Source organism: Rhodococcus sp. DK176 (assembly GCF_038447315.2).
GTDB classification, from domain to species: Bacteria; Actinomycetota; Actinomycetes; order Mycobacteriales; family Mycobacteriaceae; genus Rhodococcus_F; species Rhodococcus_F jostii_A.
In genome coordinates this window covers 7,210,619-7,325,961 of the sequence record NZ_CP118321.2, presented here as the reverse complement: position 1 = coordinate 7,325,961, position 115,343 = coordinate 7,210,619, and the positions used below count along the sequence as shown (strand labels likewise).

Sequence of the window (115,343 nt, the reverse complement as noted above, 5' to 3'; positions counted from 1 at the left end):
GCTCGACGAGATTCTGCACGAGAGGGTCGTCGGTCAGGACGAGGCGGTGCAACTGGTCGCAGACGCGGTGATCCGGGCGAGGTCCGGTATCCGTGATCCGCGCCGGCCGATCGGTTCGTTCATCTTCCTGGGCCCGACGGGCGTGGGAAAGACCGAGCTCGCAAAGACGCTGGCCAGTGCCCTCTTCGACAGCGAAGACAACATGGTGCGCCTGGACATGAGCGAGTACCAGGAGCGGCACACGGTGAGCAGGCTCATCGGTGCGCCCCCCGGGTACGTCGGGTACGACGAGGGTGGCCAGCTCACCGAGGCGGTGCGGCGTAAGCCGTATTCCGTGGTGCTCTTCGACGAGATCGAGAAGGCCCACGCCGACGTCTTCAATACCCTGCTGCAGGTGCTCGATGACGGCCGGATCACCGATTCTCAAGGCAGGCAAGTCGATTTCCGGAACACGGTGATCATCATGACCTCCAACATCGGATCCCAGCATCTGCTCGAGGGAGTCACAGCCGACGGCGAGATCAAGCCGGACGCCCGGGACTGGGTGCTGGCGGAACTGCGCGGGCACTTCCGTCCCGAGTTCCTCAACCGGGTCGACGACATCGTGTTGTTCACCCCGCTCGCCTGAACTTTTCGTGCAGGAGCGCGGATCAGGGTGGGTAGATAAGCGAAAGTGCCTGTCCTGCACGGCATAATGGGACTTCTCTACGGTTCCACAATGCCAACGGGAAGGCACTTCGCAGGTGAAGAGTATCGCAGCGGGTTCACGGGTGAAAGTATCGGCCGACGGACGGGGTGTGGTGTCGCATGCCGGTGTGGGGATGCTGCGGGAAATGGCGGACCTGACTGGGCTGTCCGCGCAGGTCACGGCAGTGCTGGCCGATACCTACCGCGGGCAATGGGCGCATGCCCCGGGTGCGGTGTTCGCCGACCTAGCCGCCGCGGTCGCCGACGGTGCCGACTGTGTGGACGTTGCCGCACGTGGTTGTGGTGGCCGCGAGCATGTGTTCGGTCCGTCGGCGTCGACGACCACGATGTGGCGGCTGGTTGACGAGCGGATCGATGCCGCGCACCTGCCCGGGATACGCGCCGCGCGTGCCCGGGCCCGGGAGCAGGCGTGGGCGGCAGGGGCCGCTCCGAAGGCGGAGTGGCTGCGGATCGACATCGATGCCACCATCACCCTCGACCATTCCGATAACAAGGAGAACGCAGCTGCGACCTGGAAGAAGACCTACGGATTCCACCCGCTGCTGGCCTTTCTGGACCGGCCCGACATCGCCGGCGGTGAGGCGTTGGCCGGGTTGCTCCGTCCGGGGAATGCGGGAAGCAACACCGCAGCCGACCACGTCACCGTCCTCGGGTGGGCACTGGACTCGCTGCCACCGGCGTATCGGCCCGATCCGACCGACCCTGCCGGGCAGAAGATTCTGGTGCGCAGCGACTCGGCCGGGGCGACCCACGGATTCGCCGACGCCTGCCGAACCGCGGGGGTGGGGTTTTCCTTCGGATTCGCCGTCGACGACCGTGTCCGTGCTGCCACCGAAACACTCAACGCGAAGGCCACCTGGGTGCCGGCGATCGACTCCGACGGCGAGGTCCGCGACGGCGCCTGGGTCGCCGAGGCCACCGATCTGGTCGATCTCGACGCCTGGCCGGAGGGAACCCGGTTGGTGCTGCGCAAGGAACGCCCGCACCCGGGGGCGCAGCTACGGTTCACCGATTCCGACGGGCACCGGATCACCGCGTTCATCACCGACACGCCGAAAGGAGTGGTGCCCGGTGGACTGGCCGGACTCGAACTGCGGCATCGGCAGCACGCCCGGGTCGAGGACCGGATCCGGCAGGCCAAGGCGACCGGGCTGCGGAATCTGCCGTGTCAGCGATTCGACGCGAACGCCGCCTGGCTCGAGACCGTCCTGGCCGCCACCGACCTGGTCGCCTGGGCGAAGCTGATCGGCTTCGGCGACCACCCGGACCTGGCCCGCTGCGAGATCGACACCTTCCGCTACCGGGTCTTGCACGTCGCGGCCCGCATCACCCGCGGCGCCCGGGCGGTCCGGGTTCGGATCGATTCGAGTTGGCAATGGGCCCAAGCGATCGCCGCAGCGTGGTATCGCATCCGCGCCGCCTTCACCTGACCGCGGCCTCCTGCTCCTACGACTCACGAAAGCCAACCCGGCCAGTGGAACCGGGCACCACCCGAGCGACATCGGGCGCGCCCTTATACCCACACACCAATATCTGTCCCGCACCAGCACATCCCAGCCGAAATCCACACCTCAGGCACACGGCACGAAAAATTGAGGCTCACGCTGCCCCAGATCGAGCACATCGTCGAGCTGCAGCTCACCGATCTTCGGAACAGGTTGTCGGAGCGCCAGATACACCTGGATATCACGCCGGAGGCACGCCGGCTCATCGCCGAACACGGTTTCGACCCGGTCTACGGTGCGCGGCCGCTGCGGCGGTACATCGCCCACGAGGTAGAGACCAAGATCGGTCGTGCGCTGTTGCGGGGCGAAATCGAACCGGGTGGCACCATCAGTGTCACGGTGGACGGCGGCGAGCTCGCCGTCGCGTATGCGGAACCCGCCGTCGCGGCGGCCTGAGGAGAGGTGTCGTCATGGGATCCGACAAGGTGAAGTGTCCGCACTGCGGCAAGGTCAACAAGGTGCCGGCGGCCGGGGACGGAAAACCCCGCTGCGGGAACTGCCACGAGCCGCTGCCGTGGATCGCCGCGGCAGGGGACGACGACTTCGCGGAGGTCGCCGACAAGTCCTCGGTGCCTGTGCTGGTCGATCTCTGGGCGACCTGGTGCGGCCCGTGCCGCATGGTCAGCCCGGCGCTCGAGCAGCTCGCCAGAGAACGCGCAGGTCAGATCAAGCTGGTCAAGGTCGACGTGGATGCTGCTCCCCAGACGGCCGAACGGTTCACCGTCCGCGCCGTACCAACTCTGCTGGTGATGGACCGGGGTGAGGTCCTCGCTCGTCAGGCGGGCGCAGCTCCGGTACCCCAGCTGCGCACGTGGCTCGATCAGGCGCTCTCGGAAAATGCAGGCAAGGAAGCGAAGTCATGACTTATGTCCATGCGGACCCACACGTGGCCGCGATCCGGGCCGTGGTGCCCCGGACCCCGCAGGGTTGCGAGGAATGTCTTCGCCTCGGCACCCCGTGGGTGCATCTGAGGCTGTGCCTGACGTGCGGACACGTCGGTTGCTGCGACTCTTCGCCGGGCAAGCACGCGAGCGCGCACGCTCACGCCATCGGCCATCCGATCGTCCAGTCGATGGAGCCAGGTGAAGATTGGCGGTGGTGTTATGTCGACCAGAACTTCGTCTGAGGACGCCGCACCCGTCGGCGTCAATCAGCCGGTCGACGAGACTCCGGACGAGGAAGGTGCTTTCCCGCGGCTGACGGACGACCAGGTCGCGACGCTCGAGGTCGGTGGCACGCGTCGATCGGTTCGCGCCGGCGAGGTGCTGATCCGAGAGGGCGCGCCCAGCAACGACTTCTTCGTCATCCTTTCCGGCAAGGTCGCGGTCCTCGACGAGGGCGACGGGGACGGCGAACGCCGGATACTGCGCGTGCACGGTCCCGGCCGCTTCCTGGGCGAGCTCGGACTGCTGGAAGGCCAGGTGGCGTTCTTCACCGCCGAAGCGATCGAGGATGGTGAGATGCTCGTCCTCCCCGCCGAGCGGGTGCGCGGGCTGGTTGCCCACGATCTTGTGCTCAGCGATCTGATCCTGCGCGCCTACCTGGTGCGCCGGCACCTGCTGATCGGGCTCGGCTCGGGGTACCGGATCATCGGCTCCTGCTATTCCCCGGATACGCTGCGGCTTCGCGAGTTCGCCATCCGAAACCGGTTGCCCCACCGGTGGATCGATCTGGAGCGGGACGAACGGGCGGAGCAGCTGCTGCGCAGCCTGGACGTCGCCCCCGAGGACACTCCCGTCGTGATCTGGCACGGCGACAAGGTGCTGCGCAATCCGACGAATGCGGAACTCGCCCGCATCGTCGGGCTTCCGGTCCCGGACTCGGTCGCGGACGCAGCCCAGGACGTGTGCAACCTCGTGGTCGTGGGTGCCGGACCGGCCGGTCTGGCCGCGTCCGTGTACGGTGCCTCGGACGGGTTGAACACGGTGACACTGGAGTCGATCGCCGCGGGCGGCCAAGCCAGTACCTCCTCCCGGATCGAGAACTACCTGGGCTTCCCGGCAGGGGTCTCCGGCTCCGAATTGGCCGAGCGGGCCGTGATCCAGGCCGGAAAGTTCGGCGCCCGCATCCTGGTGTCGGCGGAGGTGACCGGTTTGGGATCCGAGGCCGGGAACCATGTGCTCCGGCTGGCGGACGGCGGCGCGGTCCGCGGCCGGGCCGTCGTGCTCGCCACCGGGGCGCGATACCGCAAGTTGGCAGTCCCGGGAATCGAGGCACTGGAGGGAACGAGCGTGTACTACGCCGCGACCTACCAGGAAGCGCGGATGTGCGGCACCGATCCGGTGGCCATCGTCGGCGGCGGAAACTCCGCCGGCCAGGCCACTGTCTTCCTCGCCGGCCATGTCTCCCACGTCCACCTGCTCATCCGCGGCGATGACCTCGGAAAGAGCATGTCCCGATACCTGGTCGACCAGATCGAGCACCACCCGCGCGTTACCGTGCACCGGAACACCGAGATTCGTATGGTCCACGGCGAGAAATACCTCGACGAAATCGTGGTCGAGGACAATCGCACGGGCGACCAGGACACGATCCGGGTGCACGCCCTGTTCGTCTTCATCGGGGCGACGCCGCACACCGGGTGGCTGGCCGACGCGATCGCACTCGACGACCACGGCTTCGTCCTCACGGGCATGGACGCGGTCCACGCCCGAGGAGACGGCAACCGGCCGATCAGCGCCGGGCTGTCCAGGACGCTCGAAACCAGCCGGCCCGGCCTATTCGCGGCGGGCGACGTCCGCCGCGGCTCGGTGAAACGAGTCGCATCCGCGGTCGGTGAAGGAGCGATGGCGGTACGCCAAATCCATGAATACTTCGAAAGGAGCTGACGACATGCCAGTGATGGGCACCGTGAAATTCCAGCGGTTCTTCCGGGCAGCGGCTGGACTGCAGGTCGACCGAAACGACCTCAAGCGCTATACGGATTTCATCGACGACAAGATCTACGACGTGATCCTCATCGGCAAAGCCTCGGCCAAGGCAAACCTGCGGGACGTGATCGAACCGTGGGACCTGCCGATCACCAAGGGGCTGCAGGAGAGCATCCACCGGTTCGAGAAACTGGACGAGGAGATCGAACTACAGCCTCTGCTCGATCAACTGACGGCCCGGCCGCCCTTGGACGTGGCCCTCTCCGAGGAGACCGAGCAGCGACTGCCGCTGATCGCCGGAGGCTTGAGCGTGGCGCTGGCGCATACCTTCGTCACGGTCGAGCCGGACCGCAAGAACCCCGGGACCGCCGAATGGAACGTCGCCTTCGACATCTTCCACCTACTGCTCTGACCCCGGGACCCTACGTCCCGGCAAACCAGAGGGTGCCGGGACGCGAGAAATTCGTCCGGAGTCACGTATTACCGGTTGTCGCCCACCACACCGGGTGATCGCGGTGGAGATTTCCATAGATGATCGGGCATCAGCGGCCGCCGCGCTGTCTGCCCTTGCTCGTTCGGGACGCTTCCGGTCACCGTTGAGGGGTCCTTTCGGGGGCGTGGTGGTCGAACACCGTGAACCGGGCCGAATTCTTGGCGTGCCGGAACTGCCAAAGGGGTATCGGGCCTCGTCCCACGTGGAGGCGCGGTGGCGGGATCGGGCTGGGCGAAGAACGTGTGGAACACGGCGGCGACCATGTTGGCGTGCGACTTGTGGACGTGCGCCAACAGGTTTCGTGCGAAATGCGATACGGAATGCGTCGAGTAGCTCGGACAGGTCAGACTCTACGTCGGAGCCGCGCCGCTCGGCCCCAAGCCCCACCACTCCACGGGACGCCTACCCGGCTCTGCAGGATGTTCTCCTGCGGCGAGGCTTTATCGCATCCTCGGTCGGCGCCTTCGCGATACCCCGCCACTCACCATTGACACAAGCTCTAGCAGCAGTTGCGCCGGTTTGGGCCAGTGTCGACGAGCGGCCGCCGGACGGTCGTCGGGCCGGCGGCTCGCGCGCGTCGAGGGCGAACAGGTCGGATGCCGCGACGACCGCCGTCATCGGAACTCGTTGGCAGGATGTGAGGGCCGCCGGGCCCTGCGCCTGACGATTTCCGCGCGATCCGCTGTAGGTCGACCTGTCCGCCGTTCGCGCACGTCATCAGGACAGTGTGAAGGCCTTGTACCCGGCCGCGACGTTTTCCTCCCAGTGGTCGAAGTAGGAAGGAAGGCCGCCGGAGTAGTTGAGCATCTGGCTCGGTTTACCGGGAATGTTTGCCCCGTGATACCAAGACTTGGCCCGCGGAAAGAGCGACATATGGAAGACTTCCTCCACGTGCGCCGTCCATGATTGCTCAGCGTCCTCGCTGGTCTCGAACCGCTGGTATCCGCCGTCGCGAACGTGGGTCAGGAAGTCGACAACGATCTCACCCTGTACCTCCGCGCAAGTGGGCCCGTTGCAGAATCCGGCTGGGCTCTGCGGGCCGTACACGAACATCAGGTTGGGGAATCCCGCAGTGGTGAGTCCCATGAAGGTATCGAGCCGCTCGGACCACTTGTGGCTCAACAGTTGATCATTGGTTCCTCGGATGTCGATCGACGTGATGCCACCGCGGTTCGCGTCGAAACCTGTCGCGAACACCAGGATGTCGAACTCGTGCAGACCGGACTTGGTCTGGACACCCGCCGGGGTGATCCGCTCGATCGGATCCTCGTTCACATCGACGATGTCGACGTTCTCCTGGTTCACCACATCATAGAAGTTCTGCTCCAGCGAGGGTCGCTTCGTCCCGAATGGATGGGGCGGATCCATCGGGGCAAGCTTCTCAGCCTTGACCGGATCGGTGACGCGCTGACGGACCTTGTCGCGCCAGAAGTCGTACATGATGCGGTTCGCGCGTTCATCGAGCAAGATGTCTTGATAATTGGCGAGCCACAGCTCGAAACCGCCGGTAGCCCACATCCGTTCGTACGTGTCAGCTCGCTCCTCGTCCGAGACTTCGAACACGCTCTTCGGGATGAAGTCCATGTCGAACCCGGCAAACGACCTCCGGCGCTGGGCAAATCGCTCGGGAAGGTTTTCCTTCAGCTTCTCTTTGAGCTGGCCTGTCAACTGTTGCTGCCGCATCGGAAGCGCAAGGTTGGGTGTCCGCTGGAAGATGGTGATCTGTTCGGCGTCCGCGGCGGCCTCCTGGGTGACCTGAACGCCGCTCGACCCGGTGCCGATGATCCCCACGCGTTTGCCGGCCATGTCCAGACCTTCTTGGGGCCACAATGCGGTGTGGTGAGATTCGCCTGCAAAGCTGTTGAGCCCGTTGATGCTGGGAATGTGCGGCTTGGCGCCGAATCCAGTGCAGATCACTACAGACCTGGCACGCAGCATCCGGCCCGTGTCGGTGCGCACTGTCCATTGGTTTCGCTCGCCGTCGAAGTCCGCAGACGTCACCCGCGTACTGAAGATGATGTCTCGAGACAGATCGAGCTTGCGGTCGACATAGGCAAAATAGTCGCGCACACCGGACCATGACGGGTAGAGCTCATCGTAACTCCAGTCCTTCCACAGGTCCTCGCGTGAGTACTGATAGATCTGCCCGGTGCTGTCGGTTCGAGCACCCGGGTAGCAATTCCAGTACCAGATGCCCCCAAGCGAGTCACCGGCTTCGACGACCTTCACCGAAAATCCGCGTGAACGAAGTTGATCGAGTTGATACAGACCCGCGAAGCCGCCTCCGACGACGAGAACGTCCAAGACGCCGTTCGCCTCGTCGAGCTCCCTCGTATCGATCGATGCCGTGGTCATGCTGCCTCCTTGAGTGAAATGCCTGGGACCCGCGCCGAGGAGCAGATCGATGTGTGCCAAGCCGGCCCGTTCGTATGACCGACATCACATACGCTAGGGCCGTTCGAGAACCCGGGACTGTCCGATATCGATCCACCGGACACGCGGCGGGCACCGGGCACACGTGCACGCATGCCTCGCGTGGCGAACGGTCAGTTCATCACCGGCATCCACCATTCAACTGCAGCAACATTTTTGGCCGGAAGAACGGCCTGCAGGAGTCCGGGCACTCCTGCATAACTCTGCACGTTGAGCATGGCGCCCGGCTCCGGTGTCGGCATCCACGCCGACGGCGTGGCACCGTACCCCTGTCCTACGCACAGTGAGGAGCAGAACAGCGCTGGCTCCCGCCAGGTTATGGAGTGGCGAGGTGCTCGCTGCGATCGAACCCGATGTGAAGGGCTACTTCCGCGGTCGCAAGCCTGACCAGGTCGGTCCAGACGCGTCAGTTGCTGCGGACCTGTTGTTCGAGAACGTCCAGGTTCCCTCGGATAACATTATCGGTGAGCTCGACTACCGCTTCTTCCACCTGATGACACACTCGCAACAGGAGCGGCTCGAGTGCGCGATCAGCAACCTCGCCAGCGCAGCGCAGATCCTCGACGAGACCGTGGTGTAAAGCAAGAACCACAAAGCTTTTGGTCATTCGATCGGTCAGTTTCAGCACAATGGGTTGCCCCTCGCCGATCTCGTTACTCGATCGAAGTCGCCCGAGCAGTCATCGATCAGTACGCGATTGCCCACGTGGGCGCTGAGTTGACGCCGATTGACGCTGCCAATGCCAAATGGTGGTCCTCGCAGGTGCAGAACGACGTGATCGCCCACTGCGTCCAAGTCCAAGGCGGCAGGGCTATATGAACGAGTACCGGTTGGCCCGCGCTTGGCGTGATGCTCGCGTCACCAAGATCTGGGACCCGCAACACGGGGAGGGCCGTGGCCAGCGGTCTCATGGCCCGGTCATCGCGAAATTCCTCTGCGCGAATAACTCGTGGCTGAGGTCCCCCACCCCAGAACTGAGAGGTGCGTCGCATCGCGTCTAGAGGAAGGTGCCGGTGCACTTTCTTCCACCTGCGCAGCCGTCGCTCAGTTGGCCGGCCGCGCAGGTGTGGCGATGATCTCGGCGGGCACCCCCGAACCAGCACCCTCGACCGCAAGAGAGAAACGCCGGGTTCACGCGGCCATCGGACTGTGGAACTGCCCCGATCAAACTGATCGGCCAACCGTGGGCTCGTCGACACTGATGGGATTTCATTGGCCGGTAGGCAGTGACGATGAAAGGTGCTACCCGTATTCCGCGAGGGACATCACAGCTATGCCTCAGCGACGCTACCGCTCTATCCAGTCGGTGTAGAAGTCAGGAAGGTCGGTTGATACGCGTCCCTTGAACTGGGGCTTCCTCTTCTCTCGGAATGCTTGGACACCTTCTCTTCCATCTCCGATACTGGTGTAGAACATGGCGAGTGAATCGATGCGGTGAGCCTCGGCGGGGTGATCGAGAAGCGCGTTGCGGTACATCATCTGCCGGGTCAGGGCGGTCGCGACACGCGACCGATCGCGAGTGAAGCGATGTGCCAGTGCAAGCGCGGCATCGAGAAGTTCGTCCGGCGAGTGGACCGAGCGAACCAGGCCGATCTCGGCCGCGTCGGCCGCGTCGAGGATGTCGGCGGAGTACACGAGGTCGAGTGCGGTATCGAGTCCGACGATCCTCGTCAGGAACCAGGTCGAGGCTGCTTCGGGTGTGATCCCGAGGCGGCCGAAGACAAACCCGAATCGTGCTGCTGTGGAGGCGAGTCGGGCGTCCATGGACAATGTCAGGGTGGCTCCGATGCCCACGGCGGGGCCGTTTACGGCGGCGATCACGGGTTTGAGGCAGTCGAACACCGCAAGTGTGACCCGACCACCGGTGTCGCGGACGCCGCGGGCAACGACCGGGTCCTGCAAGTCACCCATATCGTGGAGCGTCGGCTCCAATGTCTCGTCGAGGCCGAACACGTTGCCGTCGGTCGTGAGATCCATACCGGCGCAAAACGCACGGCCCGAGCCGGTCACCACCACGGCATTGACGTCGTCGTCGTCATTGACGGCCCGGAAGAGGTGCTCGAGCTCATCAGCCATGGAGATGGTGAAGGCGTTGAGCGACTCCGGTCGATTCAGCGTCACGATGAGCACGCCGTCGCGCAGTTCGAGGGCGATCGTCTCGTACTCGACATCCACGGTGCGGATCATCGGACGGCACCCGCAAGTTGGGGAAGTCTGTTCACGATCAGATCATGGGCTTGATTGACCGTGCCGGTCACGATCTCCTCGCAGGTGAGGATCTCGTCGATCAGTCCCTGTGATTGCCCGGCCCACCACAAGCCGGCATCCACGTCACCGCCGGCCAGAACCTTCTGGCGACCGCGCACCCCGGAGGCCAGATCGGCGACGTCGTCGAATGTTGCGTTCGGAAGCGCGGAGATCTCGGAAATTCTCTCCGAGATGGCGTTGCGGGCGACGCGGGCGGTGTTGTTGAACTCTCGAAACACCAGTTGCGTGGATCGTTCGTCGTTGACGGTGATCTGGCGTTTGACGTTCTCGTGGACCGTCGCCTCTGTGCTGGCGACGAATCTGGTTCCCATGTTGATAGCGCTGGCCCCCAATGCCAGAGCCGCCGCCAGGCCGGCACCATCGGCGAATCCGCCGCTGGCGACGACGGGGATCGACAGTTTGCGGGTGGCGGCAGGGATCAGGACGAGACCGGGGACGTCGTCGTTACCGGGATGGCCGGCACATTCGAACCCGTCGACGCTGACCGCGTCGACTCCAAGCTTCTCCGCCTTCAGCGCGTGGCGCACGGAGACGGCCTTGTGGATTACCTTGACGCCGGCGGCGGCGAAGGCGTGCAGATGGGGAGCGGGGTTGCTACCCGCCGTTTCGACGACGCCCACGCCGGAGTCGATGATGGCAGCGCGGTAGTCCTCGTAGGGAACAGGTTTGAGGGTTGGCAGGATCGTCAGGTTGACACCGAAGGGTCGGTCGGTCATGGACCGACACCTTGCGATCTCCTCGGCCAAGGCTTCGGGTGTCGGCTGGGAGAGAGCGGAGAGGAATCCGAGAGCACCCGCGTTTGCGACGGCGGCGATGAGGTCGGCAGTGCCGACCGCAGTCATGCCGCCACAGACGACGGGATGCTCCACGTCGAAGATCCGTGTGAAGGAGGTAGTGAACACCCCGGGGCTCCTTGGTCAGTTGAAATGTGAGATCAACGCCGGACCCGCTGCGGGAGAGGGTTCCACAGCGGGATCCGGAGGGTCAGGGGCGGCCGGCGTGTGGTACGTCCACTTCGGTGGCGAGCATGCGCCCCAGACGGGTTGCGGTGCGTTCGGTCTCGTCGAAATTCGGTGCGACGCACAAGAACAGGGTGCGTCCGTCGTCGCCGCCGAGCGCGACGGCGAACACCCCGTCGGGTGCGGTGCTGACCTCGTCGAGGATTTCGCCGCCCTTGGCGATCCGCACCGCTCGGTTGTTCGCGGCATCGGCAATCCACACGGCGCCTTCGGCGTCGAGGGTCAGACCGTCGGGCACGATCGTGGCGGCCTCGAGTCGTGTGCCGACGTCGGGCTCGGCACCGAGGTCTCCGTAGCCGGCCCATTCGATTCGCTCGCCGAGCGTGCCGTCCGGGTGGATGTCGAATGCCGAGATCCGATTGCCGAACAATTCGTTGACCAGCAGGGTTGAACCATCGGGAGTGATGACCATGCCGTTGGGGAATGACAGTCCGTCGGCGACGATCGAGGCGCTTCCGTCGGTGTCGACGAGGACGACAGTTGTGTGCTCGTGTGGCGCCCCACCCATGAGGTCGAATCCGAAGTTGCCCACGTAGGCCCTACCCTGGGCGTCCACGACCATGTCGTTGGCGTGGCCACCGCATAGGTCGTGGATGTCGGCATGCTCGACGAGTGTGCCGTCCGACTCTTGACGCAGCACCTTGCGGTCCTTCATCGACACGATCAGCAGCCGCCCGTCCGGTAGCCAGCCGAGCCCAGAGGGTTGGTGCGGGACCGTCGCGACAAGTTCGATGCTGCCGTCGGCGTTCACGGCATTCACGGTGTGGGTGTAGAAGTCCGCAAACCAGAGACGTCCGTCATGCCAGCGGGGGCCCTCGAGGTACGAGTAACCGTCGACAATGGTTCGCAGCGTGTATTCGGTCATGATTGTGCCCCTTTAGATTTGGAGTCGTTTCGGGCTCGGCATTTCAAACCCGCGTTTCTACCACTGTTGTCCGCTGAGTGATCAAACGAATGTCCGAAAATGCAACACCACGTTGGGGCGAGCGATGACTCGTTATAGGACACCTTGTGCCCGACGGGGGGTACAGGATCGGCCTATTACGTCGTCGCAGAGTTGGCATCCATCGAGGACCCGACTTGGAGCAATCTGATGAAAGGCGGTAGGACCGGTGGATGGGCTCATGATGAGTAGTCAATTGTCGGTGGCGAGGCTGCTGTGGCGCGCCGAGAACGTGAACGGCGCTCGGATCAACACGGCCTGGACTTCGGACGGGGTTCGCAGTTTCACGTACCGGGACCTGGTCTCCGACGTGAGGGATCTGGCCGGTGCGCTCGCATCGATCGGCGTGAAACGTGGGTCCCGAGTCGCAACCATGGCGTGGAATACCCGTCAGCACCTGGCGGCATACTTCGCGGTTCCAGCGCTCGGGGCCGTCCTGCACACGGTAAATCACCGCATGCCGGTCGAACACATGGCCTATACGATCAACCATGTTTCAGATGAGGTTCTGATCGTCGACGAGGATCTCCTCCCGTCGGTAGAGGCGATGCGTGGCCGGATTCCCACGGTTCGCCACCTCATCGTTGTGGGCGAACCCGGTGCGATCGATGACTTCGACCAGGTCATTCCCTATGATCAGTTCGTTTCGGGTGCATCCACCCACGGGACCTTCCAGGAGGTCGACGAAAACACTGCGGCGTCGATCTGCTTCACCTCGGGCACGACCGGGTCGCCCAAGGGCGTGGTCTACAGCCACCGGAGCATCGTGCTCCACGCCATGGCGATCAGCACCAAGGGCGGAGTCGAGATCGACGCGGAGCGGGCCTACCTGCTCGCCACCCAAATGTCGCACGTCAACGGCTGGGGTGTCCCCTACGCGGCGGCGCTCCAGGGCGCACGTCTGGTGCTGCCCGGACCGCACCCCACACCCGAGCGGTTCCTGGACTTGATCCATGGCGAACGGCCCGACACCTTCGTCGGCTCGCCAACGGTCGCCGCCCTCATGCGCGACGAGCACCTTCGCCGAAACTGTGGCTACGATCTCTCGGAGCTGAAGACGATGTGGCTCGGAGGGCAGGTGCCGCCGGTCGCTCTGGCGCGGTGGTGGGCTGAGCAAGGCGCCCGCGTCGTAAATGGATGGGGAATGACCGAGACATCTCCGATGGGCACCTTCTCCCCCGGCGGCTCGATGCAGGGCAGGCCACTGCCGTTGTTCGAGCTCCGCGTCGTGGACGAATCCGGCTCACCGCAACACTGGGATGGTCAGACCGTCGGCGAACTGGAAGTACGTTCGCCGTGGGTCGCCCGGGAATACCTGGACGATCCACGAACGGCGGACAGCTTTCGAGACGGCTGGCTGCGCACCGGCGATGTGGCGACCGTTCACCCAGATGCCGGCCTGCAGATCAAGGACCGCGAAAAGGACCTCGTCAAGAGCGGTGGGGAGTGGATCTCCTCGGTAGACCTCGAGAATGCGCTCATGATTCATCCTGCTGTCTCGGAGGCCGCCGTCATCGCCATACCGGACGACACATGGCAGGAACGCCCCCTCGCGTGGCTCCGGCTGGACGCCGACGTGACCGACGAGGAGCTCCGGACGTTCCTGGCGACAACACTCCCCCGATTCTGGCTGCCCGATCGTTTCGTGAGAGTCGATGAGATCCCCAAGACTGCAATGGGCAAGATCGACAAAGCCGACATCAGACGACAGCATCGGGAAAACACAGGTCAGCCCACATCGACAGACCAGGCGAGCACAGTCTCCGATGGTCGCGACCACAACGTTGCAGTCATCCCCACCAGGTCCGATACAACGAGCGGACTGTAGCAAAACGGGACACACACAAAGATGTGAGCCAGGTTACATTCCAAGGAGGGTCAGCTCGGAAAATCCCCTGACCAGTGATGTAAGGTGGCTATGAGTATCGACAAGGCGGGCCGCGAGCCATTGAATGAACGTGAACGATTCTGGACATCAGTGCCATCACGAGAGAGCCAGGAGTTGAGCACCCTCCGACCCGAGATCGAGGCGTCATGGCGGCGGTGTGAAGTTATCGGCGTCTCGGCCGGCGATGGCGACCTTCCCTATACGCCGGACGTGGATCGTGACAGCCGGTTGAGGAGAGCCGCCGATCCGGTGATCGACAACCTCGTCCTGCACCTGCAGGACGCACCCGCGACCATCCTGCTGGCCGATTCCGCCGCTCAGATCGTCGACCGCAGGGCGGGCGACGCAGGGTTGCGAGCGCGTTTGGACCGCGCCTACGTGGCACCCGGTTTCCGCTATGCCGAGGAGGATACCGGCACCAACGGGATCGGCACCGCGTTGGAGGAGCGACGACCGTTCCAAGTCAGCGGTGGTGAGCACTTCCGTGAGGCGCTGCAGAGCCTGGCGTGCGTCGGTGTTCCTATCATCCATCCGATCACCCGCACCGTGGAGGGGATCCTCGACATCACCTCCAACCTGTCGGACTCCAACGCGCTGATGGGTGCCCTGGCGCAATCAGCCGTTCGCGAAATTCAGTCGCGCCTCTACGCCGAGTCCTCCGATCGCGAGCAACTGCTTCTCAAGTCCTTCCTGCAGGCCTCTCGACGTGGCTCCTCTGCAGTGGTGTCCTTGAATCAAGATGTCATCATGACAACTCCGATGGCCGCACAGATCGTCGACACGTCCGACCAGGCGCTCCTGTGGGATTGGGCATGCCGAATGCTGGCCGGCCGCGACGAGTTCATCGGGGAAGTCAGGCTCGCCGACAACGTCGCGGTTTCCGCAACTGCACGTAGAGTCGGAGACTCCCGAACGCCGGCGGGCATCGTCATCGAGATGAGGCCACATCCCCGCGATACGAAGAAGTCGCCCGCCCGTCAATTGGTGTCGGCCTCCCCGGTCGAAAGGCGCACGGAGACTGTCAAGATTCCCGGCCGCAGTTTGTCGACGAAGCGACTGCAGACCGAACTCGAGCGACTCGCCGCGATCGACGCACCTGTGCTCGTCACCGGAGAACCCGGCGCCGGCAAGTTCTTTGCCGCGAGCGCCCTCCACCGGATGCAGGATGCCGACGGCCATTTCACCGTGTTCGACGCTGGTACCGCCTCCGTCGACCCCGACGCGTGGATTGCCGGACTGGTCAATTGGAACAAGGTCGCCGGAGCCCTCATCATCCGGCATCTCGATCTCCTGCCGGAACAACTGGTCTCCAACGTCTGCGCGATCCTCAGCGAGGCCGTCGACAATCGCGCTCACATCATTGCCACCGCCGGCGAGGGGGTCCGTCAAGGCCCCGCCGGACGACTGTGCGATCACTTCATGCGCCGCATCGAGATCGATCCACTGCGACTTCGGTCCGAAGATATCGCCGACATCAGTGTCGCCTTACTACGTAAGCACTCCCCGGACCGCAACGGCCTGCGACTGCAACCCACTGCTCTGCAACTGCTGGTCGCGCGGGACTGGCCGGGAAACGTCAGAGAGCTCGAATCGGTTCTGGCGTCCTCGCTCCTGCGGTCGATGGGCTCCGACATCGGAGTGCAGCATCTGCCCGACGGATACCGCGACGGTGATCTACGCCGCCGAAATGCCTCGACCTCACTCGAATTGGCGGAGCGTGACGCGTTGCTCAGGGCACTCGTCGAGACCGACGGCAACAAACTACTGGCTGCGCAACGCCTGGGGGTAGCTCGCTCCACCCTCTACCGCAAGATGCGCGCCCTGGGAATCGACGGAAGCCGGTTCCTTCCGCAGTAGTGCCAGTCGATGACGGGACCGTGCCGATCGAGACAGAGCGTCAATCACGGGCTCGCGCCCAGGCCTCGAGCATGCGCCTCGCAATCGAGACTGCGCCGGGCAACAACACGTGCGCATCCGCCGAGCTCGTCCAATCCCCTGCAGCCAGAGCCTCCCGTACCTCCGCGCGGGTGCACCAGAGAGCTTCGCCGATCTCGCCATCCATGAAGACGAGCTCGTCTCGAGGATCGGCCGTGGCATGGAATCCGAGCATGAGGGAGCGTGGGAAGGGCCAGGGCTGACTTCCGACGTAGACCACGTCGGAGACGACGAGACCAACCTCCTCCGCAACTTCCCGCGCCACACAGCTTTCCAGAGACTCACCCGCCTCGACGAAGCCCGCCAGCGTCGAGAAGTTCCGTGCCGGCCAGTTCGCCTGACGCGCCAGCAGTACTCGGTCCGCCCCGTCGTGCACCAGACAAATGATCGCCGGATCGGTACGCGGATATTCCTCCCGGCCGCACGTCGTGCACACGCGCATCCAACCACCCGAGGTGATCGTTGTCGGCGCCCCATCCCTCGCGCAGAAATGGGCGTCGTCCTGCCACGTCAGCAATGCCAACGCTGTGACATACCGGTCGGCGTCAGCAGCATCGAGGAGTGCTCCGTGTGAGCGCAGGTCACCGAGCTCGACCTCGGTTCCCGCAGAGGAATTGTCAGCGAGGAACTCGTCCCGCACCGCCCACTCGTGAACCGTGCCACAGACGCCGAGCAGCACGGCGCGCGCGGGAGGCTCGGAGTAGAGGTCGGCGGCCGGTTCCAGCATCAGTTGTCTGTCGACAAGCCGGACCTGACCGCGACCGTTCACGCGAAGTATTCGGGCATCCGGCCACGCCTCCACCCACGCAGCCGCGTCGTCACGTACCGAGACGGGACGGCTCAGGGCACCACGTGACGGGGTCTGCCCGGTGTGTTCGACACTCACCACTGGATCACAACTTTCGGAAACGAGCGATACTGTCGACCGGACCGTCGTTCGACGAACGACGGTCCGGTCGCGTCTATCGCGAGGCGAATTCGATCTGAACGGACGAATACGATTCGGCCATCACCGAGATGAATTCCTGGACGAGGCGCACATGATCGGGATGTGCCAGGTATGTGCGAAAGTCGGGAACGTCTTCGAAGGTCGCGGAGATTGCGTAATCGCCACTGCCGGGCTTGAGGGCCAGATCCCTTCCGTAACGGTATTCCACGACCTCCGGAATCTTCTCCGAGACTGCGCTCAGAGCTTCGTGAAAGGACTCGATATGCTCGTCACTGATGTCCTGCTTCCATTTGAATGTCACAACGTGATTCAACATGGTGAGAATCCTCCCTGGATTCGCGATTCGAACGTGGCATGGTCGGAACCCGGATTGCGTTCCCGGTCAGATCACTACAGAGATTGCTCCGACAACGCCACCGTCTCCGGAGCGTTCTCCACCATGGGGTAGTGCCCGGCTTTGCCCTGAATGGTCTTCAGGTTCCCGTTCTTCAAGGCCGCCAACGTGTCCCCGAGGTACTCGGCGGTGACGAACGGGTCGCTCTCACCCACGATCAGGGTGGTAGGCCCTTCGTAGGTGCCCATCCGGTCGAGGAAGTCGGGACTGGTCCAGTTCTTCAGGTAGGACTCCCAGGTTGCCTGGTCCATCGTCGAGCGGTTGCGGTCGACGAGGTTCTTCAGATCTGTCTCGTCGATGTGTGGTGCCAGTGCGCCACGGATGGCCGCACCCGGGTCTGCCCAGGCCCCGGCGAAGGAACCGTAGGTCGCTTCGTCGAGAGGGGTACCTGCCGGGGAGACGGGCGTCAGTGCGACGACCGAGGTCACGCGTTCTGGTGCGAGGGTCGCCACCCGAAGCGCTGTGGTGCCCCCCATCGAATGTCCGAGAACGGAAAAGGTCGACCATCCGAGCTGATCGGCGGCGTCGAGTGCGACCGCGGCCATCCCGTCGATTCCGTCGGCCGGTGCTTCGGGCCGGTTGACCCCGTATCCCGGAAAGTCGAGGTACGCGTAGGTGAAGCGGGACTGATCCGTCCGGGCGCGGGCGGTGAGCCATACGCTGCTGTCCAGCGCCCAGCCGTGCAACACCAGGATCCGATGGTCACCGCTTCCTTCGATCGCTGCAATCGCATTCACTGCCGTTCCTCTCTGTCGGCGACGCTGATATTCCAGCCGTCTGTTGATCACTCCGAATCAAACTAGAACCGCAGGGCGTCGGCGTGTCCGATTGTGAAACACACGCGCGGATGCGTGTGTGATTTTCGGACACTCCCCGCGCCGAACGCACCCGTAGGGTGGCTCCACCTGTCGGCTGAACAGACTTGCTCATGACATGAAGGAGAACACCATGGCACTCGATCCTGCGGTCAAGAATTTGATAGACACTTTGAACGAGCAGGGACTGAAGTCGTTCGAGCAGATGAGCATTGCTGAAGTCCGTGGGGTCGTCGAGTCCTTCAGCGGCCTCCAGGCACCGAAGGCGGACGTCGCTCGTGTCGTCGATACGGTCTACCCCGGCCCCGGTGGCGACCAGGCAGTGCGTCTATACATCCCGGAGTCCGAAACACCTCTGCCGATCGTGGTGTACATCCACGGCGGTGGCTGGGTCGCCGGCAGCCTCGACGTCACCGAGCAGCCATGTCGCGCGCTCGCCGCCGATGCGAAAGTCATCGTGGCTGCAGTGAGTTACCGGCTTGCTCCCGAACACAAGTTTCCTGCCGCACCCGAAGATGCGTTCGCGGCACTGAACTGGGTGGTCGAGCACGCAGCCGACTTCGGTGGCGACGGCACGCGCGTAGCCGTCATGGGTGACAGCGCCGGAGGCAACCTGGCCGCGGTCACAGCCCTCCGGGCACGCGACACCGGCGCCCCGGCACTGCGCGCTCAGGTATTGATCTATCCGGTCATCGACGGCACGGCACGATTCCCGTCGCGCGAGGAGAACGCCGAGGGGTACTTGGTCACCACGGCAGCCATCGACTGGTTCTGGGAGCAGTATCTGGCCACCCCGGAAGACGCCGAGAATCCCTACGCCTCCCCGGCCAAGGCCGCGGATTTGGCGGGGCTTCCCTCCACCCTGCTGTTGCTCAACGAATACGAGGTCACTCGGGACGAGGGCGTGGACTACGGTCGGAGGCTGGCCGACCAGGACGTCCCCGTGCAGGTCGAACTGTACGAAGGCCTTGTCCATGCCGTGTACTGGATGACCGGCGCCATTCCGCGCAGCGCTGAACTGCACGGTGCCGTCGTCGAATTCCTCGGCAAGCAGTTCGCCGGCTGACCACGGTGTCCCGGGTCGGCTGCATTACGGTCGTACGCTGCGATCGGACCAACTCCGGGCACCTTGCTCCAAGAGGGCGACCAGCCTGTCGCGCTCCTTCGTGATCACGGTGTGTGGTGCGATGACACCGACGGCGGCGACGGTCTTGCCGTTCTCACGAACCGCGATCGAGACACCGTCGCCGTCGGTCGACTCGTTGGGGGAGGCGCAGATTCCGGTCTGTTCGATCTCCGGTAGGGCAGCGAAGAACCGCTCGACAGTGTCGCGATCCTCGTCGGGCAGAGTTTGGATGTACGCCCAGAGGTCACGCTTCTCCATCCCGGCAAGCAGTATCCAGCCGCCGGAGGTACGGATGAGCGATCGCCTCACGTAATTCTCGGCGAGGTACGCGAACCGTGGGTCGGAAGAGCAGTAGTCGACGTAGAAGATGTTCGGACCGACGGCGATCGACAGCACGGTCGTCAAGCCGGAACTCGCGTGGACGTCTTCGAGGTCGGCGTGCGTGACCGTCGAGACGGGCTGCCGCCCTGCGAGGCGGTTGAGTAGATACGGGGCACTGCCGAGCGAGTACCGTCGCTCGTGCTCCTCGAGATAACCCGTCGCAACGAGGCCGTTGACGAGACCTTGCGTCGAGCTGATCGGCGCGTCAAGCTCTTTGGCCATCCCACTCAAGGTGAGTCCGGTGCGGGATCGGGCTACGAGCTCGAGAATCGCAGCAATGCGGTCCACGGTTCGATGGCGACTGCGGCCTCGAACATTCAGGGCGTCATCTGATTGCATCACGGCACATTCTCCCTACGGGCACTGCTCCATCCGAGCGGTCACCACCTACTCTATCTTACTTATATCTGTAAAACACTCCTTTATTGCGGAAACCCGCTCAGGCTGACATAGTCCTTGAAGTGCTTCCTGTCGCAGTGAAAGAGGTTTCAGTGGAACTCACACCCGGCGCTCTTCATGGTCTGCGCGTCATCGATCTGACGACCGTGATCATGGGCCCCTTCGCCACCGCAACCCTCGCCGACATGGGCGCAGACGTCATCAAGGTCGAGAGCCTCGACGGTGACATGAGCCGAGATATAGGTGCCCGCCGCCATGAAGGTATGAGCGCTCTGACACTCAACCTTCAGCGCAACAAGCGCAGCAACGCGATCGACCCGCCTCCGCGGAGGGCCGTGAGATCCTCGACGACCTGGTGCGCAACGCGGATGTGTTGGTGACGAATCTACGGCCGCGCTCCCGGCAGAAGTTGGGCATCACCTACGAGCGACTCTCGGAGACCCTCGTTATGCCCCATACGTCATCGCCGACAAGGTCGTCGGGCTCTACATCGTCACCGCCGTCCTCGCCGCCGCGATGGAGAAGAATCACACCGGCCTCGGCCAGGAGGTCGACGTACCGATGGTCGACGCGATGATCGGCTTCAAACTCGTCGAGCACTTCGGTGAACTTCGGATGGGCGCGCGTGCTGACACCGGAACGAGTCCCGCATCAGACGGCGGACGGCTGGATCTGCATCATGCCGAACTCGGCGAAGAACTGGAACGACTTCTTCATCATCGCCGGCCGCGCCGATCTGGTGAACAACCCCCGCTACGCCTCGGTGAACGACCGCCACACCCACATGGGCGAACTTCTCTCGGCGATCCGTGAGGCCGTCCCGAGCCGGACCACGCGGGAATGGTTGGACTTGTGTCAGACACAGGGAATTCCCGCGTCCGACCTACTCGATCTCGCCCACGCACACGCACACGCACACGCACACGCACACGAGAACGCCTACGTCCTCGACCAGGGATTGATCACCAAGCGTGAACATCCCACCGAAGGCAAGTATTACGCCACCCGCACTCCGTTCGCGATGTCGCGCACACCGATTTCGTTCAGCCGACACGCTCCCTTACTTGGAGAGGACACCTTCACGATCCTCGAAGATCTCGGTTACTCCGCCGACCGCGTCCATGCGCTGGCCGATACATCCGTCGTGACGGCGACGTCGCCTCAGGCCACCTCCTCCTGAATGGAAGAAACATCATGACCAACCTCAGATTGGTGCCCCCGGTCTCCAGTGACCCACACGCCATGGACGACTTGCGGACCGAAGTCCGTGAGTTTCTTGCCGAGCAGCTCAGCGAAGGCAAGATCGGCCGACAGATCGACTCGTGGTTGACTGGCTGGGACGAAGACTTCACACGTGCATTGGCCGCCCGCGGATGGCTGGGCATGACCGTGCCGGCCGAGTACGGCGGCCACGATCGCCGCCACCTCGAACGGTTCGTCGTCACCGAAGAGCTGCTCGCCGCTGGCGCCCCCGTCGCCGCCCACTGGATCGCCGACCGGCAGATCGTCCCGTCGCTGCTGAAGTACGGCACCGAGGTCCAGAAGCACAAGTTCTTGCCGGCGATCACGCGCGGAGAATGCTATTTCGGTATCGGTATGAGCGAGCCGGATTCCGGATCCGACTTGGCCAGTGTGCGCACAAAGGCCACCCGAGTGGACGGAGGGTGGTCTATTACCGGAGCCAAGGTCTGGACCTCAGGTGCTCATCGCGCTGACGCGTTCATCTGCCTTGCTCGCACCGCCCAACTCGATCCGGCACATCGACACGATGGCCTCAGCCAGTTCATCGTCGATCTGCACGCCCCCGGAGTCGACATCCGGCCGATCGTGTCGATGAACGGGCAGCACCACTTCAACGAGGTCCTCCTCGACGAGGTCCTCGTCGAGGACGAGATGGTCTTCGGCACCATCGACAACGGGTGGCAGCAGGTCACCTCGGAACTCAGCTTCGAACGCAGCGGCCCGGAGCGATTCCTGTCGACGTTCGTCCTGCTCGCGAAGACCGCCGAACAGATGAAGCAGGGAACCTTGCCGCGGCAGTCGAATCTGGGCCGGTATTTCGGACGGATCGCCGGTCTGCACCAGATGTCGACCGCAGTGGCGGGCGCACTCGAGCGCCACGAGCCCGCCGACACCGCCGCAGCCGTGGTCAAGGTCCTCGGGACGTCCACCGAAGGCGACATAGCCGACTTTGCCGACCTCCTCACCGATGAATCTTCGGCTACTCACTACACCTCGATGCTCGAGGACGCCATCGTCCAACGCCCGGGATTTACTCTGCGGGGCGGCACCAACGAAGTTCTGCGCGGCGTGATCGCGCGGGGATTGGGAATGCGCTGATGCACGCACCAACCACGGTCGACGCGGACCTCACCGACATGATGTCCGCGGTCTTTTCCGCTCACCGGGAACGAAACGGGCCCGAGAACGCGATGGCCACGTGCGATCCCTCCCTCTGGGCACAACTCGACGAACTGGGTCTTGTCCGGCTGACCGGCCGCGAAGAGACCGGCGGCAGCGGCGCAGGCTGGTACGAGGCCGCGGAACTCTTGCGCGCCGCGGTGTCGCACGGGGTCCGGATTCCTCTCGCCGAACACGACCTGCTCGCCGGTTGGCTCCTCGAGGAAGCCGGCCTACCGATCGACAATGCACGCCTCACCGCATGCGTACTAGACGAGAAAGGCGTCGCCCGCGGCGTGCCGTGGGCGTCCCAGGCGGACAAGATCGTCACAGTCTGGCGGAAGAACGACACGTACGTCGTCGCCGGCCTCGAGACAACACTTTTCGACATCACCTCCCGCCCCAACCTCGCCGACGAACCCCGCGCCATCGTTTCCGCCGACACGACCGCATTGTCGGGGACCCCAGTGTCGGACTCGGTGATCCGACAACTTTTTCTGCGGGGCGCCCTCATCCGAGCGCTGCAGGTGTGTGCCGCCCTCGACCGCATCCTCCATCTCTCCGTCGCCCACACCACCGAGCGAGTGCAATTCGGACGCCCACTGGCCAGATTTCAAGCCGTGCAGAACCTGATGGCTGACATGGCAGCAGAAGCTTCCCTCGCCCGAACCGCGACCGAAGCTGCATTGACGGAAGCGGTCCGCACGCAGTGGTCGAGTGAGAACCTCGAACTCCTCATTGCCGTCGCCCGGTCGTGTGCTGGACACGCGGCATCGGTCGTCGCCCGTAACGCCCACCAGGTGCACGGTGCGATCGGCACCACCCGCGAGCACAGGCTGCACGAATTCACCAATCCCGCCCTGGCGTGGCGCTCAGAATTCGGATCCGTCCACTACTGGGACGACACCTTGACTACCGCCGCTCTCGAAGCAGGTTGCGAGAATATCTGGGGCCTCATCACCCGCTGAAGTGCCCAGGCGCCACCAGAAGGGGCACCAGGTTCGCGAACAGACAAGAAAAAAGAACTCCGTGGAAGCATCCAATTCGCATCCACGGAGTTCTTCAGTTCTCGGGCACGTCACTCGCCGGTGAAGGCGGCAGTTCTCTTCTCCATGAAGGCGTTGACTGCCTCCGTGTGATCGGTCGTCTGCTGAACCAGCGCCTGCATGGCAGCGGACAATTCGAGGAGACTGTCCAGGCTTTGGTGCTGTCCCTCGCGGAGGAGCCTCTTGGCCATCCGTACCGAGTGTGGCGGATTGGCGGCCACCCGGCCGGCGAGTGCGCGAGCTTCGTCGAGCAGCTTCTCCGGCGCAACGACACTGGAGACCAATCCCCACTCGAGTGCCTTGATCGCGTCGATACGGTCGCCCGTCAAGATCATCTCTGCCGCCCGCGCCATCCCGACGGCCTTGGGCAGCAGCCACGCGCCACCGTCACCCGGGATGATTCCCAGCTTGACGAAGCTCTCTGCAAAGAAGGCCTTACTGCTGGCAATGCGAAGGTCGCACATGAGGGCGAGGTCGCATCCGGCACCGATTGCAGGACCGTTCACTGCTGCGATGAGAGGTACGTCGCAGTTGTACATGATCCGCGGAATCCGTTGTATCCCAGCTCTGTAGCCATCCCGCTGTTCGTGAGGCTTCCCCCCGAACAATCCGCGACGATTCGCCATGTCCTTGACGTTGCCGCCGGCGGAAAACGTCGAACCGGCACCGGTGACGATGACAGCTCGCACACCGTAGTCGGCATTGACCGCCTCGACGCAGGCGACCAATGCGTCGACCACCTCCATCCCGGAAATAGGATTGCTCTGCGCCGGTCGATTAATCGTCCATGTCTCGATGAACCCGTCGCGTTGGACGAGGACTGGACTATCCATGGGTGTATCTCCTCTAACTTCACTGCGGATCGATCGTTCGACTGGTACCCGACCGGCACGCGAACGAACTCGTCAGCGGCGGTCCAGACCCGTGTAGACCGCCGCCGACGAACACCTTCACCTCTTGCCGCCGAGAACCTTCGCGTTCATACGCACACGGCGCGGGCGGACTTCAGGCGAGGCCCAACTTGAGTCGCAGCCATTGGGCAATCCGGCTCAACGCTTGATCCGCCTCGGGTGCCCGCCCCGCGTTGAAGTGAAATACATGCTGTTGCTCATCGACCACGTCGAGCACGACCTCGCCACTCACCTTCTCGATCAATTCGGCCAACCGACGTGAGTCGTCCAACAGCGTCTCATAGCCTCCGACCGATACGTACACCGGAGGGAAATCGGTGAAGTCGTTGAGCAGTGGGTTCGCCCGCGGGTCCGTTGCATCTGCGGGTTCTGAGAGAAACATCTCCCGCATCATTTCCAGAACCGCCCTCTTGGCCAATACGTCGACCGCGTCGTTCGATTCGACCGTCAACCCCTTGATCTCCATATCCAGCCACGGCGAAAGCGTGACGACGGCAGCAGGAGTGGGAAGTTCCGAGCTCGCGAGTTCGAACGCTGTCGAGATCGCGAGGTTGGCACCCGCCGAGTCGCCGACAGTCGCCGTGTACTCCGCCTTGTAACCTTGCGTGCGGAGCCACTTGTGGACGGCCATGCAGTCTTCGAGTTGGGCCGGGTGCTTGTGCTCCGGCGCGAGCCGATAGTCCACGATCAGGGCGTGAACACCCGCCAGTTTGGCGAGGTGTGCCGCGAGCTTGCGGTGTGAGAACCGTGAACCTGTCACGAACCCGCCACCGTGGGTGAAGACGATCACGCGGTCCTCGGCGGCCCCCAAAGGCTTCGCCCACGTTGCCGGCACACCGTTGGCTGTCACTTCCTCATAGGTGACTCGATGGGTTCGATGGTCGGAAGATGCCACTCTTCGAACATATCTCGCTGACTGGCGAGGTCCATTCCTTCGGACCGGGTAAGCCACGAAGCGTACAGGTCGTTGAGGAACAGGGATTCTTTGCTCACGGACATGTGTTGTTCACTTTCATCACTACTCGAGGGAGGCAAATTGACTGCTCAGGAAAGCGTGAAGCCCTTATATCCCGCACACACGGTCTCGTCCCACTTGGCCAGGTAGAGGGGAAGACCACCGGGGTAGTTCAGCAACTGCCGCGGCTTACCCGGGACGTTGGCACCCATGTACCAGGAGTCGGCTTTGTCGTAGAGCGCCTCGGCCGTCAGCTCGGCGACGTGATCGGACCAGGCAGCATCCGCGTCCGCCTCGGACTCGATACGGTTCAATCCGTTGTCCCGCATGTAGTCGATGGTATTGACGATGAGGTCACCTTGGATCTCGGCGCAGCTGGGCCCGTTGCAGAAGCCCGACGGGCTCAGTGGTCCGTAGAGGAACAGCAGGTTGGGGAATCCTGCCGTTGCGACCCCGAGGTTTGCCCGCACACCATTCGACCACTTGTCCCGGAGCAATGTACCGTCGGTGCCGCGAATGTCCATGGCGGTCAGGCCACCGGTGACGGCGTCGAATCCCGTTGCATAGACGATGATGTCGAACTCGTGCTGTTCCGATGTGGTCTTCAGCCCGGTGGGCGTGATCGTCTCGATCGGGTCCTCGTGCAGATCGACGACGCGCACGTTGTCCTGGTTGAAGATGTCGTAGTACGTCTGCTCCAGCGAGGGACGCTTCACGCCGAAGGGGTACGCCTTCTTCGTCGGCGCCAGCTTCTCGGCGATGACCGGGTCCTTGATCCGGGCACGCGTCCGGTCACGCCAGAACTCGTAGGCCGTGTCGTTTGCGTCATCATCGACGAAGACGTCTTGGTAGGTTCCGAGCCAGAACTCGAAACCGCACTCCCACAGTCGCTCATAAGTGGTGATTCGCTCCTCATCGCTCACCCCGAGGGCTGACTTGGGTATGAAGTCGAAGTCGAAGCCGGAGAATGACGCCGAACGACGACTGAATCTGTCCGCCAGATCGAACTTGATCTTCGCGTTGTCCTCGTCGGTGAGCTGGCGCTGTCGCATCGGGAGCGCCTGAACGGGGGTGCGCTGGAAGACGGTCAGCTGTGCGGCCTTCTTCGACGCCTCCTGAGCGACCTGCACACCGCTGGCGCCGGTACCGATGATGGCGATTCGCTTTCCTGCGAATTCGATTCCGCCTTCGGGCCACAGACCGGTGTGGTGGTTGATCCCTGTGAAGCTGTCCATTCCCGGGAGCTTCGGGAAGATCGGCTTTGCCGCGAATCCGGTGCACAGAACGAAGTACTTGCAGACGAAACTGCTTCCGTTCTCTGCGGTCACGGTCCAAGTGTTCGCCGTATCGTCGAACTCGGCGGAAATGATTCGGGTGTTGTAGTAGATGTCCTTGCTCAGATCGAGCTTCGCGTCGACGTACTTGAAGTAGCGGCGCAGTTCGTCACCTCCGGGATAGAGCTCGGAGAACGCGAATTCATCCCATAGGTCGGGGCGCGTGAACTGGTAGATGGGACCTTCGCTGTCCACTCGGGCACCCGGGTAGCGGTTCCAGTGCCAGATTCCGCCCAGACCCTCACCTGCCTCGACTACTTTCACCGAATAGCCTCGACTCCGAAGATTTTCGAGCTGGTACAGCCCGGCGAATCCGGCTCCTACAACGAGAACGTCGAGTACTTCGGTCACTGCTGGTGCGGCAGTGCTCATGTTGGCCTCCTCTTGATGCCAAGGGCTACTTCGGGGTTTGTCGATTGCGCTCTGTGCCGCAGAAAGTGAAGAGCTGATTGCGGGAAAGCTCGTCCGGTGCAGCTTCTAGGTCCAGCGGACATACGCAGTCTTGGTGGTTGTGAAGAAAGTACGTGCGGCCTTGCCCTGTTCTCTGCTCATGCTGCTCGAGCCTTTGAGGCCACCGAACGGCACATGTGGCTCGACACTGCTCGTCTCCCGATTGACATGCACCAACCCCGATTGTGTGCGCCGGATGAAGGTCATCGCCGTCGCGATGTCTCTAGTGAACACTCCAGAGGACAGGCCGTAGTCCGTGTCGTTCGCGGCCTTCAGCGCACCGTCGAATCCATCGACCTCCTGCACGGTCACGACTGGCCCGAAGACCTCCTCCCTGACGAGCCTGCTCGTCTCCGACACCCCGGCCAGGACTGTTGGTGCGATATAGCAAGTGTCGGAATCGAACTCCCTACCCGTAAGGAACTCGGCGTTCTCTTCGCGGGCGAGTCGCAGGTATCCGGCCACCGTGTCACGTTGCTCCACCGAGGCAAGGGGCCCGATGTCGGTGGCTTCGTCGTACGGATCTCCGACGACGAGCGCGTCAGCGTACTTCACCAGCAGTTCTCGTAGTCTGGGAGCGACGGCGCGGTCCACGTACACCCGGCTCGTCGCTGTGCAGCGTTGTCCCGTGTGGAGCATCGCGCTCTTCACGATCTGTAGCGCTGCATCCTCGACATCGGCGTCGGCGAGAACAATGGACGGGTTCTTGCCACCCAGCTCGAGCTGGACCTTGACATTACGATCGGCGACAGCCTGACGTAGTCGCGACCCGACTGCACCCGAACCGGTGAATGTCAAGGCTGCGAGTCGCGCGTTCCCGGTGAGTGCCGCCGAAAGCTTTCTACCGCTGCCCGTCACCAGATTGAGGACCCCCGCGGGCAACCCGGCTTCTGCGAGGATCCGCGTCAGAAACACTGCGGATCCGCAGGCCGGTTCTGCAGGCTTCCAGACAACTGCGTTCCCGAAACCTATTGCCGCCGCGATTTTCCATGCCGGAAGCGCGAAGGGAAAGTTCCACGGTGTGATTGCACAGACGACGCCGAGCGGCTCCTCTACCGTCATCAGCATCGTGTGTGGATCAGCACTGGGGTACGTCTCTCCACTGGGCTGCAGGATCTCACCGGCGTAGTAGCGGAGAATGGCGACACTTCGCAGAACCTCGGCGCGTGCGTCGCGGATCGCCTTCCCCATGTCCGCGGTGATCGTCAGGGCAGCGTCGTGAACGCGGCTTTCCAAGAGGTCAGCGGCAGAACGAAGAAAGTCCGACCGCTCAATCGCTGTCGTCTCGGACCACGCTGGTTGAGCACGGCCGGCGGCCGCATACGCACTCTCGACATTGCCGGGAGTCGCCGAAGCGTAGATTCCCGTCACGCGGCGGAGATCGGAGGGATCTACACGCTCGAAAGTGTCGGTGGTGGTACTCCATCGACCTGCGATGTACAACGTTCTCCCGTCAGCGATTGACGGCAACGCTGGGTGGTCCACGCTTATGGACATCTTTGTTCCCCGATCTGTGTAGGCGCAGAAATGGTTGGAAGTTCACCACCCGGCGCGGACTAGAATTGCCGAATCACCCGTCCGCGCAACGCGGCAGGCGTGCCAGTACGAAAATCTTCTCGACTACTCTGTAGTCTGTAGTTTCACCGCGGGCGGGCCGATGTCGGACTTTCCGTGCTCAGTGCAGTAGAGCGACGGTAGTCAAAGTAACTTGGGCAATCGCTCACTTGTCCCCAAACAACCTGCACTCAACACTCTTTTGCCGAGCGAAGTAGAGCCGCGACGAAACCTGGCGAGATCGAGGAGGTGGGCAGCATAGATGGTCGATCTCGCCGCCCGATTTTGGAGTCGGCGGCTTTGACCGGCGCCGAATAGACCTGTCCAACAATACAAATAAACTGAGCGGTCACAGAGTTCCACACTGATTCCGGTGAATGGTCGAATCGGGCTCCACGGCATAGACGAGCGATCTCGCCGGCACACCCGAGCTCCACTCACGACCTGACCGTCGCCCCGGTCCCGACGTCATTTGTTGAGCGAGACGGCTACGGGGTTGGCAGTGTGGTTCAGAAGATTCGAACAGCAGGCCATCCACCGCGGTCCTTCGGCTCCGTGAAGGGGCCTGACCACCAAGATCCACGCCATCAACGGATGGAACGCCCGCTGTGCGCCGTTCGTCTGAACCAACACCGCCAACCAAGTTCTTACCATGGCAGAGCGTAAAGATACTTCAACCACGAGCCACCAGGGACTGAGCGTGCCGCAGTGTCGTTAGATGCCGACGAGAGGGCCGATGACTGGATTCCATTGGTAAATGTGCTGCTCTACGACGACGCCCTGCTTGACGTAAGGATCCTCCGCAAGCAGGGAACGCAAGGCGTCTTCGCTGACCGCTTGGAACACCAGTAGGGCTCCGGCGCCGTCGGCCCAGGCGCCGGCCTCCTGCAGCACGCCTCGGGCAGCGGCATCCTTGACGAAAATCAGGTGTTCGGCATGCGCGGCCTCTTTGACCGAGGCTTCGGTGGTATACGACCAGATCACTGCGAACAAGGCCATGGTTACTCCTCAAGCGGGGGGATAGGACATGAAACGGCTCCGACTATGCACATGGAGTGCGCACCTGAGAAGGGTAGAAGTACGGATGAGGTGACTCGTGTCCCATTTCGCAACACTGGTTGCTCCATGAAGATGGTGTAGGAAACGGAGTCGGATCTGACCATCGTGTCGTAACCCAATGAAGGCAGCATCGCGTAGCTCCTCGTAAGACCTACCAAAGTCACTCGACGAAGGACCACGCGATGGCCGATGTCCACACTATCCACTTGCACCAAATCCTGATCGATCGCCTCACCGACGTCAGCCCTGATCTGCTGCGGAGTTTGTTGTCCCACGTTCATCGAGCGGGCGAGGTCACCACCGAACACGGCCGGGTCGGTGAGCGGGTCGATCACCATCGACCAGTGCCAGAACGTCCACCGCCAGCCGTGGGTGAGAATCAACAGGCTCGGGTAAGACCGTAAGACCAGTCCCCATTCCCCTCTTCCAGCGGCGGACGGGTCAATGTGAGACGGACGCGCAGCCATCGAGGACCTTGCCGGACATGGATCGGTGTGGGCTCCAGGGGGAAGGCGTGCGGGGTGGTCACGGTGTGGTTCGGTGACGAAGTGAGGGAACCTGTGCCGTCAGCCCTGTTGGCCGCGACTCGACCACGTTGGCACCGGCGGGGGTGAGCAGACTGTGTCGCTCGGGGGGTGCGGCCCAGCTGTCGAGCACACCAGTTCCCGGGGGCGTCCCAGCCGATCAGCACGTAGCGCCGGGCGATCCCGGGCCCCGAAGGTAGTCGATCAGAGTGTCGGGGACGGCTTCGAGTTCGCCGACAGCCCCGACGGGGCGCTCGCCGAATCCGTCTGCCGGGACCTCCCCTTGGACCCACCAACGCCCGGATCGTGCCCGGATCGTGCCCGCCTCCGCCCCCTGACCGCCCTCACCGTCACCCACACCACCGCCACACTCCACGGCCCTCACCTCGCCGCGGTTCCTTCGACGTCAAGCGTCGAGTACCAGTGTGGGTGTGCGGGAACGTCCGACGCAGATCATCATCGTCTCGCCCTTCTCACGATCTGCCTGAGAGAGGATCGAATCGTGATGTTCGGGAATGCCGTCGAGAACGCGGGTTTCGCAGGACCCGCAGAAGCCGTCCTCGCAGGAGTACAGGATGTCCGGGTTCGCTTCGAGGACGACTTCGAGCAGGGTGCGGTCGGCGGGCACCTTCAACGTGCAGCCGGTACGGCGCAGTTCGACGTCGAATTCGTTGGGCGACTGCCTGTCCGAGACTCCGGCTGCCGCGGCAGGGTCCGCCCCCACGACGGGAGCGCCGAACCGTTCGAAATGAATCGCCTCGTCACCGAGCACCGGACCGCACACCGACTTCACCTCTTGCAGTGGGCCTTCGGGGCCGCAGCAGTACACGGCGGTGCCGGACGGAACGTCGGCCAGGGCGGCTGCCAGGTCGAGGTTTCCGGATTCGTCTGAGGGAGTGACGTTCACCTCGCCGAGACCGCAAAACTCCTCCACGAATGCCATCGTGGCGCGGCTGCGGCCACCGTAGAGTGCGGACCAGCCGTCGTTCTCCCGCGACAGTTGCCGTGCCATCGAAAGAATGGGAGTGACCCCGATTCCACCGGCGATCAGGAGGTAGTGGGGTGCGGGCTCGAGGGCGAGGTGGTTGCGGGAGCCACGCACCGCCAGGAGATCCCCCACCCGGACACTGTCGTGGATTTCCTTCGACCCACCGCGTCCCTCGTCTTCTCTCAGGACGGCGATCCGGTAGGCGGTCTTGTCGGTGGGGTCACCGCAGAGGCTGTACTGCCGAACGGTCCCGGAGGGCAGCACGATGTCGATGTGTGCTCCGGGCTCCCATTCGCCGAGGGCGGCGCCGTCCGGTCGTTCCAGGGTCAGCGACAACACGCCATCGGATTCGAGTCGTTGTTGCCGGACCAGGAGGTGGTTGGTCTGTTGTGTCATTTTCAGATCCGCGGGGTCGTGAGAACTGGCGCGTGTGCACCCGCGGTGCGGAATCCCCCCTTGAGAACATCGACGAAGGCCGTGGCGAGATCGACCTGGGTGATGGACACCAGCATGTCGAGTTCCATCCTCAGTACTGCCACCGCTTCGGCGCCTTGCTGGCTGTCCCAGTCCTGCTGATCGACCAGTACGCCGGCGAGCAGGTTGCCCGACTGGCGGGCTGATTCGGCCATCGTGGTGGCGAAACCGACGGGGACTTGGGGCAGTACCGAGCCGATGAGAATGACCATGTCCGATTCGGTAGCCAACTCGTCGATACGGCGCGTGGTGGTGGTGTCGGCGTTGATGTCGCGCACGGCTACCTCATTCGGCGCGCGCTCGGTGACTACCTGCACCTCGGTCAGCCCCGCCGCAGCCATCTGGTCGACGAGTCTGTGACCCGATTCACCTAAGGGCACCAGTATAATTCGTGCCATATAAGACAGTCGGCGTGGTGTCATCTCGCTCATGACAACGTTCCTCGTTCCTGATCGGTCGGACGGCGCAGCTGCGGGCGGATGACGACGTGCGGACTCACCGGCCGCTGCCCGGTGGCCATCCGTCCCAGCATGTTGTCGACCTGGTCCAGGTCCACGTCGACGGAGGGCACGATTTCCAAGCCTGATCGCCCGTCGGCGAGGAGTTCGATGCTGCGTGTGACCGCATCGGGGGAGCGGCCGCGAACACCGACGATCGTGTTGGCGCCGCGTACCAGGGATTTGAGATCGAGTTCGCAGACCGGGGTCGAGCCCAGTCCGCCGATGACGAGCCGGCCCCGCTTGCGCAGCACGCGGGGGGCGGCGGCAACGGCCTCTCCCCCGAGTCCGAGCCGTCGGCGCCGCCCGCATCGTCGTGATCGGCGTGCCGGACTCGGTCGGCCGACTCGAGATCGCCGAATCACTCGGTGCGGTATCGGTGATCAACAACAACCACAGCCTCCCCGAGCTTATCCTGCGAGCGGCTATCGCGGCGATGCCGTGGTAGCCGGGGCCGATGACGACGACTGTGGAGCCTTCCGTGGCTCCGCCGGCGTCAACCGTCCAGTCGAGTGCGCTGGCGAAGGGCTGCGTCCACGCCGCGAGATCCGCGCCGAGAACCGCCGGTAGGCGATACACGAGACTGTTCGCGCTGAGCTGCATGTATTCGGCGTTGCCTCCGTGCAGGCCGGCCCCGTCGTCCGCCGAGAGAAGGCCCACTCTCCGTTTTCCCGCGAACAGATCGGTGTGTGGGCACATGCGGTAGTCCCCCATGCGGCAGGCCGGGCAGGCCTCCCGCAGACACGGCAGGTATTCCTCCAACGCGACCCGGTCGCCGGGCCGCACGTCCCACGCGGTCGACTGGGTCTCCCCACCGACACGACGGTCCCGACGACGTGATGGCCGAGCACGGTGGGCGAGTCCAGGCCGGCGACGGCAAGCGCCCCTCCGCATGGAAGACACTCACCACCAACCGCGAACTGATGTTGCTCTCACTCGCGGGGTTCGGCGGCTTCTGGGGCACCTACGGATTCGTCACCTGGTCTAACGCCCTCCTCATCAAAGGACACGGAGTCTCCGGCACCACCGCCGGATTCATCGTGGCCATCTTCGCGGGCGTGGCGGTCGTCAGCAAACCCCTCATCGGAATGCTCGGCGACCGGGTAGGCAGCGCCCGAAAGCCCGCAATCGTCATTCTCGCGCTATTCGCCGTCATCCTGATCTTCTTCGGCACGCTGGACAACGTCCCTGCACTCCTCATCGCGGCACCCATCCTCGGCCTGGTCGGATACGGATACCTGCCGTTGATCGTTGCGATGATTCCCCGCCTGGTCTCGAGCGAGGTCACCGGTACCGCCGCCGGCGCCTCCAACGCCTTCTGGCAGATCGCAAGCACCCTCGTTCCCCTCGCGATCGGCGCAGTCTTCTCTGCCACCGGCTCGTTCCTGGCAGCGTTCACCGCTCTGGCCGTCGGACCGATCATCGGCGCGGCCGTCCTCTACTTCGTCAACGAGGACGGCGGCAATCTCGCAATCGAAGAGCCGGAACCGGAACCTTCTGACGCGACCACCTAACCCCTGACCCCAACGACACGACCGCCTCCCGCCGGAGGGGGTCGTGTTCCTGTACTGCATGCACCAACCGGATCCAAGCCCGCAATGTCTTCGATATCCGCAGCCCTTCTCGTTCCAAACAATCCGTGATCCTCGCCTTCTCAATCGAGATAGAGCGCGGTTCAGGGGTAACGAGAAGCGCCAACCGTACTTTGCCACTTCACTACTCGTGTTGTCGCGCCGAAGAAGGATCACACCGAGGAATGCGCTGCAGTACACCACATGCAACGGCGGACAGGCCTGCCCCAACTGCTTACCGTGGCTGCGGTATTCAATCTCGTCGGCTTTGACGCATTCAGTACTCAGGTACCGAGCACAGGGTGTGCGCCTGGCACACGCCCGACTTCAGGAGTGGGGCGCCGTCCGGGCCGCCTCGGATCACAGCACCGTTCCCGACAGATCGCGCTGACCCCCGCCCGTCGCGACAGGCCCGACCCTCACATCGGGTGAGGGGTTCGGCCAGTGACCGGTGTCGACGTCGTCCGGGACCGCCCCATCGTTACCGGGACTTCTTTTCGGCGACCGCGGTCGCCGGGTGCACGGCGACCAGGCCGAGACCTTGGCGTCGCTTACACAGCCGCGCCAGCTCCCGATACGCGGCCTCACCGAGCAACTCCGTGAGCTCCGGCGCATACGACTGCCACACCGCCTTGGCGCCGACGTGCGCGTCCGGTGAGCCGGAGCAGTACCAGTCCAGGTCCGCGCCGCCCTCACCCCAGCCGCGGCGGTCGTACTCGGTGATCGTCGTCTTCAGGATCTGCTCACCGTCGGGTCGCTCCACCCATTCCTGGGTGCGCCGGATCGGCAGCTGCCAGCACACGTCCGGCTTCACCTCGAGCGGCTCGATGCCGCGCTCGAGCGCCATCGAGTGCAGCGCGCACCCGATGCCACCCTCGAATCCGGGACGATTGAGGAAGATGCACGCGCCCCTGTAGCGGCGGGTACGCAGCGCGGGCTCGCCCTCGAGCTCGTCCTCCTCGATGTACCCCTTCTTCCCGAGACCCTGCTTCATGAACTGCCAGTCCTCAGGTCTGAGCAGCTTCACCGACTCGTGCAACCTCTCGACATCCTCCTCGTCGGAGAAGAACGCGCCGTGCGAGCAGCAGCCGTCGTCGGGTCGGCCCGCGATGATGCCCTGGCAGGCCGGGGTGCCGAACACGCAAGTCCAGTGCGAGAGCAGCCATGTCATGTCCGCGGCGATGAGGTGCTCGGCGTTGTCGGGATCGAGGAACTCCACCCATTCCCGGGCGAAGTCGAGCGCAACCTCGGGGCTGGGCGTCATCTTGTCCGACGGCACCGGAATACCTGCTGTCACAAACCCCCACGGTAGCCGACCCACATAACAAACAAGGACTGATCCGATTCCCGTCCGAGAGCAAACAACACTCGACGCGAATCTCGCCGGCACTCCTGTGGCACCACCGCGGTGATATGCCGTCGATCATCCCGTTGCCGCACATCGGCAGCGATGCTCAGCGACACGGCCCACGATGTCCGGAACCCCGTCAGCCCGTGACGGCCGTGCCGGCCCGGGCGGCCGCGATTTCCCCGTGCGGGAGCGCAGCTCCGCCGGTGTGGCCTGACCGACCCCAACGATGCGCGCACGCGGTAGCCGGCTCGGGATACGCTGTGTGCCGTCGCGGACGCGATGAAGGCAGCGGCCGCGGGTCCCCGCGCAGCGTGGGCGGTCTTTCGATGCGATGTTCGCGGTCGCGCTGTGCTACGACCGGGCGATGATCCTCGGATTGTCATCGAAACTGCTGATCGAGATCGACCCGCCAGACTTCGTGGATGCGCCGCAAACCAATATAGAGTCGACAGAACTGGAACCATCGGCCGAACCTGAGGTTGTGGAGACTATCGACGTAGATCATCGACCTGCCGTTGCATCGGCCCCCGCGCCCCCTGCGACAGCCCGCGTTTCGTCGGCGCCAGCCGTCGCCGCCACACCGGCCGCAGTCGATTCGCCCTGGGGATAGCCGACGCTCATGGCTGCACGGAAGACCACCCAGCGACGCTCCAGTCCCAGACGAGCCAGCGCCGCGCCGCTGACACCCACCCCGGGGCACGGGGAGCAGATCTGGATCCTCGATGTCCCTTACCGGGCATCCGCGCCCGGCGCCAAGTACTACAAAGCGCTCACAGCGTATGCCTACATCGGCACTCAATTGCCTGACGAACTCGCCGTCTACGCGTCGAAACCGTACTCGTACGCTCGCTGGGTCGAAGAGGACCTCAACGGCGTGCGGCAACCGGGCGCCACTGGTTTCCACAAGACACCGCGGCCAGAACAGGTGGACGCCGCGAAGGTGATCGCGACGGCCTGTCACCACGGCAAGCGCGGATTCTTGTTGGCCGACGAGCCCGGTGTAGGCAAGACCGGCAGCGCGATCATCGGCGCGAAGGCTGCGCTGAAATCAGGGGGCGGTGACACCGTACTCATCACCGTGGACCGGCCGGCCCAGATCACCATCGCCGCGTGGCGCGACGCCCTCGCTGCGTTCGGCGACGGGGGCTATCGGTGGCTGATCATCTCCCCGGACCAGCTGAAGAAGTTGCTCGGACGCAACGGCCAACCGAAGTACTCCTTTTCCCTCATCATCAATGACGAGGCACAGCAATTCAGGCACCTCACGGCCCAGCGCACCCGGTACCAACGGCGTATCAACCGCCTCTCCGCATCACCGGAGAAGGCGCCGTTCGTGATCACCGTCACGGCGACGCCGGGTCATCACCCAGGCGAATACACCTACTTGTCTTCGCTTTTCGCGCAACTGCACGATGACCCGCCGGGCGAGTGGGCCGATCTCGGTAAGAAGCTGGTCGAGCATGGACTTCCCCTGGCTCCCGGGTGGGACAAGGGGAAATGGGACTGGAACGACCAAGCAAAAGATTCTCAGAGGCTGCAGCGTCAGGCCGTCACCCGCGTCCGGAAGTGGATGACCGACTGCGACCCGCCCGTCATGGTGCATCGCGACGCGCCCTGGGGGCCGCCACCGATCGACGGCTTGCCACTCGACTTCACCGCCACCCAATGGGCTGCGTACCACCAGGACTGGAGTGAGTTCCGGAGCGCGATGAGGATCGCCCGCCAGGGGAACGACACCGCCCGCGGCCGTGCCGCTCTGATGCGGTTCCGGCAGAAGGCAGGCATGCTGAGAGCCCCGCAGACCGCCGAGTTGGTAGCCGCACACGTCGAACGCGGCTACCAGGTACTCGTCGCCGTCGAATTGGTCACCACGGCCGCCGACCTGGTAGCCAACCTCCTGGAGGAGCACGGCATTGGCGTCTCACGCATCTTCGGCGGGGGCGATCTCGAGACGGAACGCATGAGATTTCAGCGCGGCCACAACCCGGTGGTGGTGTTCAACACCGCATCTGCGATCAATCTGCAGGCGTCCGAGTTGATGGTCGACGGTTCCCGCGCCTCATCGGCACGTCGCATCGGCTTCTTCCACCAGCCTCGCTACTCCGGAATTGCCGCACGCCAAACGATGGGTCGTGCGCACCGCGACGGGCAGGTTTGCTCATGGTCACTCCTGTTCGCCGCCGGGACGGTGGAGGAGCACGCGGCTCGGATCATGATCAATCGGCTCATGGTGACATCAGCCAGTGTCGATGGCGATCTCGGGGCGTTCGGGAAGCTCGCGCGGCTGTTCGACGCAGACTGGCTTCCCGAAAGCATGTTCGAGTAGGAATGATGCCTGACCAGGGATCTCTGCAATCGAAAGTGAGCGGATGTACACCAGGGCGCATACGGATCGTCAGCATCAGCGCCCAGGCGTGATGCACCGTGCATCACGCCCGCCGCCAGCGGCGGCACCAGCGTCACCAGCACGGGGACACCCACGGTCTGCGCACCAGGCTCCGACGGACGCAATAGGTGGAAGGCATGGAACTCAGCGAACCACCCGCGTCGGCAAGCGCTGGCCGTTTTCCGCGAGTCAGCAGATTGACGGGCAGGTCCGGACGGCGACGCCACCACGGGCGGCGCCGGTCCTCGATAAGCGGCTCGTCAGCACTGCGGGTGAGCTGAGGGAGTCAACCTGGCGCCGCCGTTCGGGGTCACCTGAGCGCCACCCGCGCTCCCTTGCCGATTTGTCCAATTCCCCCTGGTAGAAACTGGCAATGAATCTTCCGGCGGATACGGCAACTGGACCCGGCGGACAACATCCCTGAAATAGGCGCCCACTCGTGGCCTCGCAGCAGTCTGGCAGTCCTGATCGCCGATCGAGCGTCCGGTCCCCTCGATCGGCTCACGGATGGCCTGTGCCACCCCGCCGAGGGAGACGGTGTGTCGGTCGTGGTCCAGTTGGTACCGCCTACCCCGCCGGCAGTGATCCCGGACCGACGGCGCTTTGCGCCCCGCTGCCGCCGTGCTCGAGCAGCAACCGCGGGAGGTGTTCTCCTGTGAGCCGGTCGCCCAGACCGGGCGTGGCGGTCTCGGACACGACGAGCCAATCACGGCTGCGGGCCCGAGCCTCCGCCGCGTTGAGCATGACCGTCTTCCCGACGGCGTATTCAGTCGGTCGACTCAACATTCCTGGAGGAATGGTGTTGTGGACGGTGTTCAAGGGCCGGCCGCCGATCGGGCGGCAAGCGCGGGAGCCGTTCTGTGAATATCTGCGGGCGGGGCAGGACACGGTCAGCGCAGCGTGAGGCCCTCCGACGACACCTCGAGATCCCCGCTCAGTCACCCGAGAACGCCCACTGCCCGGTTCCACCTCGATCCCCTATTTCGTCGGCTGGACACCACTCCGGCGCAGCCCGAAGAAGCGCGGGCAGCACAGAAGCGGCTGCTGTCGACGGCTATTCCGCGACGGTGATTATTTAGCGAAAGTGACGTATCGATGTATAAACCGACCACCTGCTCTGTGGACCACTGCCGACGGGGTGACCTTGTTTCCACAGACTTTCGTGACTTAAGGTGGAGTGCGCGCATCGCGCGGCGTGTCGGGGTCTGGGCGGGTTGCGCTGATAGACAGGCTAAATAGCCCTTCTAAGGATTGATCATGTCCACCAGGCCCACCGGATCGACGGTCCAAGTAACCAGTTGCCCCTCGGCCGGCTCGTCACCAAGAATGCACCAGCGGGCATCGCCGGCACTCAGGCGCAGCTAGTCAATTTCCTCAGGTCGGCGGAACCTCTCGACGGGGCCGACACGTCGAGAGGTCTTGGTGAAAACCATCCGCACCATCGCTGGCACGGGCGGACTTCATGGCTTGGCGCCTCATTCGCACAACGTCGGCCGTTTCGCCCCCAGTCAATGAATCACACGAGCTCCCCGTCCTGGAGGAGGGCGCCACGGGTGGTGCGCGCTCAGACGAAAGCTCCTGCAACAAGTTCGAGGGACCTCATCAAGTCGATGCACCGGCGAGAGAGAACGCACTGTCGCATCCCTCACACGCCGAGAACCGGGCAAACGATGTTTACCAAGACGTTGTTGATCGACAACTACGACTCCTTCACATACAACCTCTACAGCTTCCTCAGCGAGGTCAACGGGTGCCCGCCAACGGTGGTACGCAACGACGTCGACTGGCGTGCGATCGAACTGACCGAGTTCGACAATATCGTGATCTCTCCGGGGCCCGGTCGTCCAGCAAGCGAACGCGACTTCGGCATCAGCTCGCGGGCCATTCTGCAGGGTGGGCTTCCGACACTAGGAGTGTGCCTCGGCTATCAGGGTTTATGCCAACTGTTCGGTGCACATGTCGTCTTGGCACCAGAGCCGAGGCACGGTCGCAACTCAGAGGTATTCCACGACGGAAGAGAATTGTTCGCGGGCCTCCCCTCGCCCCTGTCGGTCGTCCGCTACCACTCTCTCGCCGTCGAAGATCTCCCTGACGAGCTGGAGCCGACTGCGTGGACATCCGACGGGATCCTAATGGGGGTACGGCACCGCCTGCGCCCCCTGTGGGGGGTGCAATTTCATCCGGAGTCGGTCTGCACCGATCGTGGACACGAACTCCTCGCCAACTTCCGTGACCTCACCCCGACTCGCCGGAAGGGATCCGCCCCGAAGCCTCGACGTCGGCCGCGGACCTTATCGCCATACGTGGTGGAAACACGACGGATAGATCGGCGAGTCGACCCACAGACGGTGTATGAGCGCCTGTTCGCAGACGGCCCCAACAGTTTTTGGCTCGATGGCAGCTCCACAGTGGAGTCGGACGCCCGCTTCACCATCATGGGCGACGCATCTGGCCCACGCGCCGAGTACGTCACGTACGACGTTGCGGACGGCACCGTCCTGGTGCACCGTTCCGGCGTTCCGGCCGACAAACGACGCGTGCGATTCTTCGACTATCTCGACGAACAGTTGCGGGCCCGCGCTGTGCCGCCATCGCCGGACCTGCCGTTCTCGTTCAATCTCGGCTACGTGGGCTACCTGGGCTACGAGTTGAAGGCCGAAGCCGACGGCAATGCGCAACATTCCGCGGACACACCGGACGCGGCCCTGGTCTTCGCCGACCGCGCCGTCGTGATCGACCACGTCGACGGCAGCTGCTACCTGCTGGCGCTCAGCGAGCAGGCCCACGAACCCGGAACCCGCGACTGGATGCGCCGTACGGCCCAGGTGATCAACCGGTTGCCCGTCACGACCGACGATGCGCTTCCCGCGCGGCCGCTCATCCGGTCGGCGGCAGACCCGCGCATGACGCTGCGCCACAACCGTGAAACCTACCTCAACAAGATCCGTACCTGTTTGGAGAACATTCGGGTCGGCGAAACGTACGAAGTGTGCTTGACGAACCACGCCCAGATCGATGTCGAGATAGACCCCGTCGAAACCTTCGCCTACCTCCGATCCATCACTCCAGTGCCCTACGCAGCACTCCTGAGGTTCGAGGCAGCGGACATACTCAGCGCCTCCCCCGAGAGGTTTCTGCGCGTGGACACCGACCGGGTAGTGGAGTCCAAACCGATCAAGGGCACCCGACCGCGGGGTGCAACCGCTGCGGCGGACGACGCGCTCCGCCAGGACCTGCTGACGAGCGAAAAAGACCGGGCCGAGAACCTCATGATCGTCGACCTCGTGCGCAACGATCTCTCACGGGTCTGCACTCCCGGTTCGGTGCACGTACCACGATTGTTCGACGTCGAAACCTACGCACCGGTCCACCAACTCGTGTCAACGGTGCGGGGGACGCTACGCGGTGACGCGACTGCAGTCGGGTGTGTGCGCGCCTGCTTCCCGGGTGGCTCGATGACCGGAGCACCGAAGATACGCACCATGGAAATCATCGATCGGCTGGAGGAGGGGCCGCGAGGCGTGTACTCGGGCGCCCTCGGCTGGCTGTCCATCAACGGCACCGCCGACCTCAGCATCGTCATCCGAACCATGGTGTCCCGGCACGGGACAGTGAGCTTCGGGATCGGGGGCGCCATCGTCGCATTATCCGACCCCGACGAAGAGTTCACCGAGACCCTGGTCAAGGCAGCCGCCATGCGCAGGGCCCTCACGATCAGCGCCGGCAGGTCCCCCGCCCTCGCCCACAGCGTTGGTCCGCAGACCTCGAGTGACACCATCGATCGGGCTGGGCGACGACTCTCGCGGGCCGAACTGGGCGGTGTAGAGGTGTGGGTCTGCCCCGGTGTGCTGGCACCCAGGGCCAACACCGAACTTGTACTTGCCGAGGCCCTCGCCGATATTTCACATGTCACGGCTCCAGTGGTCGTGGATCTGTGCACCGGTTCGGGAGCAATCGCCCTGGCAATCGCGCATGCCCGAGCCGATGCCGGTGTACACGCCGTGGATGCGGATCCGACGGCCCTGAACGTGGCTCGACGCAACATCGAACGTCAGATCCGCCTCGGCGAGAGCCCGATCGTGCTTCACGAAACCGCCGTCACCACGCCCAATCTACTGTCCGGCCTCGACGGAACGGCCGATCTTGTCCTCGCCCGTCCGCCGTGCATTCCCGACGACGAAGACCTTCCCTCTCAGTGCGGCGAGTACTGCCGACGGGCTTTGGTCAGTGGCACAGATGGGCTGAAGCTCGCCCGGCAAACGATTGTTGCGGCGGCCCGGCTCCTGCACGCGGGCGGCAGCCTCGTCGTCGAGCATCGTCCCGACCGCTACACGACAGTGCTCGCACTACTCGAAGGGAACAAGTTATTCGGCAACGTGGCAACACATTTCGATCAGGCGGGAGAAGCGGCCTACACCACATGCGCGCGGACCTCCATGCGGCCCCAGCACACCGAGGTCGGGTCCGAGTCCAACCCTTGCACACCTCCTGACGCAAGGAGAAGATCGGAGAAGAGTCGTGGACGCCGTCCCGCCACGGATTCCAGGAGTTGAAATGCGCTCGGGGACCTGCCTTCCGTCGGGGGCGTGCCGTTTATCTGCCGCGCAAAAGGGAATCTGGTTCGCCCAGCAACTGGCCGGCGAGCTCCCGATCACGATCGCGCAGTACGTCGAGGTCTTCGGCGAGTTGGATATCGATTTGCTCGAGGCGACCAGCCGAGTGGCGGCGAGGGAGTTCGGTTCCGGGTTCTTACGCCTGGTCGATCACGACGGTGAGCTGTATCAACTGGTCGACGATTCTTCCGACAGCGGGATCCGGCGAATCGACTTTCGCGCGGAGGACGACCCGAGCGTCGCCGCGCAGCAGTGGATGCGCCGCGAGTTCAGCACCCCGATAGACCTCCTCCACGATGCGCTCGCCGTCTCGGCGATACTCCGGGTCGGTGACCGGCACTACTACTGGTACTCACGCATTCACCACATCGCCCTCGACGGCTACGGCGCCATGACGCTGATGCAGCGTATTGCCGAGTTGTATACGGCCGCAGGTGCCGGTGTCGAGGCCCCGCCGCTCCACGTGCTGGACCTCGCGCAGATCGTTGAAATCGATGCTGCCTACCGGAACTCGGATCGCTTCGAAGCGGATCGGCGGTATTGGGCGGAACGGACCTCGGGACTGCCGGAGCCTGCGAGCCTGGCCGGGCGGTCGGCACCCGTCGAGGCGCATCCGCGAGTGGCCAGCGCGGCCTTGTCACCCGACGTAGCCTCAATGCTCGATTCGGTCGTCTCGAAGCACAACTCGAGTGCGGCACCGGTCCTGGTCGCTGCGCTTGCCGGCTTCCTGTGCCGGATGACAGGCAGATCGGACATCGTACTCAGTCTGCCGGTGTCGGCCCGAACGACCGCACCGCTGCGGCGGTCAGGCGGCATGGTGGCCAATGTCGTGCCGTTGCAACTCGAGGTGGGCGCGGACGTGACGATCGGAGCCCTGATCAAGTCCGCACAGCTCGAGTTGACTGGGGCGCTGCGGAGGCAGCGGTACCGCCGTGAGGACATCTGCCGTGATCTCGGCAGGGACATCAGCCGCAATCGCTCGTTTGGCCCGACTCTCAACATCATGCCGGCCGACCGAGAGATCCGGCTGGGCCCGCACCTCGGCCGACTGCACGTGTTGACCTCCGGGCTCGTCGACGATCTTTTCGTCAACATCTACCCGAGCGTGGGGGGCACCACCACACACATCGACTTCCAGGCCAACCCGAGCCTGTACGACGACGACGTTCTCGATCGTCATCACCACCGCTTGTTCCTATTTCTCGACCGCTTCCTTTCTGCCGATGCGGGGAGTCGGGTCGGTGACATCGACATCCTCGACCCCGACGAACGACGGAACCTGCTCGACCGCACCGGCGGCCCCGAACACCCCGCAACGACACTGCCACAACTGCTCACCACCGCCGCAGCACACGACCGCACCGCACCGGCGGTGATATACCGAGACCACCACCTGTCCTACGAACAACTCGACACCGCATCCTCCCAACTCGCACGGATCCTGATCGCCGAAGGCATCGGCACCGAAAACACCGTCGCCATCGCACTCCCCCGCTCCCCCGACGCGATCCTCGCAGTCTGGGCGACCACCAAAACCGGCGCCGCATTCCTCCCCATCGACCCGAACTACCCGAAAGACCGCATCACCCACATGCTCTCGGACTCCCGAGCCGCACTCGGGCTGACCACCACCGAGCACGCCACCACCCTGCCCGGACCACTGCCGTGGCTCGTCATCGACACCCCCGACATCCAAACCCGCTGCAACACCATCGATCCAGGACCCATCACCGACACCGACCGACTCCGACCCCTGCACACCACCAACACCGCCTACCTGCTCTACACCTCCGGCTCCACCGGCACCCCCAAAGGCGTCGTCGTCACCCACCAGGGGCTGGCCAACCTCGCCGCCGAACAACACGAACGATTCACCACCACCCCCCACTCCCGCACCCTGGCCGTGGCATCACCGAGCTTCGACGCCTCGGTCTTCGAACTGCTCCTCGCCGCCGGAACCGGCGCCACCATGGTCATCGCCCCACCCACCGTCTTCGGCGGCGACGAACTCACCCACCTCCTCCACACCAACCACATCACCCACGCCGTGATCACACCCGCCGCACTGGCCACCATCGACCCCACCCACCTCCACACCCTGCACACCGTCCTCTCGGCCGGCGAAGCCTGCACCCCCGACCTGCTCACCCGCTGGACCACACACACCGACACCTCCCCCACCCACACCCCCCGCCGCTTCTTCAACGGCTACGGCCCCACCGAAACCACCGTGATGAGCAACTGCAGCGGACCACTGCCCCCCAGCGGCCCCATCACCATCGGCGGCCCGATCCGCGGCACCCACGCCTACGTCCTCGACGACCGACTCCGCCCCGTCCCCACCGGCGTGACCGCAGAACTACACCTCGCCGGGATCCAACTCGCCCGCGGATACCACAACCGACCCGCACTGACCGCCGAACGGTTCGTCGCCAACCCCTACGGCCCACCCGGCCAACGCATGTACCGCACCGGCGACCTCGTGCGCTGGCACCCCGACGGCACCCTCGAATTCCTCGGCCGCCGCGACCTCCAAATCAAACTCCGCGGCCACCGCATCGAACTCGCCGAAATCGAAGCAACCCTCACCACCCACCCCGACATCACCCACGCCGCAGTGACAGTCCACCAGGGCCCAGTCACCGAACAACTGGTGGCCTACGTGGTGCCGACCCCGGGCGCCCAAATCGACCCCGCCCGGGTCCGCGCCTTCGCCGCCGACCGCCTCCCCGACTACATGCTGCCCGACCCCATCACCGTCCTCGACCGACTACCGCTGACCCCCAACGGCAAGATCGACCGGCGAGCACTCCCCGCACCAGCACCGTTGAACCGACAGTTCCGACCACCGGTCACCCCCACCGAACAGACCATCGCCGACGTCTTCACCGACGTCCTCGAGCTCGACCGCGTCGGGGTTGACGAGTCGTTCTTCGCTCTAGGTGGCGACAGCATCGTCGCGATTCAGTTGGTGTCGCGCGCGAAAGCCCGGGGCGTGGTGTTCTCCTCACGCGATGTTTTCGAGCGCAGGACTGTTAGCGGCTTGGCTGAAGTCGCGCAGCGTCCCGAGGACTCCGGACTACCGGTGGCCCTCGAGGAGTTGCCGGGCGGCGGTATCGGGTGGATGCCGCTGACCCCGGTCGCGCGGGCGCTGATCGAGCGGGGCGGTGGCTTCGGTCGATTCTCGCAACACATGTTGGTGGAGTTGCCGCCCGGAATTGAGCGCGGTGGGTTGGTGGCGACGATCGAGGCCGTCCTCGATCACCACGACATTTTCCGCTCACGACTCGTCGGCGACGAGCGCGGGTGGGGTCTCGAAGTCGGTGGGTCGGATGCCATCGATGTGGACGGCCTTGTTCGTCGGGTGGAGGTCGCCGCCGATCTCGACGAGGAAGCCGCGGCGGCGTTGGCGGCGGCGCAATTGGATGCGGCGTTGGGGCGGTTGGCGCCGACGACGGGCGTGATGGTGCAGTTCGTGTGGCTCGATTTCCGGTCGGAATGCAGCACCGCGCAGCGGCCGGGCCGGCTGCTGATCGTCGCGCACCACCTGGTGATCGACGGGGTGTCGTGGCGGATAATCCTGCCGGACTTGGCCTCCGCGTGGGCGCAGGTGTCCGCTGGGCACACTCCGGTGTTGGATCCCGCCGGAACGTCGATGCGTCGGTGGGCGCACGCGTTGGTCGAGGAGTCGTCGGCCCCGGCGCGGCTGGCGGAGTTGCCGATGTGGCAGGCGCTGCTGCAGGCGCCCGACCCGGTATTGGGCCTCCGCCCGTTCAACGCGGCTATCGATGTGGGATCCACCCTCGACCGGGTCGAGGTGAGCGTACCGGCGCCGGCGGTGGCATCACTCCTGACGACCTTGCCGACACTGTTCCACGGCGGCGTCGAGGATGGACTGCTGGCGGCATTGGCATTGGCCGTCTGCCGGTGGCGGCGCGCGCGACAGGTCTCCGAATCCTCGACGCTGATCCAACTCGAGGGACACGGCCGTCAGGAGCAGATTGCCGCGGGAGCGGATCTGTCTCGGACGGTGGGATGGTTCACCACAGTGTTTCCGGTGCGTCTGGATATCGGGGCCGCCGACCTCGACGAGGCCTTCGCCGGTGGCGCCGCGGCCGGTGTGGTGGTCAAGTCGATCAAGGAGCAGCTGAGGTCCATACCGGACAGGGGAATCGGCTACGGGCTCCTGCGCTACCTCAATCACGAGACAGCCGAGCAGTTGCGGTCGCTGCCGGTCGGCCAGATCAGCTTCAACTACCTGGGCCGGGTGTCTGGCGGTGGTTCACCGAACGAGGTGCCGGGGGCCGAGTGGGCACCGTGCGGCCATCTCGGCGACATCGCCGCTCCGGGAGATGCCGACATGCCGGCGAACGGCGTCGTCGACATCAATGCGATCGTCACCGACGGCAGCGAGGGTCCGGTGCTGGGCGCCACGTTCACGTTCCCGACGGGTGCAATCGGGCGGACCGAGGTGCAGGACTTGGCGGGAGAATGGTGCGCTGCGCTCGCCGCGCTCGCCACCCATGCGCAGACCCCCGACGCCGGCGGGCTGACACCGTCGGATCTACCGTTGGTCACCACACGTCAATCGGACATCGACCGCTGGGAAGCGGCGTATCCGGCGGTGACGGACGTGTGGCCCCTGACGCCGCTGCAGTCGGGTCTGCTGTTCCATGCGCTGTTGGCCGCGTCGTCGGTCGACGTGTACTCGATGCAGGTCGTGTTCACCCTGACGGGCCGGGTGGACGCCACACGGTTGCATGCGGCGGCGCAGGCGGTACTGGATCGGCACCCGAATCTGCGGGTGGCGTTCGTCGGGGGAGCCGACGGCATACCCGTGCAACTGGTGCTCGACAAGTTGCCGGTGCCGTGGCGCGAGGTCGATCTACGCGACGTCGACGACGCCGCTCGCCCGGACGCGTTGACGCGACTGCTGGCCGCGGACCAGGCCAGGCATTTCGACATGACCGCACCGCCGTTGATCCGGTTCACACTGGTCACGGCAGCCGAGGACCGGTACGAACTGGTCGTCGCCAACCACCACATCCTGCTCGACGGATGGTCGATGCCACTGCTGATGACGGACTTGCTCGCGCTCTATGCCGCCGGCGACGAGGCGTCGGCGTTGCCTCCCGCCCGTCCGTATCGCAGTTATCTGGAGTGGCGCGCCGAACAGGACGAGGCGGCGTCGCGGCGGGCGTGGGCGGCGGCGCTCGAGGGTGTCGACGGCCCGACTCTGCTCGCCCCGGCCGACCCGGGCCGAGAGATCTCCTCGCGGGCGGGTGAAGTAGCCGCCGATCTCGGCGAGCAAAGGACACGTGCCCTGTCCGAGTTGGCCGCCCGGCTCGATGTCACCGTCAACACGGTGATGCAGGCGGCCTGGGGAATTCTGATGATGCGGATGACCGGCCGCGACGACACGGTCTTCGGCAGCACCGTGTCGGGACGGCCACCCCAGCTCACAGGCGTGGAATCGATGATCGGGCTGTTCATCAACACGGTGCCGGTCCGGGTGCGGGCGGATCCGGACGAGACGATCACCCAACTGCTGACGCGGATGCACCGTGAACAGGCCGACCTGCTCGACCACCTCTACCTCGGGCTCACCGAGATTCAGCAATCCGCCGGAACAACCGACACCCTCTTCGACACGCTGACGGTGTTCGAGTCGTATCCCGTCGAGCAGGCCACACTGACCGAACAGGCCGACGCACTCGACGGCATCACCCTCGCCGGTGTCAGCGCCAACGACAACACCCACTACCCCCTCGCCCTGAAAATCACCGTCGACACCCAAATCCGACTAAGCCTGACATACCTCCACGATCTGTTCGACGAACCATACGTCCAGGCCCTGCTGCACCGATACCTGCGCGTTCTCGGAGCCATCATTGCCGATGCGGGCAGCCCGGTCGGCGACATCGACATCCTCGACGCCACCGAAAAACAGCTGATCCTCGAGGACTGGAACCACACCGATCATGCGACAACCACCGACACACTGGTGTCGATCTTCGGTGCGCAGGTCGCGCGCACACCCGACGCGCCCGCGGTGGTGGACGGAAACCGAACACTGTCCTACGCCGAGTTCGATGCACGCGTCAATCGCCTCGCCCGACACCTGATCACCCAGGGAGTGGGCCCGGAAACCATCGTGGCACTGCGGATGCGCCGCTCCCTCGACTTCGTCGTCGGCGTCTACGCGACCCTCACCGCCGGTGCAGCTTATCTGCCCATCGACCCCCACCACCCGGCCGAGCGCACACACTTCATACTCGCAGTGGCACAACCCACCTGCATTCTGACCACCACCCACGACGAGCAAGTCGATCTGCCCGACCCGGTACCGGTCCTCCACCTCGACACCATCGATCTGTCACCGCTGTCCGCGGCGCCGGTCACCGACGCGGACCGGCATGCACCACTACGCCCGCAGAACACGGCCTACGTGATGTTCACCTCGGGATCGACCGGCCGGCCGAAGGGGGTGACCGTGGCGCACAGCGCGATCGTCAACGAGGTGCAGTGGGTTGCGTTCGACTACGGCTTGGGTGACCGTCTTCTGCAGAGCAACGCGGTGACCTTCGACGCATCGACCCCCGATCTCTTCGCACCGCTGCAGGTCGGCGGATGCGTGGTGTTGGCAGGGCCCGACGGCCAACGCGACCCCGACTACCTCGCCGAACTCATCCGCACCCAAGCGATTACCCACATGTCGTCGGTGCCGACGGTGCTAACCAGTCTCATGGCGAGCCGGTCGTCGGACGCTCTCGATGGGTTGAAGGTGGTCTACCTCGGCGGTGAAACGCTGTCCGGGAACACGGTCGCGCGGTTGGCGGAGTTCGGTCCGGCAACGGTGTGGAACCAGTACGGGCCCACCGAAACCACCGTCAGCGTCATCTGCCACCGCTGCACCCAACACGAAGAGTCGGTGGTACCCATCGGCACACCGCAGACCAACTGCCACGCCTACGTGCTGGACCACCGCTTGCATCCGGTACCGGTGGCGGTGGTGGGCGAGTTGTATGTGGCCGGGGTCCAGCTGGCACGCGGATACCACAACCGGCCCGCACTGACCGCCGAACGGTTCGTCGCCAACCCCTACGGCCCACCCGGCCAACGCATGTACCGCACCGGCGACCTCGTCCGCTGGCACCCCGACGGCACCCTCGAATTCCTCGGCCGCCGCGACCTCCAAATCAAACTCCGCGGCCACCGCATCGAACTCGGCGAAATCGAAGCAACCCTCACCACCCACCCCGACATCACCCACGCCGCAGTGACAGTCCACCACGACCACCACACCGGCGACCGGTTGGTCGGCTACGTCGCCCCCCGCAACGGCGCCCCCCTCGACCCCACCACGATCCACACCTTCGCCGCCGACCGCCTCCCCGACTACATGGTGCCCTCACCGATTACGGTGTTGGATCGTTTGCCGTTGACGGCCAGTGGGAAGGTGGATCGGCGGGCGTTGCCGGCACCGGTGTTTCCGGTGCCGCAGTACCGGGCGCCGGTGACGGTGGCGGAGGGGGTCGTTGCCGGCGTGTTCGCCGACGTCCTCGATCGCGACCGCGTCGGGCTCGACGACGACTTCTTCATCCTGGGCGGCAACTCGCTGCTCGCCACGCAGGTGGTGTCCCGGCTCGGTGCAGCAATGGATGCGCGGGTACCGATGCGGGTGCTGTTCGAGGCGTCGTCGGTGCAGGCACTGTCGACGTGGCTCGAGTCCCGGGCCGCTGCGGGTGCACACACCCCCCTGGTTCCGCGGACCCGACCCGAACACATCCCGCTATCGTATGCGCAGCAACGCATCTGGTTCCTCAACCGGTTCGACCCACACTCACCGGTCTACAACATTCCATTCGCCGTGCGCCTGTCGGGACCATTGGACACGGCCGCACTGCTGGCAGCGATCGCAGACGTCGTGGACCGGCACGAGACCCTCCGGACGATCTACCCCGAATCCGAGGCCGGCCCGCACCAAGTGGTTGTCCCGGCGGCCGAGGTCAGCGGCGGATTCGCTACCGCCGCGGTGACCGAGAACGAGCTCGCCACGCGACTGCTGTCGATGGCCTCGTCCGAATTCGACGTCACCACCTCGGTGCCGGTGCGGGCCGCCTTGTTCGAGACGGCCGAAAACGAGCACGTGCTCGCCGTGGTGCTGCACCACATCTGCGCCGACGGCTCCTCGATCGCCCCGCTGGCCCGGGATCTCATGGCCGCCTATACGGCCCGAACCGGCGGACACACGCCATCGTGGCCACCACTGGCGGCGCAGTACGCCGACTACACCCTGTGGCAACGCGAACTACTCGGCTCCGACGACGACCCGAACTCGTTGCTCGCCCGGCAGCTGACCTACTGGCGTTCCACACTCGACGGGCAACCGGAACAGCTCGAACTGCCCGGGAACCGAACGCCGCCCGCCGTCACCCACCGTGGACGAACCCACACGTTCACCCTCGACGCGCCCACCCACCGCGCGGCAGCCGAACTCGCACGACAACACACCGCGACGGTATTCATGGTGCTGCACACCGCATTCGCGGTGTTCCTGGCCCGGACATCGGGAACCGGGGATATCGCGATCGGCACCCCCGTCGCCGGCCGCGGCGACCCGGCCCTCGACGACCTGGTCGGCATGTTCGTCAACACCCTGGTACTGCGAACCCCGGTCGACGGTGCCAGCAGCTTCACCCAACTGCTCACGACGGTGCGAGAAACCGACCTGGCCGCATTCGAGCACGCCGACGTGCCGTTCGAACGGGTGGTCCAGGCCCTCAACCCGGCACGGTCGACCGCCCGACACCCCCTGTTCCAGGTGATGCTCGTCTTCCAGAACCAGGAGCACCCGAAGCTCGAACTGGAGGGGCTGACCGCCCGTGTCGAGGACATCGACCACGCCGCCACCCAGTTCGACCTCACGCTGATGGTGAGCGAACGCGTCGATCGCGATGGTGCCGCTCGCGGTCTGACCGCCGCGCTGACATACGCGCAGGACCTGTTCGACGAGGACACCGTCCGCGGCTTCGCCGACAGATTCACCCGGCTCCTCGAGGCAGTGGTGGCCGATCCCAACAGCCCGGTCGGCGACATCGACATCCTCGACCCCACCGAAAAACAGCTGATCCTCGAGGACTGGAACCACACCGATCATGCGACAACCACCGACACACTGGTGTCGATCTTCGGTGCGCAGGTCGCGCGCACACCCGACGCGCCCGCGGTGGTGGACGGAAACCGAACACTGTCCTACGCCGAGTTCGATGCACGCGTCAATCGCCTCGCCCGACACCTGATCACCCAGGGAGTGGGCCCGGAAACCATCGTGGCACTGCGGATGCGCCGCTCCCTCGACTTCGTCGTCGGCGTCTACGCGACCCTCACCGCCGGTGCAGCTTATCTGCCCATCGACCCCCACCACCCGGCCGAGCGCACACACTTCATACTCGCAGTGGCACAACCCACCTGCATTCTGACCACCACCCACGACGAGCAAGTCGATCTGCCCGACCCGGTACCGGTCCTCCACCTCGACACCATCGATCTGTCACCGCTGTCCGCGGCGCCGGTCACCGACGCGGACCGGCATGCACCACTACGCCCGCAGAACACGGCCTACGTGATGTTCACCTCGGGATCGACCGGCCGGCCGAAGGGGGTGACCGTGGCGCACAGCGCGATCGTCAACGAGGCTCAGTGGGTGGTCGAGGCGTTCGATCACCGTGCCGGTGACCGTCTTCTGCAGAGCAACGCGGTGACCTTCGACGCATCGACCCCCGATCTCTTCGCACCGCTGCAGGTCGGCGGATGCGTGGTGTTGGCAGGGCCCGACGGCCAACGCGACCCCGACTACCTCGCCGAACTCATCCGGGCGCAGAAGGTCACTCACGTGGCGTCGGTGCCGACGGTGCTAACCAGTCTCATGGCGAGCCGGTCGTCGGACGCTCTCGATGGGTTGAAGGTGGTCTACCTCGGCGGTGAATCACTGTCCGGGAACACGGTCGCGCGGTTGGCGGAGTTCAGTCCGGCAACGGTGTGGAACCAGTACGGGCCCACCGAAACCACCGTCAGCGTCATCTGCCACCGCTGCACCCAACACGAAGAGTCGGTGGTACCCATCGGCACACCGCAGACCAACTGCCACGCCTACGTGCTGGACCACCGCTTGCATCCGGTACCGGTGGCGGTGGTGGGCGAGTTGTATGTGGCCGGGGTCCAGCTGGCACGCGGATACCACAACCGGCCCGCACTGACCGCCGAACGGTTCGTCGCCAACCCCTACGGCTCACCCGGCGAACGCATGTACCGCACCGGCGACCTCGTGCGCTGGCACCCCGACGGCACCCTCGAATACCTCGGCCGCCGCGACCTCCAAGTCAAACTCCGCGGCCACCGCATCGAACTCGGCGAAATCGAAGCAACCCTCACCACCCACCCCGACATCACCCACGCCGCAGTGACAGTCCACCACGACCACCACACCGGCGACCGGTTGGTCGGCTACGTCGCCCCCCGCAACGGCGCCCCCCTCGACCCCACCACGATCCACACCTTCGCCGCCGACCGCCTCCCCGACTACATGCTGCCCGACCCCATCACCATCCTCGACGCACTACCCCTGACCACCAACGGCAAGATCGACCGGCAAGCACTACCCACCCCGGTGCTCCCGACACCGCAGTACCGGGCGCCGGTCACGGCGGTGGAGGGGGTCGTTGCCTGGGTGTTCGCCGACGTCCTCGGCCGCGACCGAATCGGACTCGACGACGACTTCTTCACCCTGGGAGGCAACTCGCTGCTCGCCACACAAGCGGTGTCGCGGCTGCGAGAGGCGCTCGGCGTCGAGATCCAAGTAATGTGGCTCTTCACCGACTCCACGGTCGAAGCGATCGCCAGTAGAGTCGAGGCGGCCTCCGACGGGTCGACACGTATCGCGCCGACCGGACCTTCGGCGTTCGACGTCCTGTTGCCGATCAGATCAGCCGGGGATTCCGACCCCATCTTCTGCATACACCCAGCCAGCGGATTAGCCTGGTGTTACGCAGGTTTGGCTCCACACATCGAACCGGGACGGCGAATCTACGGGCTGCAATCCCCCGAACTCGTCGAAGACGACCCGCATCCCCGTTCGATCGAGCAGTTGGCGGAGCAATACGTCAGGGAGATCCAGGCCGTGCAATCAGATGGGCCGTATCGCCTGCTCGGCTGGTCCTTGGGCGGAGTTATTGCCCACGCCGTAGCCACACGACTCCGCCTTCTCGGGAAGCAGGTCTCGATGCTGGCGATGTTGGACAGCCGGTTCCGCGAAGCGGAATCGACTGCAAACCAGGAATTCACTGTTGAAGACATCCTGGTCGAGCTAGCCGATCTGTTTGGATTCGGTGCCGAAGACTTCGATGCCGCGGGAGAAACCATGTCGGCTGAACAAGCGACCGAACTGATTCATCTGCGAACCGGAGCATTCGAGTTTCTCCAGCCATCACACGTGAAGCGGATCGTCGAATCCTTCAATGACGCGCCACGGTTGGTCGCCGACTACCGCCCCGTCGTGTTCGACGGAGACATGGTTTTCTTCGCCGCCGCAGCTGGCGAGATGACCCAGGAGGTTGCCGAAAGTTGTTGGAATCCATACATAACTGGTTCAATCGACTACTATCCCATCGATGCCACGCATATTCGTATGACCACGCCACGTGCCTTGGCAGAGATTGCACGAGTTCTCAACACTTACCTCGTCGACGCTGTCAGTTAGCGGCGCCTCCCCGTGTCAAACGAACTACTCGATGGTGCAACGACCGCATGAAAACGCCATCTCGCGATCCAGCCGGACAAGGGGCAGCTGATTCCGTCCACCACGACGGCGCGGTTGCTGCCCGAGACGCTATCCGGCGAACGCTATGTGTCGCTGATCGTTCCCGAGGGAGACACGGCTTCGCCGATCCAGGCCGGCGGGACACGCTGGCGAACACGCTCGGCGTGCAGTTCATCAACCCGAAAGGTCGCTACCTGCCCAACCAGGACGAGCCGCGCCTGCTCGACAATCGCGGACCGGCTTGCTACGACGTCACCGGGGTCCCCGATCAGGTACCGGGATACGGAGCCCAGATCACGCCCGCAAGTTACGCGGGATCGAAGATGCAGGCGCCCCGACCATGAGGGGAACCGACGTGTCCTTCAGATGACGACTCGCGACCGTCGCCCGGGCCCCGGACCGCGGTTCGTCAGATCGCCGCCGCGAGGACCTCGACTCCCGGTCCGTCGAGGTCGTCCAGCGCCACCCTCCGACCGGAGACGGCCAGGAGAAGCGACAGGGCGGTGCCGCTCACCTCGGGGCCCTCTCCGATCGACACCTCGGTGTCCGCTGCGGTCAGCCGGACGCGGGCCACGAGTTCTCTGGCACCGCCGAAGGACGCCGGGGTGCGCGTCTGCAGGCGGAGCGATCTGTCGACGGCCTCCGCCGGGTAGGAGCGGGTGAGTTCCAAGGGCCGACGGATGTCCTCACCGTGGACGATCTCCTCGACGAGCCGGCTGTCGAGGGGGGCCGGAGGCGTCGACGTCCGCGACGCCACCCGACGAAGCCGAGCCAACGTCTCCTGCGGTGAGGCACCGCGCTCGCGTTCGACACCGCGGGCATTCTGGCGGTCGAAGTCGAACCGCGCCCGCGCGAGACCGACCATGAAACCGAGTCGCGTCGTCCGAGCCGTGTCGACCAGGTGGGCGACCACGTCGTGCACCGTCCACTCGCCGCAGAGCGACGGCTCGTCCCACCGCGCCGCGTCGAGACTCCCGAGGTCGTCGACCAGCGCCACACGCTCCGCGTGCACCATCGACCAGACATCTTCCACAGCTCGCTCCTTCGGTCGGCCACATCGTATGCACGGTAAGACTCGTCGCGACACGGAATCTCATCGCTGCTCGGGGAACGACCGAATGAGAGCCGACCCACATGGTCAGCCGTCGATGGTGAGCAGGTCTGCGAGGTTGTCCAGGCTCGCCCGCACCGTCCGTGAGTACGCCTTCGCGACTATCGGGTCAGCCAGCTTGCCGAAGATTCCTCCGAGGCCACTTTCGCTGTCGGTCCGATAGGTGAACAGGGTGCCGCCGTCGACTTCCTCGAGCCTCGTCGTCGCGGTGAAGCCGACCTTGCTCTCCACCGACTTGGACGTGGCCACCTTCAACGGCTCGTACTCGACGAATTCGGTCACCCAGTCGAGGCGCCTACCCAGAATGCGGGTTACCCCGCGCCACCGGGTGCCCACCCCGAGTTCCCCGTCGGTGAGCTGCTCGCATTCAACGGTGGACGCCTCCCACGACGGCCAGTTCTCCGCGACGGTGACAAAACTCCACACTTCCGACGCAGGACGGGCGATGACGACGGACTGCTCGACAACCGGCATGGTGATCATCCTTCTGGTGATGGCTGGATCGGAGTCGACCTGCCTCGTCACGCTCCTCGGGCGATGTAGGGCCAGAAGACTGGAGACCGGTCTGTTTGATTTTCCCCTCTGCGCGGGGTCGCTGTCACTGATGGTTAGCGCATCAAAACGCTGGTGGCGGAGTAGACAAGCCCACGAGACGCCGGCGAAACCGGTGCTGGATCGATCCGCCGAGGAGCAGAGATGATCGAACCATGACATCGGATCGCCGTACGCTTCGGAACACATTCGAGTTGGCCGCCGAGAAGTACCACCCCGCTCGGCCCAGCTATCCGTCGGCGCTCTATGACGAACTCGTCCTCACGGCCGGACTGCGCCCAGGTGACTCGCTACTGGAGATCGGAGGAGGCTCGGGCAAGGCCACCGTCGAACTCGCGCGGCGGGGCTTCACCATCACGTCGGTCGAACTCGGGCATGAATTGGCAGCGATCGCGCGTGTGAATGTGGCGCCGTTCCCCAACGCCGAGGTGGTCTGCGCCGATTTCGAGCACTGGGAGCCGGCGCCAGGCGTGACCTACGACCTCGTGTGCGCGGCAACCTCCTGGCACTGGATCGACCCCGCAACGCGATACATCAAGGCGGCCAGTCTCATTCGCCCCGGAGGGCATCTGGCGTTGTGGAGTGCACAACACGTGTTCCCGGAAGGTGGGGACCCGATCTTTCGAGAGATCCAGCCCGTCTACGAGGAGATCGGCGACGGTCTCCCGGATACCGCGACGTGGGCGCGCCCGGGTGAGCTGGCCGATCATCGGGCCGAAATCGAGGAGAACGGACTCTTCGACAGCGTCGTGGTGCGTCACTTCGACTGGGAAGTCAGCTACGACGTGGACGGCTACCTCGAGCTTCTCGACACCTTCTCCGGCCACATCGCCATGGCGAAATGGCAACGGGAACAGCTGTACAGCGAGATTCGTCGTCGAGTTGCCGAGCGGCCCGAACGCCGCATCCGGCGGCACTTCGGTACAGTCCTGCACATTGCCCGCCGCCGCAGCTGATCTTGACGCATTTTCGTGCCAGCAATTCAGGTGCGCTCCGCTGGCCCCTCCGTGGATAGGGAAAATGTGGATCGATGACCTGCCCTGGTAGGTCGACCGCACTGGCATCGGGAGCGGGTGAGAGCGCAGGATTTTCATGTGTGCGTTGCGGTCGACCCCGATCCGTCTGTGGTGCCGGTGAGCCTGCGTGTCAGCATGGTGGCGGATGGCCAATCTTCATCCGCGGGAACCGTGGAATGTTGCCTTCGAGCACGAGTAAGAGAGTTCTGTCTTCATCCCGCCCTCCCCGCAACGCGCACCCGAACGAGCGAATACGTGCCACCAGTGACGGAGAGAGGGTGATCGGCGATGGAAGTGGTGCACCCCCGGTGCGCGGGACTCGACATCTCCAAGAAGGACGCGAAGGTGTGCGTGCGGATCCAGGGCCGCGGCAGCAGGCGCACCTCGGCGACGGTGACGACGTGGGGCGCGATGACCAACCAGATCCTTGCCCTGCGCGAGCACCTGGTCCAGCAGAAGGTCACCTGCGTGGTGATGGAAGCAACCGGCAACTACTGGAAACCCTATTTCTATCTCCTCGAGGACACTCTCGAGGTGATGCTCGTCAACGCCCACGACGCCCGAAACATGCCGGGCCGCAAGAGCGATGTGTCCGACGCCGCCTGGCTGGCCGACCTCGGCGCGCACGGATTGTTACGCGGGTCACTGGTGCCGCCGCCACCGATTCGCCGTCTGCGTGACCTCACCCGTGCCCGCACCGCGCTGACCCGCGACCGCGCCCGGCAGGGGCAACGAATCGAGAAGGTCCTCGAGGACGCCGGGATCAAACTGTCCTCGGTCGCCACCGACATCATGGGGGTCTCCGGTCGAGCGATGCTCGACGCCCTCATCGACGGCCGTGACGATCCCGCCGTCATCGCGGGGCTGGCCAAGGGACGGATGCGGTCGAAGATCCCGGTATTGGCCGAGGCACTGACCGGACGATTCACGCCCCACCACGCGTTCTTGATCAGCATGCACCTGACGCTGATCGACCAGTACGGGCAGGCTCTCGGTGAGCTCGACACCAGGATCGCCGAGGCGGTGGAACCTTTTCAGGCGGCCCGGGACTTGCTGACGAGCATCCCGGGTTTCTCGACGACCGTCGCTGAGGTAGTCCTCGCCGAAACCGGCGGCGACATGCGGGTGTTTCCCACCGCCGGGCACCTCGCGTCCTGGGCCGGCACCGCACCCGGATCGCACGAATCCGCCGGCCGGGTCAAGTCCACGAAGACCAGACCGGGCAACCGGCACCTCGAGGGTGCCCTCGGCACCGCGGCGCTGTCCGTGTCCCGCTCGAAGGGCACCTTCTTCTCGGCCAAGTACAAGCGGATCGCGTCCCGCCAAGGTCCGATGAAGGCGCTCGTCGCCGTGCAGCATGCCATGCTCGTCGCCGCCTGGAACATGCTCACCAACGGTGACCTCTACCGCGACCCCGGACCCGACTACTACACCCGACGCGTCCCCACGAAGACCAGGGCCCGGGCCATCGGCCAGCTCGAATCACTGGGCTACCGCGTCATCCTCGAACCCGCAGCCGGCACCGCATAACCACACGCCGACCACGCCAGCCCACCGGGACATCGGCGGGTCACCCCCGCCCGCCCTCACCCGCGGTGGTCACCTAATTTTCGTAAGAGACGGCCGACAACCCGACCGACTCTCCGGTCAAGCCCGAGGCGAATCACAGGCTTCGGTGTGGCCGTCCAACGCACATAGGCGAAGGCGGCTTGGTTCCGCGCCTCCGAACAGTGCGACTGCCAACCCCAGAACACCTCCGCTGCCGGCCAACACCGCACCGAGCATGAACATTCCACTCATCAGACCCTCCCCTCTGTCCTGTCCCCATTACAGCAGGCCCCCACCCGGACACGGGCTCCGGCCTGCGACGGATCCCAACTCCCGTTTCAGCAGGATTCGACGGCAACGACGCGACGCGCGGTTGTCGACGGGAGGAGCGCGAGGACGAGGGCCAGCACCGTCAGGACGAGGACCAGGACGGCCACGTAAAGCCATTGTCCGTTCGCCCAGGCGATTCCTCCGACCCAGCCGAACAGGCTGGAGCCGGCGTAGTAGGAGACGTTGTACAGCGCCGTCGCCTGTGCGCGACCCGTTTTCGCGTGGGCGACCATCCCGGATGCGACGGCATGGCCGACGAAGAGTCCGCCGGTGATCGCGGCCACGCCGAGGAGGATCAGGACCAGCGGTCCGGCGACGCTGAGCATCGCCCCGCCCGCCATGAAGGCGCAGGCCGACACGAGTACGGTTCGGTGACCGAACCGGCCCACCAACCAGCCGGCGGCGCGAGAGCCGGCCGTGCCCGCCAGGTAGGCGAGAAAGATCAGCGACACCACCGTGGGCGCGAGGTGGTACGGAGCGGCCTCGAGCCGGAAGGGAAGGTAGTTGAAGACGGCCACCATGCCGCCGACGAGTAGCGCACCGATGCCGAACAATGCCAGCAGGCGGGTGTCCCGCAGGTGGATGACAAGGATCCCGGTGGACGGGACGGGCGCTCGCCGCCCCCGTCCCGCGGGTAGCAGCGCGATCAGGATGGCCATGAGGATCGCGAGACCTACCCCGAGGATCGCCAGTGCCGGGCGCCACCCGAGGTGATCGGCGACCGGGACGACCAGAAGTCGACCGCTCAAGCCACCCAAAGATGTTGCTGCCACGTAGGAACCGGCCAATGCTGCGGTCCGCGCCCGGGCCGCAACCTCGTGGAGAAGTGTCATCGCCAGCGCCGGGAGTCCCCCGAGCGCCACCCCTTGGACGAATCGTCCCGCCACCAGGGCGTCGAACGTCGGGAGCCAGGGGACGGCCACGGCGAGCAGTCCCGCGGTTGCCGCCGCGTACCGCATCGCGGTGGGGCGCCCCACCCGATCCGAGAACCGGGCCCACGGCAGAACCGACAACGCCAGTCCGAGCGTGGCCGCCGACACCAGGAGGGAAGCCTGCGCCGGGCTCACGGACGCGTCGTGCCCGATCTGTGTGAGGAGCCCTTGAGGGGCGTACATCAGGGCAAAGGTCGCCACGCCGGCACACCACAGGGCCGCCGAGAGTCGGCGGTCCGGATTGCCCGTCGGCGGCGTGTTCCGCACGGCAGCCGCTGCGCGGGTGGCCTTCCTCGTGAGGTCTGTGGCGGACATGAAGTCGACGTTAGATCCGAAGAACTGATGAATCCAATGCAGAACCATCCATCCACTCATACAGTTGAGTCATGAATAGCGAGACCGTCAAGGCGCTGTTGCCGCACCTCCCCGTCCTCGTCGCCCTCGGCGAAGTCGAACACGTCACTGTCGCTGCCGCGATGCTCGGGATGCCCCAGCCCACGGTCAGCCGGATAATCCGCCGACTCGAAAAGCAACTCGACATCCCACTCCTGGAACCGGACGGCCGCGGCGTGCGCCTGACCGATGCCGGCCGGACACTGGTGCCTTACGCGCAACGCGCACTCGCGGCGGTGGTCGACGGCCTCGACGCCGTGCAGTCCGAAGACCGACAGGCGCGGGCCACCGTTCGCGTCGCCTTTCAGATGACGCTCGGCGAGCACCTCGTGCCCGAGTTGATTCGCACCGTCCGCGCGACGGATCCGACGATCCGGTTCGTCCTCAGTCAGGGCGCGCGCCGTACGTGCCTGGACGCCCTCCTCAACCGTGAGGCCGACATCGCGCTCGCCTCCCGTCTCACCCCACCGCCCGCGGGCCTCACGGTCACGCCGCTGTTCGAACAGCCGCTCGTCGTCCTGGTGCCCTCCGAGCACCCGCGGGCCACCTCGACCTCGATGACGATCCGGGACCTCGCCTCCGAGCCGATCGTCACCCTCAAGCCGGGCTACGGGCTGCGGGGATCGCTCGACGACCTGTTCGCGCGAGCCGGTGCCCTACCCACGATCGCGTTCGAAGGAGAGGACGTGCGCACCGTGCACGGCCTGGTCGCATCCGGCTTGGGTGTGGGCATCGTGCCGGCCACGGACACTCCCCCACCCGGGTGCGCGCAGATTCGCCTCGACGATCCCCGAGCCTTCCGCGACATCGGTGCCGCGCGCCTACCCGGTCCCCCGAGCGCCGCGGTCACCACGGTTATCGCTGCCCTCACGACGCTCACGTCGACGGAGCACAGGGAGACGACGTGAACCGCGAACATCTCCAGCTCGATTACGGCCTCCGCTTCGACTGGGGCCTGCCGGGCGCGAAAGCCATCGGCGCAGACGCCGACATCGCGGTCGTGGTGGACGTCCTGTCGTTCACCACCACCCTCACCGTTGCGCTCGACGCCGGCGTCGACGTCCTCCCCTACCGGTGGAACGACGATTCCGCCGAACGCTACGCCCGTGCCTCGGACGCGGTCCTCGCCGTCGGACGCGGCCGGGCCACGAACGGGCAGATCAGCTTGTCGCCGAATACGATTCGGCGATCCGACGCGCCGCGCAGGTTGGTGCTTCCCTCGCCGAACGGGTCGACCATCAGCTTCGAACTCGGCGCCGGAACCGGCGTGTGCGTCGGAGCGTCCCTACGGAATGCGACCGCGGTCGCCGGCTGGATCGCCCGGCACCACACCTCGACGTCGGTGGTGTCGGTGATCGCCGCCGGGGAGAAGTGGCCGGCCGGCGAACTCCGGCCGGCGATCGAGGATCTGTGGGGCGCGGGCGCAGTGCTGTCCGCTCTGACGGCGATCGGTCGGGGCGCAGACGCTTCGCCGGAAGCGCTAGCGGCCATGACCGCCTGGCGCGGTGTCGCGGACACCCTCCCGCAGTCCCTCGCGGCGTGTGCGTCGGGACGGGAGTTGCGCGCCTCGGGGTACCCGCAGGACGTCGCAATCGCCGCCGAGGTGGACCGGAGCACCGCCGTCCCGGTCCTCGAAGATCGCGTCTTCCGAGCGGCTGCGCAATAGAGTGAGCGCCATGTTCGATACCTGGGACGCCGACGCTCCTGGAGTCCTCCGCCTGCCGTCCGGGCGCCTGGTCCGCGGCCGGGGGCTGAGGCGACCACTCCCCGACGGTCCCCTCCCCGATTTCGCCGTCTACCTGCTGGGGCGGACACCGCCGCCGGTGCAGTGGGACTCACGGTGGGTCCGCTGGCCCGATTTCGCGTTGCCGCGGGACCGCGACGACACCCTCGATGCGCTGGGTGAGGTGTGGCGCCGCGCCCCGACGGAACGGGTGGAGGTGGCATGCGGGGGCGGTCGCGGCCGGACGGGCACAGCCCTCGCCTGCATCGCCGTGCTCGACGGGGTCGCGGCGCGGGACGCCGTCGCGTACGTCCGGCAGCACTACCAGCGTCACGCGGTCGAGACACCGTGGCAGCGTCGGTATGTCGGACGGTTCACCGCGGCACCGACCTCCTGACCCACCCCACACGAAGACGCCGACGGCCCCGCACGAGATTCGTGCGGGGCCGCCGGCGTGAGGACCGGGAGAAGGCTACTTCTCGGCAGCCGCCTCTTCGCTCTGCTCGGCCGGAGCCGCAGCGCCGTCTTCTTCGACGGGGATCAGCGAGATCTTGCCGCGGTTGTCGATGTCGGCGATCTCGACACGCAACTTCGAGCCGACGCTCACGACGTCCTCGACCTTGGCAATGCGCTTGCCGCTGCCCAGCTTCGAGATGTGCACCAATCCGTCGCGGCCGGGAAGGAGCGACACGAACGCACCGAAGGCGGTGGTCTTGACGACCGTGCCCAGGAAGCGCTCGCCGACCTTCGGCAGCTGCGGGTTGGCGATGGCGTTGATCATGTCGATCGCGGCCTGCGCGGACGGGCCGTCCGTCGCACCGACGAACACGGTGCCGTCATCTTCGATGGAGATGTTTGCGCCGGTCTGCTCGGTGATGGAGTTGATCATCTTGCCCTTGGGGCCGATGACCTCACCGATCTTGTCGACGGGGACCTTGATGGCCGTGACGCGCGGGGCGAACGGGCTCATCTCGTCGGGGGTGTCGATAGCCTCGGCCATGACCTCGAGGATCGTCGCACGCGCATCCTTGGCCTGCGACAGCGCGCCGGCGAGGACCTTGGACGGGATGCCGTCGAGCTTGGTGTCGAGCTGCAGGGCCGTGACGAAGTCCTTCGTGCCCGCGACCTTGAAGTCCATGTCGCCGAACGCATCCTCGGCACCGAGGATGTCGGTGAGCGCGACGTAGCGGGTCTCACCGTCGACCTGGTCGGAGACGAGGCCCATGGCGATACCGGCGACCGGAGCCTTCAGCGGCACACCGGCGTTGAGCAGTGCGAGCGTCGACGCGCACACGGAACCCATCGAGGTGGAGCCGTTGGAACTGAGCGCCTCCGAGACCTGACGGATGGCGTACGGGAATTCCTCGACGCTGGGCAGCACGGGCATGAGAGCCCGCTCCGCCAGCGCGCCGTGACCGATCTCGCGGCGCTTCGGCGAACCGACGCGTCCCGTCTCACCGGTGGAGTACGGCGGGAAGTTGTAGTGGTGCATGTACCGCTTGGTCGTCTCGGGTCCGAGGGAATCGACCTGCTGCGCCATCTTCACCATGTCGAGGGTGGTGACACCCAGGATCTGGGTCTCGCCGCGCTCGAACAGAGCGGAACCGTGTGCACGCGGAACGATCGCGACCTCGGCCGACAGCGAACGGATGTCCGTGATGCCACGGCCGTCGATGCGGAACTGGTCGCGCAGGATGCGCTGACGGACCAGCTTCTTCGTCAGCGAACGGAATGCCGCGCCGAGTTCCTTCTCGCGACCCTCGAAGTTCGGGGCGACCTGCTCGAGAACCTCGACCTTGACCTCGTCGGTCTTGTCGTCGCGCTCCTGCTTGCCCGCGATGGTCAGTGCCGCGCTGAGCTTCTCCGCTGCGGCGGCCTCGACGGCTGCGAACACGTCGTCCTGGTACGCCGGGAAGACGGGGAAGTCACCGGTGGGCTTGGAGGCCTTGGCCGCGAGCTGCTGCTGCGCGGTGCAAAGGCGGGCGATGAACGGCTTGGCGGCCTCGAGGCCCTCGGCCACGATCGCCTCGGTGGGAGCCTGTGCGCCACCGTCGATCAGGGAGATCACGTTGTCGGTGGCCTCGGCCTCGACCATCATGATCGCGACGTCGGCGTCGTCACCGCTGCCGGAGACGATGCGGCCTGCGACGACCATGTCGAAGACGGCGTTCTCGAGCTGCTCGACGGTGGGGAATGCAACCCACTGGCCGGCCTTGTTCTCGTCCGAGGTGATGAGCGCGACGCGCACACCGCCGACGGGTCCGGAGAACGGCAGTCCGGCGATCTGGGTGGAAGCGGACGCGGCGTTGATCGCGACCACGTCGTACAGGTCCTGCGGGTTCAGGCTCATCACCGTGACGACGACCTGGATCTCGTTGCGCAGACCGTCGACGAACGACGGGCGCAGCGGGCGGTCGATCAGGCGGCAGGTCAGGATCGCGTCCGTGGAGGGACGGCCCTCACGACGGAAGAACGAGCCAGGGATACGGCCCGCCGCGTACATGCGCTCCTCGACGTCCACCGTCAGGGGGAAGAAGTCGAAGTGCTCCTTGGGGTGCTTGCTGGCGCTCGTCGCGGACAGCAGCATCGTCTCGTCGTCCAGGTAGGCGACGACGGCGCCGGCTGCCTGCTGCGCGAGGCGACCGGTCTCGAAACGAATGGTGCGGGTTCCGAAGGACCCGTTGTCGATCACGGCGGTGGATTCGAACACGCCCTCATCGACCTCTACTGCGGAATTCTCTGTCATCTCTTCTTTTCACTTCCCTCTCGTCTTCGCCGTACCCGCGGGGGCGTTCTCACCCTCCTGGCGAGAACTGCGCACCTGAGGGACATCCCCCTCTCGAGTTCTCGGGATGTCGCTGTGCGGAGGCGGCCGTCGATCGAAGTCCCCCGGACCGTGTCCGGAAGACCACTACCGAAGACCGACACCACATTCTCGGGTGCATACGGTAGTGCTGCCCTCGGCAGCTAACGCCGATAGCCAGCGAGGCCCAGTCTAAGCAAGGCCCCGCCGGCTACCGGAGTGATTTGCGATCGAAATGACCGCTGTGTACGAAACTCAGCGACGCAGGCCGAGACGCTCGATCAGCGAGCGGTAACGCTCGATGTCGACCTTCTGGACGTACTTGAGCAGACGACGACGGCGTCCGACCAGCAGCAGGAGGCCGCGGCGGGAGTGGTGGTCGTGCTTGTGCATCTTGAGGTGTTCGGTGAGATCGACGATGCGCTTGGTGAGCATGGCCACCTGCGCCTCCGGCGAACCGGTGTCGGTCTCGTGCAGGCCGTACTCGCTCAGAACCTGCTTCTTTTCTTCGGTGGTCAATGCCACTGGTTCACTCCTGGTGATGACGTTCGCGTGCAAGGATCGAAACTCGGCGCGGCCACCGCGAACCGCAGCGCACGCCAGCCGTCTACTTTACCAGCTGAAACGGGCCGGCTTTACCGCACGTCCTCCGACGCCGCCAGGATCGCACGCGCACGCTCGGCGTCCTTGCCCATCGCGACGATCAGGTCGTCGACCGAATCGAATTTCTCCATCCCGCGGAGCCGCTCCACCAGATCGACGGCCACGTGCTGGCCGTACAGGTCGGCTTCCCGGTCGAGGACGAAGGCCTCCACCGTGCGCGTCCGCCCGGAGAACGTGGGATTGGTGCCCACCGACACGGCGGCCATGTACCGCTCGCCGGAGGTGACCGTGCCGAGATCGACTCCGTGTCCGAGCACAGTGAACCAGGCGGCGTACACGCCGTCCGCGGGAATCGCGGCATACATGGGCGGCGCGACGTTCGCGGTCGGATAGCCGAGCTGCCGTCCACGACCGTCGCCGTGAACGACGACACCCTCGACGCGGTGCGGACGGCCGAGGGCCTCCGTCGCGGCGGCCATGTCGCCGGCGTCCACGCACGACCGGATGTAGGTGGACGAGAACGTGACCGCGTGCTCTGCGAGCAACGTCACACCGTCGACCGCGAACCCGAACCGGTCGCCGATCTGACGCAGCAGGTCGACGTTGCCCGCAGCCTTCTTGCCGAACGTGAAGTTCTCACCGACGACGACATCCGCCACGTGCAGGCGCTCCACGAGGATCTCATGGGCGTATCGCTCCGGCGTCAGCTTCATGAATTCGGCGGTGAACGGCATGACACAGAACACGTCGATCCCCAGCTCCTCCGCGAGCTCCGCCCGGCGGGCGAGCGTCGTGAGCTGGGCGGGATGACTGCCCGGACGAACCACTTCCATCGGATGAGGATCGAAAGTCATGAGCACGCTGGGTATTCCACGCGTGCGGGCAGCCGCCACCGCTCGACTGATCAGTTGGGCGTGACCTCGGTGCACGCCATCGAATACGCCGATCGTGAGAACACAACGACCCCAGTCGGCAGGAACCTCGTCGAGACCACGCCATCTCAGCACGAGTGGCAGCCTACGGTGCCGCGCGCCGATGTTCATCTCCGGACCGGGTGTCCGGCCGCCCCGCGCGTCGGCGAAGCGCCACGACCTCGCGGTTCGCGGTCACCCGGGCCGTCCCCCGGAGACGGATCAGGTGTGTCGATGTGTCTCGCCGGTAAGACTTGCCTAAGCTCGATGGCGTGGCCGTGAACAAGAATGACCAGAGCGTGACCGAGGACTCGACCTCCGAGACCGGGGCTCTCTCGGCAGTGGCGCAGGACTACCTCAAGGTCATCTGGACCGTTCAGGAGTGGTCGCAGGAGCGGGTGTCCACGAAATTGCTCTCCGAGAAGATCGGGGTGTCGGCGTCCACCGTGTCGGAGGCCATCCGGAAACTGTCGGACCAGGGTCTCGTCGATCACGCCCGGTACGGGTCCATCGCCCTCACCGAGGCGGGGCGCGTCGCCGCCGTCGGAATGGTCCGCAGGCACCGCCTCATCGAGACGTACCTGGTGCACGAATTGGGATACGGCTGGGACGAGGTGCACGACGAGGCGGAGGTACTCGAACACGCCGTCTCGGATCTGATGATCTCCCGGATGGACGCCAAGCTCGGCCATCCCGAGCGCGATCCGCACGGCGATCCGATTCCCGCGGTCGACGGCTCGGTGCCCACTCCCCCGGCACGCCAGCTCAGCGACTTCGTCAACGGCGAGAGCGGTCGCATCGCCCGGATCTCGGACTCCGACCCGGCGATGCTGCGGTACTTCGACTCGGTCGGGGTTGCGCTGGACGTCACGATCACCGTGCTGGAGAGACGCGACTACGCCGGAACCGTCTCGATCCGGCTCGGCTCGCACGACGACTCCGTCGAGCTCGGAAATCCCGCAGCCCAGGCCATCTGGCTGGTGTGAACCGCTACCTCAGGGTCGCGGGGCGGACCACCATCACCGAGCTGGCCCGCCGTCCACGTTCCTGGAGCAGCGCGATCGTGTGCCCGCTCGGATCGATGGCGGCGTAGACGCCCTTGATTCCGATCGGCTCGAGCCACCGGCCCTGACTGATCGATTCGGCCTCGTCCGCGTCGATCTGCCGGTGCGGGAACGCGGTCTGCGCGGCGGCGTCGATGTCGAGGCTGACCCCCGGCTCCTCGGCGAGCTGTTCCAGCGTGCGCGCGTGCTCGAGCGTGAACGGTCCCACCCGGGTCCGTCGCAGCGAGGTGAGATGCCCGCCGACGCCGATCAGCGCGATCCCCAGATCACGCGCGAGCGCCCGGACGTACGTGCCGGAGGAACATTCCACCTCGACGTCGAGGTCGACGAACGCGCCCTCGGTTCGCCTCGCGACGACCTCGAACCGGGACACCGTGACCGAACGGGGAGCGAGTTCGAACTCCTCGCCCGCACGGATGAGTGCATGCGCCCGCCTGCCGTCCACCTTGATGGCGCTGACGCTCGACGGGATCTGCTGGATGTCTCCGGTGAGGGTGTGCACCTGCGCGGCGATCTCCTCGTCCGTCACGCCGGACGCATCGGCCGACGCCACGACCTCGCCCTCGGCGTCGTCGGTCGTGGTGGCCTGACCCAGCCGGATCGTGGCCGAGTACGCCTTGGTGGTCAACGCGAGGAGCCCCAGCAGCTTCGTCGCCCGCTCCACACCGAGCACCAGCACCCCGGTGGCCATCGGGTCGAGAGTGCCCGCATGCCCGACCTTCCGAGTGCCGAGCAGCTTGCGGCACCGGGCCACCACGTCGTGGCTGGTGACGCCCGCATCCTTGTCGACGATGAGCAGTCCGGCGCCGACGAGACCGGAAGAGGGCTTTTCACGTGCAGACACGAGGCCCGATTCTGCCAGCCGACGTCACCGCACCGAAATCAGTGCACCGCACAGTACCGAAATCAGTGCACCGCAATGGCGGTGATGATCAGGCCGTCGGACACCATCCACCGTCCGTCGAACGACGCCAGCGGTGGGCCGTCGACGGTCTCTCCGGAGATCAGGAGATCCGAATGGAACGTGCCCGTGCCGTCCCCGGACGCCTCGAACGTGATGTGCGCGTCCTCGAACCCGAGCCACCGGGCGGTGAGCGGGAACCACGCCTTGTACGTGGCCTCCTTGGCGCAGAACAGCAGCCTGTCCCGGTGCACCGGACCGCCGGTGGCGGAGCGCCACTGCCCGGAGTCCGCCGCGCCCGACAGCCAGTCGCGTTCGGCGGGCAGGCTCACCGCGTCCAGCACACCGTCGGGCAGCGCCTCGTGCGGTTCGGCGTCGATCCCCACGGACCGCACCTGCATGGCGTAGCCGAGCACCGCGCCGCGGTAACCGTCGCAGTGGGTGAGGCTTCCGACCACGCCGCGCGGCCACACGGGGGAACCCTTGTCGCCCCGCAGAACAGGGGCCTGGTCCACGCCCAGCTTCGTCATCGCCAGGCGGGCGCAATGACGTGCGGTGGTGAACTCGCGGCGCCGCTTCTCCACCGCCCTGCCGATGAGCGCCTCCTCCTGCGGGTGCGGACGCAGGCCCGGCGGATCTTCGAACAGTTCCGACGACACCACACCGGCAGGCAGAATTCTCTCGATCACAGGGCCCCCCTCGCCCGCATCTTCTCCACTTCGGCTTCCTGTTCGGGGGTGACCTTGAAGTGGCCTCCCCACTTGTTCAGCGTTCCCGGCGGGTACTCCGGCACCGGGAGGATCTGCCGCAGGAGGCGGTCCGGGAGTCCCCGCCGCTGCCACTCCCGCGGGTAGCCGAGCGACACCTCTTCGAACCGCACCCCGTCGTAGTAGGTGGTGCGCGGAATGTGCAGATGCCCGTACACGGCGCAGACGGCGTTGTACCGGGTGTGCCAGTCCGCGGTCAGTTCGGTACCGCACCACAGGGAGAACTCCGGGTACCACAGCACCTGCGTCGGTTGACGCACCAACGGAAAGTGGTTGATCAGCACGGTGCGGGTGCCCGCGGGCAGGGCGTCCAACCGGGCCTTCGTCGTCTCGACGCGGCTGCGACACCAGGCATCCCGGGTTCCGTACGGTTCGCTCGACAGCAGGAACTCGTCCGTGGCCACCACGTTCTTCTCGCGCGCGATCGCGAGACCTTCCTCCTTGGTGGTGGCACCGTCGGGCAAGAACGTGTAGTCGTACAGCAGGAACATCGGGACCAGGGTGATCGGGCCGTCCTCGGCCTCCCACACCGGGAACGGATCCTCGGGGGTGATGACGCCGATCTCCCGGCACATGGTGACCAGGTAGTCGTAGCGGGCGGCGCCGTGGATCTGCACCGGATCCTTCGCCGTCGTCCACAGTTCGTGGTTACCGGGAACCCAGATGACCTCGGCGAAACGACTGCGCAGGAGTTTCAGCGCCCACCGGATGTCGTCGGTCTTCTCCGAGACGTCGCCCGCGACGATCAGCCAGTCCTCGGGCGAGTCGGGATAGATGTCCTCGGTGATCGGGCGGTTTCCCCGGTGCCCCACATGGACGTCGCTCACCGCCATCAGTTTGGGTGCCACGTCAACCACCTTTCCGATCGTGTTCCGCCGCGGGATCGCTGTCCGATCCGTGTCGTGTCTGAAGGTCGGCCCCGACCACTGCCCACCGGCCCGTTCCGACGCGCCATACGACCGCGAGCATCCGAAGAATTATGAACACCGTGAGTCCCGTCCAGATTCCCGCAAGACCCCAGTCGTGCAGCATCGACAGCCAGATCAGTGGAAGGAATCCGACCAACGCGCAGGACAGCGTGGCATTCCGGAGGAAGGCGACGTCGCCGGCCCCGAGCAGTACGCCGTCGAGGGCGAACACCACTCCGGCGACCGGCATGATCGCGACGAAGAACCACCAAGCCACCGCCATCTCGTCGAGCACGGCCTGATCGGAGGTGAACAGTTCGGGGATCACCCCGTGGCCGAGGGCGAAGATCAGGGCGAGCCCTGTCGCGAAGACCGTGGACCATCGGGTGATGCGCCACGACAGTCGCGTGGCGCCCTTGGCGTGTCCGGCGCCCAGCGCGGCACCGACCAACGCCTGTGCGGCGATCGCCAGGGAGTCGAGGGTGAGGGCGACGAGGTTCCACAGCTGCAGCACCACCTGGTGGGCGGCGACCGCCGCCGCACCGAACCGGGACGCGACGGCCGCAGCCGAGAGGAAGCACGCCTGGAAGGCCAGGCTCCGGAGGATCAGGTCTCGGCCGAGCACCATCTGGGCGCGCATGACGCTCCATCGCGGACGTAACGGCACCCGCTCGACCACCAGCGCTCCGACGAACAGGCTCGCGGACAGCGCCTGACCGATAACGTTCGCGACCGCCGAACCCTCGAGTTCCAGCCGCGGCGCGCCCCACAATCCATGCACCAGCACCGGGCAGGCCACGGCCGACACGACGAGACCGGCGAGCACGAAACGGAGGGGCCGCACCGTGTTCTGCACGCCACGCATCCACCCGTTGCCCGCCATCGCGACGAGGATCAGCGGGGCCCCGAACACCGCGATCCGCAGCCAGCTCTCGGCGGCCGCCGCGATGTCGGAGCCGCCGGCGATCGCCGAGGTGACCGGCCGCGCGAACAGGTGGACCAGCGCGATCACGAGCGCACCGATGCCCAGTGCCAGCCACGTGGCCTGCACGCCCTCCCGGACCGCGCCGCGCTCGTCGCCGGCACCGTGCATGCGGGACGCGCGCGCCGTTGTGCCGTAGGACAGGAACGTCAGCTGCGTGCTGACCTGGGCGAGGATGAGACCGCCGACGGCGAGACCCGCGAGCGCCAGAGCGCCCAGCCGACCGACGACGGCGATGTCGAAGAGCAGATAGATCGGTTCGGCAGCGAGGACACCGAGCGCGGGCAGCGCCAGCCCGAACACCGTCCGGGCGGTGGCGTCGCCCGTGACTTCTGAGACGTCAGCCAACGAATTCGGACCTCAGCCGAGCGATTCGACGAGCGAGGTCACGATCTCGTCCGCAGAGCACTCGGCCGTGTAACCGGCGGCGAACCGATGACCGCCGCCGCCGAGATACCCGGCGACGACCGACACGTCCACGTCGGACTTCGATCGCAGCGACACCGACCAAGTGCCGTCCACCGCCTCCTTGAGGACTGCCGCGACCTCGGCCTCGGACGTCGTCCGGACGATGTCGATGACGCTTTCGATCTCCTCCGAGCGGAGGTCTCCGATGTAGGCCTGCCGGATGACGGCGTACACCAGTCCCCGCCCTCCCGCTGCGTCGGGGACGAGCGTCGCCGATCCGAGCACCGAGGACAGCATGGGCAGCCAGCCGAACGGGTGGGTGTCGAGCAGGCGCCGCGCGATGCGGGCTCCGTCGATTCCGGTGGCGAGCAGCCTCTCGGCGAGCGTGTGGGTGCCGGGCTGCACCCAGCGGAACGAACCGGTGTCGGTCACGAGTCCCGCATACAGGCAGTGCGCGAGGTCGGCGTCGATGTCCACACCCCACAGGTCGAACATCTGCGCCACGACAGCGGTCGTCGACTCCGCGGACTCGTCGATCAGGTTCATGCGACCGAAACGGGTGTTGGACCGGTGGTGATCGATGACGAGGGTGTTGCCCGCGTTCGCGAGCCGGTCGGCGAGCTTCCCGAGACGCCCGGCACTGCCGCAGTCGACGGTCACGAGCAGGTCGACGTTGCGGCGCACCTGATCCGCCGGCACCAGCAGGTGGGTGCCCGGCAGTTCCCGCATCGACTCCGGCAATTCGTCGGGCGCGCCGAACGCTACCTGTACCGGAATCCCTTTGCGCTCGAGCACCAACGCCAGGGCGAGTCCACTGCCGATCGTGTCGGCATCGGGTTGGACGTGACACAGAATCGTCACCGCCGTCGCGTTCTCGAGAACGGCGACCGCCTGCGGCAGAAACACCTCGCGACGATCGAGATCAGACAGGGACGTCTCCTGAGTGTGGGTCATGTCGGTGCGTGTCAGTCCGCCTGGCGGGAACCGGAGGGCTCGTCGACTTCCGCGTCGTCCGCGTCCTCGGCTCGGGGCTCCTTGTACGGGTCGGGGTCACCGGCCGGGGACGCACCGGCCGCGACACGCGCGACCTCGTCGTCGGCGGCGCGAGCGCGGGCGAGGAGTTCCTCCATGTGCCGTGCGGTGTCGGGGACGGTGTCCGCGACGAACGTCAACGTCGGAGTGAACCGGACTCCGGTGCCTGCGCCCACCTTCGAGCGCAGAACGCCCTTCGCCTTCTCCAGCCCCGCGGCTGCGGCGGCGAGGTCCGGTTCGGACTCGAGGTCGGCGCCCATGACGGTGTAGTACACGGTGGCGTCGTGGAGGTCGGCCGTCACCTTGGTATCGGTGACCGTGACGAACGCCAGGCGAGGGTCCTTGATTTCGTGGTCGATCGCTGTCGCGACGATCGTGCCGATGCGCTTGGCGAGTTTGCGTGCCCGGGCGGGATCCACCATGACAATCAGACTCCTCTCCCTGGCCGCTGAATAAGTTGTGAAGTTGCGTGTGTAGCTGTAGTTCATTCTGCACGCCGGGCCGCAGATGCGGCGGGGCGGGCAGGGCACTCCGAGTCAGTCCTCGGGGCCGAAAATCCGTCGCCGGACTGCAAGGAGTTGCAGTTCCGGCAGCTCGGCGACGTGCCGTTCGCACGTGTCGAGTACCTCGTGTACGTGATCGACCGCCGAACTCGCCATCGTGACACCGAGCATCGACCGGCGGTACCGATCCTGTTCCCCGGTCTCCGCCGCCGAGACGCCGTAACGTCGCAGCTCCGCCAGAACCGGTTTGACCATTGCACGCTTCTCTTTCAGAGATCGCACGTCACCGAGCAAGATGTCGAGCTCGAGCGCACCGACGTACAAACTTTCCTCCTTCGGGGAGACGTGCGCTCCCCCGGCCGAGTCGATCGGCCAGGGAAGCGCACGCCGGATGACGCTGCTGCGTCACCCCAAACGGATGGTGACTAGTCGCGCGGCTTTTCCCGAAGCTCGTAGGCCTCGATGACGTCACCGACCTTGATGTCGGAGTAGGTGACCGTCAAACCGCACTCGTAACCCTCGCGTACCTCGACAACATCCTCCTTCTCCCGCTTCAGCGAGGAGATGGTGACGGTCTCGGCGACAACCGTGTTGTCACGCAGCAGCCGGGCCTTCGCATTGCGACGGATGGTACCCGAGGTGACGAGGCAACCGGCAATGTTGCCGACCTTGGACGAACGGAACATCGCGCGGATCTCCGCCTTGCCCAGCTCGACCTCTTCGTAGATCGGCTTGAGCATGCCCTTGAGAGCCTTCTCGACCTCGTCGATGGCCTGGTAGATCACCGAGTAGTACCGGATGTCGACGCCCTCGCGGTTCGCCAACTCGGTCGCCTTGCCCTCGGCGCGGACGTTGAACCCGATGATGATCGCGTTCGACGCAGCGGCCAGGTTGACGTTGGTCTCGGTGACGCCACCGACACCACGGTCGATGACCCGCAACTGCACCTCGTCGTCGATCTCGATGCCGTGCAGGGCCTCTTCCAAGGCCTCCACGGTTCCCGAGTTGTCGCCCTTGAGGATGAGGTTGAGCTGCGACGTCTCCTTGAGAGCCGAATCCAGGTCCTCGAGGCTGATGCGCTTGCGGCTCTTCGCGGCCAGTGCGTTGCGCTTACGCGCATTGCGCCGGTCGGCGATCTGACGGGCGATGCGGTCCTCGTCGACCACGAGCAGGTTGTCGCCTGCACCGGGGACCGACGTGAATCCGACCACCTGGACGGGACGCGAAGGCAGGGCCTCGAGCACGTCGTCGCCGTGCTCGTCGACCATGCGGCGCACACGTCCGTATGCGTCGCCGGCCACGATCGAGTCGCCGACCCGCAGCGTTCCGCGCTGGATGAGCACGGTCGCGACGGGGCCGCGTCCACGGTCGAGGTGCGCCTCGATGGCGACACCCTGAGCGTCCATGTCCGGGTTGGCCCGCAGGTCCAGGGCAGCGTCCGCCGTCAACAGCACGGCTTCGAGCAGTGCGTCGATGTTGGTGCCCAGCTTCGCCGAGATGTCGACGAACATGGTGTCTCCGCCGTATTCCTCGGCGACCAGTCCGTACTCGGTGAGCTGCTGCCGGATCTTGTCCGGGTTCGCGCCTTCCTTGTCGATCTTGTTCACCGCGACCACGATCGGCACGTCGGCCGCCTGGGCGTGGTTGATCGCTTCCACCGTCTGCGGCATGACGCCGTCGTCGGCGGCGACGACCAGGATCGCGAGGTCGGTGGCCTTGGCACCACGGGCACGCATGGCCGTGAAGGCCTCGTGACCGGGGGTGTCGATGAACGTCACGAGACGCTCGTTGCCGTCGAGCTCGGTCAGCACCTGGTAGGCACCGATGTGCTGCGTGATGCCGCCGGCCTCGCCCTCGCGGACGTTGGCCTTACGGATCGTGTCGAGCAGTCGGGTCTTACCGTGGTCGACGTGGCCCATGACGGTGACCACCGGCGGACGGGACTCGAGGTCCTCTTCGCCACCTTCGTCTTCGCCGTAGGTGAGGTCGAAGCTGTCGAGCAACTCGCGGTCCTCGTCCTCCGGGCTGACGACCTGGACGACGTAGTTCATCTCGCCGCCGAGCAGTTCCAGCGTCTCGTCGTTGACCGACTGGGTCGCTGTCACCATCTCGCCGAGGTTGAACAGTGCCTGCACCAACGCTGCGGGGTTCGCGTCGATCTTCTCCGCGAAGTCCGACAGGGATGCACCGCGGGCGAGGCGAATGGTCTCGCCGTTGCCACGGGGCAACCGCACGCCGCCGACGGCGGGCGCCTGCATCGAATCGTATTCCTGGCGCTTCTGCCGCTTCGACTTGCGACCACGACGCGGGGCACCACCGGGGCGACCGAACGCACCTGCTGCCGCACCGCGCTGACCGGGGCGTCCACCGCCACCGGGACGACCGCGGAAACCACCTGCGGGCGCTCCGCCACCGGGCGCACCTGCGCCGGCACCGGGGGCTCCGCCACCGCGGTATCCACCGCCGCCGCCACCGGGACGACCGCCGGGGGCTCCGCCGGGACGGCCGGGACGACCGCCGGGGGCGGGACGTGCGGAACGTGCAGGCATCGCGCCTGGGTTCGGGCGAGGAGGCATCGAGCCGGGGCTGGGACGGGGTCCGCCCTGACCGGGAGCCGGACGGGGACCGCCCTGACCCGGTGCCGGACGAGGTCCGCCCTGACCCGGTGCCGGACGGGGACCGCCCTGACCGGGAGCCGGACGAGGTCCGCCCTGACCGGGAGCCGGACGGGGTGCACCCGGACGCGGTGCGCCGGGAGCGGGGCGGGGTGCCGGACGCTCGGCGGGAGCCGAGGAGTACGGGTTGTTACCGACACGCGGGGGCTTCGGGCCGGGACGGGGTCCGCCGGGCTTGGCGCCCGTGGACGGAGCCGCGGGGGCACTGGCAGCCGGGGCTGCGGGTGCGGCCGGAGCTGCGGGTGCGGCCGGAGCCGGGGCAGCCGGTGTGGGGCGACCGGGCTTGGGAGCATTGGTCGCCGGGGCAGCCGGGGTGGCTGCTCTTGCTGCGGGTGCGGCCGGAGCCGGGGCCTGCGCCTCGGGGGTGGCCGCGGGGGTGGCCGCAGCGGGTGCGACCGGAGCCGGAGCCGGAGCCGGGGCTGCCGGCTTCGGGCCGGGACGGGGACCGCCCGGCTTCGCAGCGGTCGCCGGGGTGCTCGGCGCGGGTGCGCCGGGCTTGGCAGCCGGACGGGCTGCGGAATCGGCGGACTTCGCCGACGGGAAGGATTCCCGCAGACGCCTGGCGACGGGCGCCTCCACTGTGGAGGACGCCGACTTCACGAACTCGCCCTGCTCCTTGAGCGTTGCGAGTAGTTCTTTACTTGTGACACCGAGTTCTTTAGCCAACTCGTGCACGCGGGCCTTGCCTGCCACTGCTCTCCTCACTGATGAGGTCGAGCAGGAGGCTCCCCTGAGAGGGGCCCGCACGACCTCGGGTTATCTCCGATGGACGATCATCGCTGGTGCTTCACGGTGTGCTCATGAGTGCTTGTGCCTGTTCTGTTCGAGAGGTACTGCTCTGGGTGGGTGCCCTGCTCGTACCCAGTGGTCGACTTCTGACGTGTCGACACTTCCGGTTACTCGCAGTGCTCTGCCGAATGCTCGGCGTCGTTCCGCGAGACTCAGGCAAGCCTCGGCGGGGTGCAGCCACGCACCTCGACCGGGAAGCCTGTGCCTCGGGTCCGGGGCGAGAACATGACCTTGCGGCCCACTCTCACTAACCACAACCCTGAGCAGATCGACAGCCAGCGCGCGCTCCCTACATCCTATGCATGTTCGGACCGGTGAACCGGTAGGAACGCGCGCAGAATCGGGATGCTCATGCTGAACCATTGACCACTCTACCGCCGACTCGCCCCGATCTCCGCATTCCCGGCTCAACGACTGGTCGCGGCGGGTCCGCCTGCCGACTCGGGGGCGGGTGCGGCATCACTGCGGATGTCGATTCGCCACCCGGTCAAGCGCGCAGCAAGACGGGCATTTTGCCCTTCCTTGCCGATGGCGAGGGACAGCTGGAAGTCGGGGACGACGACACGCGCGGCCCGCGCATCGGGGTCCACGACAGTGACGGAGACCACTTTCGACGGCGACAGCGCGTTGCCGACGAACCGGGCCGGGTCTTCGTCGAAGTCGATGATGTCGATCTTCTCGCCGGCGAGTTCGCTCATCACGTTGCGCACCCGCTGGCCCATCGGCCCGATGCACGCACCCTTGGCGTTCAGTCCCTGCACCCGTGACTGGACGGCGATCTTCGACCGGTGCCCGGCCTCCCGGGCGACGGCGATGATCTCGACCGAACCGTCCGCGATTTCCGGAACCTCGAGCGCGAACAGCTTGCGGACGAGGTTCGGGTGGGTGCGCGACAGCGTGATCTGAGGTCCGCGCTGCCCACGGGCCACACCGACGACGTAGCACTTGAGCCGCTCGCCGTGCTCGTAGTTCTCGCCGGGCACCTGCTCGGCGGGCGGGATCAGGCCCTCGGCGCCGCTGGCCTCGCTGCCGATCCGCACGACGACCATGCCGCGGGAGTTCGCGCGGGTGTCGCGCTGGATCACGCCGCCGACGATCTCGCCCTCGTGGGTGGAGTACTCGCCGAAGCTCCGCTCGTGCTCGGCGTCCCGCAGCCGCTGGAGGATGACCTGGCGGGCGGTGGTCGCGGCGATCCGGCCGAAACCTTCCGGGGTGTCGTCCCATTCCTCGCCGACCATGTTGCCGTCGGCGTCTACGTCGTGCGCCATCACCCGCACGATGCCGCTCTTGGTGTCGACGTCGATCCGTGCGTGCTGCTGATGCCCCTCGGTGTGCCGATAGGCGGTGAGCAACGCGGTCTGAATGGTCGAGATGACGGTCTCGATCGAGATGCCCTTGTCGGCCTCGATGGCGCGCAACGCCGCAATGTCGATATTCACTTGTCCAACCCCTCTACTACTTCTTCATCTCCCGACGCGTCTGCGTCCGCGGGTGCCACTCGACCCTCGGGAATCCCGCCGGCGAGTTCCAGCTCCCTCGGGTCGGGTTTCGAGAATTCCACCTGCACAACAGCTTTCTGAATGTCCGGGAGCGCGACACGCCGAACCTCCGGGCCCGTGCGCGAGCCGATCACCACCGCGACCGAGTCGCCGTCAAGGAGGCCGATCCGACCCACGACGGTCTCGTGCGCGAGATCGATACGCGCCCTGCGGCCGCGGGCACGACGCCAGTGCCGCTCGTGCGTGAGCGGCCGGCCGATACCGGGAGACGTGACCTCGAGCGTGTACGGCGACTCCCCGAAATCGGACACCGAATCGAAGACCTCGGAGATCTCGTGGCTCAGGTTCGCGACCGCGTCGAGTTCGAGTCCGGCGTCGCTGTCCACCATGATCCGGACCGCGCTGTGCCGACCCGCGAGGGTGACTGCAACGTCCTCCAAGTCGTAACCTTGGCGTTGCACCAGATCGGAGATGAGCTCCGTCACCCTCTCCTTGGATGGAACCGGCATCGGGGAAGCTCCTCGTTTCAGTTGTCTTCGTGGTCGGGCAGGTCATCGTGCCGCGCACGCAGCACCTCGAACCCGCCGGGACGGGTTCGAGCATCTAAGAGTAACGCCGATTCGAGGCGTCCGTGACCAGCCCCGGTGCTCGATTCCCGCGATCGCGGCCCGACCTGGCACCATGGACCGGTGCTCATGCCCACCGTCTCCCGGCCCCCGACATCCGGTCCGGCCGTGTCCCGGCGCACCGCTCTCCGGTTCGCAGCAGCGTCGGCGTTCGGCGTCGCGAGTGTCTCCCTGCTGGCGGGGTGCGCCGACGACGCGGACTCCGGCACCGAGGTCGATTCACTCGTCGCACAGTCGCGTCTGGCTCGTCGTGACGCCGCCGGCGCGGCGGCCACAATCGCGCTGCTCCCCGATCGCGGTGCGGCACTCGAACTCGTCCGCGCCCAGCGCACCGCACACGCCGACGCACTGGACGCCGAAATCGCCAGGGCTGCAGGAACTTATCCGGACGGTACCGCACCGACCACGTCCGCTCCCCCGGCGACGACACCGACCGCACCGGCGCCGCCGCCCGGTCTCGATCAATTGCGGGCCGACCTGGCCGAGTCGCAGCGCAGCGCAGCCGATTCGGCGCGCACACTGACCGCCTACCGGGCGGGGCTCTGCGCGTCGATCAGCGCCGCGTGCGGTACGTATCTGGCGGTGGTGCTGCCGTGACGACACCCACCGAAGCCGAGGGTAAGAGCCTCGCCGACGCGCTGACCGCCGAACATTCCGCGGTGTTCGCCTACGGCGTGGTCGCCGCATTCTCGAATCCCACCCGGGCCACCCAGGTGGCCACCGCCGCCGCGGCCCACCGAGCGCGGCGGGACGGCCTCCTGGACACGCTGACCGCGGCAGGACTGACGGCTCCGGCCGCCGAGGCGGGCTACACCCTGCCGTTCCCGGTCACCGATCCGATCACGGCCGCGCAGCTGGCGGCCCAGGTCGAGGCCGACACCGCCGTCGCGTGGCGGGCGGTCGTCGAACACGGTGAGACGGAGGACACCCGCACGCTCGGCGTCACCGCGCTGACCGAGGCGGCCGTCCGGGAGGCCACCTGGCGAGTGGCGCTCGGGACCGATCCGGTGACCGACCCGTTCCCCGGCGGGCCCTGACGACGGGCAGGTTCCCGCCCACCGGGATTCTGCGTCCACGCGGCGCGTTCCCGGCCTAGCGTCTCTCCCGACACGGTGAACGGCAACGGGAGGACGGCAGCGTGGACGAACGCTCGGTGGAGCAGCGTCTGGCGGACCTGGAGCGGATCGACGCGATCAAGGCGCTCAAGTACCGCTACTGGCGAGCGTGCGACGGCAAGGATCCGGACGCGTTCCGTGCCTGCTTCGTCTCGTCCGGGGCGTCGATCGACTTCGGTCCACTCGGCCGGTTCGACGACGCCGACCGCCTCACGGACATCTTCCGCAGGATCGCGCTCCACGAAGTGGACGGCAAGCACGTGATCCTTGACATGCACCACGGCTTCCATCCGGACATCGTGCTGCACAGCGACACCGAGGCGTCGGGCGCGTGGACGCTGAAGTTTCGCCAGGTCGATCTGCTGAAGCGGACGGAGACCGTGTCCTCCGGCGAATACGACGACGCTTACCGTCTCGAGGACGGCGTCTGGCGAATGTCGCGATGCCACTTCACCACTCGTTGGTCGATCACCCGTCCGCTCACCCAGGACACGGTGGTGGTCCAGTGAGCGCCGGGGTAGCTCTGGTCACCGGTGGGAGTCGCGGCGTCGGCAAGGGCGTGGCGACGGCGCTGGGCGCCGCCGGGTGGACCGTCTACGTCACCGGGCGCGGCCCGATGACGGAGGACTGCCCGCTGTCGGCGTCGGCGCGAACGGTCACCGGCGCCGGTGGGACCGGCATCGCGGTGGCCTGCGATCACCGCGAAGACGCAGATGTGCGTGCGCTGTTCGCCCGGATCTCGGACGAGCAGGCCGGCCGACTCGATCTGCTGGTCAACAACGTGTGGGCGGCCCCCAAGGGATTCGGCGGGTTCAGCACCCCGTTCTGGGAGCGGCCACTGGACGACTGGGACTCGCTGATCGGTGTCGGACTGCGCGCCCATTACGTCGCGTCCGTGGAGGCTGCGCGGTTGATGGTGCCCCGCCGCTCCGGGTTGATCGCGAACATCTCGTCGTTCGGGACCCGCGGGCATCTGCACTCGGTGCTGTACGGCATGTCCAAGGCCGGGCTGGACAAGATGGCCAGCGACATGGCGGCGGAGCTGGCTCCGCACGACGTGCGCGCGGTCTCGCTGTGGCCGGGCATCGTCCGGACGGAGATGATCGTCGCCAGCGGCCTCGAGACCATCGCCTGGCTTTTCCGTCGCGGATGCCGAGTCCCCCGAGTTCATCGGCGAGGTTATCTGCGCCCTGACCGCAGATCCCACCCTCCCTCAGCGCAGCGGCCACACCTTCGTCACGGCGGAGCTGGCCGTCGAGTACGGCATCACCGACACCCAGGGCCGGACCCCGCCGTCGCACCGGGAACCGTTCGGCGGCGGCCCGCTGTTCTGAGCCGCAGGCTCAGGTCACGTCGCGCCTGGGGACGAGCCAGACGGATTTCCGCCGTGCGATGTAGCCAGGTCGCGCAGGTGCTGATCGACCGTTGAAGTCGGCGGCACGGGATGGACGAGTATGCCTTTCCCGGCGAACTCTCCGATGCGTTCCTCCCCGCCCTGGAACTGATGCGGGCCCGGACCTCACGGTCCGGGCCCGCCCGCACTCCGGGAGGGTCACGTCGATGCCAGGACGGCCTTGGATCGTCCCGGCATGAGGGCCGCGGCAACGACCGCGACCGCCACGAATCCGGCTCCCACGTACAGAGCGGGTGCGAGGGCGTCGATGTATCCCGTCGGGGTCAGGCTGCCGCCCGCACCGAGGAACACCGCGGTCAGGAGCGCGATCCCCAGCGCGACTCCGATCTCACGGAGTGTCGCGTTGGTCGAACTGGCCGTGCCGTGGTCGGCCTCGGGCATGTCGGCGAGGACGGCGGTCGCGTTGGGAGCGAACGTCAGACCCATTCCTGCGCCTGCCATCACGAACGCCGGAACCATGCTGCCGTACGTGGCGCCGGGGACGATGAGCGACGCCATCCACAGCAGCGACAACCCCTGCAGGACCAGTCCGGTGACGAGGAGGGTCCGGACTCCCAGCCGCGGCGCGAGCAGGCCTGCGATCGGCGCCACCAGCATGGGTGCGGCGGTCCACGGCAGGGTTCGCAGGCCGGCCTCGAACGGGGAGTATCCCATGACGATCTGGAGGTACTGCGACAGGAGGAAGACGGCGCCCATCATTCCCAGCGTGAACGTCAGCCCGATCACGTTGGCCAGGGAGAACTGCCGGGACCGGAAAAGCCGCAGCGGCATCACGGGGAAGGGTGTGCGCAACTCGCGCACCACGAACGCCGCGAGCAACACCGCCGCTGAAACGAGAGCACCGAGCACCGTGGCACTGGTCCAGCCGTCGTCGTTGCCGTGCACGATGCCCCAGACTCCGAGGAACACGGCGGCTCCGGCCAGGACGACGCCGAGCGGATCCAGCGGCTGCCGCTTTCCCTTCGACTCGCCGAGCGCGTACAGCGCCAACGGAATCGCGACCGCAGCGACGGGAACGTTGATCCAGAACACGGCCTGCCACGACACCCCGTCGACGACGGCGCCGCCGACCACGGGGCCGAGGGCGACGCCCAGTCCCGAGACGCCACCCCAGATCCCGATGGCGAGGGCGCGCTTGGCGAGCGGTACGGCACCGGCCAGCAGGGTGAGGGAGAGCGGCATGATCGCGGCCGCGCCGACGCCCTGGACGGCGCGCGCGGCGATCAGCATCTCGGAGGTGGTCGACAGGGCCGATGCAATCGACGCGAGTGCGAAGAGCACTATGCCCCAGAGGAATACACGGCGACGGCCGAGGCGGTCCCCCAGCGCCGACAGCGTCAGCATCAACGTCGCGAAGGCGAGCGTGTACGCGTTCATGAACCACTGCAACTGCCCGACCGACGCACCGAGGTCGCGCTGGATCACCGGCAGGGCGCTGGTCATCACCAGGTTGTCGAGTGTGGCCATGAACATCGGTATCGAGGCGGCGACGATCGCCAGCCATACCGGCACCAGCCGGCCGTGGCCCAGTCCCGAGGGAGGCGCCGCCGATTCGTGTTCCAGGCGTTCGGAGAGTGTCGTCATGACGGGTCCTCGTATTCGAGTCGTGAGTACGGGAAGAAGGGAGTTGTAAGCATCAGATGATTACTTAATTCGAAGACTAGTAATCGACTGATAACATGTCAACATGGCATCGCCCGTGAAACAGACCCGCATGAGCGCGACCGAACGTCGCGAACTCGTCCTGGCCGCCGCCTCCCGAGCGTTCGCCAGGGACGGCTATCACGGCACCAGCACCGACGCCGTCGCACGCGAGGCGGGCGTGTCCCAGCCCTACGTGGTTCGCATGTTCGGCTCGAAGTCGCGGCTGTTCGCCGACGTCTTCGACCGCGCGATGCGTCGGATCATGGACACCTTCGAGCCGTACTTCGACGATGTCGCCGCAAACCCGGAGAACGACGAGTCGTGGCTCCCGATGGGCATCGCATACGCCGAACTGCTCGAGGACCGCGACCTCCTGCTCGTGATGATGCACGGCTTCACGTCGGGCGCGAACCCGGAGATCGGCGCGCTGGCCCGCGACTGGATGTCCCGGCTCTACACGCAGATCCGCACGCGCACCGGGTGCAGCCCGGAACGGGCCCGCACCTTCATCGCCAACGGAATGCTCCTCAACACCCTGCTCGCCATGCAGGTACCCGAGCATGCCGGGCAGGATCCGGCGCTCGAGGAGCTCGCCGTGTGCGCGTTCGGCAGCACCCTGGACGCCGCGGGCTCCGAGAACTGATCCGTGAACGGCGATTTCCGCTCTTGATCTTGCTCAGAGGACACGCGGCGGGGCACGATGGAAGCGTGCCGAAGGGGTGTCGCCGTGGACCGAGCCGTTGAGTCTCGACTGAGCTATTCCGACCGGGAGGGTCACCACCACACCGTGGACCTCTCCCCCACTTCCGCGCGCGTCACGATCGGACGGTCGCCCGGTTCCGATTTGCTCCTCACCGAGGACGACGAGGTCTCACGTCTCCATGCCGTCCTCGAATGCGTCGGCTCGCACTGGACCATCCTCGACGACGGGCTCTCCCGCAACGGCACCTTCGTCAACGGCGAGCGTCTCGCGGGGCGCCGGCGGCTCCGCCAGGGCGACAGCATCCGCATCGGCGGAACGAAGATCCGGTACCTGGAATTCGGCGGCTCTCTCGACGAGGCCACCCGGATGGGCACCGACATGCCCGACGTCCGGTCCCTCACCGACACCCAGCGGGCGGTCCTCACGGCACTGTGCCGGCCGTACAAGCACGGCGCCGCGTTCGCGAATCCGGCGTCGAATCAGCAGATCGCCCAGGAACTGTTTCTCAGTGTCGATGCGATCAAGACTCACCTTCGGGCGTTGTTCGCGAAGTTCGGCGTCGGCGATCTCCCGCAGAATCAGAAGCGGGTCAGCCTGGCCGAGCGGGCCATGCGCAGCGGCATCATCAACGAGCGCGATCTCTGATCAGCCGACGGCCATCAGTTCGCGGTCGAAAGCGGCGGTCTCACCGTGTGCGATCCGCTCGACGAGGCCGATGATCGCGAGTGCGACGTCGGCGGCGCGCTCGAGGATCACCGAGTGGCCGGCCCCGTCGACGCTCACGAGTTCCGAGGCGGGGAGCTTCGAGGCCATCGCGACGGAATGCTGGAGCGGGGTGAGCATGTCCACCGAGCCGCACAGGATCAGCGACGGAATGTGAGCGAGCGCGGCGAGGGAGTGCCGCTCGTCGAACCCGAGCAGGGATTCGAGGAAGCTCGACATGGTGACGACGGACGTGGTGTTGGCCATGGCGGAGACCAGCGCCGCCAGGCGAGGATCGACGACTCGGTTGCGGGCGCCTGCCGCGCGGGCGATCGCCGTGCAGACGGTGCGTCCCACCCGCTTCGATCCGTGCACGACCCGGGGTGCCCGGCGCACCGCGGTGCGGAACAGCGACACCGCGGGGCTGCGCAGGTGTCGTCCGAGACCGGCCTCGGCGAGATCGCACGCCGCGGTGGAGATCAGGGCCATGCCGACGATCCGCGAACCGATCGTGTGCGGGTTCTGCCTTGTGTAGGACAGCGCGGTCATCCCGCCCATCGAGTGGCCGACGAGGACGACCGGACCGTGCGGTGCGACGGCGTCGAGCACGCAGCCGAGGTCGCGGCCGAGCTGATCGATCGTGTAGGTGGCTGCCGGCGCCTCCCCGGACTCTCCGTGTCCGCGGTGATCGTAGAAGACCATGCGAACGTCGTTGCGCCAGAAGCGGACCAGCTGCTTGCGCAGTGCCCACCAGGACTCGGTGCGCAGGCAGTGACCGTGAACGAACACCACGGTGGTGGCTGCGTCGGGCGAACCGAACTCGCGAACCGCGAGTGCGATCCCGTCGTCGGTCCTGACCGTGAGGCGACGGCCTTCGTGCTCGTGTGCAACCGGGGTGTTCGTCATGATGGCCTCCTCGGTTTCTTCGCTCGCGGCTGGTGAAGCGTTACGTTCTTGCTTGTTCTCTACTGTGCCGCGCACGGTCCGACCCGACCAGGACCCCCAGTGGTGGCCGGTGCACCCGGAGGTGTTGCCCTTTCCACCCCTGGGGTGGGTGGACGTGGGCACGCCGAAGCCCCCTCGTCGAGGGGGCTTCGACACAGCAGATGTTTCCGCTGTAGCGTCAGTCCGTCTCGCTCGCGGGACCCGCCTCGATCGTGCGATGCTCACCGCTTCCGAGGCTGGAGACCTCGATCCGCCGCGGCTTCGCCCGTTCGGCGAGCGGGATGGTCACGCTCAGGACACCGTTCTCGTAGGACGCCGAAATGCGGTCCGGGTCGACGCCGTCGCCGAGCGACAGCTGCCGACGGAACGTTCCACTGAACCGCTCGGACGCGATCCATTGCACGTTCTCCTCGGACGGCGCGCTGCGATGAGCCGTCAGGGTGAGCGTGCCGTTGTCGACACTGACGTCGACGGAACCCGGATCGACGCCCGGCAGGTCGGCGTGCAGGACGTAGTGGTCGTCGACCTTGTACAGATCCATCGGCATGAATCGCGGTACCCGTGCGGTTCCAGTTTCCGTGCCGAGCAGACTCTTGGTCATGGATTCGAGGTCGTTGAAAGGATCGAAGCGAAGCACAGCAACACACCTCCCACATCACTCGAGGCGCCCGCCACCCCGACGGGCAGCCAGATTCACTGTGCATCGCTAATTTAGCACTCGGCACCCGAGAGTGCCAGATCGAGAGGACCCCGAAATCTTCGCCTCGTGAGTTCCGGCTTCGGGGTCCTCGCCGCGACGAATCAACCTGTCCGGTCCGCTCGCGACTGGAGGGTATTCTCTACTGCCACTTCAGGATGCGGCACCCGGGGTCGGCGCAACCAGACACCCTGGAGTGCGAATCCGGTCACCCCCAGAGTTGCCCTTGGCCGCCGCCGAAGTCGTATCCGCCGACGTTCGCTCCGCCGGGGCCGGCCTTGATACCGTCCACGGCGATCGGCCCGACATGCGGGCCGCCGATGTCGACGTTGCCGCCCTGGGCGTTCTGTCCGGGGGCAACGGTGCTGACGGAGGGGTCATCGGACGGGGAGTCCGGGGCCGCCGAGGCAATGCCGGCGCCCGCCGCGAGGACGAAGAACGCGGCCGCGACGGTGGCACCCGTGCGCGTGAGGACAGTGGAGAAGCCGAAGGAAGTCGACATGGGAAGAACCTTTCGCAGTGCGTGGCGCCGGGAGGCGGGAAGGTGGTACAGGCGTGGCGCCGAGGGGCCGGCACCTGGCGGTGACGGCCCCTCGGGCTGTTCAGCAAGATCGAGCGATCACGACTCGGTCACCAGCAGAAGACGAACCCGCAGTTCTGGGTGTTGTCCGTGGTCGTCGTGTCGCCGGCACCTGCGCCTCCGTTCGCGGCGCCCCCATTCGCATCCCCGGCGTTCCCTCCGTTGGCATCTCCGGCGTTCCCGCCGTTACCGCCGTTACCGCCGGTGCCGGCGTTCTGGGGTCCGGTGGTAGTGCCCGGGCTGCCGATGACCGGACCGCCGAGAACGACGTTCCCACCGGAGCCGTTGCCACCTGCGCCGCCGGCGCCGCCCTGAGAGGTGCCACCGTTACCGCCCTGCGAGGTGCCGCCCGGCGCCGTGCCGCCGTTGCCACCCGGATCAGCCGAGGCGATTCCCGCTCCGGCTGTGAGGGCGAAGCCCGCGATGGCGAGAGCGGAAAGGGTGCGCTTGAGGGTGTGTGCCATGTGTGGATCTTTCTGTGGGGGTGGGGTTTTGCTTGCCACATAAGAATGCGCCGATCGCACCCACCGGAACAGGCACCCCAGGGGGCGCAACCGGCACCCCGAGGGATGACGCCACCCCACCCCCGTAGAGCCCTGTCTACGGCCGCATTTCGTAGGCGCCGTCGTAGTTCTCCACCTGTGCCCACACCCGAGCGAACCGCTCCGCGTCCACCACGGGGCGGCGAATCGCACCGAGCGCCCACTTCTGCTGCGCCTCGGTGGCGGACGATTTACCTTGCAGCGCAACGGCATAACGGGAGAAATCGCGGATCTGGAAGTCGAAGATCTGGTCGATCAGATCACGGTCGATGCCGGCGATCGCGGCCTGCTCGAGAATCAGGTGCCCGTAGACCACGAGCGAGAACAGGTGCCCGAGGTCGAGCAGGAAGTCGAGATCCTTCTGCTGGGCAGCGTCGGGCGGGGCGGTGGTGAGCAGTTCCCTCAGCGCGGTCGCCTGCTCGTGGAACCGGGCCACGTTGGGGACGTCCGAGTGTGCCTCGTAGGTCTTCGTCCAGTCGTGGAACTGAATCCTGCCGGCACCGCGGGTCGGGCTCTGGGCCCAGAAGAAGGCATCGTCGGCAGCGTCGAGCCGGGGGCCGATCTCCGGGTACTCCGCCGGGTTGAGCAGGTAGTTCGGCATGAACTTGAGGATGAGGCCGACGTTGACGTGTACCGTGCCCTCGAGCTTCGGCAGAGTGCCGATCAGCTGGGCGGCCTCGCGGAAGTAAGTGTTCTTCTCGTAGCCCTTCGCCGCGATCACGTCGTGCAGGAGCGCGATCACCTTCTCCCCTTCGGAGGTGACCTTCGCCTTCGTCATCGGGTTGAACAGCAGGTACCGGCGGTCGTCGAGGCTCGCGCTGCGGAAGTAGTCGACAGAGCGTGCACTGAACAGCTTCATCGCGATCAGCCGGCTGTAGGCGTCGACGAAGTTTCCGCGCACGTGCGCGAAATCGGTGACGGGGTTTCCGTACAGAATCCTGTTGTGCGCGTGGGTGATCGACTCGTAGAAGGCGTGCTCGGAGATCCCGATGGATCCCGTGCACAGGTTGAACTTGCCGACGTTGACGGTGTTCAGCGCCGCCTCGAACGCGGCGACCCCGGTGTGGAGGATGTCTTCTTCCCGCACCGGGTAGTCCTCGAGCCGGAACGTGCTGACGTACATCTGGCCGTGCACCACATTGCCCTGCAGGTGGTATGCCGGGTGGCGGCTGTCCGCGACGAAGAAGACGTACCCGTCGCTGCCCTCCACATCGGTGCGCCTCCCGAACACCGACACCATGCCCGCGACGTTGCCGTTGCCGATGTAGTACTTGTCGCCGCTCGCGGTGAACGCGAGGCCCGGGTCGTTCTCCGCAGGGTTCAGCAGCATGTCCGTCGAGTAGACGTCCGCGCCGTGTTCCTTCTCCGACAGCCCGAACGCCAGCACCCCGCCGTCGTCGAGGAGCGTCGCGGCCCGTTCCTTCGCGGCACGGTTCCCGCTCATCCAGATGGGGCCGAGACCCAGGATGGTCACCTGCCACGCGTACCAGTACGCCAGACCGTAGAAACCGAAGATTTCACTGAGGGCGGCGTTGCGTGCGGCGTCCCAGCGCTTGTCCGGGTCGCCGCCCGCCAGGTCGGCTGGGGTGAGGAACTTCGCGAACAGCTTCTCCCGTTTCACGAACTCCAGGAAGTCCTCGGGCCACACGGCCTCGAGATCGTCCTCGAGCAGCCGCTTCTTGCCCCGCGACTCGAACCACTCGATCAGCGCCCGCAGCAGTCTGCGCGTCTCCGGATCGAAATGCTCGGGATCGTAGGAGGTCGGATCGAACAGCAGGGAATTCGTCACAGCAAGCCTTTCGTCCGGACGTGTCAGGCCAAGCTAACAGTCCGGACGAAAGGCGTGGGGCGGTTTGATCAGCCCCTGACGGCCTTGACGATCTCGCTCAGCGCCGACTCGGCGGCCACCTCGCGGCTCTCGCCGGTGAAGCGGTCGCGGACCTCCACCTTGCCCTCGCCCCAGCCGCGGCCGACGACCACGACGAGCGGGACACCGAGCAGTTCGGAGTCCTTGAACTTCACGCCGGGCGACGCCTTGCGATCGTCGAGGATCACCTCGAGACCGGCCTTGTCGAGTTCGGCGGCGAGTCCCTCGGCGCCTTCCCGGGCGGTCTCATCCTTGTTGGCGATCACCACATGCACGTCCGCGGGCGACACCTCGGCCGGCCAGCGGAGCCCCTTCTCGTCGTGGTGCTGTTCCGCGATCACGGCGACGAGGCGGGAGACGCCCACCCCGTAGGAGCCCATGGTCGGGCGGACGGGCTTGCCGTTCTCGCCGAGCACGTCCACGGAGAACACGTCGGTGTACTTGCGGCCGAGCTGGAAGACGTGACCGATCTCGATGCCCCGGGCCGCGACGAGCGCACCGGCTCCGTCGGGTGACGGGTCGCCGTCGCGAACCTCGGCGGCCTCGATGGTGCCGTCCGGGGTGAAGTCTCGGCCCGCGACGAGCCCCACCACGTGCTTGCCCGGCTCGTCGGCTCCGGTGATCCAGCTGGTGCCGTCGACGATCCGCGGGTCGACGAGGTAACGAACACCGTTGGCTTGCAGCGCCTTCGGCCCGATGTAGCCCTTGACCAGGAAGGGGTTGGCCGCGAAGTCGGCCTCGGTGAGCAACTCGAACTCCGCGGGCTCGAGGGAAGCACCGAGACGCTTGTCGTCCACCTCGCGGTCGCCGGGAACACCGATGCCGAGCAGTTCCCACTTGCCACCGGGCTGCCGGGTCTTGACCAGGATGTTCTTCAGGGTGTCCGCGGCGGTGACGGTCCAGCCCAGGTCGGCGCCGTTGGCCCAGTCGACGAGCGTCGCGATCGTGGGGGTGTCCGGTGTGTCGTGCACCTTCGCGGCGGGCAGTCCGTCGAACGGGACGGCCTCGGGAGCCAGCGTCTTCACGGCCTCGACGTTGGCGGCGTAACCGGACTCGAGGCAGCGGACGTACGTGTCCTCACCGATCTCGCTCTCGGCGAGGAACTCCTCCGACGCGCTGCCACCCATCGCACCGGACGTCGCCGACACGATCACGTACTTGACGCCGAGGCGGCTGAAGATCCGCTCGTAGGCGTCGCGGTGCGCGCGGTACGACGCGGTCAGTCCTTCGTCGGTGAGATCGAAAGAGTACGAGTCCTTCATGACGAACTCGCGGCCACGGAGAATGCCGGCCCGCGGGCGCTCCTCGTCGCGATACTTGGTCTGCACCTGGTACAGGGTGACCGGGAAATCCTTGTACGAGTTGTACTCACCCTTGACGGTGAGCGCGAACAGTTCCTCGTGGGTGGGGCCGAGCAGGTAGTCGCCGCCCTTGCGGTCCTTCAGTCGGAACAGTCCGTCGCCGTACTCGGTCCAGCGGTTGGACGCCTCGTACGGTTCGCGCGGCAGGAGCGCGGGGAGGGAGATCTCCTGGGCACCGATGCCGTTCATCTCTTCCCGCACCACCCGCTCGACCTCGCGCAACACGCGCAGACCCAGCGGCAACCACGAGTAGACGCCGGGCGCGATGCGACGCACGTAACCGGCGCGGACCAGCAGCTTGTGGCTGGGGACCTCGGCGTCGGCGGGGTCGTCGCGCAGAGTGCGGAGGAACAGGTGGGACAGGCGGGTAATCACGGGATACCAGAATAGTCGGCTGGGACGGGGCCGGGCGCGTCGGTAGGGTTTCGTGCGTGCTGGTGCTACTTCCTCCCTCCGAAACCAAATCCGACGGCGGCGCCGACGCGCCCCTCGACCTGGCCGAGCTGTCGATGCAGCAGCTCACCGAAACCCGCGAAGTGCTGGTCCAGGCGCTGGTCGCGCTGGCAGCGGACGGGGAGGCGTCGCAGCTCGCGCTCGGCCTCGGCCCCACCCAGGCCGACGAGATCGAGCGGAACGCCAAACTGTGGGTCTCCCCCACCCGGCCCGCACTCGAGCGCTACACCGGTGTGCTGTTCGACGCGCTCGACGCGAAGTCGTTCACCAAGGCCCAGAAGTCCAAGGCGCTGGCGCGGCTGGCGATGGGATCCGCGCTGTTCGGTGCGGTGCGCGCGGGCGACCTGATCCCCGCCTACCGACTGTCGGGCGGGTCGAAGCTTCCCGGACTGGGCACTCTCCGCGCGTTGTGGAAGCCGGAACTGAGCCGGGCGATCGCCGCGGAAGCGGACGGCCTAGTCGTCGACCTGCGGTCGGGGACATACCAGCAACTCGGACCGATCCCCGAGGCCGTGATCGCCACCGTCCTCACCGAGAAGCCGGACGGCACCCGCACCGTCGTCAGTCATTTCAACAAGCACCACAAGGGTCTGCTGGCACGCGCGCTCACAGTCTCCCGCGCCGAACCCCAGGACGTGCGCGGGGTGGCGCGGGTGGCGTCGAAGGCCGGCCTGCGCGTCGAGGTGGCGTCGGACCGCGAGCTGATCATCCTCACCGACTGACCTGTGAGTACTTATCAACCGCCGGCGGTTGATAAGTACTCACAGCAGCTCTATTCGGGCTTGACGGCCAGGACCGGTTTGCGGCAGGACAGCAGCAGGCGCTGGGCGGTGCTGCCCATCAGGAGCTTCCCGACCGGGGTGCGGTCGCGGATGCCGATCACGAGCAGTTCCGCGCTGGGCGCCGTCATGGCCTCGAGAATCACGTCGACGGTCTCGTCCCCCACGATCTGCCGGATCTCGTGGTCGACCCCGCTCGCGGCCAGCTTGCCTTCGAGTTCCTGGAGGTGCGCGTTGTCGGCGAACGACTGGTCGGCGAGGGAGTCGCCCTTCGACGTGTTGATCACGAGCAGCGACGTCCCGCGCAGCTGCGCCTCCGCGACGCCGTGCTCGAGGGCGGCCCCTCCGAACTGGTCGGGGGTGTATCCGACGACGATCATGCGTGTGCCTTCTCTCTGGTGTCGGTGGAGTCGCCACCGGCCGGTCCGTCGGGGAAATCGGGCGCCGCGACCGGGTAGTGCGCGCGGACGACCTTGGCGACGAGGGGTGCGATGAGGAGCACTGCGATCACGACATAGACGATGATCGCGACGGGCTCGGTGAACAGGCTGCCCCAGTCACCGCCACCGAGCTGCAGGCTCTGCCGCAGTTGCCGTTCGATGCGCGGGCCGAGGATGACGCCGATGATCAACGGCAGCACAGGCAGCCCGAACCTCCGCATCATCAGACCCATCAGGCCGAACGTCAGCAGCAGCGCGAGATCGAGCCACTGGAGGTTGACGGCGAACGCACCCAGCGCAGCGAAGAACAGGATGCCTGCGTAGAGGTAGGGCCGCGGTGTGCGGAGCAGCTTCGCCCACAGCGGTGCGAGCGGAAGGTTGAGTACCAAGAGCAGGAAGTTGCCGATGAACAGGCTCGCGATCAGAGTCCAGATCAGCAGCGGTTCCTTCTCGAACAGTGTCGGGCCCGGCTGGATTCCGTACGACACGAAGGCCGTCAGCATGACCGCGGCCGTGGCGTTGGTCGGCAGACCCAGCGACAGCATCGGCACGAGTGTGCCTGCCGCCGAGGCATTGTTGGCGGCCTCCGGCCCGGCGACACCTTCGATGGCGCCCTTGCCGAATTCGTCCTTGTGCTTGGACAGTTTCTTTTCGGTGATGTACGAGAGGAAGGTGGGTAGTTCGGCACCGCCCGCGGGTAGTGCGCCGAACGGGAATCCGTACGCGGTACCCCGCAGCCACGGTTTCCACGAACGCTTCCAGTCCTTCTTCCCCATCCACGGCCTGCCCACGGGAATGACCTCGGCCGGCTTGCGGCGGAGGTGAGCGGCCACCCAGAGGGCCTCACCGAGTGCGAACACGGCGACCGCGACGACGACGATGTCGATCCCGTCGGACAGTTGCGGGATGCCGAACGTGGCACGCGGCTGGCCGGTGAGGAAGTCGATGCCGACCAATCCGATCGCGAGACCGAGCAGAAGGGAGATGCATCCGCGGAGCTTCGAGGTTCCGAGGACGGCCGTGACGGCGACAAGGGCGAGCAGCATGATCGCGAGGTAGGACGGGGCTCCGAGGGTGACCGCGAAACTCGACACCATGGGAGCGAACAGCACCAGGAGCATCGTGCCGATCGACCCGGCGACGAACGACCCGATCGCGGCGGTCGCCAGGGCCTGCGCGGCCCTGCCGGCCTTCGCCATCTTGTTGCCCTCGATCGCCGTGATCACCGACGACGACTCCCCCGGTGTGTTCAGCAGGATCGACGTCGTCGACCCGCCGTACATGCCGCCGTAGTAGATGCCGGCGAACATGATGAACGCGGCGCTCGGGCTGACGTTGTAGGTGACGGGCAGCAGGAGGGCCACGGTCATGGCCGGTCCGATGCCCGGGAGGACGCCGACCGCCGTGCCGAGGAGGACGCCGATGCACGCGTACAGCAGATTCATGGGGGTGGCTGCTTGCTCGAAACCCTGCAGCAGCCAGTTCAGATTGTCCATGTCAGAGAATTCCGTCCAGAATGCCTGCGGGCAGCGGTATTCCGAGCCCGACGTAGAACGCGTAGAAGCTGCCGAATCCGAGCACGGCCCCGATCGCGATGTTGCGCACCCAGTGCCGGCTGCCCAGAATGGTTGCGGCCCCGGCGAACAGGACGGTGCCGATGATCGCCCAGCCCAGGAAGTCGACGAGTGCGATGGTCACCACGAACAACCCGACGAGCAGGCCCACCGTCTTCCAGTCACCCGGCGAGTCCGGATCGACGTCCTCGCCGCTGTCGGCTTCCCCGGTGGAGCCCCTCAGGATCGCGACGGCGAGCATCACGGCGAAGACCAGGAGTCCCCCGCCGATGACGAGCGGGAACAGTCGCGGACCCACCGGGTCGACCTTCGCGAAACCGTCGCTGAGCGACAGTGCGTCGACGATGAGGAAGACCCCGACCACGGCCATCACCGCGCAGACGATGAACTGTGCGTAGTCCCGCCGCTTCGGCGCCGGGGCCGTGTCCGCGGAGACTGCGGACGGTTCTGCGGGCGCGGTCATGTCAGCCCCAATTCGGCCAGGGTGGACGAGACCCGCTCGTCCTGGTCCCGGAGGAACTGCTCGAACTCCGGTCCCGTCGTGAAGGCGTCACTCCAACCGTTCTTCACCAGGGCCTCCTTCCATTCCGGTGTGTCGTGCAACTTTTGGAGCGCCTCGACCATGTCGGCCTTGGCGCCGTCGGACAGTCCGGGCGGCGCCAGGATTCCCCGCCAGTTGGTGAAGGTCAGGTTCACGCCGGCCTCCGTGAGCGTCGGCGCGTCGATACCCTCGACCCGCTCGTTCCCCGACACCGCGAGGACCCGGACCTGGCCGGCCTCGATCTGGTCGACGTACTCGCCGAGTCCCGACGTGCCTGCGGTGATCTTCTGGCCGAGAAGGGCCGTCAACAGGTCGCCGCCGCCGTCGTAGGACACGTAGTTCACCGCGTTCGGGTCCACTCCGACCGCCCGCGCCGTCTCCATCGGGAACAGGTGGTCCGGGCCGCCGGGCGAGGAACCGCCGCCGATGGTGATCGACGCCGGGTCGGCGCGCCATGCGGCCACGAAGTCATCGATGGTCTGCAACGGTGAATCCGCGGGCACGAGGATGCCCTCCTGCTCCTCGACCACCTTGGCCAGCGCGGTAGCCTCGGAGACCCGTGCGGTGGATCCGTTGGTGTAGCCGGCGCCGACCACACCCAGACCCATCATCATCATGAGGTCGTCGTTGCCGGCCTCGTTCATCAGCCTGGCCATCGCGACCGTTCCACCTGCGCCGATCACGTTGAAGACCTCGACGCGGCCGGTGATGCCCTCGTCTTCCATGATCTTCACCGCGGTCCGCGCCGTGAGGTCGTAGCCGCCGCCCGGACTGTTCGGAACCATCATCCGCACTCTGTGCAAACCCTCGTCCTCGCCGCGGGTGACCCCGCAGCCGGCCACGAGGAGGCCTACGAGCGCGAGCAGGAGCAGCGCGCGTACCCTGCTCCCGCTACCTGTTCTCGACATCGTTCCTCATTTCGCCATGAATGTGATCTTCCGCAATACTGAACCCCAGGGGTGATGCACGTCACCTATGCGAACGAAATGGAACTTAAGTTCATTGTGGTCACCACTTCATCCCCGCGTGCGTAGCCTCGCGGGCCAGGTCCTGCTCCTCCAGCTCGTCGTCGTCGGCGTCGTACTGCTCGCGGTGGCCGCCGTGTCGGTCCACCAGTCGACCGTGGAGTTCCGCGACCTCCAGGGGCAGCGCATGATCGCGGTGGCCGAGAACGTGGCGTCGACGCCGGTGGTGCGCGATCAGCTGTCGGACCGCTCGGTCGAGCGCGTGCTGGCGCCGGAGGTCGATCGCGCCGTCAACCTGTCGGGCGCCACGCTCGCCGAGATCGTCGCACCGAACGGGGCGGTGACCGTGTCGTCCGATCCGACGCGGCTCGGGGTGCCCGCCGAACTCGGCGCCAGCGATGTGATGACCGGGCGGGCCTGGTCGGGCGACGTGGACGTCGACGGACGCCGCGCCATCGTCGGACACGTCCCGATCCTGTCCGCCACCGGGGACGTCCTCGCGGTCGTGACCGTCAGCGACGACTACCCGTCCATCTGGGACCTGCTCAGCAGCGCGGGGGCGCGCCTGCTCCTGTATCTCGGAATCGGCGCCGGTCTCGGGCTTCTCGGCTCGTGGCTGCTGTCCCGCCGGATCAAGACCCACACCCGTGGACTCGAAATCGCCGAGATCGCAAGCCTTGCCGACCATCGCGAGGCCCTCTTGCACAGCATCCGCGAGGGTGTGGTCGCGGTGAACCCCGACGGGGTGATCACCGTGCTCAACGACAGCGCACAGGAACTGCTCGACCTCACCGACGACGCCGTCGGCCGACACGTCGACGACGTCGCGCTCGACCCCGCCGTCCGGCAGTACCTCCTCAACGGGGAGGACGGCCGCGACGTGGTGCTGTCGACGTCGTCGCGCATGCTCGCGCTGAGCCGGCGCGCGGCCACCAGCCAGGGACACAAGATCGGCACCGTCACCACGATGCGCGACAGCACCGAACTGGCATCAATGCAGAGCCAGCTGTCCTCGCACAAGAGTGTCACCGACACCCTGCGGGCGCAGACGCACGAGTTCGCCAACCAGCTGCACACGATCTCGGGTCTGACGCAGCTCGGCGACTACGACGCCGTCACCGACTTCGTCGGCACCCTCACCCGCCGCCGAGCGGAGATCAGTGATGCTGTCACGCAACGTATCTCAGATCCGGCTGTCGCCGCGCTGCTGATCGCGAAGACGTCGCTCGCCGCCGAGACCGGGGTGTCACTGACATTGGAACCCGACTCGCACCTGCACGCCCTCGACCCCGAACTCGCCACCGACGTGATCACCGTCCTCGGCAACCTCATCGACAATGCCGTCGACGTGTCCGAGGGCGGCCGGGACGCGCGGATCTCGATCCGGATCACCGACGACGACGGCATCCTCATCGAGGTCGCCGATTCCGGGCCCGGAGTTCCCGAGTCGATGCGGGAGGAGATCTTCTCGCGCGGGGTCACCTCGAAGCCGGGCACCCCCGGCGGCCGCGGGATCGGGCTCGCCCTGGTCCGTCTCGTCAGCTCCCAGCACGGCGGGTCCGCGGCCGTCTCGGACGCACCCGGCACCGGCGGTGCGTTGTTCACCGTCCACGTGCCGCGTAGCTAGACTCTCCGATCATGACGGGACGGCGTGGCGATGTATGAGGTCCTGGTCGTCGACGACGACTTCATGGTCGCGGAGATCCACCGCCGATTCGTCGACAAGACACCGGGGTTCACCACCGTCGGGGTGGCGCGGACCGCCGCCGACGCCCTCGAATCGGTGCGCACCGCACACCCCGACCTCGTGCTCCTCGACGTGTACCTGCCGGACATGTCCGGCCTCGACGTCCTGCAGCGACTGCGTGCGGAGGGCAACGCCGTCGGGGTCATCATGATCACCGCCGCCAGGGAGATCGACACCGTCAGCCGCGCACTGCACGGCGGCGCCTCCGATTATCTGGTCAAGCCGTTCGACTACACGCAGCTGCAGGAGAAACTCGAGAACTTCCGCCGCCGTGCCCGTGCCCTCGAATCACAGTCCGGTGCAGACCAATCCCTGATCGACTCCCTGTTCGGCGGCAAGGGCAAGAATCCGGAGCCGAGCCGGCTCCCGAAGGGGCTCAGCGCCGAAACCGGGCGTCTGGTGCTCGACATCCTGCGGTCGAAGGGCGAGCTGTCGTCGACCGAATGCGCCGAACTCGCCGGACTGTCCCGGGTCAGTGTGCGCCGTTATCTCGAGCACTACCTGTCCGAGGGACTGCTGGAGGTCCGGCTCGAATACGGGGGCGCCGGCAGGCCAGTCCGCCGATATCGGCCTGCCCCGCGCTGACCCGGTTCGTCAGGATCGGGTGCAGGCGCCGGCGAGGGCGAACGGTGTCGAGTCGCCTGCATCGCGGCGCTCCGCGCGATCCAGCAGGGCGAGCGTTCCGGAACCGAACGTCGGCGAGTAGGACACCGAGTCGGTGCACCCGCCGTGGTCGAGGCCGCCGACGAGGGCGACGACCCGCGAACCCGTGATCCACGGGCCGCCGCTCGTTCCCTCACCGAGACCGTCGCAGACCACCGTGGGATAGCTGTCCGTCGACGTGGTCGCGGCGGTGCACGACACCGGACCGTCCCCGAGGGTCGGATAGCCGGTCACGGCCACGGTGGTCGCGGGTTCCGGCGCGGACGCCAACTCGAATCCCCCACCGACCACCGATTCGACGGATGCCGGCACGGTGGTTCCGCTCGGGGCCACCCGGAGCACGGCGAAGTCGTACTGCGGGTCCTGCGACTCCAGCCATGCGGGGTCGACATAGATCTGGGACACCGTCCACAGTCCGAACGGGGCCACGCCGCGGTCGAATCCGGGCGCGAACGACAGCGCGCCGCCGGACCCCGCGATGCAGTGCGCGGCGGTGAGGACGAGGTCGCCGTCCGCGCTGTCCAGAACCGATCCGGTGCAGACGTGGATGGGCGTGCCGGCCAGGAACAGCGGACCGACGCGAGGATCCGGGGCTGCGGCGGCAGGCGCGGCGGCGGCCGATCCCCCTGCTACGCAGGCAGCGAGGAGCAGGCCCACCGCGGCTGCCCCCGTGACGGACGTGCGGGAGGGCGTGACCACAGGACCATCATGCTCCGCTCATCGCGCGAGGGCAGGCCGATTTCCGCTACCGGCCGCGACGTCAGGTCCGCGGCGGAAGCTGCTGCAGCGCCCACTCGTTGCCGTCGGGATCGGCGAAGTACACGAAGCGCCCCCACGCCAGGTCCTGTACGTCGCTGACGGGAACGCCACGGGCGGACAGCTCGGCGTGGGCGGCGTCGGCGTCGTCGATGACGATCTGCAGCCCGTGCACCGAGCCGGGCGGCGTGTCGACCAGGCCCTCGCCGACAGCGATCGAGCACGCCGACCCGGGCGGCGTGAGCTGGACGAACCGGACGTTCTCGTTCACGCGGTGGTCGTGGTCGACGACGAAGCCGACCTGGTCGGCGTAGAACGCCTTGGCCCGGTCCACGTCGGACACCGGCAGAATGATCAGCTCGATTTTGTAGTCCATGACCGGATGCTATAGACGGACTACGACAACCGGGCCGAAACCGGACCGGACCGCGTTCACGCCTGCTGCGCGGCCTTCTCGGCGGCTTGGGCCTGCGCGACCTGTTGCGGGGTGAAGCGGATGAACAGCGCGGCCAGTCCCGCGATGAGGGCGCACCCGGCACTGCCGACGAGGGCGAACGTGTACCCGTTGCCGAGCGCCTCGAGTTGCGTCGGATTCATGTCGGCGACCTTGCCGGAGATGCCGCCGAGGGACAGCGTTCGCGAGGTGGCCATCGCCCCGATGACCGCCAGGGCGAGGGGTCCACCCAGGGTCTGCGCCACCTGGGCGATGGCGGCGAGCGGACCGATCTCCGTCTCCGACACACCGGCGATGGCGCACAACGGGAGCGGGACGACGGCGAGTCCGACACCGAATCCGATACCGATGACCGGCACGAACAGGTTGCCGAGGTAGGTGGCGGAGCTGTCGAGGGTCGAGCCGTACAGCAGCCCGACCACCATGATCGCCGCGCCGGCGATCACGAGCCACCGGGGCTGGATCCGCACGGCGAGCTTGGACGCCACCGCGGCCGCGCCGCCGAGGCCGAACGCGAACGGGATGAACGCGAGGCCGGCCTCGAGGGGGCTGTAGCCGAGGATGTCCTGGACGAACAACGCGACGAAGGCGGCGACCGTGAACATCACGGCACCGGCGAAGAAGATCGCGACGAGCGTCGCCACCCGGTTCTTGTCGCGGAAGAGGGAGAACGGCAGCAGCGGGTTGTCGGCGGTCCGTTCGACGTACAGGAACGCGCAGAACAGCAACAGACCGGCGACGAGCGCACCGATCACGTACGGGCTCCCCCAGCCCAGTTCCGGACCTTCGGTGAGCGCGAACACCACGCCCGTCGCCGCGACCGTGGCGAGAACCGCCCCGGGAACGTCGAGGGCCAGGCGCTCACCCGCGGTCTCCTTCAATGCCACGAACGCGCACCCCACGATGACGACGCCGATGGGCACGTTGATGAGGAAGATCAGTCGCCACGACACCTCGGTGAGGGCGCCGCCGATGATCAGGCCCGCGATCGACCCGATGCCCGTCATGGCCGCGAAGATCGCGATGGCCTGGTTACGCGCAGGTCCGGCCGCGAACGTGGTCGCGACCAGGGCCAGCGCCGTCGGGGACGCCACCGCGGCGCCGACACCTTGCAGGAACCGGGCGGCGATCAGCATGAACTCGCCCACCGCGAGACCGCACAGCAGCGAGGCGACGGTGAACAGGGCGACACCGCCGACGAACATCTTCTTCCGGCCGAACGCGTCGCCGAGCCGTCCGCCGAGGAGCATGAGGCCACCGAACGCCAGTGCGTACGACGTCAGCACCCAGTTGCGGCCGCTGTCGCTGAGACCGAGATCGGCCTGCAGCGGTGCGAGCGCCAGGTTGGCGACGGTGCCGTCGAGGACCACCATCATCTGCAGCCCGCTGAGCACGATGATCGCAAGCCCCATCACGCGGGTGGCAGCGGGCGGATTCACCGTGGCTCTCGCCGCAGACTTGTTCGACGCCGACGCGCCTTCGGGTACTCGGGATTCAGACACGAGGGTTCACGTTACCCAGCGTCCACAGAAAACCCGGCCACCGGCCCGATGACCACGATGGCGGGCGGCCGGATCTGCTCTTCCTTCACCCGGGCGGCAACGGTCTGGAGATCGGTCCGCACGGTGCGCTGCGTGCGCAGCGTCCCCTCCTGGATGACCGTGACCGGGGTGTCCACCGGACGCCCTCCCTCCATGAGGACCGTCGCGAACGCCTCGATGCGCTCGACGGCCATCAGCAACACGATCGTGCCCTTCAACCGGGCGAGCGCCGACCAGTCGACGAGCGAATCCGGGTGGTCGGGGGCGACGTGACCGCTGACGACGACGAACTCGTGGGTGACGCCTCGATGAGTGACCGGGATGCCGGCGGCCGACGGCACCGAGATGGCACTGGTGATGCCGGGGACGACCGTCACGGGCACACCCGCCGCGGCGCACGCCTCGAGTTCTTCGTAGCCGCGCCCGAACACGTACGGGTCGCCGCCCTTGAGCCGCACCACGAACTTGCCTGCCTTCGCACCGTCGATGAGGGCGGCGTTGATCGCCTCCTGCGCCATCGCACGGCCGTAGGGAATCTTCGCGGCGTCGATGACCTCGACGTCGGAGCCGAGTTCGGCGAGCAGTTCCGGCGGGGCGAGGCGGTCGGCGACCACCACGTCGGCGCGGGCGAGCAGTCGCCGGCCGCGCACGGTGATGAGATCGGGGTCGCCCGGGCCGCCGCCCACCAGTGCGACACCGGCCGCCGGGTGGTCGGCGGTGTCGGCGACCGCACCGGATTGCAGGCCCTCGACGAGGGCGGTGCGCACTGCGGCGGACCGGCGGTGGTCGCCGCCCGCCAGCACGCCGATGCTCATCCCGTCGTAGCTTGCGCTCGCCGGTGTGACGGCGGTGCCGTAGCGGGCGTTGTCGGCGCGGACGCAGAAGACACGATTCCGCTCGGCCTCGGCGACGATCGCCGCGTTGGTGTCCGGTTCGTCCGTGCACGCGATGGCGTACCAGGCGTCGGCCAGATCGCCGTCCCGGTATTCGCGAAGTTCCAGTGTGATCTGTCCCGCGGTGGCCATTCCCTCGACCGCCGGCGTGACCGCGCGGCTGATCAGGTGCACCCGCGCACCCGATGCGATCAGGAGCCCGAGCCTGCGCTGTGCCACTGTTCCGCCACCGACCACGACCACACGACGATCGGCCAAATTGAGTCCGACCAGGTAGTTGGTCTCGTCTCCGGTGGCAGCAGTCACGCGCTCTCCCCGTTTCTCCAGAAAATCCTGCACGTCTCGTCTCGAACCTACGAAACTTTACGGGCTGCCGCGACGACGACGCCATTCGCGGACCACTTGGTCACGATCAAGGGCCCGCCGCCCGCTCCGAGCACCGCCGCCGCTTCCGCGACGCTCGGCGATCCCGTCGCCGAGTGCACGCGGTCCGACGGGTTCGCCACCTCGACGGCGGCGAGCTCCCCCGCGGCGAATCCGCGGACGGCGACACCCAACGCCGCTGCCGCATCCCGGACAGCCGGCTCCGCGGCCTTCCGGTCGAGGGTGCACAGGCAGTCCAGGGTCGCGTCCGAACCCGGGTTCGCGGACGTCAGCGCGTGCCGGACGGCGGCGAGGATGTCCGTGCTGCTCGTTGCCGCGCGGAAACCGACGCCGACGCAGACGTCACCCATGCGCGGCGAAGGTGCGGGCCGCGGCCACGAAACGGGTGATCGCCTCCGGATGACCCGCAGGGTGTGTGTGCAGGTACGAGGCGTGCACGCCGCCGCGGACGAAACCCTCGCGCGCAGGGTGGCCGTCCCAGGGCCGCCAGCCCCAGGCCGGCGCGAAGCCGTCCGCCTCGGCCGCGGCGAGCGACGTGCGATGGAACTCGTGGCCGACCACCCGCTCACCTGCCGCGAAGAGGACGGAGTCCGTGACCGCCACCGCCTCGCGGTACCCGAGCGTGAGACGGGACCCGAACGAAGCGTCGACCCCGACCACGGAGGCCATCGCGTGCCCGTCGAGACTGCGGGCGAGGTAGAGCAGACCGGCGCACTCCGCATGGATCGGCGCCCCCGCGGTGGCGAGTTCGCGGATCTGCGTCAGGAGCACGGAGTTTTCCGCGAGCGCGACGGCGTGCTCCTCGGGGAAGCCACCGGGCAGCACCACGCCGCTGGTGCCGGGCGGCAACCCGTCGTGCAGGGGGTCGAACGTGATCACGTCCGCACCGGCGGCGCCGAGGAGTTCGCGGTGTTCGGCGTACCCGAACGTAAATGCCCGGCCCCCGGCGATCGCCACGACCGGGCGAGGGCCGGGGAGAATCGGCCAGGCCTCGGCGGCGGGGTCCCACACCGGCCCGTCGACCGCCGACGACGCGAGCGCGCGGATGGCAGGCAGGTCGAGGTGGCGAGCGGCCAATCGGGTCATCGCGTCGACGGCGTCCACCGCGTCGGCCCCGTGCTCCGCCGCCGGGATCAGCCCGAGGTGGCGGGACGGGACCTCCAATTCGGCCATCCGCGGCACGGCGCCGAGCACGGGGAGCCCGACGCGCTCGCATGCCTGCCGCAGCACCTGTTCGTGCCGCGGGCTTCCCACCCGGTTGAGGATCACCCCGCCGATGCGGACCCCGGAGTCATAGGTGGAGAAGCCGTGCAGGACCGCAGCCAGGCTCTGACTGTGGCCGCGGGCGTCGACCACGAGCACGACCGGGGCGCCGAGCAGTGCCGCCACCTGGGCCGTCGATCCCTCGGCCGACGGCTCCTGCGACGCCGCGTCGATCTTGCCGTCGAACAGGCCCATGACGCCCTCGACGACCGCGAGGTCACACCCCGAACTGCCGTGCCGGTACAGCGGGCCGATCCGCTGCGCGCCCACCATGACCGGGTCGAGATTGCGTCCCGGACGTCCGGCCGCGAGCCCGTGGTATCCGGGGTCGATGTAGTCGGGGCCGACCTTGAACGGTGCCACCGTGCAGCCCGACGCACGGAGCGCTCCCACTAAACCGGTTGCGACAGTGGTCTTTCCGCTGCCCGATGCGGGAGCGGCGATGACCACCGCCGGCGCCGCGGGGAGCGTGGTCACCACTCGATGCCCCGCTGGCCCTTCCGGCCGGCGTCCATCGGGTGCTTGATCTTGGTCATCTCCGTCACCAGATCCGCGGCGTCGATCAGTGCCTGCGGGGCGTCGCGGCCCGTGATCACCACGTGCTGGTTGCCGGGCCGGTTCTGCAGGACCTCGATCACCTCGTCGACGTCCACCCACCCCCACTTCAGGGGATAGGTGAACTCGTCCAGAACGTAGAACCGGTGTTCCTCGGCCCCCAGCCGGCGGGCGATCTCGCGCCAACCCTCGGCGGCCGCGGCGGCGTGGTCTTCCTCGCTGCCGTGCTTACGCGTCCACGACCAGCCCTCGCCCATCTTGTGCCACTGCACCGACCCACCGACACCGGTGTCCTCGTGCAGCTGACCGAGGGCTCGGAAGGCTGCTTCCTCCCCCACCTTCCATTTGGCACTCTTGACGAACTGGAACACCCCGACGTCGAATCCCTGATTCCAGGCACGCAGCGCCATGCCGAATGCCGCCGTCGACTTCCCCTTGCCCGGTCCGGTGTGGACCGCGAGCACGGGAGCGTTGCGTCGTTGACGTGTGGTGAGGCCGTCGTTCGGAACGTTCTCGGGAACACCCTTGGGCATGTCTCTTCTCTCTACTCTCTCCCCTACCGAAGCCGCATCCGGATCACGCCGCGGCGCGGACGACGCCCGCGACCTGCTGCGCGGACAATTCGCCGAGGCGCACGTAGCCGCCCCGCAGCCGGCGGGCCAGCTCCGCGGCCAGCCCGAGCCGGACCATGCCGGTCTCGCAGTCGACGACCACCGACGCGACCGAGCTGTCGGCGAGCAGCCCCGCGGCCACCTTGGCCCGGTGCAGTGCGTCCTTGCCGCCCGTCGCCCGCCCGTCGGTCAGTGCGACGACGAGGGCGCGGCGCTGCGGATCGCGGAGACGTTCCCGCAGCACGACCTCACGCGCGCGCAGGAATCCTTCTGCCAGTGGGGATTTGCCGCCCGTCTTCATTCCGCGCAGGCGGCGGACGGCGATGTCCACCGAAGACGTGGGCGGCAGGACCAGTTCCGCGGCTCGTCCACGAACTGTGATCACCGCCACCTTGTCGCGGCGCTGGTAGGCGTCGCGCAGCAGTGAGACGACGGCACCGGTCACGGCCGACAATCGGTCACGGGCCGCCATCGACCCGGACGCGTCCACGACGAACACCACGAGGTTGCCCTCGCGCCCCTCGCGAATCGCCCCGCGCAGATCGGCCGAGTCCAGGATCATCCGGCCCGTGCTCCGGCCGCGGGCGACCTGCCGCTCAGCGGCGGCGAACAGCGTGCCCACCAGATGGAGTCCGTGCCCCTGTTCGGCGGTGGAGCGCACCGCGCGACCGCGGGACGAGCGCGAACGGGAACGCCGGCCCGGCGCGCCCTCGCCGACTCCGGGTACCTCGAGGAGCTTGGTGGTGAACTGGGTGCCAGTCGGCCCCGCCGGGCGTTCCGGGGGTGCCGGAGCCCCACCTCCGGGTCCGTCGGGATCGTCGGGCCCCTCGGGGTCGGTGTCCCTGCCGTCCGGTCCGGGCGGGGTGCCGGGCGGAGTTCCCGGCGCCTGCTCCGGCGGTTCCTCGGCACCGGACCTGGCGTCCTCGTCGGCCTGGCGGAGCGCGTCGTCGAGCTGCTGTTCATCGAGGCCGGGTTCGTCGAACGGATCCCGGCGGCGGCGGTGCGGCAAGGTCAGCTCGGCGGCGACCCGCACGTCCTCCGCCGTGACGGCCCCGGCGCCCCGCCATGCGGCGTGCGCGGTCGCGGTCCGGGCGAGGACGAGATCGGCGCGCATGCCGTCCACGTCGAACGACGCACAGAGAGAAGAGATTCGGCGCAACTCGACGTCGTCGAGCTCGACGGAGTCGAGCCGGTCGCGGGCCTCGAGGATGGCGGCCGCCAAGGCCGCGTCCTGCTCGGCGTAGCGCTCGGCGAACCGTGCCGGGTCACGCTCGAAGTCCAGGCGCCGCCGGACCACCTCCATGCGCACGTCCACCTCCCGCGACGCGGCGACGTCGACGGCCAGCCCGAACCGGTCGAGGAGCTGCGGCCGGAGCTCGCCTTCCTCCGGGTTCATCGTGCCGACCAGCACGAACCGGGCGGCGTGCGAGTGCGAGATGCCGTCACGCTCGATGTGGACGCGGCCCATCGCCGCCGCGTCGAGGAGCACGTCGACCAGATGGTCGTGCAGAAGATTGACCTCGTCGACGTAGAGAACACCCTGATGGGCGGCCGACAGCAGCCCGGGTTGGAACGCGCGCTCACCGTCGCGCAGGACCTTCTCGAGGTCGAGGGAACCGACGACGCGGTCCTCCGTTGCTCCGACCGGCAGTTCGATCAGTCGCGCCGGGCGCGTCCCGTTCTCGTCGTGCACCGCGGGCAGCAGTGCGGTGAGAGCGCGGACCACCGTCGACTTGGCCGTCCCCTTCTCACCGCGGACGAGGACGCCGCCGATACCGGGGTGGACTGCGCAGAGGATGAGGGCGAGGCGCAACCGGTCCTGACCGACCACCGCGCTGAACGGGAATCCCCACGAAAAGTCGGGTCGAACCTGGTTCACTTCACGATCCGTACGCACGCTGCATCCCTTCACGTCCCGGTTTCCTCGCCGAGAGCTTTGGCCGGTACGAACGCCGCGGCAATCTGGCTGGGAGACCGGATCGGCAACCAGGGTGGTGGCAGCCGGTCAGAGATCCGTCACAGTGGCGGGACCGCGCCTGATTCGAACAGGACTTCCCCGCGGACATTCACCTGACGACCCTAGTCGGGGCCTACTGCCCGGCGCTCGACGGGGCCGTCTCCGCGACCTCGTGCGCGGCACTGCCGGCGCCGAAGGCGGCGCCGCCGCCGCGCCGCATGGGGACGTGCGGGATGCCGTCCTCGACGAACTCTTCGCCGTCCGGCTTGAAACCGTGCTTGGCGTACATGTCCACCAGATACGTCTGCGCGTTGATGCGGCACGGCGCGTCGCCGACCTCGGCGAGCGCGGCGCGCAGCAGACGCGTCGTGTGCCCCTGACCGCGCGCAGGCCGCGATGTGCACAGCCGACCGATGCGGAACGACGTGGTGCCGTCGGCGTGCTCCTCGAGGAGGCGGAGAGTGCAGACCACCTGGCCGTCCTGTTCCAGCCAGAAGTGGCGGGTCTCGGCCAGCAGATCGCGGCCGTCGAGTTCCGGGTACGGGCACGCCTGCTCGACGACGAAGACCTCTACGCGAAGCTTGAGCAACTCGTAGAGCGTCTTGTTGTCGAGATCGAGTGCCCACGAACGCTTGAGTGCTGCAGTTGCCGTCATGACAGGCAACTATCGCACAGCACCGGCAAGTGCGCGCGCCCGTGGACCCGGCCCGGGCCGTGCGTCAGACCGCGACCGACGCGTCCTCCACCTTGCTGGTGTCGAGCTGGAGCACCTTCGATGTCCAGTCCCACACCTGCGAGAACAGCGCGGTGTCGTCGGAGAGTTTGACGCCCAGCGACGGCACCATTTCCTGGAGCTTCGGCTTCCACGACTCGTACTGGGCCGGGAAGCAGCGCTGCAGCACGTCGAGCATGGCGGGCACCGCGGTCGACGCACCCGGCGACGCGCCGAGCAGGCCCGCGATGGTGCCGTCGGCGGCGTTGACGACGGCGGTGCCGAATTCGAGAACGCCGCCCTTGCCCTTGGCTCGACGGATGACCTGGACGCGCTGGCCCGCGGTGATCAGTTCCCAGTCCTTGCCGAGCGCCTTCGGGACGAACTCCCGCAGTGTCTCGATCCGGCCGGCCTCGGACATCGCGAGCTCACTGATCAGGTACTTGACGAGACCGAGTTCGCTGACGCCGACACCGAGCATCGAGAGCAGGTTGTCCGGCTTGACCGAGCTGGGCAGGTCGGTGATGCGGCCCTGCTTGAGGAACTTGGGCGACCAGCCGGCGTACGGCCCGAACAGCAGTCCGGGCTTGTTGCCGATCACGCGGGTGTCGAGGTGCGGAACCGACATGGGCGGTGCGCCGACGGCGGCCTTGCCGTAGACCTTGGCGCGGTGCTGGTCGATGAGCTCCGGGTTGGTGCAGCGCAGGAAGGCGCCGCTGACGGGGAACCCGCCGAAGCCCTTGGCCTCCTCGATCCCGGACTTCTGCAGCAGGTGCAGCGCACCGCCGCCGGCGCCGACGAACACGAACTTGGCGCGCACGACCTTCTTCACACCGTTGCGGCGGTTGGTGACCTTGACCACCCAGCTGCCGTCGGACTGCTTGGTGAGGTCGGTGACCTCGTGCCCGAAGTGGACGACGCCGCCGGACGCGCCGACGTAACCGAGGAGCTGCTTGGTCAGGGCGCCGAAGTCGACGTCGGTGCCGTCCTGGGTCCAGTTGAGGGCGACGGGATCGCTGAAGTCGCGGCCCTTCGCCATCAGCGGCAGGCGACGGGTGAACTCGTCGGGTGCGTCGATGTACTCCATGCCCGCGAACAGGGGGTGACCGGCGAGGGCGTCGTAGCGGGCCCGCAGGTACTTCGCGTTGGCCTCGCCGTGCACGAAGCTCACGTGCGGGATGGGGTTGATGAACTCCTTGGGCTGCGTCAGCACACCGCTCTCGACACCGTGCGCCCAGAACTGCCGCGACACCTGGAACTGCTCGTTCACGTTGACGGCCTTCGTGATGTCCACGGTGCCGTCGGCGTTCTGCGGGGTGTAATTGAGCTCACACAGCGCGGAGTGGCCGGTGCCCGCGTTGTTCCACGGGTCGCTGCTCTCGGCGGCTACTGCGTCGAGCCGCTCGAATGTGGTGATCGACCAATCGGGCTGCACCTGACGCAGGATCGCTCCCAGCGTCGCGCTCATGATGCCCGCGCCAACCAGCACTACATCCGTTTTCGTCTCTACCGCATTCTGATCTGACACTGGAGTATCGACTTCCTTGTCCATAGCCGTACGCGCATACGCCTGCCGTGTTCGCCGGATAGGTTACCCGCGCGTATGAGCGAGAATCACCTGCCCCAATTGTGCGCCTCCCCGCGCCCCCGAATCGCACATTAGATTGTGATCTGTGACTACATGGGCTCCCGACGTTCTCGGCGACGGATATCAGCAGCTGACCATTCCTCTCGGCACCGACCCGGACGGCGAGGGGGAGGTGAAGGCGACGCTGATCCGCTACCAGCCCGCGCAGGAGACGAAGAAGACCGGCCGCGCCGTGCTCTACGTCCACGGGTTCACCGACTACTTCTTCCAGAAGCACCTGGCCGAGCACTTCGCCGAACAGGGTTACGCCTTCTTCGCGCTCGATCTGCGCAAGTGCGGCCGCTCGCTCGAACCCGGCCAGACGCCGCACTTCGTCTCCGATCTGACGCTGTACGACGCCGAGCTGAACGAGGCGTTGCGCCAGGTCCGGGAACAGACCGGTGACGGGGAGGTCCTGCTGGTCGCGCATTCGACGGGCGGTCTGGTACTGCCGCTGTGGCTGCACCGCCTGCAGCGCAGGCCGGGCGGCACCGCCGCACTCGGCATCAGCGGGGTCATCCTCAACAGCCCGTGGTTCGACCTGCAGGGACCGTCGTATCTGCGGAACGTGGGAACGGTGGCCGTCGACGCGGTCGGGCGCGTCAAACGCAAGTCGATCATCCCGAAGACCGGGCTCGACACGTACGGCGTCAGCCTGCACGTGGAGGGCAACGGCATCTGGAACTACAACCTCGACTGGAAGCCGCTGAGCGGTTTCCCGGTGACGTTCGGGTGGCTGCGTGCGGTGCGCCGCGGGCACGCCCAGCTGCACCGCGGTCTCGACATCGGGGTTCCCGCCCTGATCCTCCGGTCCAAGGCGTCGTACTTCGCGCCGCGGTACGACCCCAGGGTGGACACGGCCGACGCCGTCCTCGACGTCCGGCAGATCGCCCGCTGGGCGGGGTGCCTCGGTGACCGCACCACGATCGTGCCCATCGCGGGCGCCCGGCACGACGTGTTCCTGTCCGCCGACCAGCCCCGGGCGGAGGCGTTCGCCGAAGTGGACCTCTGGCTCGACTGGTTGCACGGCCACAACGCTGCGGAGGCCAACCGATGACACATTTCGATCTGGCGATCATCGGTTCGGGTTCCGGAAACTCGCTGCCCGACGAACGGTTCGCCGACAAGACGGTCGCGATCCTGGAGGAGGGCACGTTCGGCGGGACGTGCCTGAACGTGGGTTGCATCCCGACGAAGATGTTCGTCTATGCCGCGGAGGTGGCCCGCACGGTCGGCAATTCCGCGAAGTACGGCGTCGACGCAGAGCTCGAGGGGGTGCGCTGGCCGGACATCGTCAAACGGGTCTTCGGCCGCATCGACCCGATCTCGGCAGGCGGGGAACGCTACCGCGCCGAGGACAGCCCGAACACCGCGCTGTTCCGCGGGCACGCGACGTTCGTGGGCCCACGGACCCTCGACACCGGAACCGGGGAGGTCATCACCGCCGACCAGGTGGTGATCGCGGCCGGGTCCCGGCCGATCATTCCCGACGTGGTCCGGGAATCCGGTGTGCGGTACTACACGAACGACGACATCATGCGGTTGCCCGAGCTGCCCGAGCGCATGGTGATCATCGGTGCGGGATACATCGCCGCCGAGTTCGCGCACGTGTTCTCCGCGCTCGGCACCCGGGTGTCGCTGATCGCCCGCAGCTCCCACCTGCTACGGCATCTCGACGAGGACGTCTCCCGCCGGTTCACGGATCTCGCCCAGAAGAAATGGGACGTGCACCGCGGCAGCACCGTCGCTGCCGTGCGCCGCGACGGTGACGGCGTCGTGGTCGAACTCGAGGACGGCACCGTCGTCTCGGGTGACGTTCTCCTGGTCGCGACCGGGCGGCAGTCGAACGGGGACGCCATCGGGGCCGCCGCCGGCGGCATCGACCTCGACGACGAAGGACGCGTCGTGGTCGACGACTACCAACGAACCAGTGCCGAAGGCGTTTTCGCGCTCGGTGACGTCTCCTCGCCGTACCAGCTCAAGCACGTCGCCAACCACGAGGCGCGAGTGGTTCAGCACAATCTCCTGCAGGACGCGTGGACGGACACGTCGGGTCTGCGCGTCTCGGACCATCGGTTCGTACCCGCCGCCGTGTTCACCGACCCGCAGATCGCGCACGTCGGGCTGACCGAGGCCGAGGCCCGGGAGGCAGGCTGGGACATCACGGTGAAGGTGCAGGCGTACGGCGACGTCGCCTACGGGTGGGCGATGGAGGACGACGAGGGGTTGTGCAAGGTCATCGCCGAACGCGGCACCGGTCGTCTGCTCGGTGCGCACGTGATCGGCGCGCAGGCGCCCACGGTGATCCAGCCGCTGATCCAGGCAATGAGCTTCGGGCTGACGGCGCAGCAGATGGCGCGGGGGCAGTACTGGATCCACCCGGCGCTGCCCGAGGTCGTCGAGAACGCTCTCCTCGGCCTCGACCTACCGGCCGAGTGACGGTCGCCAAGTCCGTCGCGCTGTTCGCCGTCGCGGCGCTGTTCGAGATCGGCGGTGCGTGGCTGGTGTGGCAGGGCGTCCGCGAGCACCGGGGCTGGATCTGGATCGGCGCCGGTGTGGCGGCGCTCGGTGCGTACGGGTTCGTCGCGACGCTGCAGCCGGACGCCCACTTCGGCCGCATCCTCGCCGCGTACGGCGGGGTGTTCGTCGCGGGCTCGCTGATCTGGGGCATGGTGGCGGACGGTTTCCGCCCGGACCGCTGGGACGTCTCGGGCGCCCTTATCTGTCTCCTGGGCATGGCCGTCATCATGTACGCCCCACGCTGAGCACGGTCGCGCTCGGCGTGGGGCCGGCATCTACCAGGGGCTGGTACGGAGAACGATCTCGGTGGCCAGCTCCGCCGCCGCCGCGGCTGGGACGTTGGTGACGTCGTCGAGTTGTACGACGCGGAAGTCGGAGTAGACGAAGCGGCCGCTCGCGTCCGCCTCGGCACGCCGGTCGGGGCTGCCGACCATCACCGTCGTGGGGAGTTCGACCGGCGGGCAGTCGGATCCGCGCACCGCACCGGCGGAGTCGGGTGCCGCCGGATGCCCCCGGTCGGCCACCACGAGGCTGGCGAAGCGTCCGAACTGGCGAGCCGCCAGCGACCACGCCAGTTCGGCTCCTTCCCGGCTGCCGACGAGGTTGACCCACCCGACCTTCAGTTCGTCGAGGAGAGCCATGATCGTCGTCTCGTCGAGACCGGTGATGTCCTCGGGCACGATCGTGCGCAGATCGGAATTGTGCAGGCGCTCGCAGACGCCGTCGTAGACATCCGGTCCGTCGCCGGCCCCCGGCAGTAGGAGAACGGTGTGTTTGCTCTCCGGTCCGTCGATGCGGACCGTGCAGGTTCCATTTCCCACCGCCACGTGCGTCAGTTCCATGGGCTAAAAACTACGCGATCGGGGACGTCCTGCGCTCGGACCTCCATGGTTCCATGGTTCATTACATGAGTAATGAACCGATCAACCGACGAGGCGGGCGTCGATGATCGACAACGGCAGACCGCTGTTCCAGCAGATCGCAGAACTCATCGAGAACTCGATCATCGACGGAACCCTTCCCGAGGAAGGCCAGGTGCCGTCCACGAACGAGCTCGCCGCATTCCACGGGATCAACCTGGCGACCGCAGCCAAGGGACTGAATCAGCTCGTCGCCGACGGGATCCTCTACAAGAAGAGGGGAATCGGAATGTTCGTCACCTCCGGTGCCCGGAACGCGCTGCGCTTCCGGCGACGCGAGCGGTTCGCGCGCCAGTTCATCGACCCGCTCGTCACCGAAGCGGACAAACTCGGCGTCAGCATCGCCGAACTCGAGGCCATGCTCGACCAACGGGAGGGAGCACGATGATCGGCACAGCATTCGACACGAAGACGGTCGCCTCGGCGCGGGGCCTCGGCAAGCGATTCGGCGACTTCGTCGCACTCGACGGGATCGACTTCTCCTTGCAGGAGAACAAGATCTACGGCCTCCTCGGCCGCAACGGCGCCGGCAAGACCACGCTCATGCAGATCTTCACCGGCCAGGAGTTCCAGACTTCGGGCGCGGTCGAGATCTTCGGTCACGCTCCGCACGAGAATTCCCGGGCACTCACCGACGTGTGCTTCGTCAAGGAGAGCCAGAAGTACCCGGACGACTTCAAGGTCGGGCACGTCCTCGCGACCGCACGGCACCTACTCCCCCAGTGGAACGAGGAGTTCGCACAGACACTGCTGGAGGATTGCGATCTTCCGTTGTGCCGCAAGGTGAAGAAGCTGTCGCGGGGGATGACGTCCGCGCTGGGTGTGACGGTCGGTCTGGCCTCCCGCGCACCGCTCACCCTGTTCGACGAGCCGTATCTCGGCCTCGACGCGGTGGCACGGCACCTCTTCTACGACCGGCTTCTCGTCGACTACGCCGAACACCCGCGCACGGTCGTGCTCTCCACACACCTCATCGACGAGGTCAGCGACCTGATCGAACACGTGATCCTGATCGACAAGGGACGGATCGTCCTCGACGAGGACACCGACGCGCCACGCGAAGGCGCCGTCGTCGTGATCACCTTGCAGAAGTGGTGGCCGGACATCGGCCACTGGTTCGCCGACGCGCCCCGGTCGGTGCCGATGGTGTGGCTGCCGGCACTGGTCGCGGCGGCGGGGATCGTCGCGGCGTGGGCGCTCGTCCGCCGCGCGACGGCCTAACTCACCAGGGTCGACGCGATGGCCGGGAGGCCTTCCGGGGCGCCTGCGCCGAGGAGGTCCTCCAGGGCGCGGAGATCGAGGTTCTGCTCCACCAGATCCGCCAACAGATCGAGTTGAGCGGTCCGGATCGCGGCGACATCCGTGTCGGGTGCGGTGACGAAACCGGTTCTCCCCGCGTGTTCGGCCACATCGTCCAGCAGGAGGCGGCGGAAACGGTCGGTCTCGAGCAGTCCGTGCCAGTGCGTGCCGTAGACGGCGCCGCGGATACTGCCTTCCGCGGCGCCGCTGCTCGCGTGGAGCAGGGGCTGGTCGCCGTTGCGCCGCACCCGGCCGTGATGGATCTCGTACCCGGACACCGGAACTCCGTGGGCGTTGCCGCGCACCTGCGCGAGCACCTTGTCCGGGGCGAACTCCACCTCGAGGTCGAGCAGTCCGAGACCGGGCACCGCACCCCGGCCGGATTCGACGTCGTCGACGATCACGGACCCGAGCATCTGGTAGCCGCCACACACGCCGAGCACCGGACCGCCGCGTTTCGCATGCGCTGCGATCGCATCCGCGATGCCGTTGCGGCGCAACCACTCCAGATCCGACACGGTCGACTTGCTCCCGGGCAGGACGATCAGGTCGGTGTCCTGCAGCCGCGACGGATTGGTGATCCAGCGCACCGACACCCCGGGTTCGCACGCGAGCGCCTCGACGTCCGTCGAATTGGAGATGCGGGGCAGGCGGATCGCGGCCACCCGCAGCCAGTCGTCGCCGATCGGTGGCGCCGGACGTCCGACCGGGGCGTCCCCCACGACACCGAGCGAATCCTCCGCGTCGAGCCACAGGTCCTCGGCGAAGGGAATCACCCCGAGCGTCGGGCGTCCCGTCACGGCCGTCAGCTGCTCGAGGCCCGGCCCCAGCAACGACACGTCGCCGCGGAACTTGTTGATCACGAATCCCGCGATCAACGCCTGGTCGTCCGGTCCGAGGACCGCCACGGTGCCGAACAGGTGGGCGAGCACTCCACCGCGGTCGATGTCGCCGACGACGATCACCGGCAGGCCGGCGGCCCGGGCGAGCCCCATGTTGGCGAGGTCGGTGGCTCGCAGGTTGATCTCGGCGGGTGACCCCGCGCCCTCACAGATCACGACGTCGTAGTCGGCGCGCAGCGACGCCAGTTCCTCGGCCACCACCGCACGCAGGTGCTGCCGATGCTCGATGTAGTCGCGGGCGCCGACGGACGTGACCGCGCGGCCGCGCACCACCAGTTGCGACGTGCGGTCGCTCCCCGGTTTCAGCAGGACGGGGTTGAAGCGGACACTCGGCTCGAGTCCGCAGGCCGCGGCCTGCAGAGCCTGCGCCCGGCCGATCTCGCCGCCGTCCAGCGTGACGACGGAATTGTTCGACATGTTCTGCGCCTTGAACGGCGCCACCCGGACACCTCGCCGCGCGAGCATCCGGCACAGTCCCGCGACGAGCACACTCTTGCCCGCGTCGGACGTGGTGCCGGCGACGAGCAGGGCGCCCTTCCACCTGCTCTCGCTCAAGGCAGGGTGAGGATCTCGTTGCCGGTCTCGGTGACCACGATGGTGTGCTCGAACTGAGCCGTCCACTTGCGATCCTTGGTGACGACGGTCCAGTCGTCGTCCCAGATCTCCCAGCCGATGTCGCCGAGGTTGATCATCGGTTCGATCGTGAACACCATGCCGGGTTCGATGACCGTGTCCACGGAGGGCTCGTCGTAGTGGAGGATGACGAGGCCGTTGTGGAAAGTGGTGCCGATGCCGTGTCCGGTGAAGTCGCGGACCACGCCGTAGCCGAAGCGGTGCGCGTACGACTCGATGACGCGGCCGATGACGTTGAGCGCGCGGCCCGGCTTGACCGCTTTGATGGCACGCATCGTCGCCTCGTGGGTCCGCTCCACCAGCAACCGGTTCTCCTCGGCGACGTCCCCGGCGAGGAACGTGGCGTTGGTGTCCCCGTGCACGCCGCCGATGTACGCGGTGACGTCGATGTTGACGATGTCGCCGTCCTGGATCACCGTCGAGTCGGGGATGCCGTGGCAGATCACCTCGTTCAGCGACGTGCAGCACGACTTGGGGAAACCCTTGTAGCCGAGCGTCGACGGGTAGGCGCCGTGATCGATCATGTACTCGTGCGCGATGCGGTCGAGCTCGTCGGTGGTGACACCCGGCGCCACCGCCTTACCGGCCTCCTGCAGGGCCTGCGCCGCGATCTTGCTCGCCACCCGCATGGCCTCGATGGTCTCCGGGGTCTGCACCCACGGCTCGTTGCCTTCCTTCGCCGTGGGCTTCCACGCGTACTCGGGACGCTCGATCCCCGCCGGTACGGCGAGGACGGGCGACACGGTTCCGGGGCTCAGTGCTGTGCGGACAGACATGGGTACCAGGTTAGCCCCGAGCACGACCCGGACGCCCCCGGACCCGTCGTGCGCGTCGACATCACTCCCGCAGTGTGGTGAGGAAGGCGATCCGGTCGCCGCGGTAGAGGGAACGCACCCGTTCGATCGGGACGCCGTCGGTGTCGAGCGAGACACGATGGAGCCGCAGCATCGGCATCGCGGTGGTCGAGTCGAGCAGCGCGGCCTCCCGCGGGGAGGCCAGCACCGTCTCGATCCGCTCGGTCGCCGACGCGAACACCACGCCGGTCTCGCGGATCGCCGCGTACAGCGAGGTACCCGGGTCGAACGTGCGCGCCATCTCCCCGAACCGGTCTGCCGGCAGATGGGTGCTTTCGAGCCCGATCTTCTCGTCGTCCGCGAGCAGGACGCGTTCGAGGTGGATCACCGCCGCGCCGAACGCCAGACCGAGCGCCTCGGCGAGGTCCGCGTCGGCACCGAGTTCCTCGAAGGTCACCAGTTCGCGCCCGGGCACCCGGCCCTGACTGACCGCACCCTCGGTGTAGGAACGCAACGACAGCGGCTGCACGAGCTTCGGGCTGGCGACGACGGTGCCGCGGCCGCGACGTTCGACGCGACCCTCGACCAGCAGTTCGTGGATGGCCTGCCGCACCGTCTCGCGGGACACCGTGAACCGCAGGGCCAGTTCCCGCTCCG

At 66.5% G+C, this 115,343-nt stretch carries 97 protein-coding genes and 5 pseudogenes (2 of these 102 running past the window's edge); 41 read left to right on the top strand and 61 right to left on the bottom strand.

The window, feature by feature from the left end:
• The 7 genes and pseudogenes from PSR88_RS34050 to PSR88_RS34020 form a co-directional block, all read left to right on the top strand.
• Positions 1-622: pseudogene (locus PSR88_RS34050) on the top strand (ATP-dependent Clp protease ATP-binding subunit); its annotated part reaches 1,712 nt to the left of the window's first position; the annotation flags it as partial.
• Between the two features lie 121 nt (positions 623-743).
• Positions 744-2,138: an IS1380 family transposase gene (locus PSR88_RS34045; RefSeq protein WP_342338071.1), complete on the top strand. Its 1,395-nt coding sequence runs from the start codon at positions 744-746 to the stop codon at positions 2,136-2,138.
• A 168-nt stretch (positions 2,139-2,306) separates the two neighbouring features.
• Positions 2,307-2,609, top strand: a pseudogene (locus PSR88_RS34040) (type VI secretion system ATPase TssH); the annotation flags it as partial.
• A 14-nt stretch (positions 2,610-2,623) separates the two neighbouring features.
• The gene (gene trxA / locus PSR88_RS34035) at positions 2,624-3,076 is read left to right on the top strand and encodes a thioredoxin (protein ID WP_007297768.1); all 453 of its coding nucleotides are present in this window, start codon (positions 2,624-2,626) and stop codon (positions 3,074-3,076) included.
• Positions 3,073-3,339, top strand: coding sequence for a ubiquitin carboxyl-terminal hydrolase 14 (locus PSR88_RS34030; RefSeq protein WP_011598522.1), 267 nt, complete (start codon positions 3,073-3,075; stop codon positions 3,337-3,339). Before trxA ends, PSR88_RS34030 begins: the two co-directional genes overlap by 4 nt.
• Positions 3,317-5,041 (top strand): FAD-dependent oxidoreductase, encoded by a 1,725-nt coding sequence (locus tag PSR88_RS34025; protein ID WP_342338756.1) that lies wholly within the window; start codon positions 3,317-3,319, stop codon positions 5,039-5,041. Before PSR88_RS34030 ends, PSR88_RS34025 begins: the two co-directional genes overlap by 23 nt.
• A gap of 13 nt (positions 5,042-5,054) precedes the next feature.
• Positions 5,055-5,495: a DUF1931 family protein gene (locus tag PSR88_RS34020; protein WP_016885041.1), complete on the top strand. Its 441-nt coding sequence runs from the start codon at positions 5,055-5,057 to the stop codon at positions 5,493-5,495.
• 798 nt (positions 5,496-6,293) lie between these two features.
• On the opposite strand, the gene PSR88_RS34015 is transcribed toward PSR88_RS34020, so the two are convergent.
• The gene (locus PSR88_RS34015) at positions 6,294-7,931 is read right to left on the bottom strand and encodes a flavin-containing monooxygenase (protein WP_009479916.1); all 1,638 of its coding nucleotides are present in this window, start codon (positions 7,929-7,931) and stop codon (positions 6,294-6,296) included.
• 409 nt (positions 7,932-8,340) lie between these two features.
• Between PSR88_RS34015 and PSR88_RS34010 the strand changes: the two genes are divergently transcribed.
• On the top strand, positions 8,341-8,589 hold the full coding sequence (locus PSR88_RS34010) for a hypothetical protein (protein WP_016885040.1): 249 nt from the start codon (positions 8,341-8,343) through the stop codon (positions 8,587-8,589).
• Between the two features lie 707 nt (positions 8,590-9,296).
• On the opposite strand, the gene PSR88_RS34005 is transcribed toward PSR88_RS34010, so the two are convergent.
• From PSR88_RS34005 to PSR88_RS33995, 3 genes are all read right to left on the bottom strand, one after another.
• A complete protein-coding gene (locus tag PSR88_RS34005; protein WP_016885039.1) occupies positions 9,297-10,196 on the bottom strand; it encodes a crotonase/enoyl-CoA hydratase family protein in 900 nt (299 codons plus the stop codon).
• Positions 10,193-11,179: an NAD(P)H-dependent flavin oxidoreductase gene (locus tag PSR88_RS34000; RefSeq protein ID WP_016885038.1), complete on the bottom strand. Its 987-nt coding sequence runs from the start codon at positions 11,177-11,179 to the stop codon at positions 10,193-10,195. The genes PSR88_RS34005 and PSR88_RS34000 overlap by 4 nt, the downstream gene beginning before the upstream one ends.
• 82 nt (positions 11,180-11,261) lie before the next feature.
• Positions 11,262-12,161 (bottom strand): SMP-30/gluconolactonase/LRE family protein, encoded by a 900-nt coding sequence (locus PSR88_RS33995; protein WP_009479911.1) that lies wholly within the window; start codon positions 12,159-12,161, stop codon positions 11,262-11,264.
• A gap of 259 nt (positions 12,162-12,420) precedes the next feature.
• Here PSR88_RS33995 and PSR88_RS33990 point away from each other — a divergent pair, with 259 nt between their 5' ends.
• Both PSR88_RS33990 and PSR88_RS33985 read left to right on the top strand, forming a co-directional pair.
• Positions 12,421-14,067 (top strand): long-chain fatty acid--CoA ligase, encoded by a 1,647-nt coding sequence (locus PSR88_RS33990; RefSeq protein WP_029539804.1) that lies wholly within the window; start codon positions 12,421-12,423, stop codon positions 14,065-14,067.
• 270 nt (positions 14,068-14,337) lie between these two features.
• The gene (locus PSR88_RS33985) at positions 14,338-15,984 is read left to right on the top strand and encodes a sigma-54-dependent Fis family transcriptional regulator (RefSeq protein ID WP_237724239.1); all 1,647 of its coding nucleotides are present in this window, start codon (positions 14,338-14,340) and stop codon (positions 15,982-15,984) included.
• A 40-nt stretch (positions 15,985-16,024) separates the two neighbouring features.
• Here the strand turns inward: PSR88_RS33985 and nudC are convergent, their stop codons facing one another.
• The 3 genes from nudC to PSR88_RS33970 all read right to left on the bottom strand — a co-directional run bounded on the left by nudC (position 16,025) and on the right by PSR88_RS33970 (position 18,142).
• Complete coding sequence (nudC, locus tag PSR88_RS33980; protein ID WP_011598512.1) at positions 16,025-16,951, bottom strand: NAD(+) diphosphatase; 927 nt, start codon at positions 16,949-16,951, stop codon at positions 16,025-16,027.
• Between the two features lie 73 nt (positions 16,952-17,024).
• Positions 17,025-17,327 (bottom strand): Dabb family protein, encoded by a 303-nt coding sequence (locus tag PSR88_RS33975; RefSeq protein ID WP_005568216.1) that lies wholly within the window; start codon positions 17,325-17,327, stop codon positions 17,025-17,027.
• Positions 17,328-17,401: 74 nt separating this feature from the next.
• Positions 17,402-18,142, bottom strand: a complete 741-nt coding sequence (locus tag PSR88_RS33970) for an alpha/beta fold hydrolase (RefSeq protein ID WP_011598511.1) — start codon at positions 18,140-18,142, stop codon at positions 17,402-17,404.
• A gap of 211 nt (positions 18,143-18,353) precedes the next feature.
• Here PSR88_RS33970 and PSR88_RS33965 point away from each other — a divergent pair, with 211 nt between their 5' ends.
• Positions 18,354-19,286 carry an alpha/beta hydrolase gene (locus PSR88_RS33965; RefSeq protein ID WP_009479906.1) on the top strand — a complete coding sequence of 311 codons (933 nt, stop codon included), beginning with the start codon at positions 18,354-18,356 and terminating at the stop codon, positions 19,284-19,286.
• A 24-nt stretch (positions 19,287-19,310) separates the two neighbouring features.
• On the opposite strand, the gene PSR88_RS33960 is transcribed toward PSR88_RS33965, so the two are convergent.
• Entirely contained in the window at positions 19,311-20,066 is a 756-nt protein-coding gene (locus PSR88_RS33960; RefSeq protein WP_011598510.1) for an IclR family transcriptional regulator, read from the bottom strand.
• 212 nt (positions 20,067-20,278) lie between these two features.
• Between PSR88_RS33960 and PSR88_RS33955 the strand changes: the two genes are divergently transcribed.
• The 5 genes and pseudogenes from PSR88_RS33955 to PSR88_RS33935 all read left to right on the top strand — a co-directional run bounded on the left by PSR88_RS33955 (position 20,279) and on the right by PSR88_RS33935 (position 23,494).
• A complete protein-coding gene (locus PSR88_RS33955) occupies positions 20,279-20,506 on the top strand; it encodes a CoA transferase (protein WP_272943408.1) in 228 nt (75 codons plus the stop codon).
• A pseudogene (locus tag PSR88_RS33950) lies at positions 20,482-20,660 on the top strand (hypothetical protein); the annotation flags it as partial. The gene PSR88_RS33955 and the pseudogene PSR88_RS33950, both read left to right, overlap by 25 nt.
• A 70-nt stretch (positions 20,661-20,730) precedes the next feature.
• Positions 20,731-21,306, top strand: a complete 576-nt coding sequence (locus PSR88_RS33945) for a CoA transferase (protein WP_016885031.1) — start codon at positions 20,731-20,733, stop codon at positions 21,304-21,306.
• Between the two features lie 14 nt (positions 21,307-21,320).
• On the top strand, positions 21,321-22,466 hold the full coding sequence (locus tag PSR88_RS33940) for an acyl-CoA dehydrogenase family protein (protein ID WP_016885030.1): 1,146 nt from the start codon (positions 21,321-21,323) through the stop codon (positions 22,464-22,466).
• Positions 22,466-23,494 carry an acyl-CoA dehydrogenase family protein gene (locus PSR88_RS33935; RefSeq protein ID WP_016885029.1) on the top strand — a complete coding sequence of 343 codons (1,029 nt, stop codon included), beginning with the start codon at positions 22,466-22,468 and terminating at the stop codon, positions 23,492-23,494. Before PSR88_RS33940 ends, PSR88_RS33935 begins: the two co-directional genes overlap by 1 nt.
• Before the next feature lie 110 nt (positions 23,495-23,604).
• On the opposite strand, the gene PSR88_RS33930 is transcribed toward PSR88_RS33935, so the two are convergent.
• The 9 genes and pseudogenes from PSR88_RS33930 to PSR88_RS33890 form a co-directional block, all read right to left on the bottom strand.
• Positions 23,605-24,405, bottom strand: coding sequence for a crotonase/enoyl-CoA hydratase family protein (locus tag PSR88_RS33930; RefSeq protein WP_016885028.1), 801 nt, complete (start codon positions 24,403-24,405; stop codon positions 23,605-23,607).
• 172 nt (positions 24,406-24,577) lie between these two features.
• Positions 24,578-25,378 carry an alpha/beta hydrolase gene (locus tag PSR88_RS33925; protein WP_237724238.1) on the bottom strand — a complete coding sequence of 267 codons (801 nt, stop codon included), beginning with the start codon at positions 25,376-25,378 and terminating at the stop codon, positions 24,578-24,580.
• A 149-nt stretch (positions 25,379-25,527) separates the two neighbouring features.
• A complete protein-coding gene (locus tag PSR88_RS33920; protein ID WP_011598503.1) occupies positions 25,528-27,144 on the bottom strand; it encodes a flavin-containing monooxygenase in 1,617 nt (538 codons plus the stop codon).
• Between the two features lie 105 nt (positions 27,145-27,249).
• Entirely contained in the window at positions 27,250-28,719 is a 1,470-nt protein-coding gene (locus tag PSR88_RS33915; RefSeq protein ID WP_016885024.1) for an aldehyde dehydrogenase family protein, read from the bottom strand.
• Between the two features lie 771 nt (positions 28,720-29,490).
• Complete coding sequence (locus PSR88_RS33910; RefSeq protein ID WP_011598500.1) at positions 29,491-29,775, bottom strand: YciI family protein; 285 nt, start codon at positions 29,773-29,775, stop codon at positions 29,491-29,493.
• Positions 29,776-30,765: 990 nt separating this feature from the next.
• Positions 30,766-31,743: a PDR/VanB family oxidoreductase gene (locus PSR88_RS33905; protein WP_016885021.1), complete on the bottom strand. Its 978-nt coding sequence runs from the start codon at positions 31,741-31,743 to the stop codon at positions 30,766-30,768.
• Positions 31,744-31,745: 2 nt separating this feature from the next.
• A complete protein-coding gene (locus tag PSR88_RS33900; RefSeq protein WP_029539802.1) occupies positions 31,746-32,252 on the bottom strand; it encodes a hypothetical protein in 507 nt (168 codons plus the stop codon).
• Positions 32,249-32,572, bottom strand: a complete 324-nt coding sequence (locus PSR88_RS33895; protein WP_016885019.1) for a hypothetical protein — start codon at positions 32,570-32,572, stop codon at positions 32,249-32,251. Before PSR88_RS33895 ends, PSR88_RS33900 begins: the two co-directional genes overlap by 4 nt.
• Before the next feature lie 382 nt (positions 32,573-32,954).
• Positions 32,955-33,212: pseudogene (locus tag PSR88_RS33890) on the bottom strand (hypothetical protein); the annotation flags it as partial.
• Between PSR88_RS33890 and PSR88_RS33885 the strand changes: the two are divergent.
• Positions 33,158-33,832 (top strand): MFS transporter, encoded by a 675-nt coding sequence (locus PSR88_RS33885; RefSeq protein WP_016885017.1) that lies wholly within the window; start codon positions 33,158-33,160, stop codon positions 33,830-33,832. The pseudogene PSR88_RS33890 and the gene PSR88_RS33885 overlap by 55 nt on opposite strands.
• A gap of 538 nt (positions 33,833-34,370) precedes the next feature.
• On the opposite strand, the gene PSR88_RS33880 is transcribed toward PSR88_RS33885, so the two are convergent.
• A complete protein-coding gene (locus PSR88_RS33880) occupies positions 34,371-35,153 on the bottom strand; it encodes a hypothetical protein (protein WP_342338953.1) in 783 nt (260 codons plus the stop codon).
• A 706-nt stretch (positions 35,154-35,859) separates the two neighbouring features.
• On the opposite strand from PSR88_RS33880, the gene PSR88_RS33875 reads away from it, so the two are divergent.
• Positions 35,860-37,566, top strand: a complete 1,707-nt coding sequence (locus tag PSR88_RS33875) for a DEAD/DEAH box helicase (RefSeq protein ID WP_016885016.1) — start codon at positions 35,860-35,862, stop codon at positions 37,564-37,566.
• Between the two features lie 627 nt (positions 37,567-38,193).
• Here the strand turns inward: PSR88_RS33875 and PSR88_RS33870 are convergent.
• Positions 38,194-38,412 (bottom strand): hypothetical protein, encoded by a 219-nt coding sequence (locus tag PSR88_RS33870; RefSeq protein WP_016885015.1) that lies wholly within the window; start codon positions 38,410-38,412, stop codon positions 38,194-38,196.
• Positions 38,413-39,296: 884 nt separating this feature from the next.
• Here PSR88_RS33870 and pabB point away from each other — a divergent pair.
• The 3 genes from pabB to PSR88_RS33855 all read left to right on the top strand — a co-directional run bounded on the left by pabB (position 39,297) and on the right by PSR88_RS33855 (position 54,401).
• A complete protein-coding gene (gene pabB, locus PSR88_RS33865; RefSeq protein ID WP_016885014.1) occupies positions 39,297-42,179 on the top strand; it encodes an aminodeoxychorismate synthase component I in 2,883 nt (960 codons plus the stop codon).
• Between the two features lies 1 nt (position 42,180).
• The gene (locus PSR88_RS33860) at positions 42,181-53,997 is read left to right on the top strand and encodes an amino acid adenylation domain-containing protein (protein WP_342338744.1); all 11,817 of its coding nucleotides are present in this window, start codon (positions 42,181-42,183) and stop codon (positions 53,995-53,997) included.
• A gap of 224 nt (positions 53,998-54,221) precedes the next feature.
• Complete coding sequence (locus tag PSR88_RS33855; RefSeq protein WP_016885013.1) at positions 54,222-54,401, top strand: hypothetical protein; 180 nt, start codon at positions 54,222-54,224, stop codon at positions 54,399-54,401.
• A gap of 65 nt (positions 54,402-54,466) precedes the next feature.
• Here PSR88_RS33855 and PSR88_RS33850 read toward each other — a convergent pair whose 3' ends face one another.
• Together PSR88_RS33850 and PSR88_RS33845 are read right to left on the bottom strand one after the other, a co-directional pair.
• Entirely contained in the window at positions 54,467-55,090 is a 624-nt protein-coding gene (locus PSR88_RS33850) for a maleylpyruvate isomerase family mycothiol-dependent enzyme (protein ID WP_342338743.1), read from the bottom strand.
• 105 nt (positions 55,091-55,195) lie between these two features.
• Positions 55,196-55,651, bottom strand: a complete 456-nt coding sequence (locus PSR88_RS33845; protein ID WP_016880105.1) for an SRPBCC family protein — start codon at positions 55,649-55,651, stop codon at positions 55,196-55,198.
• Positions 55,652-55,875: 224 nt separating this feature from the next.
• On the opposite strand from PSR88_RS33845, the gene PSR88_RS33840 reads away from it, so the two are divergent.
• Together PSR88_RS33840 and PSR88_RS33835 are read left to right on the top strand one after the other, a co-directional pair.
• A complete protein-coding gene (locus PSR88_RS33840) occupies positions 55,876-56,676 on the top strand; it encodes a class I SAM-dependent methyltransferase (RefSeq protein WP_342338741.1) in 801 nt (266 codons plus the stop codon).
• A 348-nt stretch (positions 56,677-57,024) separates the two neighbouring features.
• On the top strand, positions 57,025-58,266 hold the full coding sequence (locus PSR88_RS33835) for an IS110 family transposase (RefSeq protein WP_011594428.1): 1,242 nt from the start codon (positions 57,025-57,027) through the stop codon (positions 58,264-58,266).
• Between the two features lie 356 nt (positions 58,267-58,622).
• Here PSR88_RS33835 and PSR88_RS33830 read toward each other — a convergent pair whose 3' ends face one another.
• A complete protein-coding gene (locus PSR88_RS33830) occupies positions 58,623-59,921 on the bottom strand; it encodes an MFS transporter (RefSeq protein ID WP_016883081.1) in 1,299 nt (432 codons plus the stop codon).
• Between the two features lie 11 nt (positions 59,922-59,932).
• Here PSR88_RS33830 and PSR88_RS33825 point away from each other — a divergent pair, with 11 nt between their 5' ends.
• Genes PSR88_RS33825 through PSR88_RS33815 form a run of 3 tightly spaced genes read left to right on the top strand, consistent with a single transcriptional unit; the run spans position 59,933 to position 62,059 of the window.
• A complete protein-coding gene (locus PSR88_RS33825; RefSeq protein ID WP_011598482.1) occupies positions 59,933-60,847 on the top strand; it encodes a LysR family transcriptional regulator in 915 nt (304 codons plus the stop codon).
• Complete coding sequence (locus PSR88_RS33820; RefSeq protein WP_016883082.1) at positions 60,844-61,605, top strand: 2-phosphosulfolactate phosphatase; 762 nt, start codon at positions 60,844-60,846, stop codon at positions 61,603-61,605. Before PSR88_RS33825 ends, PSR88_RS33820 begins: the two co-directional genes overlap by 4 nt.
• 10 nt (positions 61,606-61,615) lie before the next feature.
• Positions 61,616-62,059: a protein-tyrosine phosphatase family protein gene (locus PSR88_RS33815; protein WP_009479817.1), complete on the top strand. Its 444-nt coding sequence runs from the start codon at positions 61,616-61,618 to the stop codon at positions 62,057-62,059.
• A gap of 75 nt (positions 62,060-62,134) precedes the next feature.
• On the opposite strand, the gene PSR88_RS33810 is transcribed toward PSR88_RS33815, so the two are convergent.
• The 3 genes from PSR88_RS33810 to PSR88_RS33800 all read right to left on the bottom strand — a co-directional run bounded on the left by PSR88_RS33810 (position 62,135) and on the right by PSR88_RS33800 (position 66,075).
• Positions 62,135-64,408 carry a polyribonucleotide nucleotidyltransferase gene (locus tag PSR88_RS33810; RefSeq protein ID WP_005240683.1) on the bottom strand — a complete coding sequence of 758 codons (2,274 nt, stop codon included), beginning with the start codon at positions 64,406-64,408 and terminating at the stop codon, positions 62,135-62,137.
• 312 nt (positions 64,409-64,720) lie between these two features.
• On the bottom strand, positions 64,721-64,990 hold the full coding sequence (gene rpsO, locus PSR88_RS33805) for a 30S ribosomal protein S15 (protein ID WP_005240682.1): 270 nt from the start codon (positions 64,988-64,990) through the stop codon (positions 64,721-64,723).
• Between the two features lie 110 nt (positions 64,991-65,100).
• Positions 65,101-66,075: a bifunctional riboflavin kinase/FAD synthetase gene (locus PSR88_RS33800; RefSeq protein WP_025432373.1), complete on the bottom strand. Its 975-nt coding sequence runs from the start codon at positions 66,073-66,075 to the stop codon at positions 65,101-65,103.
• A 176-nt stretch (positions 66,076-66,251) separates the two neighbouring features.
• Here PSR88_RS33800 and PSR88_RS33795 point away from each other — a divergent pair, with 176 nt between their 5' ends.
• Positions 66,252-66,965 carry a metal-dependent transcriptional regulator gene (locus tag PSR88_RS33795; protein ID WP_029539443.1) on the top strand — a complete coding sequence of 238 codons (714 nt, stop codon included), beginning with the start codon at positions 66,252-66,254 and terminating at the stop codon, positions 66,963-66,965.
• Positions 66,966-66,969: 4 nt separating this feature from the next.
• Here PSR88_RS33795 and truB read toward each other — a convergent pair whose 3' ends face one another.
• From truB to rimP, 11 genes are all read right to left on the bottom strand, one after another.
• The gene (gene truB / locus PSR88_RS33790; protein WP_016883083.1) at positions 66,970-67,887 is read right to left on the bottom strand and encodes a tRNA pseudouridine(55) synthase TruB; all 918 of its coding nucleotides are present in this window, start codon (positions 67,885-67,887) and stop codon (positions 66,970-66,972) included.
• A 62-nt stretch (positions 67,888-67,949) separates the two neighbouring features.
• Positions 67,950-68,633 (bottom strand): 4'-phosphopantetheinyl transferase Npt, encoded by a 684-nt coding sequence (gene npt, locus PSR88_RS33785; protein WP_009479812.1) that lies wholly within the window; start codon positions 68,631-68,633, stop codon positions 67,950-67,952.
• Positions 68,630-69,559, bottom strand: a complete 930-nt coding sequence (locus PSR88_RS33780) for a metallophosphoesterase family protein (RefSeq protein ID WP_009479811.1) — start codon at positions 69,557-69,559, stop codon at positions 68,630-68,632. The genes npt and PSR88_RS33780 overlap by 4 nt, the downstream gene beginning before the upstream one ends.
• A 1-nt stretch (position 69,560) precedes the next feature.
• Positions 69,561-70,949 carry an MATE family efflux transporter gene (locus PSR88_RS33775; RefSeq protein WP_016883086.1) on the bottom strand — a complete coding sequence of 463 codons (1,389 nt, stop codon included), beginning with the start codon at positions 70,947-70,949 and terminating at the stop codon, positions 69,561-69,563.
• A gap of 12 nt (positions 70,950-70,961) precedes the next feature.
• Positions 70,962-71,963, bottom strand: coding sequence for a DHH family phosphoesterase (locus PSR88_RS33770; protein ID WP_016883087.1), 1,002 nt, complete (start codon positions 71,961-71,963; stop codon positions 70,962-70,964).
• Positions 71,964-71,974: 11 nt separating this feature from the next.
• On the bottom strand, positions 71,975-72,463 hold the full coding sequence (gene rbfA, locus PSR88_RS33765; RefSeq protein WP_009479808.1) for a 30S ribosome-binding factor RbfA: 489 nt from the start codon (positions 72,461-72,463) through the stop codon (positions 71,975-71,977).
• 114 nt (positions 72,464-72,577) lie between these two features.
• A complete protein-coding gene (locus tag PSR88_RS33760; RefSeq protein WP_005240674.1) occupies positions 72,578-72,868 on the bottom strand; it encodes a DUF503 domain-containing protein in 291 nt (96 codons plus the stop codon).
• Positions 72,869-72,969: 101 nt separating this feature from the next.
• The gene (gene infB / locus PSR88_RS33755) at positions 72,970-75,912 is read right to left on the bottom strand and encodes a translation initiation factor IF-2 (RefSeq protein ID WP_342338738.1); all 2,943 of its coding nucleotides are present in this window, start codon (positions 75,910-75,912) and stop codon (positions 72,970-72,972) included.
• Between the two features lie 105 nt (positions 75,913-76,017).
• Entirely contained in the window at positions 76,018-76,371 is a 354-nt protein-coding gene (locus PSR88_RS33750; RefSeq protein ID WP_011598472.1) for a YlxR family protein, read from the bottom strand.
• 44 nt (positions 76,372-76,415) lie between these two features.
• Positions 76,416-77,447, bottom strand: a complete 1,032-nt coding sequence (gene nusA / locus PSR88_RS33745) for a transcription termination factor NusA (protein ID WP_009479806.1) — start codon at positions 77,445-77,447, stop codon at positions 76,416-76,418.
• Positions 77,444-78,016 carry a ribosome maturation factor RimP gene (rimP, locus tag PSR88_RS33740; RefSeq protein ID WP_011598471.1) on the bottom strand — a complete coding sequence of 191 codons (573 nt, stop codon included), beginning with the start codon at positions 78,014-78,016 and terminating at the stop codon, positions 77,444-77,446. Before rimP ends, nusA begins: the two co-directional genes overlap by 4 nt.
• A gap of 186 nt (positions 78,017-78,202) precedes the next feature.
• On the opposite strand from rimP, the gene PSR88_RS33735 reads away from it, so the two are divergent.
• The 4 genes and pseudogenes from PSR88_RS33735 to PSR88_RS33720 all read left to right on the top strand — a co-directional run bounded on the left by PSR88_RS33735 (position 78,203) and on the right by PSR88_RS33720 (position 80,582).
• On the top strand, positions 78,203-78,730 hold the full coding sequence (locus PSR88_RS33735) for a hypothetical protein (RefSeq protein WP_009479804.1): 528 nt from the start codon (positions 78,203-78,205) through the stop codon (positions 78,728-78,730).
• A complete protein-coding gene (locus tag PSR88_RS33730; RefSeq protein WP_009479803.1) occupies positions 78,727-79,170 on the top strand; it encodes a ferritin-like domain-containing protein in 444 nt (147 codons plus the stop codon). Before PSR88_RS33735 ends, PSR88_RS33730 begins: the two co-directional genes overlap by 4 nt.
• 101 nt (positions 79,171-79,271) lie before the next feature.
• The gene (locus PSR88_RS33725) at positions 79,272-79,757 is read left to right on the top strand and encodes a nuclear transport factor 2 family protein (protein WP_016880187.1); all 486 of its coding nucleotides are present in this window, start codon (positions 79,272-79,274) and stop codon (positions 79,755-79,757) included.
• Positions 79,754-80,582 (top strand): annotated as a pseudogene (locus PSR88_RS33720) (SDR family NAD(P)-dependent oxidoreductase). Before PSR88_RS33725 ends, PSR88_RS33720 begins: the two are co-directional and overlap by 4 nt.
• A 218-nt stretch (positions 80,583-80,800) precedes the next feature.
• Here the strand turns inward: PSR88_RS33720 and PSR88_RS33715 are convergent.
• The gene (locus tag PSR88_RS33715; RefSeq protein ID WP_016880186.1) at positions 80,801-82,246 is read right to left on the bottom strand and encodes a DHA2 family efflux MFS transporter permease subunit; all 1,446 of its coding nucleotides are present in this window, start codon (positions 82,244-82,246) and stop codon (positions 80,801-80,803) included.
• A 103-nt stretch (positions 82,247-82,349) separates the two neighbouring features.
• On the opposite strand from PSR88_RS33715, the gene PSR88_RS33710 reads away from it, so the two are divergent.
• Both PSR88_RS33710 and PSR88_RS33705 read left to right on the top strand, forming a co-directional pair.
• Positions 82,350-82,949 (top strand): TetR/AcrR family transcriptional regulator, encoded by a 600-nt coding sequence (locus tag PSR88_RS33710; protein ID WP_011598467.1) that lies wholly within the window; start codon positions 82,350-82,352, stop codon positions 82,947-82,949.
• 57 nt (positions 82,950-83,006) lie between these two features.
• Positions 83,007-83,654, top strand: a complete 648-nt coding sequence (locus tag PSR88_RS33705; RefSeq protein WP_011598466.1) for an FHA domain-containing protein — start codon at positions 83,007-83,009, stop codon at positions 83,652-83,654.
• On the opposite strand, the gene PSR88_RS33700 is transcribed toward PSR88_RS33705, so the two are convergent.
• From PSR88_RS33700 to PSR88_RS33675, 6 genes are all read right to left on the bottom strand, one after another.
• Positions 83,655-84,617, bottom strand: coding sequence for an alpha/beta fold hydrolase (locus PSR88_RS33700; RefSeq protein ID WP_011598465.1), 963 nt, complete (start codon positions 84,615-84,617; stop codon positions 83,655-83,657).
• A 217-nt stretch (positions 84,618-84,834) separates the two neighbouring features.
• Entirely contained in the window at positions 84,835-85,293 is a 459-nt protein-coding gene (locus PSR88_RS33695) for an Hsp20/alpha crystallin family protein (RefSeq protein WP_009479796.1), read from the bottom strand.
• A gap of 268 nt (positions 85,294-85,561) precedes the next feature.
• Positions 85,562-85,855, bottom strand: coding sequence for a hypothetical protein (locus PSR88_RS33690; protein ID WP_009479795.1), 294 nt, complete (start codon positions 85,853-85,855; stop codon positions 85,562-85,564).
• A gap of 128 nt (positions 85,856-85,983) precedes the next feature.
• Positions 85,984-86,397: a hypothetical protein gene (locus PSR88_RS33685; RefSeq protein WP_029537597.1), complete on the bottom strand. Its 414-nt coding sequence runs from the start codon at positions 86,395-86,397 to the stop codon at positions 85,984-85,986.
• A 136-nt stretch (positions 86,398-86,533) separates the two neighbouring features.
• The gene (locus PSR88_RS33680) at positions 86,534-88,264 is read right to left on the bottom strand and encodes an acyl-CoA dehydrogenase family protein (RefSeq protein WP_016880184.1); all 1,731 of its coding nucleotides are present in this window, start codon (positions 88,262-88,264) and stop codon (positions 86,534-86,536) included.
• 68 nt (positions 88,265-88,332) lie between these two features.
• Positions 88,333-90,078 (bottom strand): proline--tRNA ligase, encoded by a 1,746-nt coding sequence (locus tag PSR88_RS33675; protein ID WP_009479792.1) that lies wholly within the window; start codon positions 90,076-90,078, stop codon positions 88,333-88,335.
• A gap of 56 nt (positions 90,079-90,134) precedes the next feature.
• On the opposite strand from PSR88_RS33675, the gene yaaA reads away from it, so the two are divergent.
• Positions 90,135-90,878 (top strand): peroxide stress protein YaaA, encoded by a 744-nt coding sequence (gene yaaA, locus PSR88_RS33670; protein WP_016880183.1) that lies wholly within the window; start codon positions 90,135-90,137, stop codon positions 90,876-90,878.
• A 50-nt stretch (positions 90,879-90,928) separates the two neighbouring features.
• Here yaaA and PSR88_RS33665 read toward each other — a convergent pair whose 3' ends face one another.
• Genes PSR88_RS33665 through PSR88_RS33650 form a run of 4 tightly spaced genes read right to left on the bottom strand, consistent with a single transcriptional unit; the run spans position 90,929 to position 94,398 of the window.
• Complete coding sequence (locus tag PSR88_RS33665; RefSeq protein ID WP_009479790.1) at positions 90,929-91,315, bottom strand: universal stress protein; 387 nt, start codon at positions 91,313-91,315, stop codon at positions 90,929-90,931.
• The gene (locus tag PSR88_RS33660; protein WP_016880182.1) at positions 91,312-92,871 is read right to left on the bottom strand and encodes a tripartite tricarboxylate transporter permease; all 1,560 of its coding nucleotides are present in this window, start codon (positions 92,869-92,871) and stop codon (positions 91,312-91,314) included. The genes PSR88_RS33665 and PSR88_RS33660 overlap by 4 nt, the downstream gene beginning before the upstream one ends.
• A 1-nt stretch (position 92,872) precedes the next feature.
• Entirely contained in the window at positions 92,873-93,412 is a 540-nt protein-coding gene (locus PSR88_RS33655; protein ID WP_016880181.1) for a tripartite tricarboxylate transporter TctB family protein, read from the bottom strand.
• A complete protein-coding gene (locus PSR88_RS33650; protein WP_016880180.1) occupies positions 93,409-94,398 on the bottom strand; it encodes a Bug family tripartite tricarboxylate transporter substrate binding protein in 990 nt (329 codons plus the stop codon). Before PSR88_RS33650 ends, PSR88_RS33655 begins: the two co-directional genes overlap by 4 nt.
• A gap of 67 nt (positions 94,399-94,465) precedes the next feature.
• Between PSR88_RS33650 and PSR88_RS33645 the strand changes: the two genes are divergently transcribed.
• Entirely contained in the window at positions 94,466-96,082 is a 1,617-nt protein-coding gene (locus tag PSR88_RS33645; RefSeq protein WP_016880179.1) for an ATP-binding protein, read from the top strand.
• A gap of 30 nt (positions 96,083-96,112) precedes the next feature.
• Positions 96,113-96,787 carry a response regulator gene (locus PSR88_RS33640; protein WP_011598459.1) on the top strand — a complete coding sequence of 225 codons (675 nt, stop codon included), beginning with the start codon at positions 96,113-96,115 and terminating at the stop codon, positions 96,785-96,787.
• 9 nt (positions 96,788-96,796) lie between these two features.
• Here the strand turns inward: PSR88_RS33640 and PSR88_RS33635 are convergent, their stop codons facing one another.
• The 10 genes from PSR88_RS33635 to mqo form a co-directional block, all read right to left on the bottom strand.
• Positions 96,797-97,564, bottom strand: coding sequence for a trypsin-like serine peptidase (locus PSR88_RS33635; RefSeq protein WP_016880177.1), 768 nt, complete (start codon positions 97,562-97,564; stop codon positions 96,797-96,799).
• Between the two features lie 61 nt (positions 97,565-97,625).
• Positions 97,626-97,997: a glyoxalase superfamily protein gene (locus tag PSR88_RS33630; RefSeq protein ID WP_009479783.1), complete on the bottom strand. Its 372-nt coding sequence runs from the start codon at positions 97,995-97,997 to the stop codon at positions 97,626-97,628.
• 56 nt (positions 97,998-98,053) lie between these two features.
• Complete coding sequence (locus PSR88_RS33625; protein ID WP_050787539.1) at positions 98,054-99,487, bottom strand: MFS transporter; 1,434 nt, start codon at positions 99,485-99,487, stop codon at positions 98,054-98,056.
• 101 nt (positions 99,488-99,588) lie between these two features.
• Entirely contained in the window at positions 99,589-100,815 is a 1,227-nt protein-coding gene (gene cobA, locus PSR88_RS33620; protein WP_009479781.1) for a uroporphyrinogen-III C-methyltransferase, read from the bottom strand.
• A 47-nt stretch (positions 100,816-100,862) separates the two neighbouring features.
• Positions 100,863-101,243: a cobalamin biosynthesis protein gene (locus PSR88_RS33615; protein ID WP_009479780.1), complete on the bottom strand. Its 381-nt coding sequence runs from the start codon at positions 101,241-101,243 to the stop codon at positions 100,863-100,865.
• Positions 101,236-102,636, bottom strand: coding sequence for a cobyrinate a,c-diamide synthase (locus PSR88_RS33610; RefSeq protein WP_020476714.1), 1,401 nt, complete (start codon positions 102,634-102,636; stop codon positions 101,236-101,238). Before PSR88_RS33610 ends, PSR88_RS33615 begins: the two co-directional genes overlap by 8 nt.
• Complete coding sequence (gene cobO, locus PSR88_RS33605; protein WP_011598455.1) at positions 102,630-103,244, bottom strand: cob(I)yrinic acid a,c-diamide adenosyltransferase; 615 nt, start codon at positions 103,242-103,244, stop codon at positions 102,630-102,632. The genes PSR88_RS33610 and cobO overlap by 7 nt, the downstream gene beginning before the upstream one ends.
• 43 nt (positions 103,245-103,287) lie before the next feature.
• Positions 103,288-105,201, bottom strand: a complete 1,914-nt coding sequence (locus tag PSR88_RS33600) for a magnesium chelatase subunit D family protein (protein WP_029537585.1) — start codon at positions 105,199-105,201, stop codon at positions 103,288-103,290.
• A 211-nt stretch (positions 105,202-105,412) separates the two neighbouring features.
• The gene (locus PSR88_RS33595) at positions 105,413-105,934 is read right to left on the bottom strand and encodes a GNAT family N-acetyltransferase (protein ID WP_009479775.1); all 522 of its coding nucleotides are present in this window, start codon (positions 105,932-105,934) and stop codon (positions 105,413-105,415) included.
• A 64-nt stretch (positions 105,935-105,998) separates the two neighbouring features.
• Positions 105,999-107,543, bottom strand: a complete 1,545-nt coding sequence (mqo, locus tag PSR88_RS33590; RefSeq protein WP_009479774.1) for a malate dehydrogenase (quinone) — start codon at positions 107,541-107,543, stop codon at positions 105,999-106,001.
• A 121-nt stretch (positions 107,544-107,664) separates the two neighbouring features.
• Here mqo and PSR88_RS33585 point away from each other — a divergent pair, with 121 nt between their 5' ends.
• From PSR88_RS33585 to PSR88_RS33575, 3 genes are read left to right on the top strand one after another with little or no spacing between them, the layout of a single operon-like run.
• Positions 107,665-108,675 (top strand): alpha/beta hydrolase, encoded by a 1,011-nt coding sequence (locus tag PSR88_RS33585; protein WP_011598451.1) that lies wholly within the window; start codon positions 107,665-107,667, stop codon positions 108,673-108,675.
• The gene (mtr, locus tag PSR88_RS33580) at positions 108,672-110,057 is read left to right on the top strand and encodes a mycothione reductase (protein WP_016880173.1); all 1,386 of its coding nucleotides are present in this window, start codon (positions 108,672-108,674) and stop codon (positions 110,055-110,057) included. Before PSR88_RS33585 ends, mtr begins: the two co-directional genes overlap by 4 nt.
• Entirely contained in the window at positions 110,054-110,383 is a 330-nt protein-coding gene (locus tag PSR88_RS33575) for a YnfA family protein (RefSeq protein ID WP_009479771.1), read from the top strand. Before mtr ends, PSR88_RS33575 begins: the two co-directional genes overlap by 4 nt.
• Positions 110,384-110,413: 30 nt before the next feature.
• Here PSR88_RS33575 and PSR88_RS33570 read toward each other — a convergent pair whose 3' ends face one another.
• Positions 110,414-110,980, bottom strand: a complete 567-nt coding sequence (locus tag PSR88_RS33570) for an alpha/beta fold hydrolase (RefSeq protein ID WP_011598449.1) — start codon at positions 110,978-110,980, stop codon at positions 110,414-110,416.
• A gap of 103 nt (positions 110,981-111,083) precedes the next feature.
• On the opposite strand from PSR88_RS33570, the gene PSR88_RS33565 reads away from it, so the two are divergent.
• Both PSR88_RS33565 and PSR88_RS33560 read left to right on the top strand, forming a co-directional pair.
• Positions 111,084-111,446, top strand: coding sequence for a GntR family transcriptional regulator (locus PSR88_RS33565; RefSeq protein ID WP_016880172.1), 363 nt, complete (start codon positions 111,084-111,086; stop codon positions 111,444-111,446).
• The gene (locus tag PSR88_RS33560) at positions 111,443-112,279 is read left to right on the top strand and encodes an ABC transporter ATP-binding protein (protein ID WP_237723768.1); all 837 of its coding nucleotides are present in this window, start codon (positions 111,443-111,445) and stop codon (positions 112,277-112,279) included. The genes PSR88_RS33565 and PSR88_RS33560 overlap by 4 nt, the downstream gene beginning before the upstream one ends.
• Here PSR88_RS33560 and PSR88_RS33555 read toward each other — a convergent pair.
• The 3 genes from PSR88_RS33555 to PSR88_RS33545 form a co-directional block, all read right to left on the bottom strand.
• A complete protein-coding gene (locus PSR88_RS33555; RefSeq protein WP_016880171.1) occupies positions 112,276-113,814 on the bottom strand; it encodes a cobyric acid synthase in 1,539 nt (512 codons plus the stop codon). The genes PSR88_RS33560 and PSR88_RS33555 overlap by 4 nt on opposite strands.
• A complete protein-coding gene (map, locus tag PSR88_RS33550; protein WP_016880170.1) occupies positions 113,811-114,668 on the bottom strand; it encodes a type I methionyl aminopeptidase in 858 nt (285 codons plus the stop codon). Before map ends, PSR88_RS33555 begins: the two co-directional genes overlap by 4 nt.
• Positions 114,669-114,729: 61 nt before the next feature.
• Positions 114,730-115,343, bottom strand: partial view of a GntR family transcriptional regulator gene (locus PSR88_RS33545; RefSeq protein ID WP_016880169.1) — the 3' portion only. The gene runs 94 nt beyond the window's last position; 614 of the gene's 708 nt are visible here — the last part of the coding sequence; its start codon lies off the right edge, out of view — the gene reads right to left on this strand; the stop codon is at positions 114,730-114,732.

Bases quoted from the DNA above. Each gene is read 5' to 3' on its own strand.
- trxA (WP_007297768.1), top strand. From the start codon at position 2,624: ATGGGATCCGACAAGGTGAAGTGTCCGCACTGCGGCAAGGTCAACAAG.
- PSR88_RS34030 (WP_011598522.1), top strand. From the start codon at position 3,073: ATGACTTATGTCCATGCGGACCCACACGTGGCCGCGATCCGGGCCGTG.
- PSR88_RS34025 (WP_342338756.1), top strand. From the start codon at position 3,317: ATGTCGACCAGAACTTCGTCTGAGGACGCCGCACCCGTCGGCGTCAAT.
- PSR88_RS34020 (WP_016885041.1), top strand. From the start codon at position 5,055: ATGGGCACCGTGAAATTCCAGCGGTTCTTCCGGGCAGCGGCTGGACTG.
- PSR88_RS34015 (WP_009479916.1), bottom strand. From the start codon at position 7,931: ATGACCACGGCATCGATCGATACGAGGGAGCTCGACGAGGCGAACGGC.
- PSR88_RS34005 (WP_016885039.1), bottom strand. From the start codon at position 10,196: ATGATCCGCACCGTGGATGTCGAGTACGAGACGATCGCCCTCGAACTG.
- PSR88_RS33995 (WP_009479911.1), bottom strand. From the start codon at position 12,161: ATGACCGAATACACGCTGCGAACCATTGTCGACGGTTACTCGTACCTC.
- PSR88_RS33990 (WP_029539804.1), top strand. From the start codon at position 12,421: ATGATGAGTAGTCAATTGTCGGTGGCGAGGCTGCTGTGGCGCGCCGAG.
- PSR88_RS33975 (WP_005568216.1), bottom strand. From the start codon at position 17,327: ATGTTGAATCACGTTGTGACATTCAAATGGAAGCAGGACATCAGTGAC.
- PSR88_RS33965 (WP_009479906.1), top strand. From the start codon at position 18,354: ATGGCACTCGATCCTGCGGTCAAGAATTTGATAGACACTTTGAACGAG.
- PSR88_RS33960 (WP_011598510.1), bottom strand. From the start codon at position 20,066: ATGCAATCAGATGACGCCCTGAATGTTCGAGGCCGCAGTCGCCATCGA.
- PSR88_RS33955 (WP_272943408.1), top strand. From the start codon at position 20,279: ATGGGCCCCTTCGCCACCGCAACCCTCGCCGACATGGGCGCAGACGTC.
- PSR88_RS33940 (WP_016885030.1), top strand. From the start codon at position 21,321: ATGACCAACCTCAGATTGGTGCCCCCGGTCTCCAGTGACCCACACGCC.
- PSR88_RS33935 (WP_016885029.1), top strand. From the start codon at position 22,466: ATGCACGCACCAACCACGGTCGACGCGGACCTCACCGACATGATGTCC.
- PSR88_RS33930 (WP_016885028.1), bottom strand. From the start codon at position 24,405: ATGGATAGTCCAGTCCTCGTCCAACGCGACGGGTTCATCGAGACATGG.
- PSR88_RS33920 (WP_011598503.1), bottom strand. From the start codon at position 27,144: ATGAGCACTGCCGCACCAGCAGTGACCGAAGTACTCGACGTTCTCGTT.
- PSR88_RS33915 (WP_016885024.1), bottom strand. From the start codon at position 28,719: ATGTCCATAAGCGTGGACCACCCAGCGTTGCCGTCAATCGCTGACGGG.
- PSR88_RS33910 (WP_011598500.1), bottom strand. From the start codon at position 29,775: ATGGCCTTGTTCGCAGTGATCTGGTCGTATACCACCGAAGCCTCGGTC.
- PSR88_RS33905 (WP_016885021.1), bottom strand. From the start codon at position 31,743: ATGACACAACAGACCAACCACCTCCTGGTCCGGCAACAACGACTCGAA.
- PSR88_RS33900 (WP_029539802.1), bottom strand. From the start codon at position 32,252: ATGAGCGAGATGACACCACGCCGACTGTCTTATATGGCACGAATTATA.
- PSR88_RS33885 (WP_016885017.1), top strand. From the start codon at position 33,158: ATGGCCGAGCACGGTGGGCGAGTCCAGGCCGGCGACGGCAAGCGCCCC.
- PSR88_RS33880 (WP_342338953.1), bottom strand. From the start codon at position 35,153: ATGACGCCCAGCCCCGAGGTTGCGCTCGACTTCGCCCGGGAATGGGTG.
- PSR88_RS33875 (WP_016885016.1), top strand. From the start codon at position 35,860: ATGGCTGCACGGAAGACCACCCAGCGACGCTCCAGTCCCAGACGAGCC.
- PSR88_RS33870 (WP_016885015.1), bottom strand. From the start codon at position 38,412: ATGTTGAGTCGACCGACTGAATACGCCGTCGGGAAGACGGTCATGCTC.
- pabB (WP_016885014.1), top strand. From the start codon at position 39,297: ATGTTTACCAAGACGTTGTTGATCGACAACTACGACTCCTTCACATAC.
- PSR88_RS33860 (WP_342338744.1), top strand. From the start codon at position 42,181: ATGCGCTCGGGGACCTGCCTTCCGTCGGGGGCGTGCCGTTTATCTGCC.
- PSR88_RS33845 (WP_016880105.1), bottom strand. From the start codon at position 55,651: ATGATCACCATGCCGGTTGTCGAGCAGTCCGTCGTCATCGCCCGTCCT.
- PSR88_RS33840 (WP_342338741.1), top strand. From the start codon at position 55,876: ATGACATCGGATCGCCGTACGCTTCGGAACACATTCGAGTTGGCCGCC.
- PSR88_RS33835 (WP_011594428.1), top strand. From the start codon at position 57,025: ATGGAAGTGGTGCACCCCCGGTGCGCGGGACTCGACATCTCCAAGAAG.
- PSR88_RS33830 (WP_016883081.1), bottom strand. From the start codon at position 59,921: ATGAGTGGATGGATGGTTCTGCATTGGATTCATCAGTTCTTCGGATCT.
- PSR88_RS33825 (WP_011598482.1), top strand. From the start codon at position 59,933: ATGAATAGCGAGACCGTCAAGGCGCTGTTGCCGCACCTCCCCGTCCTC.
- PSR88_RS33815 (WP_009479817.1), top strand. From the start codon at position 61,616: ATGTTCGATACCTGGGACGCCGACGCTCCTGGAGTCCTCCGCCTGCCG.
- PSR88_RS33810 (WP_005240683.1), bottom strand. From the start codon at position 64,408: ATGACAGAGAATTCCGCAGTAGAGGTCGATGAGGGCGTGTTCGAATCC.
- PSR88_RS33770 (WP_016883087.1), bottom strand. From the start codon at position 71,963: ATGACCCACACTCAGGAGACGTCCCTGTCTGATCTCGATCGTCGCGAG.
- rbfA (WP_009479808.1), bottom strand. From the start codon at position 72,463: ATGGTGGATCCCGCCCGGGCACGCAAACTCGCCAAGCGCATCGGCACG.
- PSR88_RS33750 (WP_011598472.1), bottom strand. From the start codon at position 76,371: ATGGTTCAGCATGAGCATCCCGATTCTGCGCGCGTTCCTACCGGTTCA.
- rimP (WP_011598471.1), bottom strand. From the start codon at position 78,016: ATGCCGGTTCCATCCAAGGAGAGGGTGACGGAGCTCATCTCCGATCTG.
- PSR88_RS33735 (WP_009479804.1), top strand. From the start codon at position 78,203: ATGCCCACCGTCTCCCGGCCCCCGACATCCGGTCCGGCCGTGTCCCGG.
- PSR88_RS33715 (WP_016880186.1), bottom strand. From the start codon at position 82,246: ATGACGACACTCTCCGAACGCCTGGAACACGAATCGGCGGCGCCTCCC.
- PSR88_RS33710 (WP_011598467.1), top strand. From the start codon at position 82,350: ATGGCATCGCCCGTGAAACAGACCCGCATGAGCGCGACCGAACGTCGC.
- PSR88_RS33705 (WP_011598466.1), top strand. From the start codon at position 83,007: ATGGAAGCGTGCCGAAGGGGTGTCGCCGTGGACCGAGCCGTTGAGTCT.
- PSR88_RS33700 (WP_011598465.1), bottom strand. From the start codon at position 84,617: ATGACGAACACCCCGGTTGCACACGAGCACGAAGGCCGTCGCCTCACG.
- PSR88_RS33690 (WP_009479795.1), bottom strand. From the start codon at position 85,855: ATGTCGACTTCCTTCGGCTTCTCCACTGTCCTCACGCGCACGGGTGCC.
- PSR88_RS33685 (WP_029537597.1), bottom strand. From the start codon at position 86,397: ATGGCACACACCCTCAAGCGCACCCTTTCCGCTCTCGCCATCGCGGGC.
- PSR88_RS33665 (WP_009479790.1), bottom strand. From the start codon at position 91,315: ATGATCGTCGTCGGATACACCCCCGACCAGTTCGGAGGGGCCGCCCTC.
- PSR88_RS33660 (WP_016880182.1), bottom strand. From the start codon at position 92,871: ATGGACAATCTGAACTGGCTGCTGCAGGGTTTCGAGCAAGCAGCCACC.
- PSR88_RS33655 (WP_016880181.1), bottom strand. From the start codon at position 93,412: ATGACCGCGCCCGCAGAACCGTCCGCAGTCTCCGCGGACACGGCCCCG.
- PSR88_RS33650 (WP_016880180.1), bottom strand. From the start codon at position 94,398: ATGTCGAGAACAGGTAGCGGGAGCAGGGTACGCGCGCTGCTCCTGCTC.
- PSR88_RS33645 (WP_016880179.1), top strand. From the start codon at position 94,466: ATGCGAACGAAATGGAACTTAAGTTCATTGTGGTCACCACTTCATCCC.
- PSR88_RS33640 (WP_011598459.1), top strand. From the start codon at position 96,113: ATGTATGAGGTCCTGGTCGTCGACGACGACTTCATGGTCGCGGAGATC.
- PSR88_RS33630 (WP_009479783.1), bottom strand. From the start codon at position 97,997: ATGGACTACAAAATCGAGCTGATCATTCTGCCGGTGTCCGACGTGGAC.
- PSR88_RS33625 (WP_050787539.1), bottom strand. From the start codon at position 99,487: ATGGGGCTTGCGATCATCGTGCTCAGCGGGCTGCAGATGATGGTGGTC.
- PSR88_RS33615 (WP_009479780.1), bottom strand. From the start codon at position 101,243: ATGGGTGACGTCTGCGTCGGCGTCGGTTTCCGCGCGGCAACGAGCAGC.
- cobO (WP_011598455.1), bottom strand. From the start codon at position 103,244: ATGCCCAAGGGTGTTCCCGAGAACGTTCCGAACGACGGCCTCACCACA.
- PSR88_RS33595 (WP_009479775.1), bottom strand. From the start codon at position 105,934: ATGACGGCAACTGCAGCACTCAAGCGTTCGTGGGCACTCGATCTCGAC.
- mqo (WP_009479774.1), bottom strand. From the start codon at position 107,543: ATGGACAAGGAAGTCGATACTCCAGTGTCAGATCAGAATGCGGTAGAG.
- mtr (WP_016880173.1), top strand. From the start codon at position 108,672: ATGACACATTTCGATCTGGCGATCATCGGTTCGGGTTCCGGAAACTCG.
- PSR88_RS33570 (WP_011598449.1), bottom strand. From the start codon at position 110,980: ATGGAACTGACGCACGTGGCGGTGGGAAATGGAACCTGCACGGTCCGC.
- PSR88_RS33565 (WP_016880172.1), top strand. From the start codon at position 111,084: ATGATCGACAACGGCAGACCGCTGTTCCAGCAGATCGCAGAACTCATC.
- PSR88_RS33560 (WP_237723768.1), top strand. From the start codon at position 111,443: ATGATCGGCACAGCATTCGACACGAAGACGGTCGCCTCGGCGCGGGGC.
- map (WP_016880170.1), bottom strand. From the start codon at position 114,668: ATGTCTGTCCGCACAGCACTGAGCCCCGGAACCGTGTCGCCCGTCCTC.